The 115343-nt window shown below is 36.2% G+C and carries 103 protein-coding genes and 1 pseudogene (2 of these 104 cut by a window edge); 94 read left to right on the forward strand and 10 right to left on the reverse strand.

Annotated features, from left to right (window positions below):
• The 4 genes in view from AC4BD1_RS05025 to AC4BD1_RS05040 are tightly spaced (at most 57 nt apart) and all read left to right on the forward strand, a layout consistent with a single transcriptional unit that may run on beyond the window.
• Positions 1-422, forward strand: partial view of a hypothetical protein gene (locus tag AC4BD1_RS05025; protein ID WP_490485910.1) — the 3' portion only. Its footprint begins 346 nt before the window's first position; the window shows 422 of its 768 coding nt (coding positions 347-768); its start codon lies off the left edge, out of view; the stop codon is at positions 420-422.
• A gap of 5 nt (positions 423-427) precedes the next feature.
• Positions 428-1132: a tyrosine-protein phosphatase gene (locus AC4BD1_RS05030; protein ID WP_490485911.1), complete on the forward strand. Its 705-nt coding sequence runs from the start codon at positions 428-430 to the stop codon at positions 1130-1132.
• Between the two features lie 10 nt (positions 1133-1142).
• Positions 1143-2084, forward strand: coding sequence for a glycosyltransferase (locus tag AC4BD1_RS05035; protein WP_490485912.1), 942 nt, complete (start codon positions 1143-1145; stop codon positions 2082-2084).
• A gap of 57 nt (positions 2085-2141) precedes the next feature.
• Complete coding sequence (locus tag AC4BD1_RS05040; RefSeq protein ID WP_490485913.1) at positions 2142-2774, forward strand: CatB-related O-acetyltransferase; 633 nt, start codon at positions 2142-2144, stop codon at positions 2772-2774.
• Between the two features lie 333 nt (positions 2775-3107).
• Here AC4BD1_RS05040 and AC4BD1_RS05045 read toward each other — a convergent pair whose 3' ends face one another.
• The 3 genes from AC4BD1_RS05045 to AC4BD1_RS05055 all read right to left on the reverse strand — a co-directional run bounded on the left by AC4BD1_RS05045 (position 3108) and on the right by AC4BD1_RS05055 (position 5701).
• The gene (locus AC4BD1_RS05045; RefSeq protein ID WP_490485914.1) at positions 3108-3725 is read right to left on the reverse strand and encodes an ImmA/IrrE family metallo-endopeptidase; all 618 of its coding nucleotides are present in this window, start codon (positions 3723-3725) and stop codon (positions 3108-3110) included.
• A gap of 18 nt (positions 3726-3743) precedes the next feature.
• A complete protein-coding gene (locus AC4BD1_RS05050) occupies positions 3744-4118 on the reverse strand; it encodes a helix-turn-helix domain-containing protein (protein ID WP_349702475.1) in 375 nt (124 codons plus the stop codon).
• A 1031-nt stretch (positions 4119-5149) separates the two neighbouring features.
• The gene (locus AC4BD1_RS05055) at positions 5150-5701 is read right to left on the reverse strand and encodes a hypothetical protein (RefSeq protein ID WP_490485915.1); all 552 of its coding nucleotides are present in this window, start codon (positions 5699-5701) and stop codon (positions 5150-5152) included.
• 79 nt (positions 5702-5780) lie between these two features.
• On the opposite strand from AC4BD1_RS05055, the gene AC4BD1_RS05060 reads away from it, so the two are divergent.
• The 25 genes from AC4BD1_RS05060 to AC4BD1_RS05180 all read left to right on the forward strand — a co-directional run bounded on the left by AC4BD1_RS05060 (position 5781) and on the right by AC4BD1_RS05180 (position 27395).
• A complete protein-coding gene (locus AC4BD1_RS05060; protein WP_490485916.1) occupies positions 5781-6107 on the forward strand; it encodes a hypothetical protein in 327 nt (108 codons plus the stop codon).
• Positions 6107-6502: a DUF961 family protein gene (locus AC4BD1_RS05065; RefSeq protein WP_490485917.1), complete on the forward strand. Its 396-nt coding sequence runs from the start codon at positions 6107-6109 to the stop codon at positions 6500-6502. The genes AC4BD1_RS05060 and AC4BD1_RS05065 overlap by 1 nt, the downstream gene beginning before the upstream one ends.
• A gap of 276 nt (positions 6503-6778) precedes the next feature.
• The gene (locus tag AC4BD1_RS05070; protein WP_490485918.1) at positions 6779-7840 is read left to right on the forward strand and encodes a C39 family peptidase; all 1062 of its coding nucleotides are present in this window, start codon (positions 6779-6781) and stop codon (positions 7838-7840) included.
• Between the two features lie 306 nt (positions 7841-8146).
• The gene (locus tag AC4BD1_RS05075) at positions 8147-10729 is read left to right on the forward strand and encodes a VaFE repeat-containing surface-anchored protein (protein WP_490485919.1); all 2583 of its coding nucleotides are present in this window, start codon (positions 8147-8149) and stop codon (positions 10727-10729) included.
• 51 nt (positions 10730-10780) lie between these two features.
• Positions 10781-11074 carry a hypothetical protein gene (locus tag AC4BD1_RS05080; protein ID WP_490485920.1) on the forward strand — a complete coding sequence of 98 codons (294 nt, stop codon included), beginning with the start codon at positions 10781-10783 and terminating at the stop codon, positions 11072-11074.
• Positions 11071-11829, forward strand: a complete 759-nt coding sequence (locus tag AC4BD1_RS05085; protein WP_490485921.1) for a class A sortase — start codon at positions 11071-11073, stop codon at positions 11827-11829. The genes AC4BD1_RS05080 and AC4BD1_RS05085 overlap by 4 nt, the downstream gene beginning before the upstream one ends.
• A 64-nt stretch (positions 11830-11893) precedes the next feature.
• Positions 11894-12223, forward strand: a complete 330-nt coding sequence (locus AC4BD1_RS05090) for a nucleotidyltransferase family protein (protein ID WP_490485922.1) — start codon at positions 11894-11896, stop codon at positions 12221-12223.
• Complete coding sequence (locus AC4BD1_RS05095) at positions 12210-12578, forward strand: HepT-like ribonuclease domain-containing protein (protein WP_490485923.1); 369 nt, start codon at positions 12210-12212, stop codon at positions 12576-12578. Before AC4BD1_RS05090 ends, AC4BD1_RS05095 begins: the two co-directional genes overlap by 14 nt.
• 39 nt (positions 12579-12617) lie before the next feature.
• The gene (locus AC4BD1_RS05100; protein ID WP_490485924.1) at positions 12618-13166 is read left to right on the forward strand and encodes an antirestriction protein ArdA; all 549 of its coding nucleotides are present in this window, start codon (positions 12618-12620) and stop codon (positions 13164-13166) included.
• A gap of 145 nt (positions 13167-13311) precedes the next feature.
• Positions 13312-14829: a cell division protein FtsK gene (locus AC4BD1_RS05105; RefSeq protein ID WP_490485925.1), complete on the forward strand. Its 1518-nt coding sequence runs from the start codon at positions 13312-13314 to the stop codon at positions 14827-14829.
• 46 nt (positions 14830-14875) lie between these two features.
• A complete protein-coding gene (locus AC4BD1_RS05110; protein ID WP_490485926.1) occupies positions 14876-15292 on the forward strand; it encodes a hypothetical protein in 417 nt (138 codons plus the stop codon).
• A gap of 314 nt (positions 15293-15606) precedes the next feature.
• Positions 15607-16890, forward strand: a complete 1284-nt coding sequence (locus AC4BD1_RS05115; RefSeq protein ID WP_490485927.1) for a replication initiation factor domain-containing protein — start codon at positions 15607-15609, stop codon at positions 16888-16890.
• Positions 16891-16908: 18 nt separating this feature from the next.
• Complete coding sequence (locus AC4BD1_RS05120) at positions 16909-17523, forward strand: Phi-29-like late activator (protein ID WP_490485928.1); 615 nt, start codon at positions 16909-16911, stop codon at positions 17521-17523.
• Between the two features lie 66 nt (positions 17524-17589).
• Positions 17590-18144, forward strand: a complete 555-nt coding sequence (locus AC4BD1_RS05125; protein WP_490485929.1) for a hypothetical protein — start codon at positions 17590-17592, stop codon at positions 18142-18144.
• A 29-nt stretch (positions 18145-18173) separates the two neighbouring features.
• Entirely contained in the window at positions 18174-18428 is a 255-nt protein-coding gene (locus AC4BD1_RS05130) for a hypothetical protein (protein ID WP_490485930.1), read from the forward strand.
• A gap of 2 nt (positions 18429-18430) precedes the next feature.
• Positions 18431-18889 (forward strand): hypothetical protein, encoded by a 459-nt coding sequence (locus AC4BD1_RS05135; RefSeq protein WP_490485931.1) that lies wholly within the window; start codon positions 18431-18433, stop codon positions 18887-18889.
• Positions 18870-19853 carry a conjugal transfer protein gene (locus tag AC4BD1_RS05140; RefSeq protein WP_490485932.1) on the forward strand — a complete coding sequence of 328 codons (984 nt, stop codon included), beginning with the start codon at positions 18870-18872 and terminating at the stop codon, positions 19851-19853. The genes AC4BD1_RS05135 and AC4BD1_RS05140 overlap by 20 nt, the downstream gene beginning before the upstream one ends.
• A gap of 2 nt (positions 19854-19855) precedes the next feature.
• On the forward strand, positions 19856-20080 hold the full coding sequence (locus tag AC4BD1_RS05145) for a hypothetical protein (protein ID WP_490485933.1): 225 nt from the start codon (positions 19856-19858) through the stop codon (positions 20078-20080).
• A gap of 12 nt (positions 20081-20092) precedes the next feature.
• Entirely contained in the window at positions 20093-20485 is a 393-nt protein-coding gene (locus AC4BD1_RS05150) for a conjugal transfer protein (protein ID WP_490485934.1), read from the forward strand.
• 16 nt (positions 20486-20501) lie between these two features.
• Complete coding sequence (locus AC4BD1_RS05155; RefSeq protein WP_490485935.1) at positions 20502-23006, forward strand: ATP-binding protein; 2505 nt, start codon at positions 20502-20504, stop codon at positions 23004-23006.
• A 15-nt stretch (positions 23007-23021) separates the two neighbouring features.
• A complete protein-coding gene (locus tag AC4BD1_RS05160) occupies positions 23022-25118 on the forward strand; it encodes a TrbL/VirB6 family protein (protein WP_490485936.1) in 2097 nt (698 codons plus the stop codon).
• Positions 25119-25161: 43 nt separating this feature from the next.
• Positions 25162-26196: a phage tail tip lysozyme gene (locus AC4BD1_RS05165; protein WP_490485937.1), complete on the forward strand. Its 1035-nt coding sequence runs from the start codon at positions 25162-25164 to the stop codon at positions 26194-26196.
• A gap of 11 nt (positions 26197-26207) precedes the next feature.
• Positions 26208-26432 (forward strand): hypothetical protein, encoded by a 225-nt coding sequence (locus tag AC4BD1_RS05170; RefSeq protein ID WP_490485938.1) that lies wholly within the window; start codon positions 26208-26210, stop codon positions 26430-26432.
• Positions 26429-26965: an EF0163 family protein gene (locus tag AC4BD1_RS05175; protein ID WP_490485939.1), complete on the forward strand. Its 537-nt coding sequence runs from the start codon at positions 26429-26431 to the stop codon at positions 26963-26965. The genes AC4BD1_RS05170 and AC4BD1_RS05175 overlap by 4 nt, the downstream gene beginning before the upstream one ends.
• 73 nt (positions 26966-27038) lie before the next feature.
• A complete protein-coding gene (locus AC4BD1_RS05180; protein ID WP_490485940.1) occupies positions 27039-27395 on the forward strand; it encodes a hypothetical protein in 357 nt (118 codons plus the stop codon).
• A 312-nt stretch (positions 27396-27707) separates the two neighbouring features.
• Here AC4BD1_RS05180 and AC4BD1_RS05185 read toward each other — a convergent pair whose 3' ends face one another.
• A complete protein-coding gene (locus tag AC4BD1_RS05185) occupies positions 27708-29987 on the reverse strand; it encodes an ATP-dependent DNA helicase (RefSeq protein ID WP_490485941.1) in 2280 nt (759 codons plus the stop codon).
• A gap of 168 nt (positions 29988-30155) precedes the next feature.
• Here AC4BD1_RS05185 and AC4BD1_RS05190 point away from each other — a divergent pair.
• From AC4BD1_RS05190 to dnaJ, 6 genes and pseudogenes are all read left to right on the forward strand, one after another.
• Positions 30156-31543: pseudogene (locus AC4BD1_RS05190) on the forward strand (tyrosine-type recombinase/integrase).
• 101 nt (positions 31544-31644) lie between these two features.
• Complete coding sequence (hemW, locus tag AC4BD1_RS05195; RefSeq protein ID WP_490467164.1) at positions 31645-32826, forward strand: radical SAM family heme chaperone HemW; 1182 nt, start codon at positions 31645-31647, stop codon at positions 32824-32826.
• A gap of 230 nt (positions 32827-33056) precedes the next feature.
• Positions 33057-34100, forward strand: a complete 1044-nt coding sequence (gene hrcA / locus AC4BD1_RS05200; protein WP_490467165.1) for a heat-inducible transcriptional repressor HrcA — start codon at positions 33057-33059, stop codon at positions 34098-34100.
• Between the two features lie 96 nt (positions 34101-34196).
• Positions 34197-34760, forward strand: a complete 564-nt coding sequence (gene grpE, locus AC4BD1_RS05205) for a nucleotide exchange factor GrpE (RefSeq protein WP_490467166.1) — start codon at positions 34197-34199, stop codon at positions 34758-34760.
• Between the two features lie 46 nt (positions 34761-34806).
• Positions 34807-36636, forward strand: coding sequence for a molecular chaperone DnaK (dnaK, locus tag AC4BD1_RS05210; protein WP_206909906.1), 1830 nt, complete (start codon positions 34807-34809; stop codon positions 36634-36636).
• A 261-nt stretch (positions 36637-36897) separates the two neighbouring features.
• On the forward strand, positions 36898-38070 hold the full coding sequence (gene dnaJ, locus AC4BD1_RS05215) for a molecular chaperone DnaJ (protein WP_206897730.1): 1173 nt from the start codon (positions 36898-36900) through the stop codon (positions 38068-38070).
• A gap of 269 nt (positions 38071-38339) precedes the next feature.
• On the opposite strand, the gene AC4BD1_RS05220 is transcribed toward dnaJ, so the two are convergent.
• Positions 38340-39077, reverse strand: a complete 738-nt coding sequence (locus tag AC4BD1_RS05220) for an amino acid ABC transporter ATP-binding protein (RefSeq protein ID WP_206908847.1) — start codon at positions 39075-39077, stop codon at positions 38340-38342.
• Position 39078: 1 nt separating this feature from the next.
• Entirely contained in the window at positions 39079-40572 is a 1494-nt protein-coding gene (locus AC4BD1_RS05225; RefSeq protein ID WP_490467168.1) for an amino acid ABC transporter substrate-binding protein/permease, read from the reverse strand.
• Between the two features lie 258 nt (positions 40573-40830).
• Here AC4BD1_RS05225 and uvrB point away from each other — a divergent pair, with 258 nt between their 5' ends.
• The 7 genes from uvrB (at position 40831) to whiA (ending at position 50956) form a co-directional block, all read left to right on the forward strand.
• Entirely contained in the window at positions 40831-42825 is a 1995-nt protein-coding gene (uvrB, locus tag AC4BD1_RS05230) for an excinuclease ABC subunit UvrB (RefSeq protein ID WP_206908851.1), read from the forward strand.
• A gap of 16 nt (positions 42826-42841) precedes the next feature.
• Complete coding sequence (gene uvrA / locus AC4BD1_RS05235) at positions 42842-45667, forward strand: excinuclease ABC subunit UvrA (protein WP_490467170.1); 2826 nt, start codon at positions 42842-42844, stop codon at positions 45665-45667.
• A gap of 263 nt (positions 45668-45930) precedes the next feature.
• Positions 45931-47196, forward strand: a complete 1266-nt coding sequence (locus AC4BD1_RS05240; RefSeq protein ID WP_490467171.1) for a D-aspartate ligase — start codon at positions 45931-45933, stop codon at positions 47194-47196.
• Between the two features lie 2 nt (positions 47197-47198).
• On the forward strand, positions 47199-47918 hold the full coding sequence (locus AC4BD1_RS05245) for an amino acid racemase (RefSeq protein ID WP_206908857.1): 720 nt from the start codon (positions 47199-47201) through the stop codon (positions 47916-47918).
• Positions 47919-48108: 190 nt separating this feature from the next.
• Entirely contained in the window at positions 48109-48993 is an 885-nt protein-coding gene (rapZ, locus tag AC4BD1_RS05250) for an RNase adapter RapZ (protein WP_206908859.1), read from the forward strand.
• On the forward strand, positions 48990-49988 hold the full coding sequence (locus tag AC4BD1_RS05255; RefSeq protein WP_206908861.1) for a gluconeogenesis factor YvcK family protein: 999 nt from the start codon (positions 48990-48992) through the stop codon (positions 49986-49988). Before rapZ ends, AC4BD1_RS05255 begins: the two co-directional genes overlap by 4 nt.
• Before the next feature lie 32 nt (positions 49989-50020).
• Positions 50021-50956, forward strand: coding sequence for a DNA-binding protein WhiA (gene whiA, locus AC4BD1_RS05260; RefSeq protein WP_490467172.1), 936 nt, complete (start codon positions 50021-50023; stop codon positions 50954-50956).
• A gap of 82 nt (positions 50957-51038) precedes the next feature.
• Here the strand turns inward: whiA and AC4BD1_RS05265 are convergent, their stop codons facing one another.
• Entirely contained in the window at positions 51039-51554 is a 516-nt protein-coding gene (locus AC4BD1_RS05265) for a thioredoxin domain-containing protein (protein ID WP_490467173.1), read from the reverse strand.
• 204 nt (positions 51555-51758) lie between these two features.
• On the opposite strand from AC4BD1_RS05265, the gene nifJ reads away from it, so the two are divergent.
• From nifJ to glmM, 4 genes are all read left to right on the forward strand, one after another.
• On the forward strand, positions 51759-55442 hold the full coding sequence (nifJ, locus tag AC4BD1_RS05270) for a pyruvate:ferredoxin (flavodoxin) oxidoreductase (RefSeq protein WP_490467174.1): 3684 nt from the start codon (positions 51759-51761) through the stop codon (positions 55440-55442).
• 188 nt (positions 55443-55630) lie between these two features.
• Complete coding sequence (gene cdaA / locus AC4BD1_RS05275) at positions 55631-56518, forward strand: diadenylate cyclase CdaA (RefSeq protein WP_067484300.1); 888 nt, start codon at positions 55631-55633, stop codon at positions 56516-56518.
• Complete coding sequence (locus AC4BD1_RS05280) at positions 56515-57654, forward strand: CdaR family protein (RefSeq protein ID WP_490467175.1); 1140 nt, start codon at positions 56515-56517, stop codon at positions 57652-57654. The genes cdaA and AC4BD1_RS05280 overlap by 4 nt, the downstream gene beginning before the upstream one ends.
• A 69-nt stretch (positions 57655-57723) precedes the next feature.
• Positions 57724-59079, forward strand: a complete 1356-nt coding sequence (gene glmM / locus AC4BD1_RS05285; protein WP_206908869.1) for a phosphoglucosamine mutase — start codon at positions 57724-57726, stop codon at positions 59077-59079.
• 188 nt (positions 59080-59267) lie between these two features.
• On the opposite strand, the gene glmS is transcribed toward glmM, so the two are convergent.
• Positions 59268-61076 carry a glutamine--fructose-6-phosphate transaminase (isomerizing) gene (gene glmS, locus AC4BD1_RS05290; protein ID WP_490485942.1) on the reverse strand — a complete coding sequence of 603 codons (1809 nt, stop codon included), beginning with the start codon at positions 61074-61076 and terminating at the stop codon, positions 59268-59270.
• Between the two features lie 414 nt (positions 61077-61490).
• Here glmS and AC4BD1_RS05295 point away from each other — a divergent pair, with 414 nt between their 5' ends.
• From AC4BD1_RS05295 to yihA, 7 genes are all read left to right on the forward strand, one after another.
• Entirely contained in the window at positions 61491-61781 is a 291-nt protein-coding gene (locus tag AC4BD1_RS05295; RefSeq protein ID WP_490485943.1) for a hypothetical protein, read from the forward strand.
• Between the two features lie 23 nt (positions 61782-61804).
• Complete coding sequence (gene sppA / locus AC4BD1_RS05300) at positions 61805-62833, forward strand: signal peptide peptidase SppA (RefSeq protein ID WP_490467176.1); 1029 nt, start codon at positions 61805-61807, stop codon at positions 62831-62833.
• A 1-nt stretch (position 62834) separates the two neighbouring features.
• The gene (locus tag AC4BD1_RS05305) at positions 62835-63515 is read left to right on the forward strand and encodes an RDD family protein (RefSeq protein WP_490467177.1); all 681 of its coding nucleotides are present in this window, start codon (positions 62835-62837) and stop codon (positions 63513-63515) included.
• Between the two features lie 253 nt (positions 63516-63768).
• Positions 63769-64704 carry a hypothetical protein gene (locus AC4BD1_RS05310; RefSeq protein WP_206908881.1) on the forward strand — a complete coding sequence of 312 codons (936 nt, stop codon included), beginning with the start codon at positions 63769-63771 and terminating at the stop codon, positions 64702-64704.
• A 161-nt stretch (positions 64705-64865) separates the two neighbouring features.
• The gene (gene tig / locus AC4BD1_RS05315; protein WP_206908883.1) at positions 64866-66152 is read left to right on the forward strand and encodes a trigger factor; all 1287 of its coding nucleotides are present in this window, start codon (positions 64866-64868) and stop codon (positions 66150-66152) included.
• A gap of 236 nt (positions 66153-66388) precedes the next feature.
• The gene (gene clpX / locus AC4BD1_RS05320) at positions 66389-67639 is read left to right on the forward strand and encodes an ATP-dependent Clp protease ATP-binding subunit ClpX (protein ID WP_206908884.1); all 1251 of its coding nucleotides are present in this window, start codon (positions 66389-66391) and stop codon (positions 67637-67639) included.
• A 64-nt stretch (positions 67640-67703) separates the two neighbouring features.
• Positions 67704-68297, forward strand: a complete 594-nt coding sequence (gene yihA, locus AC4BD1_RS05325; RefSeq protein ID WP_206897760.1) for a ribosome biogenesis GTP-binding protein YihA/YsxC — start codon at positions 67704-67706, stop codon at positions 68295-68297.
• Positions 68298-68340: 43 nt separating this feature from the next.
• Here the strand turns inward: yihA and AC4BD1_RS05330 are convergent, their stop codons facing one another.
• On the reverse strand, positions 68341-68505 hold the full coding sequence (locus AC4BD1_RS05330; RefSeq protein WP_206908886.1) for an SPJ_0845 family protein: 165 nt from the start codon (positions 68503-68505) through the stop codon (positions 68341-68343).
• 133 nt (positions 68506-68638) lie between these two features.
• On the opposite strand from AC4BD1_RS05330, the gene AC4BD1_RS05335 reads away from it, so the two are divergent.
• The 5 genes from AC4BD1_RS05335 to AC4BD1_RS05355 all read left to right on the forward strand — a co-directional run bounded on the left by AC4BD1_RS05335 (position 68639) and on the right by AC4BD1_RS05355 (position 73946).
• Positions 68639-69967, forward strand: coding sequence for a hypothetical protein (locus tag AC4BD1_RS05335; protein WP_490485944.1), 1329 nt, complete (start codon positions 68639-68641; stop codon positions 69965-69967).
• Positions 69968-69977: 10 nt separating this feature from the next.
• Positions 69978-70166 carry a hypothetical protein gene (locus tag AC4BD1_RS05340; protein WP_206908890.1) on the forward strand — a complete coding sequence of 63 codons (189 nt, stop codon included), beginning with the start codon at positions 69978-69980 and terminating at the stop codon, positions 70164-70166.
• A 166-nt stretch (positions 70167-70332) separates the two neighbouring features.
• Entirely contained in the window at positions 70333-71085 is a 753-nt protein-coding gene (locus AC4BD1_RS05345; protein WP_490485945.1) for a DeoR/GlpR family DNA-binding transcription regulator, read from the forward strand.
• On the forward strand, positions 71082-71996 hold the full coding sequence (pfkB, locus tag AC4BD1_RS05350; RefSeq protein ID WP_490467179.1) for a 1-phosphofructokinase: 915 nt from the start codon (positions 71082-71084) through the stop codon (positions 71994-71996). The genes AC4BD1_RS05345 and pfkB overlap by 4 nt, the downstream gene beginning before the upstream one ends.
• Positions 71997-72014: 18 nt before the next feature.
• Entirely contained in the window at positions 72015-73946 is a 1932-nt protein-coding gene (locus AC4BD1_RS05355) for a PTS fructose transporter subunit IIABC (RefSeq protein ID WP_206908896.1), read from the forward strand.
• 377 nt (positions 73947-74323) lie between these two features.
• Here the strand turns inward: AC4BD1_RS05355 and AC4BD1_RS05360 are convergent, their stop codons facing one another.
• Entirely contained in the window at positions 74324-75859 is a 1536-nt protein-coding gene (locus tag AC4BD1_RS05360; protein WP_490467180.1) for a ClC family H(+)/Cl(-) exchange transporter, read from the reverse strand.
• A gap of 164 nt (positions 75860-76023) precedes the next feature.
• Here AC4BD1_RS05360 and pcrA point away from each other — a divergent pair, with 164 nt between their 5' ends.
• The 36 genes from pcrA to AC4BD1_RS05540 all read left to right on the forward strand — a co-directional run.
• Positions 76024-78261, forward strand: a complete 2238-nt coding sequence (pcrA, locus tag AC4BD1_RS05365) for a DNA helicase PcrA (RefSeq protein ID WP_490485946.1) — start codon at positions 76024-76026, stop codon at positions 78259-78261.
• A gap of 19 nt (positions 78262-78280) precedes the next feature.
• On the forward strand, positions 78281-80323 hold the full coding sequence (ligA, locus tag AC4BD1_RS05370) for an NAD-dependent DNA ligase LigA (RefSeq protein WP_490485947.1): 2043 nt from the start codon (positions 78281-78283) through the stop codon (positions 80321-80323).
• 99 nt (positions 80324-80422) lie between these two features.
• The gene (gene gatC / locus AC4BD1_RS05375) at positions 80423-80728 is read left to right on the forward strand and encodes an Asp-tRNA(Asn)/Glu-tRNA(Gln) amidotransferase subunit GatC (protein ID WP_067484390.1); all 306 of its coding nucleotides are present in this window, start codon (positions 80423-80425) and stop codon (positions 80726-80728) included.
• Positions 80728-82200 (forward strand): Asp-tRNA(Asn)/Glu-tRNA(Gln) amidotransferase subunit GatA, encoded by a 1473-nt coding sequence (gene gatA / locus AC4BD1_RS05380; protein ID WP_206908904.1) that lies wholly within the window; start codon positions 80728-80730, stop codon positions 82198-82200. The genes gatC and gatA overlap by 1 nt, the downstream gene beginning before the upstream one ends.
• On the forward strand, positions 82197-83627 hold the full coding sequence (gene gatB / locus AC4BD1_RS05385; protein ID WP_206897771.1) for an Asp-tRNA(Asn)/Glu-tRNA(Gln) amidotransferase subunit GatB: 1431 nt from the start codon (positions 82197-82199) through the stop codon (positions 83625-83627). The genes gatA and gatB overlap by 4 nt, the downstream gene beginning before the upstream one ends.
• Positions 83628-83637: 10 nt before the next feature.
• Positions 83638-84681 (forward strand): diacylglycerol kinase, encoded by a 1044-nt coding sequence (locus AC4BD1_RS05390; RefSeq protein WP_206908906.1) that lies wholly within the window; start codon positions 83638-83640, stop codon positions 84679-84681.
• A 119-nt stretch (positions 84682-84800) separates the two neighbouring features.
• The gene (rlmD, locus tag AC4BD1_RS05395) at positions 84801-86168 is read left to right on the forward strand and encodes a 23S rRNA (uracil(1939)-C(5))-methyltransferase RlmD (RefSeq protein WP_206908908.1); all 1368 of its coding nucleotides are present in this window, start codon (positions 84801-84803) and stop codon (positions 86166-86168) included.
• Positions 86169-87314: 1146 nt separating this feature from the next.
• Positions 87315-88097 (forward strand): ETX/MTX2 family pore-forming toxin, encoded by a 783-nt coding sequence (locus AC4BD1_RS05400; protein WP_490467291.1) that lies wholly within the window; start codon positions 87315-87317, stop codon positions 88095-88097.
• Positions 88098-88375: 278 nt separating this feature from the next.
• On the forward strand, positions 88376-88504 hold the full coding sequence (locus AC4BD1_RS05405) for a hypothetical protein (RefSeq protein ID WP_067481724.1): 129 nt from the start codon (positions 88376-88378) through the stop codon (positions 88502-88504).
• Between the two features lie 615 nt (positions 88505-89119).
• Complete coding sequence (locus AC4BD1_RS05410) at positions 89120-89791, forward strand: LCP family glycopolymer transferase (RefSeq protein WP_490467185.1); 672 nt, start codon at positions 89120-89122, stop codon at positions 89789-89791.
• Positions 89792-89866: 75 nt separating this feature from the next.
• Positions 89867-90292, forward strand: coding sequence for a hypothetical protein (locus tag AC4BD1_RS05415; protein WP_490485948.1), 426 nt, complete (start codon positions 89867-89869; stop codon positions 90290-90292).
• Between the two features lie 12 nt (positions 90293-90304).
• Positions 90305-90973 carry a 2,3-bisphosphoglycerate-dependent phosphoglycerate mutase gene (locus tag AC4BD1_RS05420; protein ID WP_206908916.1) on the forward strand — a complete coding sequence of 223 codons (669 nt, stop codon included), beginning with the start codon at positions 90305-90307 and terminating at the stop codon, positions 90971-90973.
• A gap of 45 nt (positions 90974-91018) precedes the next feature.
• Positions 91019-91636 carry an HAD-IA family hydrolase gene (locus AC4BD1_RS05425; protein ID WP_490486018.1) on the forward strand — a complete coding sequence of 206 codons (618 nt, stop codon included), beginning with the start codon at positions 91019-91021 and terminating at the stop codon, positions 91634-91636.
• 55 nt (positions 91637-91691) lie between these two features.
• Positions 91692-92078 carry a DUF1149 family protein gene (locus AC4BD1_RS05430; protein WP_490485949.1) on the forward strand — a complete coding sequence of 129 codons (387 nt, stop codon included), beginning with the start codon at positions 91692-91694 and terminating at the stop codon, positions 92076-92078.
• Between the two features lie 216 nt (positions 92079-92294).
• Positions 92295-93686: an L-cystine transporter gene (locus tag AC4BD1_RS05435; RefSeq protein ID WP_206908918.1), complete on the forward strand. Its 1392-nt coding sequence runs from the start codon at positions 92295-92297 to the stop codon at positions 93684-93686.
• A gap of 197 nt (positions 93687-93883) precedes the next feature.
• Positions 93884-94255 carry a VOC family protein gene (locus AC4BD1_RS05440; protein WP_490467187.1) on the forward strand — a complete coding sequence of 124 codons (372 nt, stop codon included), beginning with the start codon at positions 93884-93886 and terminating at the stop codon, positions 94253-94255.
• 191 nt (positions 94256-94446) lie between these two features.
• Entirely contained in the window at positions 94447-95388 is a 942-nt protein-coding gene (gene trhO, locus AC4BD1_RS05445; protein ID WP_206908923.1) for an oxygen-dependent tRNA uridine(34) hydroxylase TrhO, read from the forward strand.
• Positions 95389-95547: 159 nt separating this feature from the next.
• Positions 95548-96282: a metallophosphoesterase gene (locus tag AC4BD1_RS05450; RefSeq protein WP_206908925.1), complete on the forward strand. Its 735-nt coding sequence runs from the start codon at positions 95548-95550 to the stop codon at positions 96280-96282.
• 155 nt (positions 96283-96437) lie between these two features.
• Positions 96438-98618, forward strand: a complete 2181-nt coding sequence (locus AC4BD1_RS05455; RefSeq protein WP_206908927.1) for a Tex family protein — start codon at positions 96438-96440, stop codon at positions 98616-98618.
• Positions 98619-98621: 3 nt separating this feature from the next.
• Positions 98622-99092 carry a SprT family protein gene (locus tag AC4BD1_RS05460; protein WP_206908929.1) on the forward strand — a complete coding sequence of 157 codons (471 nt, stop codon included), beginning with the start codon at positions 98622-98624 and terminating at the stop codon, positions 99090-99092.
• A 27-nt stretch (positions 99093-99119) separates the two neighbouring features.
• Positions 99120-99881, forward strand: a complete 762-nt coding sequence (locus tag AC4BD1_RS05465; protein ID WP_206908931.1) for a YdcF family protein — start codon at positions 99120-99122, stop codon at positions 99879-99881.
• A 129-nt stretch (positions 99882-100010) separates the two neighbouring features.
• On the forward strand, positions 100011-101345 hold the full coding sequence (murC, locus tag AC4BD1_RS05470) for a UDP-N-acetylmuramate--L-alanine ligase (RefSeq protein ID WP_490467188.1): 1335 nt from the start codon (positions 100011-100013) through the stop codon (positions 101343-101345).
• 157 nt (positions 101346-101502) lie between these two features.
• Complete coding sequence (locus AC4BD1_RS05475) at positions 101503-101988, forward strand: MaoC family dehydratase (RefSeq protein WP_206908935.1); 486 nt, start codon at positions 101503-101505, stop codon at positions 101986-101988.
• On the forward strand, positions 101981-102664 hold the full coding sequence (locus tag AC4BD1_RS05480; RefSeq protein ID WP_206908937.1) for a Bax inhibitor-1/YccA family protein: 684 nt from the start codon (positions 101981-101983) through the stop codon (positions 102662-102664). The genes AC4BD1_RS05475 and AC4BD1_RS05480 overlap by 8 nt, the downstream gene beginning before the upstream one ends.
• Positions 102665-102783: 119 nt before the next feature.
• Positions 102784-105429: a DNA polymerase I gene (polA, locus tag AC4BD1_RS05485; protein WP_206908939.1), complete on the forward strand. Its 2646-nt coding sequence runs from the start codon at positions 102784-102786 to the stop codon at positions 105427-105429.
• 24 nt (positions 105430-105453) lie between these two features.
• Positions 105454-106290 (forward strand): DNA-formamidopyrimidine glycosylase, encoded by an 837-nt coding sequence (gene mutM, locus AC4BD1_RS05490; RefSeq protein WP_490485950.1) that lies wholly within the window; start codon positions 105454-105456, stop codon positions 106288-106290.
• The gene (gene coaE, locus AC4BD1_RS05495) at positions 106263-106880 is read left to right on the forward strand and encodes a dephospho-CoA kinase (RefSeq protein ID WP_490467293.1); all 618 of its coding nucleotides are present in this window, start codon (positions 106263-106265) and stop codon (positions 106878-106880) included. Before mutM ends, coaE begins: the two co-directional genes overlap by 28 nt.
• A gap of 201 nt (positions 106881-107081) precedes the next feature.
• Positions 107082-107414, forward strand: coding sequence for a CsbD family protein (locus AC4BD1_RS05500; protein WP_206908945.1), 333 nt, complete (start codon positions 107082-107084; stop codon positions 107412-107414).
• Between the two features lie 268 nt (positions 107415-107682).
• Positions 107683-108183: a transcriptional regulator NrdR gene (gene nrdR / locus AC4BD1_RS05505; protein ID WP_206897794.1), complete on the forward strand. Its 501-nt coding sequence runs from the start codon at positions 107683-107685 to the stop codon at positions 108181-108183.
• Positions 108184-108196: 13 nt separating this feature from the next.
• Complete coding sequence (locus AC4BD1_RS05510; RefSeq protein ID WP_206908947.1) at positions 108197-109579, forward strand: replication initiation and membrane attachment family protein; 1383 nt, start codon at positions 108197-108199, stop codon at positions 109577-109579.
• Complete coding sequence (dnaI, locus tag AC4BD1_RS05515) at positions 109579-110505, forward strand: primosomal protein DnaI (RefSeq protein ID WP_206908949.1); 927 nt, start codon at positions 109579-109581, stop codon at positions 110503-110505. Before AC4BD1_RS05510 ends, dnaI begins: the two co-directional genes overlap by 1 nt.
• A 30-nt stretch (positions 110506-110535) precedes the next feature.
• A complete protein-coding gene (locus tag AC4BD1_RS05520; protein WP_490467189.1) occupies positions 110536-110955 on the forward strand; it encodes a hypothetical protein in 420 nt (139 codons plus the stop codon).
• Positions 110956-111247: 292 nt separating this feature from the next.
• Complete coding sequence (locus tag AC4BD1_RS05525) at positions 111248-111949, forward strand: tRNA (adenine(22)-N(1))-methyltransferase (RefSeq protein WP_206908952.1); 702 nt, start codon at positions 111248-111250, stop codon at positions 111947-111949.
• On the forward strand, positions 111946-113067 hold the full coding sequence (locus tag AC4BD1_RS05530) for a Nif3-like dinuclear metal center hexameric protein (RefSeq protein WP_490467190.1): 1122 nt from the start codon (positions 111946-111948) through the stop codon (positions 113065-113067). Before AC4BD1_RS05525 ends, AC4BD1_RS05530 begins: the two co-directional genes overlap by 4 nt.
• Positions 113068-113082: 15 nt before the next feature.
• Entirely contained in the window at positions 113083-114315 is a 1233-nt protein-coding gene (pepT, locus tag AC4BD1_RS05535) for a peptidase T (RefSeq protein WP_490485951.1), read from the forward strand.
• 202 nt (positions 114316-114517) lie between these two features.
• Positions 114518-115343, forward strand: the 5' portion of a protein-coding gene (locus AC4BD1_RS05540; RefSeq protein WP_490485952.1) for a diacylglycerol/lipid kinase family protein. Its footprint extends 71 nt past the window's final position; the window shows 826 of its 897 coding nt (coding positions 1-826); its start codon is at positions 114518-114520; its stop codon lies beyond the right edge, outside the window.

Genomic DNA, 115343 nt, shown 5'->3' on the forward strand with positions numbered 1-115343 from the left:
GTTCCAGTAAAGGTGGGTATGCTGCAATGTATTTTGGTTTAAAACTACAAGCAACCGAGTTGATAATTGGTGGTAATCCATATTATTTAGGTAATTACTTAACGGATTCACCCGTAAAGCAACCAATTTTAACTGCTATGATAGGGAATGAATGCAATCAAGTCGAAAAGGTAGCACAATTAAATTATTTACTACCGAATATGCTGAGCAATCAGGAAACTCTTCCTAAAATTTATTTGCATTATTCTATAAATGATCATATGTATCAAGAACATATTAAAAGTTTGATTAGTGATTTTCGGGAAAAAAATGGTGTGATTGTTAAGATGGATATAGAGGATTATCAAAAGCATCAGGATATTCGCTTCTTTTTCCCAAAATTTTTACAAGAAACGTTAGCTGAAATATTGGAGGAGAAGTGATCTACATGTTTACAGATATTCATAACCATATACTTCCCAATGTGGATGATGGCCCACAAAGTATTGAAGAGAGCATTGAATTACTAAAACAAGCAAAAGAAAATAATATCAATAAAATTTATTGCACGCCTCATAAACATAAATTTCCTTTTGAATTGACAAATAATCAAGTTAAAACAATCTATGAGCAATTTATTCATTTTTCAGAAGTACAAGAGTTAGAAATGAATATTAGTTTGGCACATGAAGTAACGATTGTCCCTAATTTAATAAACGAGCTCAGAAAAGATAATCTTTTTCTGTTACGTGATAATGAAAGTAGAGATTACATTTTATTAGAATTACCAAAAACAGAGATACCTCAATACTTTGATAAGATGATTTGTGATTTAATTCAATTAAAGGTAATTCCTATATTGGTTCATCCCGAGAGAAATGACCACTTAAAAAGAGACTTGCAACTGATTGTAGAATTAAAAAAAATGGGTGTTCAAATGCAAGTAAATGCCGACTCTTTTATAGGAAGGAATGGGTATTTATCTAAGAGGTTTGTATATAAAATGTTAAGAGCTAAGTTGATTGATTATTTAGCGTCAGATGCGCACAATACCAAAGAACGTGGATTCTGTATAGATAAAGTAATAACAAAATTAAATAAAAAAGAATCATATGCCGTTGAAAAAATTCTCAATAATATGGATAAATTTTAGGAGGACTATGATGAAATATACCGTTATAATGACAACATTTAATGGTGAAGAATTTTTATTAGAGCAATTAGAATCAATTAAAAATCAAAGTTTAGAAGCGCATGAAGTGATTATTATAGATGATGGTTCACAAGATGGGACGGTTCAGTGCATTGAAGAATTTATTCATCGTTATAAGCTAGTACATTGGAGACTCTATGTGAATAAAGTGACACTTGGTTGGAAAAAAAATTTTATGTCAGCGATTAATAAAGCATCTAATGAAATGATTTTTTTAGCAGATCAAGATGATATATGGTTAAGGGAAAAGGCGAAATTACTATTATCGTACATGGAAAGGGATCTAAGTATAAATGTACTAGCAAGTAATTTTGATAAAATTGATGAATTTGGTTATAAAATAAATGCCTTTCCTCATTCTTATCAAGTAGTGAAGATAGCTTTTGATTACAATAATTTTAGAGTAAGAAGACCAGGGTGCACATATGTTTTTAGAAAATCTTTTTTTGAAAAAATTAAACATTTCTGGGTTGAATCCATGCCTCACGACGCACTTTTATGGTGGTGCAGTGCTCTAGATGAAACATTGGCGATTTGTGAATATCCCATGATAGAGTATCGCAGACATGCGAACAATGTCTCCGGTACAAAGCTAAATAGAGGACAAATAATTACAATGCTTGAAAATAAACAAGCACATTTAAAACTTCTACAGCAATACTTTGAACAAATGGATAATAAGACTGACGATAGAAAAACACAACAACAAAATAAACTAGAAAATCTGGAAGCTTATCTTTCTTTGAAAATTAATGGTTACAAAAAAAGAAACTTATGGAGTATTACAAAGTGCGTAATTAACTACTCTGAATGTTACTCTGAATACGCATCGCCTTCAAACCACCCAGTATTGTCAGAATATAAAAATGTTTTATTTGCAAAAAAAAATTAGATTTTTGGGAGAGATATAAAATTATAACTATCTACTTTTACTGTAAGGAGAGTGAGTATGTACTTCTTTACTCAAATGAAAAAATATGTAAATTTGAAAAATTTGCAAAAAAAATATCGTAAACTAAATGGACATAATTTTACCGTATTGCATTCCGATGTTCCTCTAAATAAGATTACTGTTGGGAAAGGGACCTATGGGAACTTGAATATCCGTAGTTACAAACTAACCAATGAAAAATTAGTTATTAAAAACTATGTATCAATAGCTGATAATGTAACTTTTCTACTTGGAGGATGTCACTATCTTAATCGATTTAGTACTTACAACTTTAATCAAAAATATGGGAATAAATTACCAGAAGCCTTTTCTAAAGGAACAATAACTATTGAAGATGATGTATACATTGGCCACGGTTCTATGATACTTTCAGGTGTAACAATTGGACGAGGTGCAGTGATAGGAGCGGGGAGTGTAGTTGCAAGGGATATTCCACCTTATGCTATTGCAGTGGGTAATCCTTGTAAGGTAAAGAAATATCGATTTGATGACACGATTATTACTGAACTCAATAAAATAAATTTTGCTGAATTAAGCCTAAAACATGTTATGGAAAATTATTCAACAGTATCTAAAACAATTGAAAATCAGAAACAAGTTAATGAAATTATAAATAAGTTACAAAAATAAAAAGATTCGTAGGTTCAATAAACTGTATTTTTTGAAAGTAGCATATGCATATAGAACTGAAAATAATTTAGGAGTAGCGAAATGGATAAATGCGCTACTCCTTTTTATAAATCTAATAAATTTTGCTTTCTTTTGTTAAGCTAATTTTTTCTGTTTCTCTTGTTCTGTTCCATTCTTTTAGTAAATAATCATAAAAAATAGAACCGTGTAGAATCCAAATTCAATAAAATCTCCAGTGATATATTCAATCAAAATGTCTAGTAAAACTTTGCATCAAGAGGTCTTTAATTTGTAGGAATATACATTGTAAAACAATAATCTTTTTGATTGATATTACAAAGGGGCTAATTTATCTCTACAGTAATATTTTTTAAATAACCTATACGTTTCTTTTGAAGTATATCCTTCAGTAAATTCCAAGTAGTGCATGATTCTTATTTTTAGTGCGGGCTTGTGTATACAGAAGTAATTTGCTATTTGGTCAAATGTTTTTAGTTTTTCTAACGCATGTTTTAGGGCTTGGTCGTTAGCCATTAGAATACTAGCTCCAATGTCTGCTGCGATTTCTTTATCGAAGTCTTCAGGTAGATAGTCTTTTTGTAAAATTAAATCAGAAAATGCATGAGATTTACTATCATAGGAAAAGTCCCTATAGTAGTGGATAATCTCATGCATTTTTGTAAAGTTTTTGTATTCAAATAATAAGTTTGTATTCGTGGTAATAATGAATTCACCTTGGACTTTGTTGATCGATCCAAGTAGTTTCTTGTTTAGACTGTTTTTAAAGTTATAATCTACAAATTCAACATTTTCAACTTCAATCATGTATTGTTCGATGTCATGACATTTAATTTCTTCAATCTTTTTTGAAAAGTGTATAGCTGTCTTTTTTGCAATACCATTCGCGAGGTCTGAGACCTCAAAGTAAAGACCATCAACAATGCCGTTCAAAAGAATAATACTCCGTACCTATTTTTTATTTTTCTTTGCTTTTGCACGTTGAATTAAGAAGTCTAAATATTCGTTTAATTCTTCTTCTAGTTCCTCAATATCTTCAACGTCCATATCTGCAGTATTTAATCTGAAATGTGAAAGTATGTTATTACCAACACTATCACCTTCAGAAATAATAGAACGATCATCAGTTAAGCCTAATAAATAATCGGTAGTTACTTTATATAAATTTGCTATTTTAGTAAGCATTTCATTATCGGGCTCTCTAGTGCCGTATTCCCAATTTGCATAGGTTCCTAAATTTTTTAAGCCTAATTGTTTAGCAACGTAAGTTTTAGTCCACTCATGTTCTTCACGTAATGTGGTTAATCTTTCAGACAATGTTTGCAACAGAGATGCCTCCTTTCTCTTATTATAAACTTTTTGTGTAGCAAATTTAAAAAGTTAAACAAAAAGTGTTGACTTTTATATTTTTACGCTCTATTATGTAGTTAAGTTAAACAAAACGTTTAACTATATACGAATAAACAAAAAAGCATTCGCGAGAAGAAAATGAATTTCTGTTTCGCAAACGCTCAGAATAAATCTAGACAATTTCATTCTAAGCGATTTGACGGAATAATTCAAGAATGAACTTTTCATTGGAGGTTATCAGTCTTTTTGAGGTGGCGTGTACCAGCCGATGAATGGCGCACAAGCTGGCAATGGAATCTGTAAATAGAGCCATGCTAATGATTAATTTGGGATAAAAGGTTTCTGGCGTATATCAAGGACTAGGTTTTCTGTTTTGACTACAAAATGTGGTAGGGCGTTGAAAACATTGGAGTAATTTCCGCTTGGTATATGAGAGGTGTTTATTTTAAGTAATCAAATTATTTCTTATAACCATGTCGTGATGACACGTTGGAAATAGTTGCTCGAATCAAGTTGAAAGGAAAGACTTGATTTTGGCTTAGCAAAAGGAGGAGTGTTGTTTAGCGTATGTGGTAGGTCTATCTAATGTGCCGAGATGTGAAGGAATTTCACTAGCCGTTGAAGAATTGATTCTATGAAATGAATGGATATGAGTCTATTTCATAGCTTAGGCGAACTTTTAGACTGTATCAACCAAACATTCTACTACCATGAAAAAGAATCATAAGATTAGTTTGCTATTTTTCATTTGTTGGAAAATATTTTTTCTAAAAGGAATAGTAAACTTGACTTAATAATAAATGTATAAACACAGCTAGTTTTTCTGGTTGTGTTTTTTTGTTTGAAACTATAGAAGTAAGATGGTGATGTGTATTGTGTGACTTTTATATTTCGATTGTCGTGATAAGTATAATGTTTATAGGGATGATCTATTTTATAAAAGAAAGAGATTGGATGAACGTATTATTTTCTGGAGTAATATTTTTTCTTGAATGCATCCAATTAATCTATTTTTTAAACAATAAATAAATACCTCGAATAGATTGAAAAAGTATAAAAGCAAATATAACAATATATTCGAGATTCGACCAAATATAGGTTTGAAGTTTAAATCGATATAATTTGTGGTGAATTCTGAAATCTGGAGTTCTTGGTCTTAATCCAATAATTTTTCTTGTTCTATTTAATTCATTGTAGTAATTTTTAGAGAATTTTTGATACATTTTATTAAGTTTTTTAGGCTTTATGGACTTGTTCTGTGTTTGAACAAGACTTTCTAATGGAATTAATAAGTTATCAGAAATATAGAATAGTAATTTTTCCTTGACTAAGGTGCGGTGTAATCTTGTTAAATGATCTATCACTTCATTTTTATTCTCTATTGTTATATTTACGAATAAATTACATTCGATATTTTCATAAAAAGGAATAAATATCTTTTCTATTAATCTAGAAGCATATTTTTGTGTAGAAGAAAGAGAATTTGTCTTTTTCGTATTATAAATTCCCCATAGTATATTGATAGCACCCATTACTGAATTTAAGTTATTTAGATTCAAAATATATGGCTCCTTTGGTTTGATTTTAATCTTAGCTAATTAATTATAACAAAAAAATATTTTGAAAGAAGGAATTATTTTGGCAAATCGTATTCAAGAAGTAGCTTTGAATGAAAAGCAATTAGGCAATAAAATTAAAGCAGTATTTCGTGCAGAGCGAGATATGTATGTAAATGGAAGTCCCATTCGAGGTCGGGTGTTTTCGGCTTCTAGTGCACAACAACCTGATTTTGAAATTTTTGTTCCCGGTTTAAGAAATTCACAGTTCTTTGATGGTCGAGAAGAAGTAAGTTTGGTTGATCCAGTTGTTCGTATCAGTGCAAAACGTAACAATATTGGAAATAGTCGCTCGTTAGATTTGGTTGTCTATGCAAAAAAATTGGCAGTTGCAGGAGGAAGTAAATAATGGGATTGAATTTCAAAGATAATACAATTGAAGATATTGACATTAAAAAGACTTTTGGGAAAATGAATTTTTTAGAAGTTGAACAAATTTTTGAACGTGATACAGATAATCGAGTGACTGAAATTGTACGTGAACAGCGTGTGACTATTTATTCTAAAAAGTTGAACGATCAAGTAGAAATTGCGATTGCTCCAGATTATGAAGTAAAAGACATTGATTATGACGATGAAATTGAATTGACAGGTCATGTCACTGCTCGTGCGTGGTTGAGCACATACGAAGGTTATAACAATTCTGTCCAATCTGAACAAGCGTTTAAAATTCGGGCAGCAGGTGTAAAAAAGATTTCTACAAAGGGAATACTCCCACCAGTAAAGGAAAAGAAGGAAAGTTAGATAGGAAATAAGCATGGTTAGTTTTTCTTTCTAACAAAAAGGAAAGTTACTTTTTACATTTTTGACACGATGAGTATATTGTGTTTTTTATTTTCTATAAATGTAAAAGATTGCATAAAAATAATTATTTTGTTTTTTTGTATCCATAACCTTGTTATTGATTTATAGTAGCATTGTCTATGTAGAAAGGTTGAATAAGTTAGTACTTGCTGGAATAGAAGCGAAACAAAAAAGATAAAAGTAGTTATTTTAATTTATGTAAACAGGAGGATAAAAATGAAGCGAAAAAGTAAATTGTTGTTAGGTGTAACTTTGTTGTGTGGAATTGGTTTTGCAGGTATTCAACAGACATTTGCTGATGAAACTATCGAAACGTATGCGAGTACTATTCCGATGTATCGCTTGTTCAACAAATACAGTGGGGAACATTTGTATACGCGTAGCACTGGCGAAAGGGATAATTTGAAACGCGTTGGGTGGAATTATGAAGGTGTTGCATGGCAAGCGCCAACAAGTGGCTCACCAGTTTATCGTTTATACAATCGTTATAATGGTGAACACTTCTACACAATTGATGCAGGCGAAAGAGATAAAATTTCTCATACTGGTTGGACATATGAAGGGATTGCTTTTTATTCTTATAAAGGCAATGGTGGTGTTCCCGTTACTCGTTTGTACAGTAAAAAAGTGAATTGGCACCATTACACCTTAGATCAAAATGAAACGAGCATTATTAGTAGACAAGGTTGGAAAATCGAGGGAACAGGTTGGTATGCGAGCCCCGGTAGTGCACCAGCTCCAAGCAATGAAAAAGTATTGAATGTGCCAGTTGTTTGGCAAGGAAACACCATGCTGTGTGAAGGGGCTTCATTGCTACAAGCGTTACGTTATAAAGGCGTAACGAATCAAGATTTGTTGACATTTGTTAACTCAATGCCACGTGCGAGTGACAATAACCCCTATCATGGTTATTCAGGTGAATGGCGCCACAATGTTTCTGGCACGTATCAAGGAATGATGGCTGATCCGGTTGTTCAATGGGCAAAAAAAGTTGGTGGAAATGCGGTGAATATTACTGGTCAAGGAACAAATGGAATTAAAAATGAAATCAGAAATGGCAATCCAGTTGTGACTTGGATCACTTATAATTATGCGTCACCACAGTTTAAACAAATGCCTTGGGGACGAGCTGTCTGGAATGGGCATGTGGTATTAGTCGATGGCTTTAAAGACGGTGCGTACCACGTAGTTGATCCAGTGTTTGGTGCAAAATGGATCAATGCAGGCACGTATCAAAATGCGTTTAATACAACTGGAATGGCAGTTGCTGTACGATAATTAGTTAAAATTTAATAGTGAATTAGGGAAGGACTTCTAAAAAATAGAAGTCCTTTTTTTGTTTGGAAGGGAATATTATGAAAACAATCTTTTTTTATGTAAGTGCTCCAATTGTTTTACCTGTAATTTTGTTAGGAAACGTTTTGTTTGAAGGTTTTATTTATTTGAGAGATTTATTTTTTTAGGAACTTATTTTGGTGAGTTTCTTTTTCTTTTGTCAAAAAGGAGGCAGATACACATGATTCGAGCACCATGTTCTAAATAAAGACCACAAGGAATGAATAAAATGATGAAAAGAGGAAGAAAATGAATCACAAAAAGGTATTTTTATATTCGGCATTATTATTGAGTTTAGGTGGCTTAGGTACAGGGATTGGTAGTAGTTTTGCCAATGCAGAAAGCAGTGGCAAAGAAAAAGCTTCTATTACTTATACTGCACCAAAAGATATGAACTATTCGTTAGTTGGTGGTGAAATTAAAGGCTATATTCGTGTTCAACGTTCAAATGGCAACGTTGATTATATGATTACGCACGATTTTGTAGATAAAAACGGAACAGAAGCGTATTGTATGGATTCTGAAAAGCCTGCGCCAAACGGTCACACGTTGGCATTGCAAGGAAAACTTGGTGATGAGTTTTATCGTATGTATGAAGCAGGCTATCGAACAAAAGGGAATTTAAATGGTTTGCCAGTAGCCAATACACAAGAAGCTCGTTATGCTACACAATTAGTTTCGTGGGTTCTATCTGGGAACTTTAAAGCTTCTGAAATTATTTGGTCAACGCCAGAGCGTACGCCAGAAGAAACCGCTCGTGTGCAACAAGCCTTCAATAAAATTTGGGATCATGTTTGGAATGGCAAAACGTCAACAGATACCACGTATGATTTGAAAAAAGTCAATGAGTCAGAAGATGATGTTTACTATAATTACAAATTTAAAACAGAGGCAAGTAAAACCGATGGGAAAGCAAGCGTAAGTTTTGATAAAGACATTGAAGGCTTGCGTATTATTGATAAAAACGGAAAAGTTCTTTCAAAAGATAATTTACCATTGAATCAAGAAATCACCATTCAAGTGAAAAAAGGAACGCCTTCAGGTGAACTAAAGATTATTTCACAAGGTGATGTGAAAACCGTCCATGTCTTTAAATATGGTGGTGTATCCGCTGTTCAGCCTGCGAACTCATTGATTAGTGTGAATGATGAGCATAAGACCAATGAACAGAAAATCAACTGGAAACTAAAGGATATTGTGATTAGAACAACTGCTAGTGATAAAGCAGACAATGATAAAACATTAGCGCCAGATACGACTGCAACCGTAGTTGATGAAGTTGCTTATCAAAATCTGATCGTGGGTAAAGAGTATACCGTTTCGGGTACTTTAATGGATAAAACGACAGGAAAGGCATTGCTAGTTGATGGAAAAGAAGTCACAGCTTCCGCTAAATTTGTTGCCGATAAACCGAATGGCAAAGTGTCCGTTGAGTTCAAATTTAATACGGCAGGCTTAGACGCAAAAGAATTAGTGGCATTTGAAAGCATGAAAGCAGACAACAAAGAAGTGGCTAGTCATGCAGACATTAACGATGAAGGTCAAACGGTTAAAGTAGCAACAAAAACACCAGAAATTGGCACAACTGCGACAGATAAAGCCGATAATGACAAAATTCTTGCGCCAGACAAAGAAGTCACAATTGTTGACGCTGTTTCGTATAAAGGTCTTGTCGTTGGTAAAGAGTACAAGGTTGAAGGTAGCTTGATGGATAAAACAACAGGGAAACCGTTGCTAGTGGACGGAAAAGAAGTCACAGGATCAGCGAAGTTCACTGCGAAAAGTGCGACAGGTAAACAAAATGTTGAGTTTACTTTTAACACGACTAGCTTAGATGACAAAGAGCTGGTTGTCTTTGAAAATCTTTATTTGGGAAGTAAAGTAATTGCAACTCATGCGGATCTCAAAGATGAAGGTCAAACGGTCAAAGTTGGCAAAAAAACACCGAAAATTGGTACGACTGCAACCGATAAAGCCGATAAGGACAAAGTGCTTTCTACGGATAAAGAAGTAGTTGTTACTGATGAAGTGGCTTATCAAGGTCTAATTGTTGGGAAAGAATACACTGTCATAGGAAAATTGATGGATAAAGCAACGAACAAACCATTGCTAATCAATAAAAAAGAAGTCACAGGATCAGCGAAGTTCATTGCGAAAACACCGAATGGCAAAATTAACGTTGACTTTAAATTTCACACGTCTGGTTTAGATTCACAGGAACTTGTCGTCTTTGAAAATCTAAAATTAGGTGATAAAGAAGTCGCAACTCATGCCGATATTAAAGACAAAGGGCAAACCGTCCAAGTTGACAAAAAGACACCAAAAATTGGTACGACAGCGACAGATAAAGCCGATAACGACAAAACATTAGCCACTGAAAAACAAGTAACGGTCGTTGATGAAGTTGCTTATGATGGATTGATTGTTGGCAAAGAATATACTGTCACAGGAAAATTGATGGATAAAATGACAGGAAAAGCATTGCTAGTTGATGGTAAAGAAGTGACAGGATCAGCTAAATTTGTAGCGGAAAAACCGAGTGGCAAAGTAAAAGTTGAATTTACCTTTAATACGTCTGGTTTAGATGACAAAGAACTTGTTGCTTTTGAGTCTATTCAATTAAATGGTAAAGAAGTAGTTAGTCATGCGGATATTAACGACAAAAATCAGACGGTGAAAATTGATAAAGTACCAAAAGAAATTATTCAGACTGGTTCACAAAATTATCAAAATAAAGGTTTGATTGGCTTGATTGTAGCAGGTATTTCAGTTGTGGCAGGTTCTGTTTATTTTGTCTTCAAACGTAAAAATAGTTCAATAAATAATTTTTGAGGGAGTATCATTTTTTGGTACTCCTATTTTTTGTAAAATCTGGAGGTTAAGGTGAGAGCTCAAAAGAAGCCAATAATTGTTGATGTTGTTTTGTTTGATGGTTCAAATATTCAAGAAGTTGAAGAATTTTTAGGTGCGAATTTTTTAGATATTAGTATTATTTCGGATAGTGCGTGGGAAGCAGGGAAAGGACGTCCTATTTCGGAAATTTCTATAAAAACAATTGATTCGATTGCTAAAGCAGTCAATGGAGATTATATAGTCAGAGGTATTCATGGAGAATTTTATCCATGCAAACCTGGTATTTTTGCAAAAACTTTTGATTTGATTGAGGAAGCAAAATGAAAATAGAAGAAAATAAAAAGAAACGCCGCTCCATTGTTTCTGTGCTAGTAGTGAGTATTTGCTTGTTGATTGGAATAGGTGGGTTAAGTTTTTATGCTTATTCAAATTATCAACAAGATCACTTTGATAAAATGACGAAAACGGTTCAATCAAAAGCGTTTGATGAAATGAAGAAAAAAGAAAAAATCATTACTAGTAATAACAAAGAAAATACAATTGAAATAGCAGGTTCTGCTACTGAAAATAGTTCAACTACTAATTTGTTTATTGATCGAAAAAAAGTTGATTATAACGGAAAAAATGTTAAAACACTTACGTTAGAAGATATGGAAAAAGTCAATCCAGAAAAAGTTATTTCTTCTTTTGGTGTAGGACGAATTGAAATTGTTAATATTGGCATGTTTTTACCTATTCTGGAAGGTGTTAGCCAAGAAAATTTATCTGTCGGTGCAGGAATCATGAAAGCAAATCAGCAACTTGGTAGAGGTAATTTTGCGTTAGCAGGGCATTACATGACTGATGCAGGTTTATTGTTTGGTGGAATCAAAAATGTAAAAGTTGGTAGTGGTATCTATGTTACTTATTATTCCGATATGGCGTATTACACAGTGACAGAAGTAAAGCATATTACAAAAAATGATGGTGAGGTCATTTTGGACTCACAAGGTGAAGGGATTTTAACTTTGATTACTTGTGATAGTTCGATTGATGGAACGGCAGGTCGTTATATGGTTCGTGCAAAAGTTGTAAATTAGAAAATTGATTGTTGTTCTTTTGTAGCTTATAATGGCTTAAAATACTGAGGAAAGGGTGCTTAAAATGATTTTGACGGTTAAAGAAATTGAAGATCGTGTGAAACCTGTTGCGGAAAAGTATGAGATTCCAATTATTTATATTTTTGGATCATATGCAAGAAATGAAGCAGATCAGCAAAGCGACATTGATTTTTTAGTGAGTACGAAGGGACTTTCGGAAGAAAATCGTTGGTTAGTCTATAGTGATTTTTTTGATGATCTTAAAGAAGCTGTGGAACATGAGATTGATTTAGTCGAAATTGAAGTATTTTTAGAATCAGGTCAGACAAGCTATCAAAAAGAATTTTTTGAAAGAATTTTGAAGGAGAGAGTTAAAATCTTTGAGAGAAAATGATAGCAAAGACTTGCGTACGTTGAAAGCTACGCTCATATATTGTGAAGATATAAAATCAGCACTCAATCGTTTTGGTAGAAACTACGAAGTTTTTGCGAACGATCGGGTGTTTTTTCATGCAGTCAGTATGTCGCTCATGCAGGTTGGCGAATTAGCCAATAAATTATCAGCAGAATTTAAAGAAAAAAATAATGGTGAAGTAAACTGGCGAAGGTTAAGGTATATTCGTAATTTGTTTGCGCATGCGTATAGTAATGTGAGTAAGAAAACTGTTTTTGAATTTGCAACGATATTTATTCCTGTGTACGCAGAATTTTGTCAGCAAGAAATTCTTAGCATGCAACTATCTAAGTAACATTATGGAAGTTTATGAATTTTGTTAGGAGGAAGTTAATTGAAGACAAGTGTGAGACTTTATTTAGCAAATGAAAAAGAATACAGAAAAGGAACCCGAATTTCAAAATGGTTTGAGTTACCAGTTTCTAAAGAAAAAATTTTTAGAGAACTTAATATTCATAAAGGAGATTTCCAAGAAGAATGTCTTATTTTAGTTTACGAAGCTCCTTTTAAAGTTACATTAAATTATTCACTGAATGAATTGAATTATTTTGCAGAGAGTTTAAAAAATTTGCCTAGCTGGATTTCTAATAATTTAGATGAATTAGTAGGAGGACGAGGAGATGAGTTTTTATTTGAGGTTTTACTATCTGGAGGTAGATGTTTTCAACAAGTAGAAGGAGTGGATAATTACACAAGTTTAGGAAAATATTTATTGAAAAAATATTTCAGTAGTGTAACTAGTTCTGATTTTATTCCATTTTTAGAAAGATATTTTGATTACGAAGGATTTGCTAAAGAATGTAACAGATGGGGATTTAATGGGAGTTATTACTATTTCATAGATGGATTATGTATAGAGTTGAGCGAAACTCATTTGATGTAGTGAAAATAAGAAAGATTGTAAAAATGAATTAAAAAAAAGTGATAAGTGGTTCTATGAACTTATCACTTTTTTATGAGGAGTGAGCGAATGATTTTATTAAAATCTATTATTCAATGCTTGAACTTTATGTGTGGGGGTTAAGCAAATGATAAAAAAATTGTTTAGGTATCGTGGTCGACGTATTCGTTATTCGAGTAGAAATTTGTTAAATCTATATAGATTGCTGTTGCTTGCTCCTGTAGTAGCCGTTTTGGGTTACTTTGTTGCATATGAACAAATCTATCCTTTAGTGACAGAGAATGTGAAGGAGTGGCAAGTTTATGTGATACCAGTGCTAGTCATTTTAGGTGGCTTGGTTGGATCGTTATTGTTAATAAACTTACTGATAAAATCCTCAATCATTCGATCTGGTTATTTTTCGAGGGTGGAACAGCGACAAGTGTTAGCTCGTATGTTGATTGACAACAATTACTATACGAAAAAACAGGTTAAAACAAATAATGGCAAGATGAAGGAAAAAATCAAATTCCCGAAAGTCTATTACAAATCGTCAAAAGAGAGTATCTTCGTTTCGTTTGAAACGTCTGGAAATAGGTTTCAAGAAAAATTTGAATCAATTGGTGGCTTTTTAGAAACAGCTTTTCATGCAGATAATATTGCTACAGTTGACGAAAAAGGTTTCATTATTTATGAACTAGTTGTTGATGTCTATGATAAACGTATCTCAATCACGGATATGCAAGCTGATAAAGGAAAAGTTCAGTTGATGAAAGGCTTGTATTGGCATTTCGATAAAGACCCGCATTTATTGTTAGGAGGCGGAACTGGCGGAGGAAAGACGTTTACTTTACTATCGCTAATTTATGCGCTGTGTGGGGTGGCAGATATTGAAATTTGTGATCCAAAGAATAGCGATTTGATGGCGTTAGGTAAACTTCCTTTATTTTCGGGAAAAGTTTATACTGGGAAAGAAAATATTGTGTCTTGTTTGAAAAATGGTGTTGAGTTAATGAACAGTCGTTTTGAAATGATGAATAATAGTCCTAAGTACACAATGGGAAAGAATTATGCTTTCTATGGTTTGAAACCAAAGTTTATTATCATTGATGAACTGGCTGCTTTTAAAGCAGAGCTAGCAAGTGACTATGGAACAGAGGGCGAATTTGATGAGTATTTGTCCCAATTAGTTCTAAAAGGTCGTCAATGCGGAATCTTTCTGATAGTCGCTATGCAACGTCCCGATGGGGAATTTATTAAAACGGCTCTACGTGATAATTTCATGTTTCGCATGAGCGTTGGACGCTTGTCAGAAACTGGTTTATTTATGATTTTTGGTGATGAAAACAAAAATAAAAAGTTCAAATTTGTTGAGAAAATCAATGGGTTAAATGTATATGGTCGTGGTTATCTTGCTCGTGGGGGAGAGATTGCTCGAGAATTTTTTAGTCCACTAGTTCCTGATAATTTTAATTTTATTGATGAGTTTATCAATATAGGTAAAAAATTAGGCTGTGGGTCTGTTTCAAATGAATTAAAAGTAGAGTTATCAAATAAAATTTCTGAACATTTAGAGAAAGAAAAAGAAGCTCTGGTAGAAATCGACAACGATTTGGATACAAAAACAGAGCTTCTTGATGAATTGAGTAACAAATTTAATAGTTAAATACTGTCTATTTTATACTGAAAATGTTGAAGAAAGAGGTGTTTAAATGTATGGGTTTGATGATGTTTTGTTAGCATTAGATCATGCGATTTCTTTGAAAACGTTGAAATCGTGGTGTATTAAAATTGAGAAAAATACAGATACAAAATTTCAACGTCAATATGCTAAAAATAAAATTGGGCGAAATTATAGCTATAAAGTTTTTGATGCGAATCAACTGGAACAATTTCAAAAATTAGTTCATTTGCGATCAGAAAATGTTGCTTTAGATAAAGCTATTGGGGATATTTTTATGTCTGTAGAAGGTAAGCAAAAAGCAGTAGAAATTTCTCTTTCTAAATTGGAATTTGAAGAAAATAGAGAAAATACGAAAAAGTTGATTGAGCTAACTAAAAAAGCATTACAAGATGTTGCTGATTTGAAAAAACAAGTACTACAGTTAAGAAAAACAATTGGTGAATAGTACGGAGACTAGTGACCGCTAGAAATTGTCACTAACTTCGTAGCAGGAAAAGAGGTGGCGCCACAAGGCGCACACCTCTTTTTATGCGTAAAACGTAAGTGGTGACGTTATATTTCAAGTGTTGCTAGTCGTGCGTGGGGTGGGCTCGTCCCGCCCCACGCAATCTACCCCCGTTTTATAACATGGGGGTAGAATTGACAAACCCATTTAAAAAAGTTAGTTACTTCCCTTGTCCCGCAAGGGATACAGCGATTCAATTTTTGTCACATTTTTTGAGTATTCTTGTCACATTTTTTGGAAGTAGGTTTTTAATTGTGAGAGGTGTTGATTTAAAGCGATATAGAAAAGAATTAGGTTTAAAACAGAAAGAATTAGCAGATAAGTTAGAAATTGAGCGGAGTTTCATTTCAAAGATTGAATCTGGCAAACGTACGATTTCAAAGGAGCTTGAGAAGAAAATTATTCAAGAACTTCACTTGGAGGGTGGAACTACTGCTGTAGAAGCAAAAATTGACTTTTTAAGAGTTCGTTTTAAAACCTTAGATGTTCAAACGATAATTGAAAAATTACTTCACATGGATATGCAGTGGTTTACACATGAGCCAAGAGGTTTTTATCACTATACAGAAACATTTTCGTATGGATCAATTCGTTTGTTTAGAAATCCAGAAGATAGCAATATGGGTACTATGTTGGATTTGTCTGGTGAAGGTTGTCGTCAATTAGAAGAAATTTTTGAGGAAGATAATAATCGCAGTTGGACTGAATTTTTTCGGTCACTTTATGATGATGATATTTTCGGTAAAAATATTGTTGTTGATACAAAAATTACTCGTATTGATATTGCATTAGATGAATTGATTGTTGACGGACAAAAGAATTTTGATTTGTACCTGTTAAAAGAAAAAATGGAACAAGGGTTAGTCAGTACGACATTTAAAAATTTTGATTTTAACGGCGGATTTGCTTATGAGGGTGGAAAGATGGTTAACAAAGGATTGTCACTTTATTTTGGTAGCCGTCAATCACCACTCTATTTCAACTTTTATCAAAAGGATTTTGAACTGGCTCGAAAAGAATCTATGTCAGTTGAAGAATCTCGGGAACGTTACAGAATTAAAAATCGTTATGAAATTAGGCTTTCTGATGAGAAGGCATTTTTGTTTGTCGAATATTTCCTTTCAAGTGGTGAAAGTCTTGACTGGTTAGTAAAAGAAATCGTCAATGCTTCTTTAACTGTTTACGAAATCGAAGATGACATGAAGGTTTACTGTCAAGAATGGTATAACGTTATCGACAAATTGGAAGGCTTAAAACTTTCTGTTCAAGGGGAAAAACCTTCCATTGAGAAAACACTACGGTGGTTATCGAATTACCTTGCGCCTTCGTTGAAAATGATTAAGTTGATTGATAATTACTTAGGGACAAATGAACTGATGGAAAGAATTGATTTTGCGGAATTGAAAGAAAAGCATGAGGAACTGATTGAACAAGTTTGCATTGGTGCAAAAGATTTGTTGCTTACTACAGAAATCAACAATGAAGTGCGTGATTATATGCAACAAGAATTTGAGTTAGAAGAAGAATATCCATTTTAAATTTGGGAGGTAAAAGAATTGGAAGTAAGCAGAGAGTTTATTTTACGGATTACGAGGGAATGTGGTTTTATTAGTGAAAAACTAGATAAAACAACAGCCACTCTGAATCGAATCATGAAACAGATTGAAGAACTAGAGAATGAGGGAGAACTAACCATTCCTTATCTAAAAAAACGAACAGCAATAGGGACTTCTGAAATTACTATTCGGCAATATGAAATGAAAAGAAGTGATTACTTGTATCCCTTAAACGAGAAGTATATGAAACTCAGTGATAAGACATATTGGAGTGATTATTTCCTAGCTGTCAGAAAATTTAAATTAACGGTTGCTGAATTTACAGATTTTTTGGATAGATATAAAAATTTTGTTCCTAATAATGCAAGTGAGTTGCAACAAAAAGTCCGAGATATTTTAACCAAAAAAGATTTTATTATTGATGGGGCTTTTGAAGGTGATTACGTTACGTGGATTGGGGTTTATGCACGTCCTAAAGGTAAGCCCACTTATCTTGATCCGTCAAATGAAGAAGAAGCACGTTTGCAAGAGAAATATAGTGTAGATGGTTTCAAACAAGATTTTTCTGAATGGTTTGAATGGGAAATTCAAAAAGGAAAATTGTTAGATAAATAAGTGTCTGAGTAAGAATGCTAATTCTTGCTCTTTTTTTTGTGTAGTTTTTTGAAGGAAGGTGAGAAATTGCTACGAAAATTAGATAAAGGTTTAACAAAAAATGAATATGTTATGCGGTATATGAAGGATTTTAAACGTTTAGTTCTAACTGGTGATCGAGTGAGAAATTTAACTGTACGTGAAGAAGAATTGTTAAATTGTGAGGAGCGTATGGCTGTTTTGTTCTATGAACAATTTGTGCGTAATCACAAACGGGCACCTGATTTAATTATTTTAGAGGGTGAAGTAAAAAGTAATTTTCTAGCACGATCTAAAGTATTTTCTCGTGTGACAAAAGTAACGACTGAATATGGATTTGTACAGCTTCATATCAATCAAATTCGCTTATTGAAACAAATGAGAAGTGATCTATATTCACCAGATAACTACAATCGAATGCTGGAGCATGAGAGAAGAATGGCTCAACAATATTTTCGCAAACATGACCATTATCCTGTTGGTTACGAGATTTTGCGGATCAGTCAATCTTATGATGTTGTCGAGCAAGGCCTGAACTATCTTTTAAAAGCTTTTTATGAAATTTATCGTTGTGAGTATCGTAAATATCAAAAAATGGCGTAACGAGATTAAGAATAGAGAGGAATTTTGAAATGAATGAATTTAGACAATTTTTTAGAGAAGTAATGAGAAAAGTTGGACGAAAAATTGCGATTGAACAACCACACTTAACAAACGATCAAATTGATCAAGCGATGGTTTCTTCTCCAATGAGTGAAGAACATTTTTATACAAAACGTTTTTCTGAAATGAATCAATCTGAAAGAGAGGAATATGGTGAAAGATGTTACGGAGAAATGTATAAAGAAACCAAAGATTTTTTAAAGAAAAATAAGTTGTGGCAATAATAATGAAACAAAATATTATGCCCGTTTTTCGAGAAAAAAGTGAGTTTTATAAAAAGTATGCTAGGTATTCTGTACCAGAAATGCTAAGACTTTATGGATTTAGTGTAACTATAAATCCGATTGATGATGAAGATATTGTTCATATTGAAAAAACAAAAGCATTCTTGATGAGTAAAGGGATTGTTGATGAACCACTTTACTTTAAACAAGAATTTTTTGCTGAGTATCCTTTAGAACATACTTGCTTGATTGTAGAGGGCTACTATCAACGAATGCCCACTGGTGAAAAAAGGTATAACAGTTATTCTTACAGCTTCTATAAAGCTAGTTATCGATCTTATTTGGGAACGGTAGCGAATCGAATGTATGCAGAAAGAGTGAACAAAATAGTGTTTTTAAATACATTTGAAAAAAATTTACATTTAATTGAAGGAGGAGAAAATGGATTTAAAGAAGATTAAGAAAAAAGAAAAGAAAGAGAAAACGCCGTCTGTAAAAAAAATCACGCAAAAAAAGGCAAATCGTTTTGTTTTGGCAGGTCTAGTTATTCTCTTTGTTTTTTCTGTGATTGGTGTTATTCGAGCGAATGCAGTAGCAAGTAATTTTACTCGCTTAAATACAGAAGTTAAAACAATCAGTCAACAGTCAACTAAAAAAGAAGTTGTGAAAAAAGAGTTCGATGAATCGGCTCTTTCTTTTTATGCTCAAAATTTTGTGAAAGAGTATATCAATTACAATACGAAGTGGGAAGATGATGTCAAAAAAGCTCGTTTAGATCGTTTGTCAAAGTATTTATCATTTGATGTAAAAAACGTTGATGAAACAGAGAATCATACAAAAGATTTTGCGCGTAAGTTTAAAGAAGCAAGTGTTGTTCAAGTGGAAGAAACAGATACAAGCAAACTTGTTCATTTAAATATTGTCTATGAACTAGAACAATCGAAAAAGACAAGAATCATTCAAGAAGAAATGGTTCTTCCAATTCAAGCTAAAGATGACCTGTTTTCAATTGTTAGCCGTCCTTATTTTTTAGCGACCACTTTACCACAAGGGAAAACAGAAGCATTAGAAGCAGTAAAAGAACAAGTTGATGTTCCAATAAAAGAAAAACAAGCCATTGAAAAATTTTTAAAGATGTTCTTTGAAAAATATGCGAATGGTAAAAAAGAAGAATTGATGTTGTTGATGAAAGAACCAGAAAAAGCAACTGGTGCGGATAAATTTGTATCTTTTGATACGAATGAAGTGAGTTATTTTGAAACAAAGGAAGAAGGCGTTCGTGGTGTTCAAGTATCCGTTACTTTTGAAAATATCGAAACGAATTTAAAACATACAGAAGATTTTTCGCTTTGGATTTCTAAAACTGAAAATTCTTACTTTGTGAACACATTTAAACATTACTTTACAGAAAAGGCAGGGAATTAGTTATGAATACAGCGAATTTAGATAGTTTCTTAAAATCAGGTTTTATCACCATTTTAGCGTTTGGTGTTATTGTTTTAATTTTGAAGCACTGGAAAGGTGCGGAGTGGTTAAAAATCGGCTCGGTTATTTTGATTGCGTTGATTTTGAATGACTTTGCAATGAACCAAGGAAAAAATATTTTTAACTTGGTTAAATGGGTACTGAATTTGTTTGGAATCAGTATGTAGAGAGGTATGGCTATGAAATATTATGATTATTCGAGGGGCTTAAAAGCCCCTTATTCTGTGCAAGTGATTAAGTCGCCAAAAGGAAAAGTTGTTTGGGTATTTGCTCAACCAGTCAGTTTGCCATACATACTCATGTTGATTTTTGGAGTGATTATGGTAGCTGTTTTCTGGAAAACAGTTCAATTGCCAACCATTTTTGGTGTGAACTTAAATTTTTTGCTCATGCTTTATTTACCTAATAAATTAGCACGTTTCTTTTCTGAAACTGAATTTGATGGAAAAAATGCCTTTGGTTTTATAAAAGATTTTCTTGTTTATGTGAAGCAGTTTGTTTTAGATAATCGTCCAATTGTGGCGTTTGAACGTGTGGACGAAATGGAAGAATTTTCATTTAAACGATCATGAAAAGAGGAGGAAAGAAATGCAACTAGAATATCCGTTGATTGAACTAAGTAAAAAAAATATAGTATTAACACAAGAAAAGACGGCGATTGCTTATTATCGTATTCGTTCTGAAACCGTAACTTTAACTGATGCAGAAAAGAAACAAAAGACAAAGAAAAAAGTAGCTCGTGCATTGAAAAGGTTAAAACAAAATGGTGGTTTTGAAATTGATTTATTACCTGTCAATGCAGATATTCGAGGGAAAATGGGTGCAATGCGTTCCTTAATTGACCAAGAAAATTATGCTGTTGGCGTGGATAAATTAAAAAAGACTTCTGTTGTTTTAGAAAATGAAATGGGTATGGTCTATGAATATACGTGGATCATTGGTGTTCCATTGCTTAAAAAAGATACTGCAGTAGAACTGAAAGAAAGTTTTACAAAAGCAATCGACCATGTTTCTGAAAAAGTAGTTAAGGGGATTGGCTTTGATATTACACTTGATGAAGATTGGGAAAAAAGTTACCACGATCAGGAACAAGAAGTGTATCAAAATTTGTCTGAATTATTAGTTGAGCGTTTAACAGAAGATGAATTATATTATTACCAATCTTACCAATTCTTGAAAAATATTTCCCACGAACGAAAAGACATTCTTTCAAGTCAAAATTTGGACAATTTGATGGCAACAAAAATCAAACCGCTTTTTTCTGGTGGCTTACGTTTTAATTGTGAATATGGCGAAAGCTATGTTTCTTATCTACCTGTAGGAGATATGGGTGTCTTTCTTGATGGCAACCATTTATTAGAAATTACTCAAAAAATGCCTTTCCCAGTAGAAGTGAAGGTACAGGCGACTTTTGCGGAAAATAAGGGGCAATTAGCGCTTTCTGGTCGGTCTTCTCGGGCACGTACTCGAACGAAAAATATTATGCAGGAAGCACATTTAGCTGGCTCGAAACAAAAACGAAAAATCGTTGAAGGACAATTATCTTTAGATGATTTAGACCAAAAAATTGATGATAACGTGGATATTATTGATTGGAAAACGGTGATTGTTGTTAGTGGGAATACGAAAAAACAAATGCGTGCTCGTAAGAAATACTTGATGAATCGCCTTGGAAGCTTAGGTATTCCATTATTGAGAGCGACATTTGATAACCCGTATCTTTTCCAATCAACGTTATACGGTAATTTTATGCGTATGAAAAACGCCAAATGGCAACATACTAGTACAGTTGAAGCACTGGGTGAGCTAAACTTTTTTACGTCACTGAAAGCTGGCACCAATTTAGGGTATTACTTTGGTCGTGTGGATACGACACTTGAAGAAAAAGAAGATCGAAATAGTATTATTTTGAATTCTAAAAATTTAATCTTTATGAATATGTTTTTAGGGAATAAACAAGATGTGAAAGGAAAGAAAACGAACAATCCGCACTGGGCATTGACAGGTGATACAGGAAACGGAAAGTCTGTGACAGCTAAGAAGTTATTTATGGAGTGCGCTACTTTAAAAGATAAAGTCTTGTACATTGATCCTAAAAAAGAAATGCGCCGTCAATTTATGCGGGCAATCAACAATAAGGCTTATCAAAAGAAATATCCGTTAGATGTTGATTTTGTACGTTCATTTAACTTTGTAACGCTAGATGTTCGGGATCAGAAAAATCGTGGTGTACTTGATCCAATCGTTTTATTTGATGAAACAGAAGCAATTGCGACAGCGAAAGCCATGTTGACGAATATTTATGAAGGGACATGGAATCTAAAACAAAAAACAGAAATTAACGAAACCATTGCGAGTGTCGTTTCTGAACGTAAATTAGGAAAACAAGTTGGCTTTTGGCATGTGATCGAGCGTTTGGCAGAAAGTGAAATCCCTGATGTCAAAGATATGGGACGTTTCTTACTTTCAACGATTAAAGGATCAATTTTAGAATTAGCTTTTTCACATGGTGAAGTAGAAGGACTATCTTTTGAGAAGAAAGTAACGATTTTAGAAATTGAAGATTTAGATTTACCAACGGATAAAGAGGAACAGTTAGATGAAAATAAACGATTATCTGTGACGTTGATGTTTGCGTTAGGGACATTTTGTTCAAAATTTGGTTCAAGAAATCCAAAAGAAGAAACAGTAACGTTTTTTGATGAAAGTTGGATCTTCCAATCTTCACCAGAAGGAAAAGCAATTTTGAAATCAATGAAACGGATTGGACGATCATTTAATAACTTTTTAGTGCTAATCACACAATCAGTGAATGATTTAGATGATAAAGATGATGGCATGGGCTTTGGTACAGTTGTTTGCTTTGATGAAGTACAAAATAGAGAAGGCATTTTACACCACTTGAACTTGCCAATCAATGAACAAAATATGAAATGGGTATCGAATATGGTACAAGGACAGTGTTTACTTAAAGACATGTTTGGACAAGTCAATCGAGTAGTTGTTCATGTCATTTTTGAGGAATGGTTAGAACTATTTAAAACAGTTGATGATACGGAAGCCTCGGTTATGGAAAATCGTTTTTCAGCGTAGGAAGGGGCTTATGATATGCAGTATTTAATTGATAGTTACAATGCTTATACGGTAGGCGGTGGCTTGTTAGATAAAGGGTGGCAAGTCGTCAATTGGTTTTTTGTAGATATTCCGTTTTTTGTTTTAAAATTGTTTGCTTCATTTTTTCTTTTTTGTGAAAATGCGTTGAACCGTTCCGATTTCTTCATTGACCAGCAAACTTCGTCTTACAGTATGTCGGTTAGTATTTTGAATAATTTCGGGGGAAAGAATATAGGTGGAGGTACCTTATTAGGATTAGCAGTGATTGTTAGTTCTTTTTATTTGCTCTATATGTTCTTTTTCAGTTCAAGAAATTTTTCAAAAGTACTCTTACAGTATTTATTAGTTGTAGCAGTATTTTTTGCTTGGTTTGGTCAAGTTTCAACAACAGGACAAAACGGTGTGCCAACTAGTTACAATACGTCAACATTTTTAATTAAGTCTGTGAATGAGTTGACGAAAGATGTACAGAAAAACTTTATTGCAGGGACAAGCTATGGAAAAGATGAAGGCTCAACAGATGCTGGTGGTGTATATCAAAGTCCGCTATTTGATGCCACTGTGAAACAAACATTTAATTATGTGAATAGTGGTTCGTTGGACGGAAAAATGAAGAATGGCGAAAAGCTAAATTATAGTAAGCTGTTAGAGAAACCCAAATTGAGTGATAAAGAAAGAGATAAATTTATAGATGATAGAGATACTTATATTGAAAGCTTGGAAAAAGAAAATCCATATTTTGAACAAAATGCAAATAAGACAATGGAAAAGGCTTTTGCAGTTTGGGTAGGGATTGTTAACTTAGGTATCCTTTCTTTTCCTGTGACGTATATAAACGTGATGTTAACGATTATTCAAATTATTGTTAATTTGTTAATTTTAGTTTTTCCAATTATTGTTTTGTTCTCGTTCTTTCCAAAATGTCAAATGGTGATGTTCAAGTTTTTCAAAGCATTGATTGGAATTTTATTCTTACCAATTGTTTTTGGTGTTTTTTTGTCCGTGCTTTTTTGGGTAAATAAATTGATTGACCAAGCATTTTTAGGAATGGTGGATAAGATTAGCGATAGTTTACTAATGGTTTTAAGTGGAGGGATTATTCTACTTGGAACGATGTTAGTGATGATTATTGTGAAATTTATTTTCTTACGAAAACTCTGGAAAAATCGTTATAGAATCTTGACTTATTTTTCTGATGGTCAAATCGCGGAACCTGTTTTTGAAAGCAAGGTAACAGAAAAAGTGCAAGAAACTGGTGAATTTGGCGTAAATGCAGGAAAAGCTGGCTTAGGTGCCTACACTGGAAACATTCCATTAGCGCTAGAAGGAGCGTCAAATCTATTACCACAAAATGATAAAGCGCTGAATTTGGGGCGAGAATATTTTTCTTATGGGAATGATACGTCTGAATTAGGTCAGAGTTTATCTTCTTTGTTTAAAAGACGAACAGAAGATGAAGGTGATTTGCCAATTGAAGTAGAAGATATTGCTGAAACAGAAGATATGGAAAATATATCAGAAGGTGGAGAAGAATCACCAGATGATAATTTCATGAGTGAAGAAAAACAAGAAGATAATATGCTTGAAGCAGATATTGAAACGCTCGGTAGTGAGTATGAAGATGAAGACGCAATGAATGAGTCTGAATTAGGAATGTATGATGAAGCTTCGTTACCTTCTGAATTAGAAATTGAAGCAGATGTGTTAGATGTTCCTGAGTTAGATCAATTAGAAGAACAAAACAATGAAGATTATTCGATTGAGTTAGAACCAAAGGAAGAAACTGAAATGGAACCAATTGAGCGTGAGAATATTGAATCTTCTGAACCGATTAGTAATGACGTGGCTGAAAATAGTATGAATGTAGTTGTAGATAATTTTGATGAGTGGCAATTTGAGAGAGACGAACGAGCTTATTTTGATGGTGAATCAGACCAAGAATTAATTGTAGGAAATACGGAAAATGCTTTAAATAATGTATTTTCTTTTTATCATTCGGAAGAAAATTTTAGGAATTTAGAAGCAACAGAAGAAGAATTTTTCGGTTCAACATTTGAAGAAGAACGTACTGATTTTGCGGAAGGCTGGTAATTTTAACCAGTCTTTTTTATTTGAAAAAAAAGTGAGGTGTGTCATGAAAAAAGTAATTTATTTTATCTTGGCGTGTAGTGTCTTCTTTTTATTACCATTTATTTTGTTTTTAGGTGTTTTTTCTTCAGGAGCTGATGGCGATTCTTCTCATTTTGATCCTGAAACGCCACAGGAACAAGTTGCGCTTGATGTTGCAAATTTTGTACAGGCTAACGGTGGCACACAACAATTTGCGGCTGCGTGGCTTGGAAACATGGAACATGAAAGTGGCTTGATTCCTTCACGTATTCAATCGGATTTACCGTTTAATGAAACCACTGCATTTAATCCTTCAATTGGCGGTTATGCAATGGGATTGGGTCAATGGGACTCAAGTCGGCGTGTTGACCTGTTGAATTTTGCTAAAAAGGGGAGTAAGGATTGGAAACTTACGGCAGTCCAAATGGACTTTGCTTGGAACCATGATGGCTCTGATAGTGAATTATTGAAAAAAATGTCAAAAGGTACAGATGTAAATACCTTAGCTGTTGATATTTTGAAACATTGGGAACGTGCAGGCACAAAAGATGATCCAATTGAACAGACTAAAAGGAAGACGAGTGCTAATAATTGGTATAAGAGACTTTCAACTGGTTCGATGGGAAATGGTTCAGCAAATATAGGTGGGGGAAAAATTGATGTTTTAGAAGCTGTGATGGGACAAACGATTAACGGCGGACAATGTTATGGCTTAACGGCATATTACGTTGAAAAGTTAGGTGGTCCACAAATGATGGGTTCAGGACATATGTTTGCGGGCGCTATTGGTAGTGACTATGATTGGGAAAAATTTGGTTGGAAAGTGATTTTCAATCCGAAAGCTTCTGATATAAAAGCAGGGGACGTAATCAATTGGCCGGGTGGTGAAGCATTGTCACCGGGAATATATGGTCATACTGGCATTATAACTAGCGTAGAGAAAGATGGAAAATTTACCACTTATGAACAAAATGCGGAACAAGGGCAAATTTGTGCGAAATACAATCGGCAGTGGGGAAGAGAATTTACAAAAGTTGCGAGTATCGTTAGAAAAAAATAGGAGGTTAGCGCATGTTTAGTAAAAATAGTTTGTTAACTAGAAGGCAGATAAAAGAAATTTGTATAAAGTTTGGCTGTAAGAAAAATGAATTTGTTGTTAGAAAATTTCAAGATGGTTTTCTAGTTTCTGTTAACAATAAAGAATATCGAGTGAAGTTTTCTGATGGAATGTTTTCTAAAATAGTTTATTTGAAAGAAATGAAACGTGTACCAAGATTGAAAGCAGGTACTGTATGAAGAAAAAATGGTTAGCTTTATTGTTGTTACATTTAGCGTTTTTTTTAGGTGCTTGCTCAAATAATAATGAGGAACAAACAACATTTTCCGCTACTGAAAGTGCTGTTAAGATGAAACCTGTCGATGGTATTGAAAAAACTAACGATACAGTCGATAGTAGTCAAGTTTCAGAAACGAAAAGTTCTGCTTCAAAAATGGTTACAGTTGAAAAAAGTAAAAAAACAGATAATGAGTTACTGCAAAAATATGGTGAAGCTTATGCCAATTTTTCTAGTATCAATGATCGAAACGAAAAAGTAAAAAAACTGATGACGAAAAAATGTATTCAAAAAAATGGCATTGATGTTAAAACCGCACTAAAACTTCAAAGCAGTGGGAAAGTAACTTCAATTTATCAAAATAACAAGGAAGAATATGCTGTACTGCTCGATTGTGTACAAAATGGTTCAAAAATTCGTATTATGTTATTAGTGAAAGTTAAAGATAATAAGATTTCAGAAATGACTTATAACACGCTAAAACAAGAATATTAAATAACGAAATTATTTAATATGATTATGAATCCTTATGATATAATATTACTATATTCCTAGGAGGATAAATGACATGAAAAAATGGTTGCTATTGTTAGTTGCAATATTTAGCATGATTACATTAAGTGCTTGTGGGTCAAAAATGGATAAAACGGGTGAAGAATTTAAGCAAGAAATTATGAAAGATTCTGCATATGGTGATGAATATAAAGAAGATGGATTTAGCTTTTTGATTTATAAAGATGAAGATAGTAATCGTTATCTTGCTAATGTATGGGTGCCAGTTAGTGATAAGGAAAGTGCGCTTGAGTATTATTATTTTTATGATGAAAATAAACGACTCGATTCTTCAAGAAGTGAAGTATCTTTTAATGATATGAAATCAAGTGGTAATTATGAAGTAATCTATAAAACAGGAAAGTTTAAGTAGAGTCAAAGACGAATAATAAAATTTACTGAAGCCGAAAATCGTTCGGTAATTAATGTGGGAAATATTTGAACATAGAGAGGGCATTGCTATATTAGCAGTGCCCTCATTGTTGTTAAAATTTAAAAAATGAGACGTTAACCATATTAGTAGTATCAAAAACTGGGAATGCATTATTATAGACTTTCTAGGAATAAGAAATCAGATATCAAGCAAAAAACATGGTTTCAAAAAGTTATGATTATAAGGAACTTAACTACTAGAATCAAATCTATTAAAGTTTTTGATTGATCTGTTTTTTTGATATTAAATTATTTAAAGATTGTCATCTTCTCGTACAGTTGGAGTTATAATAACAGGACCACAAACCGTAGGACTCATTCTAGAGAAACTCTCATTATAATAAGGGAATGTTTCAGCAACAATTTTGTAATCTATTCCTTTTTGATGACAAAAATTGATTGCTTTTTGATAGGCGTCTCTAGGGTTTTTACATTGTTTATATAGTATTCTGCTAGCTGGAAATTCAGTATCATTTTTGTGCTGAGCAACAAAAGATTTTAGCCACGTTTGTAAATCATTATCTTTGCTATCAGTTGTTTTTGGCTTATTGAGAGCTGTTTTGCTTTTCTCTTTAGATAAAGCGTGCAAGATAATTCTAGGGAGAGTTAAATTTTCTCTATTATAGATGGGTAAGGCAGTAGTTACGTTTCTTTCATGATTACTATTAGCAAATGTAATTATTTCTGTCATATCCGAAGTTATGTAATAGCCTAATTCTTCAATAAATTTTTTTACATTTTTTTTAGATTGAGCTCTAGGATCTAATATAGTAATTATTCCATAATCACTTTTACTCCGGATAAGCCTTCCCAGTCCTTGCTCAAGTTTAGTAAGCATCATAGGATGAATAAACTCATTATAGATTTCCTGTTTTTCATATCCTTGAGAAATTAGTTCGATATAAGGATCATCTGGAACTGGATAAGGTAATTTAGGGAGGATTAACTTATTCAAGGATGTCCCCTCTACTGAAAATCCTACAAAAAAACTTCCTGAGCCGACCAAAATGCTATTAACATCTTCTCTAAATTTATTACTGAGAAATTGGGTATCACTTTCCCCTTGAACATACACATTCTCTTTAATATCATCGATTTTTTTTAAATATTCCGATATAAGAGACACATACTCATTAGAAGTACAGAGAATAAGGGAGCCACCAACCATAGTATTTATTATTCTTGATAAATTTTTCTGAACTGAGAGAATATGTTGAGGACTGTTAGGAGAAGGGTAAGTTTTAGGTATATATACAATAGCTTGTTTTTTTAGAGAAAAGACACTAGGATAACCTGTATATCTATATTCTCTTGGAGATAATGACCAATTTGTATTTAAATCTGTTTCATAATCTTCTGTCGTCAAAGTACCAGACATAAAAATAATTTTTGAATTGGTGGATAGATAAGTAATATAATTCCTAAATTGTTTATTGAAATTAAGATCAACGAAATGTAAAGATAGATCACCTTTGTCGAATTGTACCCAGCATTTATAATTACTCTGATCCATAAAATTTGATAGATATTCGGATGCACTGCTAATAAGTTCTGCATCAGGAGTTTCATGCTTCTGTTTTGAAGTAAGATGAAGGTAATTTTCTTCTAAAATATCTTTTAATTGTTTAAGAGACTCTTTATCTTCGTCTTTAACATTATAGCGCATTGAAGAAGTTTCGGAATTTTCCTTTACATATTTTTTTTTAATGTTAGATAGCTTTGTTAGGATGCTAAGAAAATTATCTCTATTTTCAGAGATGTTTAGTTGTTTGAATTTTTTTAATATAAACACTTGTTCTAAACTTGAAAGGAAATTTTCTTTGAAAGAATGAGCTTCGTCAATTATTAATACGTTATCTCTAAAGTTTACAATTGGGGGGAATCCATTTCTTTGATTTATATAAGATTGATTTAATTGATTATGATTAGTTATTACAAGTTTGTAGTTTTTTTTGTATTCTTTCCTATGGCTATGACTATGACATGATGGATCATAACAGCCAGCGGAAAGGTTATCCATAGATAAAAATTTTCTTTTATTCTTATCGAACTCCGGATATAGTTCTTCTAATTCAGAAAATGTACCAGTTTTACAATTGCTAAAAAAAGAAGATAACAACAGTTGTTCTTGATAATTAAATCTATCCATATTTTCATAAAAGCAACTTTTACAGGTATAATTCGATTTCCCCTGCGCAAGTAGTTTTTGATTACTATTAATCAATGCCAATTGTTCTAATGTGACTGAATCAACGTCATATACTTGACTTTGGAGATTGATAGTGGAGGTTACATATAAAATATTATTTCCTTTTTCTCTGGTATAGACAGATGAAGGTACAAGTACTCCTAAAGATTTTCCTGTTCCAACCGGAGCTTCTAGGAACATAATATTTTTTCTTTCGTTAAATAGAAATTCCGCTACATCTAGTGCCATTTGTACTTGATGCTGTCGTGTACTATTTTTCTTTTGAAAAATGTGGGGAAGTCTTTCTTCAAAATATTTAAGTATCTCCATTGTAATATCTTTCAAAATGTATCCCTCCTCAGATATTAAAAGCTAATGTATAGTTTAACATATCTTTTTTTTTTAATAAAAATCATTAATTAAAAATAAAAGATACATAATCACTTAAAGATATAAAATATAGGGCATTGCTATATTAGCAGTGCTCTTTTTTTATGAAAGGAGGTAGGACTACTGCGGTCGTCAGATTTAAACCAGTATTTGCGAAGTTCTTATACAACAATTGATAAAAAAAGTTATTTACGCACGTTTCAAGTTTATTATGATCCAGTCAAGAAAAAAATGAGTAAGAAGAGTGTTAACTGGAAAGCCAAAAGATTTAAAAGTGAAAAACAAGCGTTACGCTATTTAAGAGAGCAGATAAAAGAAGAATTTCATACATATGCGATTTTTTCTGACGCGAAGAAATGTGAAACATTTGGTGAACTAACTGCTCTTTGGTTGAAGGCTTGGGCACCGACCGTTCGTCAAACAACCGTCCATTATCAAAAAGAAATTTACGCACGTTATTTACAACCGTATTTTACTAATGATTTGCGACTGCAACAGTTAACTCCTTTATTGGTGGAAGGAATATGGGCGGATATCTTAACTATCCGCTCGAAGCAAACAAAAAGGCTTTTAGAAAAAGCGACATTGGAAAAGATTCGCTCGTTACTAAACCAAATCCTTTCCTATGGTTACCGACATGACTTCGTCTTGTTTGATTTGAATAAGGTTGTGTTGAAAATCCCCAATGATCGTAAGATATTAGCGATTCAACGCAGGAAAAAGAAATTTCTAGAGAAAGCGGAAATCCGTACACTTTTACAGGCAATCGATGTGAAATATGAAAGAAATCATGAAATGAATAGGATGGGGAAATTATACTTGGATATGGCAGAATTTCTGATTCGAAATGGGTTGAGAATTGGTGAATTAAGTGCATTGACGGTTGAGAAAGTGGATTTTCATGCAAAGAAGTTAGTGATTGATGAAGCAGTGGTGGCTGCTGGGAGAACCATTGAACAGTACATACGAAATCCACCAAAGACGATTTCCTCCATTCGGGCATTCGGGAAATCGATCTGGATGATCGTTCGCTTGCGATTATTCGAAATCGAATTCAAATAAATGAAGCGAGGCAAAAAGAAATGAGGCAACGAGAAACAGGGACTTTTATAAAAACATATCAAAGAAAGAACCAGACTGCCTATCACAAAAAGGTAAAGGGTGCCGAACATTTTCTTTTTTCGACTACGATTTTTCAGACGCAAAATGGCACACCAGTTGTTTATCATTCGTTTAATGAATTTATGAATGGACGTGGAAGTAATAAAAAGCCAGTAAAATGTGTCAAAGATATCTTAAGGGAAAAATATCCCGAGTTTAATAAACATGTGACTACGCATACCTTTCGCTATACGCATATTTCTCTCTTGGCTGAAGCAGGTGTGCCAATCAAAGCTATCATGGATCGAGTGGGTCATTCCAATATGAAAACAACGCTAGAAATCTACAACCAGGTGTCTAGTACAACGAAAGAAAAAGTCATCCAAGAAGTCGATTCTTGGATTTTTTAGTGGATTTGTTTCTCAATTACAGTTAGTATGCTTTTATATGAGTGATCGAAAAGAAGGTCGAAAAATGGTACGACTTTTCGATGTAAGGAGAATTTAATTCAATGAATGAAACAACTAATTCCGCAGAACGTAAAACTTCTGCGTATATCCATATTCCATTTTGCGAGCATATCTGTTATTACTGTGACTTCAATAAAGTTTTTTTAGAGGGGCAACCAGTTGATGAGTATGTCGAAATGTTACTAAAAGAGATGGAATTGATGATGGAGAAACACCCTATAGCTGATTTAGAAACACTTTATATTGGTGGGGGGACACCAACTTCACTATCCGCACAACAATTGGATCGTTTGTTAGCAGGTGCCCGTGATATTTTACCTTTTCGATCTGGAAAGGAATTTACTGTTGAAGCGAACCCAGGTGATTTAACTCGTGAAAAGTTACAGGTTATGAAAAATTATGATGTGAACCGTTTATCTATGGGAGTCCAAACCTTTGATAATCGTTTGTTAAAGAAAATTGGTAGAAAACATACTGCAGAAGATGTATACCAAACAATGTCATTTTTGGAAGCAGAAAGCTTCTCTAATGTAAGTATCGATTTGATTTATGCTTTGCCTGGACAAACACTTGAAAATTATCGTGATACATTGGAGAAAGCATTAACACTAGATTTGCCGCATTATTCTTTATACTCATTGATTTTGGAAAACAAAACGATGTTCATGAATTGGGTGAGACAAGGGCGATTGGAGTTGCCTGATCAAGAAACAGAAACGCAGATGTTTGAGGAAACGATTGAAGCAATGGAACGACATGGCCGTCATCAATATGAAATTAGTAATTTTGGGCTGACCGGTCATGAATCACAACACAATCTAATGTATTGGAACAATGATCATTACTTTGGTTTTGGTGCAGGGGCAAGTGGGTATCTCGATCAAACGCGTTATCGAAATAAAGGACCAATCCAACATTATTTACATCCGTTGCGTGAAGGAAACTTACCAATTTTAGAAAAAGAGAAATTATCACGAAATAATCAGATTGAAGAGGAAATGTTTTTGGGTTTACGTAAAAAATCCGGTATCAGCAAACAACATTTTTATGATCGTTATCAACAAACGATAGAGTCACTCTACCAGTCAACATTAGATGCATTAGTGAAAGAAGACTTGTTAGTGAATGCGGACGAAAGAATTTATTTAACCTCCAAAGGTACATTTTTAGGGAACGAAGTTTTTGAAAAATTTTTGTTACCAAAAACGGAAATTAATAAATAAAAATTGTTTAAATTTAATTAAATAAAAAAATAATCACAAATAATTGCGTAGCGAGAAGTCAAAAAAATATTGATTTCTCGCTCTTTTTTGAATAAAATCTATCGTTAGCACTCGGAATGGAAGAGTGCTAAAAAATGATGTGTTTTTCTTGACAGAAAGCAGGCGGCTTGTTATATTAGTAAGTAGGTTAGCACTTAGAAGATAGGAGTGCTAATGAGAGGTGATGGAAGATGTTAACACAGAGACAAAGTGATATTTTGCGTCTGATCATCCAAAACTATACGAGTAGTGGCGTACCCGTTGGTTCCAAAACGCTAATGGCCGAGGGAATTGAAGCGAGTTCAGCGACGATTCGTAACGATATGAAGGCGCTAGAAGAAGACGGGCTACTATTAAAAACTCATTCTTCCTCTGGCCGAATTCCATCTGCAATGGGGTATCGTTATTATGTGGATCATTTATTAAAACCAACTCGTGTAACAAATGATGATTTGCAAGTGATTAGGCAGTCTTTAGGGAAAGAATTTCATGAGATCAACGAAATCATACGTCAATCTGCTGAAATCTTGTCTGAATTGACAAGCTATACGACATTCTCGTTGGGACCAGAAGTGAAAGATCGCCGATTAACGGGTTTCCGAATCGTTCCGTTAAACCATCGGCAAATCATTGCTATCGTGGTGACGGATAAAGGTAATGTTGAAAGTCAGGTATTTACTCTTCCAGCAAATTTGGGGAGTCAAGATTTAGAAAAAATGGTTCGGCTTGTTAACGACCGCTTGGTGGGAGATCCACTAATGACTGTTTATCAAAAATTACGAACAGAGATCCCAATGATCTTACATAAATATTTCCAATCAACGGAAGGTATCTCTTATTTATTTGATGCTGTTTTAGGTCAAGTATTTGAAGATAAAATTTATGTGAGTGGACAAATGAATCTACTTGATTATGAACCCCATCAAGATTTGAATCAGTTTAAGTCGATGTTTTCTTTAATGAGAGATTCCGACGAGCTTACTCAAATGATTGTTCCAATGGATAGTAATATTCATATTAAGATTGGCTCTGAATTAGGTAATGATTTGCTACAAAACATGAGTATGATTCAAGCAAGTTATGAAATTGATGGGCATGGTCGAGGAACCATTGCCTTACTCGGACCAACAAGCATGCCTTATTCACGAATGTTTGGTTTGGTTGATGTCTATCGAAAAGAACTAGCGAATAAGCTGGCTGATTACTATCGTTTGCTTGATTTATCTGGCTCATGATCGTAAGTCCGTATTTCTAAGATTGATAGCAGCTAATCTGATTTTTAGTATGAATAATCAAGACAGCTGACTGAATAATGAAAGGAAGACTGTATCGTGAAAGAAAACCAAGAGGAATTAGACAAAGAATTAAAAGACATCCAGCAAGATTTGGAAGTCGATACAGAAGCTGCGGAAGACTCAGGTGTTTCAGAAGTTGAAGTGGAAAATGTTGAAATCGTCAACTTGAAAGCTGACTTAGAAGAAATGGAAGATAAGTTCCTACGCGCCCGAGCTGAAATTGCCAATATGGCAAATCGCGGAAAAAATGAACGTGAACAATTGCAAAAATATCGTTCGCAAGATTTAGCAAAAAAATTATTGCCTTCAATTGACAACCTAGAACGAGCGCTAGCAACAGAAGTTTCAGACGAACAAGGTGCTAGCTTGAAAAAAGGTGTCGAAATGGTATTAGAAGGTGTCCGTTTTGCACTTAAAGAAGAAGGAATCGAAAAAATTCCTGCGAAAGGCGAAACGTTTGACCCAATGCTTCACCAAGCAGTCCAAACTGTTCCTGCATCTGATGAGTTGCCGGCAGATACGATTGTAGAAGTTTTGCAAGAAGGATACAAATTACACGATCGCGTATTAAGACCAACAATGGTCATTGTCGCGCAGTAATTCGTGCAACTATAAAATAAATTTTATTTAATAAGGAGACGTTAATATGACTAAAATTATTGGTATTGACTTAGGTACAACAAACTCTGCAGTTGCTGTATTAGAAGGAAACGAAGCAAAAATTATCGCAAACCCAGAAGGAAACCGTACAACACCTTCTGTAGTTTCATTTAAAAATGGTGAAATCCAAGTTGGTGAAGTGGCAAAACGTCAAGCTGTAACTAACCCAAATACAATTTCATCAATCAAACGTCACATTGGCGAACCTGGATATAAAGTAGAAGTGGAAGGAAAATCTTACACACCACAAGAAATTTCTGCAATGATTCTTCAATATATCAAAGGCTTTGCTGAAGATTACTTAGGTGAAAAAGTTGAGAAAGCAGTTATCACTGTTCCTGCATACTTTAACGATGCACAACGTCAAGCAACAAAAGATGCTGGTAAAATTGCTGGTTTGGAAGTTGAACGTATTGTCAATGAACCAACAGCAGCAGCTTTAGCTTATGGTTTAGACAAAACAGACCGCGACGAAAAAATCTTAGTATTTGACCTTGGTGGTGGTACATTTGACGTATCAATCCTTGAATTAGGTGATGGTGTCTTTGACGTACTATCAACAGCTGGTGACAACCATTTAGGTGGGGATGACTTTGATAACAAGATCATTGATTACATGGTTGCGGAATTCAAAAAAGAAAACGGCGTAGACCTTGGTCAAGATAAAATGGCTTTACAACGTTTGAAAGATGCTGCTGAAAAAGCGAAAAAAGATTTGTCAGGTGTTTCAAGCACTCAAATCAGCTTGCCATTTATTACAGCTGGCGAAGCAGGACCTTTGCATTTAGAAATGACATTGACTCGTGCGAAATTTGATGAATTGACAGCTGACTTAGTTGAACGTACAAAAATTCCAGTACGCCAAGCATTAAAAGATGCTGGTTTATCACAATCTGAAATCGATGAAGTAATCTTAGTTGGTGGTTCAACTCGTATTCCTGCAGTTGTTGAAGCTGTAAGAAAAGAAACTGGTAAAGAACCAAATAAATCAGTAAACCCTGATGAAGTTGTTGCAATGGGTGCAGCAATTCAAGGTGGCGTTATTACTGGTGATGTAAAAGATGTTGTTTTACTTGATGTAACACCATTATCATTAGGTATCGAAACAATGGGTGGAGTCTTTACTAAATTGATTGATCGTAATACAACGATCCCAACAAGTAAATCACAAGTATTCTCAACAGCTGCTGATAACCAACCGGCTGTAGATATTCATGTTTTACAAGGTGAACGTCCAATGGCTGCTGATAACAAAACATTAGGAAGATTCCAATTAACTGATATTCCTGCAGCACCACGTGGTATTCCTCAAATCGAAGTTACTTTTGATATTGATAAAAACGGAATCGTCAATGTATCAGCAAAAGATCTAGGTACTTCAAAAGAACAAAAGATCACTATCAAATCTTCATCAGGTTTATCAGACGAAGAAATCGAACGTATGGTAAAAGATGCAGAATCAAATGCAGAAGCTGACAAAGCTCGTAAAGAAGAAGTGGATCTTCGCAATGACGTAGATGCTTTATTATTCTCAGTTGATAAAACATTGAAAGAATTAGAAGGTAAAGTAGACGCAGAAGAAGTTCAAAAAGCAGAAGCGGCTCGCGATGAATTAAAAGCAGCAGTTGAAGCAAATAACATTGAAGAAATGAAAACAAAACGTGATGCTTTGAATGAAATCGTTCAAAACTTAACAGTTAAATTATATGAACAAGCTGCACAACAACAAGCACAAGAAAATCCTGAAGCAGCACAAGGCGGAGCAGACGATGTCGTTGATGCTGACTTTGAAGAAGTCGACGGTGACGACAAATAATTAGTTCCCTAGTGTGCTAGGAGTAGACCAAAACAGGAAACTTGGACTTAGCTGAAATCTGTAGATTCGGCTAAAGCCATCTTTTCTGGACTGTCTACCTATTCGTAAAAAAGAGAAGGCTATGGGGAAAGTCGATCCGACTTTTTGCCACAGTCTTTTTCTTTTGAAAGAATGCATGCAGCAGTTTTGGTTTCGTCTAAAATGTGATATGATTACAAGCGATGTGAATTTGATGTATTAGAACCAATAGGAGGAAAGCCTATGGCAACGAAACGTGATTATTATGAAGTCTTAGGAATTTCAAAAGGGGCTTCAGAAGATGAAATAAAGAAAGCTTATCGTAAACTTTCTAAGAAATATCATCCTGATATTAACAAAGAAGCAGATGCAGAAGAAAAATTTAAAGAAGTATCTGAGGCTTATGAAATTTTAAGTGACCCACAAAAACGGGCTGCGTATGATCAATATGGTCATGCTGGCACAGATCCAAATTATGGCGCTGGAGGCGGAGGCGGCTTCGGTGGCTTTGGCGGGTTCTCTGGAGGTGGAGGTGGCTTCGGTGGTTTTGAAGATATCTTTGACTCTTTCTTTGGAGGAGGCGGAGGTCGTTCAGTTGATCCGACGGCACCTCGCCAAGGAGCTGATTTGCAATACACAATTGATTTGAGTTTTGAGGAAGCAATCTTTGGTATTGAAAAAGAAATCAAATATAACCGCGAAGAAGTTTGTCACACTTGTCATGGGAATGGTGCAAAACCTGGTACGGAACCAATTACATGTCAAAAATGTCATGGTTCAGGGACAATCAATGTTGAACGTCAAACGCCACTAGGGCGCGTGATGAGTCGTCAAACGTGTGATGTTTGTCACGGTACTGGAAAAGAAATCAAAGAACCGTGTCCAACTTGTCATGGCTCAGGTCATGAAAAGAAAGCTCACTCTGTGAAAGTAAATGTACCAGCTGGTGTCGAAGAAGGACAACAAATGCGTTTAGCTGGTCAAGGTGAAGCAGGTGAAAACGGTGGGCCGTTCGGTGATTTATATGTAGTCTTCCGTGTAGAAGAAAGTAATATTTTTGATCGTGATGGTTCAGAAATCTATTACGAATTACCATTAAGTTTTGTACAAGCAGCTTTAGGAGATGAAGTTCAAGTTCCAACTGTTCATGGGGATGTTAAATTAAAAATTCCAGCAGGGACACAAACAGGAACAAACTTCCGTCTTCGCGGAAAAGGTGCACCTAAACTACGTGGTGGTGCAACAGGTGACCAACACGTGAAAGTGAAACTAATTACACCGAAGAACTTAAATGAGCAACAAAAAGAAGCGTTACGCTCATTTGCTGAAGCAGGTGGAATGAAAGTCGAAGAACAGCAAGAAGATGGTTTTTTCGATAAGATGAAGGATGCTTTTGGCGGAAAAAAGCGTAAATAATAAAACGGTGAAGTCGACAAATATGTCACTTCACCGTTTTATTGTTTATCTGCTTACTTAATAAAGTGAACTTTTTGAAAATAAACTGAATCAAAAAACGGGTTGTGATACACTCGTAAGTCCTTTGGTAATGAAGGACACGAGTGATAAAAAGAAGTGCTTAGCAATGATTAGTTCTTCTAGAATATGAATCAAAAAAGCATCGTCAAAATCTTGTTCAAGATTTTGACGATGCTTTTCATGTTTTGAAACTGTTTCAGGTTCTCTGGTTAAATATCTAAAACTTTATCTAGGAAATCTTTTGTGCGTTCGTTTTGTGGATTTTCAAAAATTTGTTCAGGTGTTCCGTCTTCAAGGAAGTTTCCGCCGTCAATGAACATGACACGATTAGCGACTTCTTTGGCAAAGCCCATTTCGTGAGTAACGATAACCATGGTCATTCCTTGTTTTGCAAGTTTTTTCATGACGTTCAGAACATCACCGACCATCTCTGGATCAAGTGCAGAGGTTGGTTCATCAAAAAGCATGATGTCTGGGTTCATTGCTAATGCACGCGCAATCGCAACACGTTGTTTTTGTCCGCCTGAGAGCATTTCTGGTGACATATCTTTTTTATCAGCTAAGCCAACTGTATCTAATAGCTTGATGGCTTTTTTTTCTGCTTCTTCGCGAGATTCCTTTTTCAAATCCATTGGCGCAAGAATAATATTTTCTAAAACAGAAAGGTGAGGGAATAAATTAAAGTGTTGGAACACCATTCCGATATGCTGACGAACAAGATTGATATTTGTGTTTTTATCCATTAAATGAGCGCCGTCGATGATGATGTCACCATCCGTTGGCTCTTCTAGACGATTTAAGCAGCGTAGGAAAGTACTTTTTCCTGAACCAGAAGGGCCGATGATACAAACGACATCGCCTTCGTTGATTGAGACGTTGATATCATTTAATACAGTATTTTCACCATATTTTTTTACAAGATGTTCAACTAAGATTTTTTCTGACATCTTACTTCACCTTCTTTTCTAAAACTTTCGCTAATTTTGTTAAAGCGGTAATCAAGATTAAATACATGACTGCGATAATTAAGTAAACATACGTACTTTGTGTGGTACGGGCAACGATAATTTTACCAGCTTGTAGTAATTCGACTACTCCGATTGCAGAGATGATTGTTGTATCCTTCAATGAGATAACGAATTGGTTAACGAATGAAGGAAGCATGATTCGAATAGCTTGTGGCAAGATGATTTTTTGCATTGTTCGGTTATAAGACAACCCTAAACTTCTCGAAGCTTCCATTTGTCCAACGGGAACGGCGTTGATACCGCCACGAACGATCTCTGCAATATACGCACTCGCGTTTAAGGTCAATGTAATAACGCCAGCAATGAAATCTGGAATTGTAAATCCAACAATTCCAGGTAAGCCAAAGAAAATGAAGAAGGCAAGTACCATCATTGGAATTCCACGAATGATATCAACGTAAATGCTTGCTATCATGCGTAGTGCACGAATAGGTGAGACACTGAATAATCCGAAAATAACACCCACTACTAGTGCCAAAGCGAAAGAGACTAGAGCAAGAACGATTGTCATCCAAAAACCACGTAATAATGGTTTGTAATTGTTTTTGATTAAACCGATGATTGTTGATTCGTCTTTGGTTGAGTCTGCTGACTCATTTGAAGTAGCTACATATTTATCAATGATTTTGTCATAGGCGCCTGTGCGCTTTAACTCTTTAAGTCCTTCATTGAACATCGTTAAAAGTTCTGGGTTTTCACCTTTTTTAACTGCGAAGGCATATTTACCACCAGATTCTTTTGGCATTGGGGTATCAATTTTTTGACCTTGTTTGATAGCATAACCAAGAACAGGGTAGTCATCCATGATTGCGTCAATCGCACCAACTTTCAAACCGTCATATAATTGGTCAGCAGCGTCGAAGTACTTGATTTTGTAGCCATATTCTTCTTCATGATTGCTCAGGAATTCAGCGCTTTCGGTTCCGACTTTGGCACCAACTGTTTTCCCTTTTAAATCTTTGTAGGATTTGATTGATGTATCACCTTGTTTTACGCCCAACTGAATTCCGCTATCAAAATAAGTATCAGAAAAATCGTAACTTTGCTTACGTTCATCTGTGACGGTCATTCCGGCAATCATGCCATCAGCTTGTCCAGACTCTAATGCTTGTAACGCAGCGGAAAATCCGCGATAGTCCATTTGGATATTGAAGCCTTGAAGCTCGGAAATCTGTTTCATTAACTCAACATCGATTCCTTCATACTTACCGTCCGTGTTTTGAAACTCGAAGGGTGCAAAGGCAGAGTCGCTAGCAACGACGTATTTGTCTTTTTTTGGCTGAGCCATCTGCATCGACTCGGCGGTACTTGATTCCGTATTGTTTGTTTCTGCATGGGCAGGATTACTAGTTGCAAGTGTGATAAATCCTGCCATTATGAAAATGAACGAGTAGAATAAATGCTTTCTTTTCATAATTACCTCCTAAATTCTCAATATCTATTTATTATAGGTGAAAAGTAATGAATCAGACAAGTTCTGAAACTTAAAAAAATGAAAAAAACAATAAAATCTAACATCCTATGTAAGAAGTTCTAACATGGAATGCCGAGGTAAAGGAGTGGCGAAAGTATGTTCGGTGTGTTATAATTTTTTAGTAAGGAATGCCTTTGCTTTCCTTTTCTTTTTGCAAGTCATAAAATGAAAAGGAATGAATGAAAAGGGGGACGAAAAATGATTGAAAGAGATACCTCTCAACAATTTGAGCTTGTCTCGAAGTACCAACCAGCAGGGGATCAACCTGAAGCGATACGCCAATTAGTGGATGGTGTGGTTGGTGGGGAGAAAGCGCAAATCTTATTAGGTGCAACCGGTACGGGGAAGACCTATACGATTTCAAATGTGATTAAGGAAGTAAATAAGCCAACATTGATTATTGCACATAATAAAACTTTAGCTGGACAATTATATGGAGAATTTAAAGAATTCTTTCCCAAAAACGCGGTTGAATATTTTGTTTCTTATTATGATTATTATCAACCAGAAGCGTATGTTCCATCTAGTGATACTTATATTGAAAAAGATTCAAGTGTCAATGACGAGATTGATAAGCTGCGCCATTCGGCTACAAGTTCCCTTCTAGAGCGGAACGATACAATTGTGATTGCCTCTGTTTCTTGTATTTTCGGATTAGGTTCACCATTTGAATATCAGAAACAAGTTGTTTCAATTCGACAAGGAGCAGAACTTGATCGTAATCAATTGATTCGGAATCTAGTGGGAATCAATTTTGAACGAAATGATATTGATTTTCAGCGTGGTCGGTTTCGAGTACGCGGTGACGTGGTGGAGATTTTTCCGGCTTCACGCGACGAACGTGCTTTGAGAGTCGAATTTTTTGGGGATGAAGTCGAACGAATTCGGGAAGTAGATGCGCTAACTGGAGAGGTGCTTGGTGAAACAGGACACGTTGCTATTTTCCCTGCTACTCACTTCGTGACAAATGATGAACATATGGAACAGGCTGTTGCGAACATCAAAGCCGAACTAGAGATGCGCTTAAAAGTGTTACGAGATAATAATCAGTTACTAGAAGCGCAACGTTTAGAACAAAGAACAAACTATGATATCGAAATGATGCTAGAGATGGGTTACACTTCAGGCATTGAAAACTATTCGCGACATATGGATGGTCGAAAAGAAGGAGAGCCACCTTATACATTGCTTGATTTCTTTCCAGAAGATTTTTTGATTGTCATTGACGAATCACATGTAACGATGCCACAAATTCGCGGAATGTATAATGGTGACCGGGCGCGTAAACAAATGTTAGTTGATTATGGGTTCCGCTTGCCTTCAGCGCTTGACAATCGGCCATTAAGATTAGAAGAGTTCGAGCAACATGTCCATCAAATTATCTACGTCTCGGCTACACCGGGGCCTTATGAAAATGAACAAACGGATAGAGTAATCCAACAAATTATTCGTCCAACTGGTTTATTAGATCCAGTGATTGAAGTTCGTCCGATCATGGGTCAAATTGACGATTTGGTTGGTGAAATCAATGACCGAGTGGAGAAAAATGAACGTGTCTTTGTAACGACGTTGACGAAAAAAATGTCTGAAGATCTGACTGATTACTTTAAAGAACTGGGAATCAAAGTAAAATACCTGCACAGTGATATCAAAACCCTTGAACGGACGGAAATTATTCGTGACTTACGTTTAGGTGAGTTTGATGTTTTAGTTGGGATCAATTTATTGCGTGAAGGATTAGATGTTCCAGAAGTTTCTTTGGTTGCTATCTTAGACGCTGATAAAGAAGGATTCTTGAGAAGTGAACGTTCGCTTGTCCAAACAATTGGGCGTGCAGCACGAAATTCAGAAGGAAAAGTAATCATGTATGCTGATAAAGTAACGGACTCGATGCGTTCAGCAATGGATGAAACGGCACGGAGACGTTCGATACAAGAAGCATATAATGAAGAACATGGAATCGTGCCAAAAACGATTATCAAAGAAATTCGTGATTTGATTTCTATTACAAAAGAGGCAAAAGATGACGCCAAAGGAACAGTCCAAGTTTCTTATAATGAAATGAGTCGAAAAGAAAAAGCTGATTTATTGATGAAATTAGAAAAAGAAATGAAAGATGCTGCGAAAGCTTTAGATTTTGAAACTGCCGCTAATTTACGCGATACAATTTTAGAATTGAAGGCAGCGGAGTAAAGAGCAGGAGGACGAGATGGCTAACGATAAAATTATTATTCATGGTGCCAGAGAGCACAATTTAAAAAATGTAGATGTAACAATTCCAAGAGATAAATTTGTAGTGATTACAGGGTTATCTGGTTCTGGGAAAAGCTCATTAGCTTTCGACACACTTTATGCAGAGGGACAACGACGATATGTCGAAAGTCTCTCTGCTTATGCTCGCCAATTTTTGGGGCAAATGGATAAACCAGATGTTGACAGTATCGACGGCTTAAGTCCGGCGATTTCGATTGACCAAAAAACGACAAGTAAAAATCCTCGTTCGACGGTAGGAACAGTAACAGAAATCAATGATTATCTACGTTTGCTTTTTGCACGTGTGGGCCATCCAATCTGTCCTAATGATCACATTGAGATCACCAGTCAATCGGTTGAACAAATGGTTGACCAAGTGTTAGAGTTACCAGAACGGACAAAGATCCAAATTTTAGCACCAATTGTTGCAAAGAAAAAAGGTCAGCACAAAAAAGTGTTTGAACGAATTCAAAAAGAAGGGTATGTTCGTGTAAGAGTGGATGGTGATACCTTCGACATTACTGAGGTTCCTGAACTGGAAAAAAACAAAAAGCATGATATTGCTATCGTTATTGACCGAATAGTGGTAAAAGAGGGCATTCGTTCACGTTTGTTCGATTCCTTTGAAGCAGCATTACGCTTGGCAGATGGCTATGCTTTGGTTGATGTGATTGGTGAAAAAGAAATGCTGTTCAGTGAACATTACTCTTGCCCTTATTGTGGCTTTACAGTTGGCGAACTGGAGCCACGATTGTTTTCATTCAATGCGCCATTTGGAGCTTGTCCCGATTGTGATGGACTAGGTTTGAAACTAGAAGTAGACCAAGATTTAGTTATTCCTGATCGTACCAAGACCTTGGCTGAAGGAGCAATTGTTCCATGGAATCCAATCAGTTCGCAATACTATCCTCAAATGTTGGCACAAGCGTGTGAAAGTTATGGAATTGATATGAACACACCGTTTGATGAATTACCAGCAGAACATCAAGAAATTGTTTTGAATGGGACAGATGAATTATTCCATTTCCATTACGAAAATGATTTTGGCGGTGTGCGTGACGTGGAAGCATCTTTTGAGGGCGTGCTAAAGAATATTGCTCGTCGTTATCAAGAAACAAGCAGTGATTTTACGAGAGAGCAAATGCGTCAATATATGACGGAATTAACTTGTCAAACATGTAAAGGATTACGTTTGAATCCGCAAGCCTTATCTGTCAAAATTAATGGAACAAATATTGGTGAAACAAATGAATTATCGATCAAAAAAGCAGTTGATTTTTTCTCAGGTTTAACATTATCTGAACAAGAAACGATGATTGCTAAACCGATTTTAAAAGAAGTAAACGATCGATTGTCATTTTTAGAAAATGTTGGGTTGGAATACTTAACCTTGAGTCGGGCTTCTGGAACACTATCTGGTGGGGAAGCACAACGAATTCGTTTAGCCACCCAAATTGGATCAAATCTTTCAGGTGTTCTGTATATTTTGGATGAACCATCAATTGGGTTACATCAACGGGATAATGATCGTTTGATTGGTTCACTGAAGAAAATGAGAGACTTAGGCAATACTTTGATTGTTGTGGAACATGATGAGGATACCATGCGAGCAGCGGATTATTTGATTGATGTAGGACCAGGTGCTGGTGAGCAAGGTGGACAAATCGTTGCAGCTGGAACGCCTGCAGAAGTTGCGAAAGACCCACGTTCATTAACAGGACAATACCTATCAGGAAAAAAGAAGATTGCTGTACCAACAACACGTCGCCAAGGAAATGGTGAAGCAATTAAAATTACTGGAGCAGCAGAAAATAACTTGAAAAACGTGACAGTGAAGTTTCCTCTAGGAGAATTCGTGGCAGTCACTGGTGTCTCTGGTTCTGGAAAAAGTACTTTGGTTAATGGTATTTTGAAAAAAGCTCTTGCACAAAAATTGAATCGAAATTCAGCTAAACCGGGTAAATTCAAAACAATTTCTGGTTATGATAGTATCGAAAAAATCATTGATATCGATCAAAGCCCCATTGGCCGTACACCAAGAAGTAACCCAGCAACTTATACAAGTGTCTTTGATGATGTTCGTGATCTTTTTGCACAAACAAATGAAGCTAAAATGCGTGGCTACAAAAAAGGACGCTTTAGCTTTAACGTAAAAGGTGGCCGATGTGAAGCTTGTCGTGGTGACGGAATCATCAAAATCGAAATGCATTTTTTACCTGATGTTTATGTTCCTTGTGAAGTGTGTCATGGCAAACGATACAATTCTGAAACGTTGGAAGTACGGTATAAAGGAAAAAATATTGCTGATATTTTAGAAATGACTGTTGAAGACGCTGTAGAATTCTTCCAACACATTCCTAAAATTCATCGTAAATTAAAGACAATCGTGGATGTCGGATTAGGTTACATTACGATGGGGCAACCAGCGACGACATTATCCGGTGGAGAAGCACAGCGGATGAAATTGGCCAGTGAATTGCATAAAATATCCAATGGTAAGAACTTTTATATTCTTGATGAACCGACAACGGGGCTACATGCAGATGATATTGCACGTTTACTAGATGTTTTACAACGTCTAGTGGATGCAGGAAATACGGTATTAGTAATCGAGCATAATCTAGATGTCATCAAAACTGCGGATTATATCATTGATTTAGGGCCTGAAGGAGGCGATGGTGGCGGAACGATTTTAGCCACTGGGACACCAGAAGATATTGTTAAGGTAAAAGAGAGTTACACTGGACGATATTTAGAAAAAGTAATGGAAGAAAAGGTCTAAAAATTAAAAAATGGTGATATGGTTAAAAAAACTTTAAAAGATGATAAAACACTTGTTTTTTTAGATAGCATCTTCTAAAATACATTACAAGGTAGTTCTTTCTACACTGAATTGGTATAGATAAAACTTCCTATAAGTTCAATCCGTTCAAAAAAGAATTGAGCAATCGGAGGAGTTTCCTTTGATTGCTTTTTTCTTTATGGTATGATATTCCTTGTGTAGTTAAATAAAGAATCAGTAGATTAATGAGTAAGTGAGAGATTGTGATGAATAGTAATGTAAATGAAGAATTTATTCCTATATTATTGGGAAGTGATATGAACGTCTATGGTATGGCTCGTTCATTTAATGAAGCCTATGGAAAAGTGTGCCAAGCCTATGCTTCAAACCAACTTGCACCAACCCGTTATAGTAACATCGTGAGTGTCGAAGTGATTCCCGGTTTTGATAAGGATCCAGTTTTTATCGAAACAATGTTACGTTTGGCAAAAGAAAAATATTCCGACCACAGCAAAAAATATTTATTGATTGCTTGTGGCGATGGATATGCAGAGTTGATATCTCAGCATAAAGAAGAACTCTCGGCATACTTTATTTGTCCGTATATTGATTATTCATTATTCAAACGGTTAATCAATAAGGTAAGTTTCTATGAAGTTTGCGAAAAATATCAACTTCCTTATCCAAAAACATTAATTGTTAGAGAACCAATGTTAGTGGATGGTCGTTTGGAACAAGAACTGCCATTTGAATTTCCAGTTGCATTAAAACCAGCGAATAGTGTCGAGTATCTTTCTGTCCAATTTGAAGGACGAAAAAAAGCATTTATTATCGATAATCGTGAAGAGTTTGATTTGATTTTAGGACGAATTTACGAAGCTGGATATACGAGTGAGATGATTGTTCAAGACTTCATTCCTGGAGATGATAGCAACATGCGTGTGTTAAACGCTTATGTTGATGAAAATCATCAGGTTCGTATGATGTGCTTGGGACATCCGCTCTTGGAAGATCCAACACCTGCGTCAATTGGTAATTATGTGGTAATTATGCCAGATTACAATGAAAAAATTTATCAGACAATCAAGAAATTTTTAGAAACAATCGAGTATACTGGCTTTGCGAATTTTGACATGAAGTATGATCCACGTGATGGTGAATATAAATTATTTGAAATTAATTTACGCCAAGGACGTAGTAGCTTCTTTGTTACATTGAATGGGCTTAATTTAGCACGTTTTGTTACCGAAGACAGAGTATTCCACAAACCATTTACAGAAACTATTTATGGTACAAAAGATTCTTCAGATGCAAAACTGTGGATGGGCGTACCAAAAAAAATCTTCTTAACGTATGCAAGAGAGAATGAAGATAAAAAAATTGCAGAAAAAATGATCCAGGAAAAACGTTTTGGCACAACTGTATTTTATGATGGCGATCGTTCATTGAAACGTTGGGTGTTAATGAAATATATGTTCCATAACTATATTCCTCGATTCAAAAAATACTTTCATGTGAAAGAAGGCTAGTCATGGAAAATTTTTTCAGTATTTTGGGCGGTATGGGAACAATGGCGACGGAAAGTTTTGTCCGCTTGATCAATCACCGCACAAATGCAACTAAGGACCAAGAATATCTAAACTATGTATTGTTCAATCATGCAACGGTGCCTGATCGAACTGCTTATATTTTGGATCGTGAAAAGGAAAATCCAATTCCTTATTTGCTCGATGATATTGAAAAGCAAAACCTACTACAGCCCAATTTTATCGTATTGACATGTAATACGGCGCATTATTTTTTTGATGAGCTACAAGCAGCAACGGCTATCCCCCTCTTGCATATGCCAAGAGAAGCGGCCAATGAATTAGTTCGTCAACAAACAACTGGTTCAGTAGCCTTGTTAGGTACAGAAGGCAGCATGAAGGCAGGGATTTACGAGCGTGAAGTAAAACAATTAGGATTTGATGTAGTGATTCCTGATGAAAAGTTACAAGCGAAAATCAGTCATTTGATTTATCATGATATCAAAGAATCAGACTACTTGAATGAAGCTTTATACTATGAAATTTTAGAAGAAGTGGTTGGCCGGTTAAACTGTGAAAAAATCATTTTGGGATGTACCGAATTATCATTGATGCAAGAATTTGCTTCGGATAATACGTACCCAGTCATAGACGCACAATCGATTTTGGCTGATCGAACAATCGAGTTAGCAGAGAAATTTCGGAAACAGTCTTCTAAACAGTAGTAACAATTAATTGAATCGCTAACGATAGCAAAACTTGGAGCAAGTATCATCATTTGTGGTATTTGGTCCAAGTTTTTTGTAAGAAAAACTTATTTTTCCATGAAAATTCCATAATTAGGGAAGATATGGCTAGCGATGATACGCCCGGAATGATATAATTTAAAAGACAATGAGAGAGGAGCTTGTGAAGATGGCTGAAAATTTACAACTCGTAATTATTACAGGAATGAGCGGCGCAGGAAAAACTGTGGCGATACAAAGTTTTGAGGACATGGGATATTTTTGTATCGATAACATGCCTCCACGATTGATTCCTAAATTTTGGGAACTAATCAAAGAATCTGGAAAAGTAACAAAAATGGCATTGGGCGTTGATTTACGTTCCCGTTCATTCTTTGAAGAAATTCAAAAAATGTTGATTGAAATTGTTAATACAGATTTCATTGACACGTCGATTCTGTTCTTAGATGCGTCTGATGAAGAATTAGTAGCTCGTTACAAAGAGACTCGTCGTACCCATCCGATGGCAATGGACGGTTTAGTGACTGAAGGAATCCGTAAAGAACGTGCAATTTTAAATGAACTAAAGGTGCAAGCATCTGTTGTGATTGATACAACAACGATGACACCACGTCAATTAAGGGAAAAAATCATTGATACGTTCAAGACACAAGAAGATCAAGGATTCCGAATTGAATTCGTTTCTTTTGGCTTCAAATATGGGTTACCAATTGATTCAGATATTGTGATGGATGTGCGCTTTTTACCAAATCCTCATTATATCTCAGAGTTGCGTCCGTTAACCGGATTGGATCAACCTGTTTATGATTATGTGATGTCATTTACTGAAACAGAGGATTTTTATAGTCAATTTCTTCATTTATTAGAGACTATTTTGCCCGGCTATGTCAAAGAAGGAAAAAGCAGTTTAACTGTTGCAATTGGTTGTACTGGTGGACAACACCGATCAGTTGCTTTAACAGAGCGTTTATCAAAAGCGTTAAGTGAGAATTATAAAGTGAACGTTACACACCGTGACAAAGATAAACGGAAAGAGACGGTGAATCGTTCTTGAATATGAAGACCTATCGAATTAGAAAACCAAAAATTGTAGTCGTTGGCGGAGGAACTGGTCTTCCAGTGATTTTGAAAAGCCTACGTAATCAAGGAGCTGACTTAACCGCAATTGTGACAGTGGCAGATGATGGAGGAAGTAGTGGCGCCATTCGTGAATCTATTTCAATGGCACCGCCGGGTGATTTGCGAAATGTATTAGTTGCACTTTCTGATATGCCCCAATTTTATGAAGATATTTTTCAATATCGTTTTAAGAAAGAGGATCAGTTCTTAGCCAACCATAGTATTGGGAATCTGATCATTGCAGCTGTTTCAGAAATGAGAGGCAGCACTTATGATGCGATTCAGTTGTTGTCAAGAATGATGCATGTAGATGGACATATTTACCCATCCTCTGAAACACCTTTGACACTTCATGCGGTATTTAAAGATGGAACAACCGCGGTTGGTGAATCAAAAATTGCGTTAGATCGTAAAACGATTGACCATGTCTTTGTGCGAAATACGACGGATGATCAAGTAGCGAAAGCAGCACGTAAAGTTGTGAATGCTATTGCTGAAGCAGATATGGTTGTACTTGGCCCGGGAAGCCTATTTACGAGTATTTTACCAAACTTAGTTATTCCCGAGATTGGTGAAGCAATCGTTAAAACAAAGGCAGAAGTTGTTTACATTTGTAATATCATGACACAAAAAGGTGAGACAGAGCATTTCACTGATGCGGATCACATACGTGTGTTGCACGAACACTTACATGAAAAATTTATTGATACGGTGTTGGTGAATACAGAAAAAGTACCAGAAGATTACATGGATCCGGAAGTCTATGATGAGTATCTTGTTCAGGTTCAGCATGATTTCAATGGACTTAGAAATGAAGGCTGTCGTGTCATTTCAACTGATTTTTTGGAGTTGAAGAATGGCGGTGTGTTCCATGACGGTGAAAAAGTAGTTGAAGAACTTTTTCGATTAGTTTTTGGGTCGAAATATTAGATTAGGATTGTGAAAGAAAGGAGGAGAATAGAATGTCATTTGCATCGGATGTAAAAAAAGAGTTGACTGGTTTAGAAGTTCATCGTGAACATGCAAAAGCAGAACTTGCTGCTTTGTTGCGAATGAACGGCTCTTTAGGCATCGTCAATCAGCAGTTCATTTTAAATGTTCAAACAGAAAATGCTGCGATTGCCCGACGTATCTATTCTCTTTTAAAAGATCATTATAATGTTCGAAGCGAGTTACTTGTTCGAAAAAAAATGAAATTAAAAAAGAATAATGTCTACATCGTTCGCTTGAAGCAGGGAACGAAAAATGTATTAATGGACTTGGATATCATGGATGGCTTGATGTTTAATGGCCATGTGTCCGATGAAATCATGGGAAATGCACAAAAAATGCGTTCTTACTTACGTGGTGCATTTATGGCTTCGGGTTCAGTAAATAATCCAGAGACGAGCCGTTATCATTTAGAAATTTTTTCCATTTATGAACAACACAATCAAGATATTTGTGACATGTTGAATTACTATGGCTTACATGCACGAACGCTTGAAAGACGTAATGGCTATATTTCCTACTTAAAAGGAGCAGAAAAAATTGCCGACTTTTTAACGTTGATTGGTGCGACTAATTCAATGTTGCGTTTTGAAGATGTTCGTATCGTTCGTGACATGAGAAATTCGGTGAATCGTTTGGTAAATTGTGAAACGGCGAATTTAAACAAGACGATCGATGCGGCTTCTAAACAAATTGAGAATATTGAATTCATTGAAGCGAGAGTTGGTTTGCATGCTTTACCAGAGAAGTTGCAAGAAATTGCTGAATTAAGGTTGCAGCATCCAGAAGTTAGTTTGAAAGAATTAGGTGAGATGATACCTTCAGGAGCAATTTCAAAATCAGGAATCAATCACCGAATACGAAAGATTAATGATTTTGCTGACAAGTTGAGGAAAGAAGCTGTGTGAGTGTTCCAGAAAAAATTGGATGGATCGCACGGCCAAAAAAAGGTGAACCAAGACGAAATTTCGTCTTGGTTCACCTTTTTTGTTAGTTGAGCAAAGATGTTAATTCATCTAATGCGATTCCTTCATCAAAAATAGTTTGATCGAGTAAAATCGTTGGGACAAATTGAATGTGCGCAGTATTTGCTTCATCAATAATTGCTTTTGCCATTTCCATATCAGGTTGATAAGTCAATCCTAATTCTTCTGTTGCGTATTGCGCAACTTCTTCTAAAGAAAGATTCTTCCATTGCTCTTGTGTTTCAAAAATGTGTTTGATTTCTACTAAAGCTTTTTTGCCATCATTAGTAGTAATGTGATGGTGCATGACATTTCCACGTTGTAAACTTTCTTTTTCTTTATCAAAGAGCTTAATTAGGCGATTCACTTTTCCTTCTTGGACCGATGATTCGAGAGTTGAAAAAGATTCTTCAAACCATTTTTTACAATAAGGACAAGCAAGGTTGAGGAACTCAATCGTTGTTTTTGGCGCTGTTGCATCTCCATAGTAAATTCCTGTTGTTTTGTTTGTTTTCGTTGCATCGATTACTGAAATATCCATAGAAACACCTCCAAATACATTTTACCGATTCGAAATAAAAAAAGATAGCGTTTTGCTTTAGAAAAATTTCACAAAATATTTCTTATTAAAATAACGTTTTGTTGAAGTATGTGAATAAATGCTCGAAATTTATTTTTATTCCCATCGAATTTACGGTATAATGAAGCAGATTACTCGAGAGAAACTGAACAAGGATGATGATAAATGCGAAAAATGAAAACCATGGATGGGAACACAGCCGCAGCATATATTTCCTATGCGTTTACCGAGTTAGCTGCTATCTATCCAATTACACCAAGTTCAACAATGGCAGAATTAGTCGATCAATGGTCGGCAGCAGGAAAGAAAAATCTATTTGGGCAACCAGTTAAAGTTGTTGAAATGCAATCAGAAGCCGGCGCTGCTGGCGTGGTTCATGGCTCCTTGAAAACGGGGGCTTTGACGACTACTTATACAGCATCACAAGGCTTATTATTGATGATTCCAAACATGTACAAAATAGCTGGGGAATTATTGCCAAGCGTTTTCCATGTGGCAAGTCGAGCAGTAACGACTAATGCGTTAAATATTTTTGGGGACCATGGCGATGTGATGGCTGCTAGACAAACGGGATTTGCCATGCTATCAGAAAGTAGCGTCCAAGAAGTAATGGACTTAGCACCTGTAGCTCACTTAGCCTCAATCGAAGCAGAAATTCCTTTCATGAATTTTTTTGATGGCTTTCGAACGAGTCATGAAATTCAAAAAATCGAAGTATTGGAATATGGTGAGTTAGCTCCGTTGATTAATCAAGAAAAGTTAGCGAAATTCCGTCAACGGGCAATGAATCCGAATCATCCGACAGTTAGTGGAACTAATCAAAATCCAGATATCCATTTTCAACAACGAGAAACGATTAACCAATATTATGAAAAACTTCCGGAAATCGTTCAAAAATATATGCAAGAAATCAATCAATTGAGAAATACCAATTATGATTTGGTTACGTATCATGGTGCGGAAGATGCAGAAGAAATCATCATTTCCATGGGATCTGTTGCGCAGACTATTGAACAGACAGTTGAATATCTAAACAAAAACGGACGTAAAGTTGGTTTTTTGAATATTCATTTGTATCGTCCTTTCCCCGTTAAAAACTTGCTGGAAAAATTACCAAATACGGTCAAATCAATTGCGGTTCTTGATCGAAGCAAAGAACCAGGGGCTGGCGGAGAACCATTACTACTAGATGTTCAAAGTGTGATGTATGACGCAGAAATTCGCCCAACAATTATTGGTGGACGTTATGGTCTGGGTTCAAAAGATGTTACTCCTGATCAAATCGTTGCTGTCTTTGACGAATTACAAAAAGAAAAATCGCAAATGAAGACACGCTTTACGATAGGGATTGTTGATGATGTTACTTATACCTCACTTGAAAAACGAGACACACTTGATTTAACAAACCCAACAACTTATCAAGCGAAATTCTGGGGATTTGGCTCAGATGGAACAGTCGGTGCAAATAAATCTGCGATAAAAATCATTGGCAATCATACGAATAAGTATGTACAAGGTTATTTTCATTATGATTCTAAAAAATCGGGGGGCTTGACGGTTTCACATCTTCGTTTTGGTGACACACCAATCCGTTCGACCTATTTAGTTGAGCATGCTGATTTTATCGCCTGTCACACACCAGCATATTTGCATAGTTATGATTTGGTTAAGGGATTGAAACCTGGCGGAACGTTCCTATTGAATACGATTTGGAACGATGCACAACTTGAAACCCATTTACCAACAAAACTAAAAAAATATTTAGCACAAAATGACATTCAGTTTTATACAATCAATGCAATGAAACTTGCACAAGAAGTAGGCCTTGGTCGCCGAATCAATACAGCAATGGAAACAGCCTTTTTTAAATTAGCCAATATTATTGATTTTGAAGAGGTCTTGCCAATTTTAAAAGAAGAAGCGCTAAAAAGTTATGGTCATAAATCAATGACGATCGTGGAAAAAAATACGCAAGCGATTGATCGAACAGTGGAACTTCTTCATAAAGTGACTGTTCCAGAAAGCTGGAAAACCCTTGAATTACCTAAAAAAGTCGCTCGTAAACAGTCAAGCTATGTAGAAGAAATTCTCGTACCTGTGAATGCGCAAGAAGGTAATGAATTATCAGTAGGAACGTTAGTGAGAAATGGAATGACAGCAGGTGAAATGCCAGTAGGAACAGGTGCTGTTGAGAAACGTGGTGTAGCGCTTGAAGTTCCTGAATGGATCAGTGACCGTTGTACTATGTGTAATGAATGTGCATTTGTTTGTCCACACGCAGCAATTCGTCCGTTTTTAGCAGATGAAGAAGAGATGGAAGAAGCACCAGAAGGGTTCATCGTTCGCGAAATGCGAGGGGCAGATGGACAGAAATATCGGATCCAAGTTTCTGTGGAAGATTGTACAGGTTGTGGACTATGTGTCGAAGCTTGCCCTGCTAAAGGAAAAGCATTAGTGATGAAACCTTACGAAGAACAAAAAGAACAAGCGGTCAATTGGGCGTTTGCCATGACATTACGTCAAAAAGAAAATCCGGTTAAAGGAAAAAATACTGTATTATCAACTCAATTCAATCAACCGCTATTGGAATTTTCAGGTGCTTGTTCTGGTTGTGGTGAAACACCTTATGTGAAATTATTGACTCAGATGTTTGGAGATCGAATGATGATTGCTAATGCAACAGGTTGTTCTTCAATTTGGGGTGGAGCATCGCCTGCGTCGCCTTATACGACGAATGAATGCGGTCAAGGACCAGCTTGGTCAAATTCCTTATTAGAAGATAATGCTGAGTTTGGTTATGGTATGTTATTGGCTGCGCAAACGCGACGTGAAGCCTTAGCTAAGTCGATGAGTGAAGTTTTACCAAAAGTTTCGTCAGAATTACGTCTATTGATGGAAGACTGGTTGAATCATTTGTTTGATAGCGAAGGCACACAACAACGGGCGGTAAAACTTCAAGCTGCAATAGAAGCGGAACTTCAAACTGTACCAGAGCTAGCAATGATTTATCGCGAAAAAGATTTGTTTGTAAAAAATAGCCAATGGATGATTGGTGGCGATGGTTGGGCATATGATATTGGTTTTGGCGGCATCGACCATGTGATTGCTAGCGGGGCAGATGTCAATATTTTGGTTTTGGACAATGAAGTTTACTCCAATACTGGTGGACAAACATCGAAAGCAACACCAGCTTCAGCAATTGCTAAATTTGCTGCTAGTGGGAAATATGCAGCGAAAAAAGATTTAGGCAAAATGGCGATGACTTATAATAATGTTTATGTTGCGCAAATCGCATCGGGCGCAAACCAAATGCAAACAATCAAGGCGTTCGAAGAAGCTGAAAAATTCCCTGGACCATCTCTGATCATTGCCTATACACCATGCATCACGCATGGCTTGTTTGGTGGAATGAAAGAATCTATCAAGGAAGCAAAAGAAGCTGTTTCTTCAGGTTACTGGTCACTGTATCGTTATAATCCAACTTTGCTTGAAAAAGGAAAAAATCCAATGACATTGGACTATAAAAAACCAGATTTTTCAACGATGGCAGAGTTTATGCGTAAACAAGTTCGTTTTTCTTCGTTAGAAAATACAAATCCGCTAATGGCTAAAGAACTATTTGAAAAAACTGTTCACGATGCAAAAAATCGCTTTTATAGTTATGCATTGATGTCTGGTGAGTTAGAAAAAATCAAAGCGAAGTTAGAACCTGAATCGGTTTCGGATAGATCCGAGAAAGAACAAAAAGAAAGACGTGTACGAAAAGAACGCCCTGTTGATCTTGAAGCGCAAGAAAGACGAGCGAAACGACGCGAAGAACGTGCAAAACGTCGGAAAGAACAAGAATAATAAAATAAAAGATTTGCTAATGACACCTTAACGGTAAAAATTAGCAAGTCTTTTTTTGACAAGAAAATAAATTGTAACTTTCTTGAAAAAAATGTGTTTTTATCTGGAAAAACGAGGCAGAAAACTCTTTAAAGAACAAACATATGATATAATAGGAAAGAAATCTCAAAAGAGAAGAGAGGCTTTTTATGTCATTTCAAATCGGGGAACTTTTTAATTTGAATTATTGGCAGCAAATGCTTTCTGGTGATTTTTTATCACTAAACTTTTTTGTGAACATACTTGATATTCTGGTTGTCTGGTACTTAGTGTACAAGCTGATCCAGCTGTTAAGAGGAACGAAGGCCATTCAGTTGCTAAAGGGAGTTGCGATTTTTATCGTGATTCGGATTTTAGCAGAAATAATTGGACTTCATACACTATCCTGGTTGATGAATCAAGTCATTACCTATGGTGTTATCGCAGCAGTTGTCATTTTCCAACCTGAAATTCGTCGCGGATTGGAGCATCTTGGAAGAAGTTCGCTATTTAAGCAAACGAAGAGTGAACAACAAGAAGATGAAAAAATGATTTTGTCATTCGATAAAGCGATCCAATATATGTCCAAGCGGAAAATTGGTGCATTGGTCACAATCGAACGTCATACAGGATTAGATGAGTATATTGAAACTGGAATTGCGTTAGATGCAGATATTACGGGGGAATTACTGATTAATATCTTCATTCCAAACACGCCACTTCATGATGGGGCCGTTATTGTAAAAGACGGTAAAATTGCAGTGGCTAGCGCATATTTACCTTTATCTGAGAGTATGTTGATCCCAAAAGAGTTTGGGACTCGTCACCGCGCAGCTGTCGGTATCAGTGAAGTCAGTGATGCGATTACGATCGTTGTCTCTGAAGAAACAGGAGATGTCAGTATCACTTTAGATAACGAATTGATTACTGGTTTATCTCAAGAAGAATATTTAGCAATCTTGCGTCGTGAATTGATTGCAGATGAAAAAACAAAGAACAGAAAAAATGTTCTTCAATCCTTCCTAGATGGCATGACTAAGGGAGGGGGTCGTAAATGATCTCAAAAGAAAAAAGAACCAGTATTTTTTATGGATTTATTGCTTTAATGTTTAGTATTGTTTTGTATTTCAATGCAAACAATCAATCAACTCAAAGTGTCCTTTCTGGTTCTGAATCCTACACGCAAACTGTGAGTGATGTGCCTATTCAGTTATCTTACGATTCTGAAAAATATTATATTCACGGTTTTGTCACTACGGCAAAAGTGAAACTTACTAGCGCCAATCGCGTTCAGTTAAATGCGGAATCAAATATTGATACGCGAACATTCCGTTTGAGCGCGGATTTAACTAAGCTAAACGAAGGAACCCATGAAGTTTCACTAAGAGTCAGAAATCTTAGTAGCGCAGTGAATGCAAAAGTTGAGCCAACTACAATCACGGTGACGATCGAAAAAAGGGTGAAAAAAGATTTTGAAGTAACAACAATCTTACCATCTGAAACAACACCTGCAGGTTATCGATTGGACACAGTTTCAGAAACACCAGAAAAAGTGACGATTACCACAGGTGATAAAACGTTGGCAGAAATCAATCAAGTAGTTGCTAAAGTCAATGCATCTGACGTGACAGATGATGGTATCAATAGTAATGTAGCTGTGCAAGCTTTAAACAGTGCGGGAGAAGCGTTAAGTATCATTGCTGATCCAGTGAATGTGAAAGTCCAAGCAGATGCAATCAAACCGACAAAAACGGTTCGACTTTACGGGACGCAACAAGGAGTTCGAGCGGATGGTGTGAAAAGCTATGACTTTAATTTTGCGAAACTAGAAGCAGAAGTAACAGGAACGAGTGAGTTATTGGAACAACTGGGAGATAGCATTGCCGTTCCAATCGACGTGTCAGGAATTACACATCGCTTGACGAGAGAATACAAGATCCCGGTCAGTGATGGGTTAAGTGTTTCGCCAAAAAAAGTGAGTGTTGAAATCACACCAGTGTTAGAAGAAACGACAAGTAGAAGTTCGTCTTCACGTTCAGAAGGTACTACAGATCGTTCATCAACCACACAATCTGGAACAAACACAACGAAAACGACCACATCGTCGACGTCAGATACATCGACAAGTTCAGATACACAGACTTCGAGTACTGAAGAATCGACGAATGAAACGGTTGATTCAACCCAAAACTGATGGATGGAAGCGAACAATTGAATGGGAAAATTTCTTAGAAAATGAAGTTAAAGGAGTAAGTTAATCGTTATGGGTAAATATTTTGGAACGGACGGTGTCCGTGGAGAAGCAAATAAGGAGTTAACGCCGGAATTAGCGTTCAAATTAGGACGTTATGGAGGATATGTTTTAAGCCAACACGAAGTTGAAGGAAAACGTCCTCGAGTTTTAGTTGGTCGTGATACTCGTATTTCTGGACAAATGCTTGAATCGGCTTTAGTTGCAGGTTTGTTATCAGTAGGGATTGAAGTCTTCCAATTAGGTGTAATCTCAACACCGGGTGTAGCTTACTTGACTCGTTTACAAAAAGCAAGTGCGGGGGTGATGATTTCTGCATCACATAATCCTGCACAGGATAATGGAATCAAGTTCTTTGGAGCAGACGGATTCAAATTGGTCGATGACCAAGAATTAGAAATCGAAGCTTTGCTTGATGCGCCAACGGATGAGCTACCAAGACCTTCTGCTGAAGGATTAGGGACTGTCGAAGAATTTCCAGAAGGATTATTGAAGTATTCGCAATTTTTAGTCCAAACAATCAATGGTGATTTATCAGGACTAACGGTTTGTGTTGACGCAGCAAATGGAGCAACAGCAACTTCTGTCAATCGTTTATTTGCAGACTTGGAAACGGATTTCTACACGATGGGAACAAAACCAGACGGCTTGAATATCAACGACGGCGTCGGCTCAACACATCCAGAAAAATTAGCTGAGATGGTTGTTGAAAAAGGTGCAGATGTTGGTTTAGCGTTTGATGGTGATGGCGACCGAATCATTGCGGTTGATGAATTAGGAAATATTGTTGATGGCGATAAAATCATGTTTATCTGTGCGAAATATTTAGCAGAAAAAAATCGATTGAAAAAAGATACTATTGTAACAACTGTTATGAGTAACCTAGGTTTCCATAAAGCAGTTGAAGGAATCGGTTTGAAAGATGTAATCACTCAAGTTGGTGATCGCTACGTAGTGGAAGAAATGCGTAAAAATGACTATAACTTTGGTGGCGAACAATCTGGTCACATGATTTTCCTAGATTTTAATACAACTGGTGATGGCATGTTATCTGGTATTCAACTGTTGAATATTATGAAACAAACAGGCAAAAAATTATCAGAGCTTGCTAGTGAAGTAACGATTTATCCGCAAAAATTAGTGAATATTCGTGTCAGCGATAAAAATGGTGCAATGGAAGTTCCTGCAATCAAGGCAGTGATTGATGAAGCAGAGGCTGAAATGAATGGGGAAGGCCGTATCTTAGTTCGCCCTTCAGGAACAGAACCGTTGTTGCGTGTCATGGCAGAAGCGCCAACGGATGAAAAAGTGAATTACTATGTTGATAAAATTGCTGCAGTCGTTAAAGCAGAAATTGGGATCGATTAATTGAAAAAAAGAGTCAAAGCGGATTTTCGTTTTGACCTTTTTTTGCTCTTTCCTAAAAGAAAGTTCCATCCACAAAATGCAAAGTATTTTTTCACTTTTGTGGATGACTATCAAAAAAAGAAGTAGCCGTGAGAAATTCACGGCTACTTCTTTTTTGCGTTGATTGGGGAGACTAAAAGTAGAATATCTTATTCAACGGTTACAGATTTTGCTAAGTTACGTGGCTTGTCAATATCGAATCCGCGTAACAAGGTCGCATAGTAAGCAAGTAATTGAGTAGGGACAACTGTTGTTAACGGCGTGAAGAATGGATGAACGGTTGGTAAAATTAACTGATCGTTTTCTTTTGCTAACGCTTCGGTTGAAATGACTAGCGTGTTTGCACCACGGCTTTCAACTTCCTTTAAATTTCCACGAGTATGAGCACCAGTGATAGGGTCACTAATGATTCCAATTACTGGAGTTCCTTCTTCAATTAGGGCAATCGTTCCGTGTTTTAATTCTCCGGCAGCAAAACCTTCTGCTTGAATATAGCTGATTTCTTTTAATTTCAATGCTGCCTCAAGAGAAACGTAATAATCAGAGCCACGTCCAATATAAAAAGCATTTCGTGCATCATTCAAGTATATAGTAGCCAGTTGCTCCAAGTATTCTTTTTGAGTGATGATTGTTTCCATCGCACTTGCTACTAAACTTAGTTCATGAGCTACATCGAAATCCAAAGAAAGCATGTTTTTATTTTGATCACCAACAGCTTTTGCTAACAATGTTAAAACAGCGATTTGAGCAGTATAAGCTTTCGTTGAAGCAACAGCAATTTCTGGTCCAGCATGTAATAAAACAGTGAAGGAAGCTTCTCTTGATAACGTAGATCCAGCTACATTTGTAATTGCTAACGAAGGAAGCTCAAGCTGATTGATTTTCACTAATACTTGTCGACTGTCAGCAGTTTCGCCACTTTGACTTAGAAAAATGAAAAAGGGTTTTCTTGAAAGCAAAGGCATGTGATAACCAAATTCACTTGCTAAATGGACTTCAACTGGTGTTTCTGTCAATGTCTCTAAAGCTTGCTTTCCAGCAAGACCGGCATGGTAGCTAGTACCACAAGCAACGATATAAATACGGTCGCTGTCAGCAAGTGTTGTTACTAGTTCTTGGTCAAGTGCAATCTGATTTTCAGTCGTTACATACGTTTGCGCGATTTTACGCATGATAATTGGTTGTTCATCAATTTCTTTGAGCATGTAATAAGGATAAGTTCCTTTTTCGATATCAGAAGCATCAACTTGTGCTTCAAAAGAATCACGAGTGATTACATCTCCTTGATAATTTTGAATGATTACGTCATCTGCTGTGATAAGAACCATTTCTTGATCTTCGATTTCAACAAATGTTTTTGTTTGAGCTAACATGGCCATTGCATCACTGGCGATGACGTTGAATCCGTCGCCTAAACCAATCAATAGAGGGCTTTTATTTTTGGCAACATAGATGACATCAGGCGTTGTGCGATCTACTAAACCAAACGCATAAGAACCTTTTGTTAGTTGAAGTGTTTTTAAGAAGGCGTCTTTTGTTGATAATCCATTATTAGCAAATACTTCAATTAAGTGCGCAATGATTTCTGTATCAGTTTCGCCGATAAATTTATGGTCAGCTAAATACGTTTCTTTTAGTTCTTCAAAATTTTCAATCACACCGTTGTGAACCAAAACAAAACGACCGCTTTGAGAAGTATGGGGATGGGCATTTTTTTCTGAAGGAATGCCATGAGTTGCCCAACGTGTATGACCAATCCCAATGCTTCCAGTAACATCTGGTGTTAATCGACTTTTTAAATTTTGGATTCGTCCTTGTGACTTAATCAAATAATCAGCAGAGTCATTTGCAACAAAAATACCGGCAGAGTCATACCCGCGATACTCTAATTTTTCCAATCCATTCACTAATCCAGGAGTAACATTTTCTAATCCAATCATTCCAACAATTCCACACATAAAAAAACATCCTACTTTCTTCAATAAATTTGTCTGATGTTTCCAACTGCATGAGTATGTTTTTGTTCGATTCTCACAAATCGTTTTTTTCATACTCTGTAGAGTGCAGCTCCCTAGGGTCACCCGCCGAAACTTTCGATAAACCCTTTCCTCGTCATCTGGTTATTCAGATCTGGCGCTATCCTTAATGGTCTACTATCCTCTTTTCTCGAAAAAGTTTTGGAAACATTTAAAATAATAACTTTTATCTGGTGTGTTTGTCAATGAAAATCTTTTTTTGTATAATTGGTATATATCTAATTGCCGAGTTTTGAGAAAGAGTTGTCAGAATTTTATTTGAAATTGACTATCATCTTTTCTAGTAGTTCGGTACAATGGAAACAATCATAGATGTCTAATTTATAGGAGGAAAAGATGGAAGCTAAAATAGAAATTCTTACGTTGGGTGAGTTAAAAAAACAATTGAAGGTACTAGAAGAGATGCCAGAAGTAACGGATGAAACAAAAATTTTCTTAGATACTGGTTGGGACAGTATCCAAGAGTTAGCGCCGGATGCGGTAGCTGTGGCAACAGCACAAAAATTTGTTGTTCATGATGAATTGACCAATGAAGCATTTGCGGGCTACGCACTAGAAGAAAAAGCGGAAAAAATGAATGCAGAAGAAGCAACAGAAACAGTAATCGTAATTAAAAATCTATATTAAACTTGTGAAGTAAGGAGAAAAAAATGAATAAAAAACGGTGGATCGCTGTAGCAATTGCTGCGGGCTTGTTAGTGGTTTCGATGGTAGCTTCAAGTATGACACGACCTGTAAGTGACGAAATCCAGTTGGATAGTTTTAATCGTTTGTTGTATGGGGAGGATGATTTAACAGCAAATGTTCTTGAACCTGGTGATGAATCCAAACAAATCGTTAAGTTAACTGTTGATGGAACGATTCAAGGTGGCGGGTCTTCTGGTATTTTTGCATCCGAAGGGTATGACCATGACAATTTTATGAAACAATTAAAAGAAATCGAAGAAGATGATACGATCAAAGGCGTTTTCTTAGAAGTGAATTCTCCTGGAGGAGGCGTTTATGAAAGTGCTGAAATCGCGAAAGAACTAAAGAAGATCCAAAGCGAACGCAAGATTCCTTTGTACGTGAGTATGAGAAGCATGGCTGCAAGTGGTGGATATTACATTTCAGCTAGCGCAGATAAAATTTATGCGACTGAAGAAACGATCACTGGGTCAATTGGTGTGATCATGTCTGGGTTAAACTATTCTGGGTTATTAGAAAAACTTGGTGTAGAAGACACAACAGTCAAAAGTGGTGCACTGAAAGATATGGGATCAAGCACTCGTCCGGAAACAGCAGAGGACCAAGCGGTATTACAAGCTTATATTGATAGTGCGTATGGTCGCTTTGTTTCGATAGTCAGCGAAGGACGCGACATGCCAGAGGCAGAAGTGAAAAAAATCGCTGATGGCCGCATTTATGATGGTGTTCAAGCGAAGGAAAATGGATTGGTTGACGAATTAGCATTTCCAGATGAAGCACTAGCAGCAATGAGAAAAGACCAGAAACTGGAAGATGCACAGCTAATCGAATATAGTGCTTCTGGCACTGGATTTGCTAGTACTTGGTTTGGGTCAAAATTAGCAGAGTTCCAAGGAATCAAGGCTTCTGAAACGAACCAAATTTTGTCCGTTTTGGAAAATCTTGGTACGGCAGAATCTCCTAAAGCGATGTATTACTACGGAGGTGAATAAAATGACAGAAACTCCGGAAAAACAAACGATAAACGAACAGTCTGAAACAGCAAATGATCCAAAAGTGAATCCACAACCAGCTGTTGGACCAGATAAAGGATTTTCTCAAAAGGTACTGAATTCTTTTCGTAAAGAAGAACTGACAGAAGAACAAATCAAAGAAAAGCAAGCGGAATGGCAACAATATACAGAAGGCCCTACAGAAAAGAAAAAAATGAATGATTTTCCAACATATTTTTACGCTGGATTTTGGATTCGTTTCTTTGCTTTTTTGATTGATTTGCTATCTATTGGTGCAATTACACGCTTAACGCTTGGCGTGATGAGCCATTTAGGCTGGCTAACAATCAATGATTCTTATCTAAGTGTGTATGGTTTTTTAGGATTAGTGATTTATCTAAGTTATTTTGTTTTATTGACAAAATTAAATCATGGGCAGACATTAGGAAAAATGATTTTCGGCATTCGAGTCATCAGTTTCGATGAAATGCAATTGAGCTGGTCAACTGTTTTGGTGCGTGAGGCGGCTTGTCGTTTTATTTTGAAATTTCCATTACTCTTTATTGGATACATTCCGACGATTTTTAGTCAGAAAAAACAACATTTAGGTGACTACTTCTCAAATACGAGTGTTGTAACAGTTAATTTAATCAAAGCATTTAATCAAGAAATAAATGCTTGATTTCTAAAATTTGTTATTTTTGTTTGAGAATAGTTAAAAGGAAGAAAGACTAGGGCAAAAAATGTCCTAGTCTTTCTTTGAGTAGTAGCTGCGATGAAATGGCGAAATAAAAGTATTGTTTTTGGAGACAAAATTAAAAGATACAGGAAAATCAAAAAATTAATTTGAAAAATTCTTTCTTTCGTGATGATTATAATTTTGATTGTCACGCTTTTTTTGTTTTGTTAAAATGGAAAAGGTTAGGAGGAGTGACATGGTTGGACCAGTTGATTTTCCAGAAAAATATGAGAATTTAATGCGTGTTGCTCAACAAGCACTCGCACAACAAAATTTGGAAAAAGCAAAAGAATTGTTCACCCGCGCGTATGAATTGGAGCCAACGTTTGAAGCAAACAGTTTGCTTGTTTATTGCTTATATGAATTAGATGAGAAGCAAGAGGCTTTGAGCCAAGCAGTAATCCATGAAGCGGAATATTTGAAGCAAGAAGAATTTGCCACTTTTTATTTTGATTTACTGATTGGTGCAAAAGATTGGTTATATGCACGCAAATTAATTGCAGCGACTAATTTTTCGGATCAATTTGAACATGCAATGATTGAAAAAATCCAGCAAGCAGAAAACTTTTCTGGACAATTAGCGAGGCAAAAAATACGCCAAACGCATCAGAAATTGGCGAACATCGCAGAAATGTCGCCAACGGAACAATTAACATTGATTAGTGAGCTTGAGCAATTACCTTATCACGAATTTATCCAAGCAACGAAAAAAATATTGATCCGTACGGATATCCATTTATTTGTTCGCGCAAAACTTTTAGAGCTTCTAGTACAAGTTGGAGAAAGCAAGCCAGTAGCGTTTTTAACAATTGATGAGCAATTGATTGAAGTCGTACCACAAAGCTTACCAAAACCAGCCGAACAAAAAAGCTATCGCTGCTTAAAGAAGTTAGCCCAAGCTTATGAAAATCAAGATGCATTGTTGAGTGCAGGGTTAAAAGAAGAATTCATGATGCAAGCGGCAATCACGTATCCAGTTTTTGATACTTATGTTGGAGAAGCTACAAAGTGGTTTGAGGAAACGATCAATGTGTATCAAGAAACAACAGAAAACTGTTTCACTGAAGCAGAAAAAGAAAAATTTTTAGCAAAACGAGAAAAAATCTTAAATTTGATGCAACAATTTCTTTAGACAGGAATGAACAAACATCAAAAGAAAGAAAAAACTAGTGAAAATCAGGGATTCTGGCTATTCAATATGTTTACAATTTTAAAGCGTTAGTGTACTATTTAATGGTATGCATGAAACGCTTTTGATGTATAAAATGAATTTCAAAACTCGGAGGGAAATAAATGACTGCAACATTTGAAAAAAAAGGCACAAATGATGGTGTTTTAACATTTACGATTGCGCAACCAGAAATCCAAAAAGGACTAACTGTTGCGTTTAATAAAGTTAAAGGAAACTTAAACGTTCCAGGTTTCCGTAAAGGAAAAGTTTCTCGTCAAGTCTTCAACCGTATGTACGGAGAAGAAGCTTTGTATGAAGATGCATTGAACGCTGTATTACCAGAAGCTTATGAAGCTGCTGTAAAAGAAGCTGGAATCGATCCAGTATCTCAACCAAAAATCGACGTTGAAAGCATGGAAAAAGGCCAAGACTGGACAATCACTGCTGAAGTAACAGTGAAACCAGAAGTTAAATTAGGTCAATACAAAGATTTAGTTGTTGAAAAACAAGACCGTGAAGTAACGGATGCTGATGTTGATGCACGTCTTAAACAAGAACAAGATGCACAAGCAGAATTAGTTATCAAAGAAGATGAAGCTGCAAAAGACGGTGACACTGTCGTAATCGATTTCGAAGGATTCGTTGGTGACGAAGCATTTGAAGGCGGAAAAGGCGAAAACTACTCACTTGAATTAGGTTCTGGTTCATTCATTCCAGGATTTGAAGAACAATTAGTAGGTCACAAATCAGGAGACAGCTTAGATGTAAACGTAACTTTCCCTGCTGAATACCAAGCAGAAGACTTAGCTGGTAAAGATGCAACATTCAAAGTAACTGTTCACGAAGTAAAATCAAAAGAAGTTCCTGAACTAGACGATGAATTTGCAAAAGATGTTGATGATGAAGTTTCAACATTAGCAGAATTAAAAGAAAAAATCCGTAAAGAATTAACAGAAGCTAAAGAAAAAGCTGCTGAAGATGCAAAAGATGAAGCTGCTATTCGTTTAGCTGTTGAAAATGCTGAAATCGTTGAATTACCACACGTAATGGTTCATGACGAAGTTCACCGTTCAATGGATGAATTCTTAAACAACATGCAACGTCAAGGAATCTCTCCTGAAATGTACTACCAATTAACTGGTTCTACAGAAGACGATTTGCATAAACAATTCGAAGGTGAAGCTGACTTGCGTACAAGAACAAATCTTGTAATCGAAGCAATCGCAGCTGCTGAGAACTTAGAAGCAACTGAAGAAGAAATCACTGCAGAAATCAACGAATTGGCTGAATCTTACAATATGCCAATCGAACAAATCAAACGCGTGTTGACTGAAGACATGTTAAGACATGACGTAACAATGAAAAAAGCAATTGATTTGATTACTGGAACTGCAACAGAAGCTAAGTAATAATTAAAGATGTAACAGATTTGATCCATCGGTCAAAAATGTAAAAATTTGCTGAAAAGGCTGGGACTTGATTTAGTTTTTTTAAATTATGTCCCAGCTTTCCTTTTTAATAAAAGACGCAAAAAAAGGCTGATTTTCGGTGCTTTTGCTTTTTTTTATTTTATGTTATGATAATTGAAGACTGCAAAGTCGCTGATAGTTTCTTGCATTTTTTTGCAAGCTAAGGGGTGAAGACCATGTATGATAATCCAAGTGGTAATGAGACCGTACGTTGTTCTTTTTGTGGCAAGACCCAAGAAGAAGTAAAAAAAATCGTAGCAGGTCCTGGGGTCTACATCTGTAATGAATGTATCGACCTATGTAAAGAAATAATTGACGAAGAATTTTATGAAGAAGCAGTACGTGAGTTCACAGAAGTACCTAAACCTCAAGAAATTCTTGATGTCTTGAATGATTATGTGATTGGACAAGATCGTGCAAAACGATCATTAGCGGTTGCAGTTTATAATCACTATAAACGTGTCAATCAACAAGCAAGCGAGACTTCAGAAGATGTAGAATTACAAAAAAGTAATATTTGTTTAATTGGTCCAACAGGTTCTGGTAAGACATTTCTTGCACAGACATTAGCCAAAACATTGAATGTGCCATTTGCTATCGCAGATGCCACAAGTTTAACAGAAGCAGGTTATGTTGGAGAAGATGTTGAAAACATCTTACTCAAACTATTACAATCAGCTGATTACAATGTTGAGCGCGCTGAAAAAGGAATTATTTACATCGATGAAATTGATAAGATTGCACGCAAAAGCGAGAACGTGTCAATTACTCGAGATGTATCTGGTGAAGGTGTTCAACAAGCATTATTGAAAATTCTAGAAGGAACAGTTGCGAGCGTACCACCTCAAGGAGGGCGTAAACATCCGCATCAAGAATTTATCCAAATCGACACAACAAATGTATTGTTTATCGTTGGTGGTGCGTTCGATGGAATTGAAACGATTGTAAAAAACCGAATGGGTGAAAAAACAATTGGTTTTGGTACCAATAATCAAAAAATCTCTGATGAGGAAAGTGTCATGCAACATATTATCCCAGAAGATTTATTGAAATTTGGATTGATTCCAGAATTTATTGGACGTTTACCTGTGATGGCAGCGTTAGAAAAATTAACAACAGCTGATTTAGTCCGTATTTTGACAGAACCTAAAAATGCGTTAGTTAAACAATACCAAAAACTTCTTTCTTTAGATGATACTGAATTAGAATTTGAACCAGATGCATTACAAGCAATTGCTAACAAAGCAATCGAACGTAATACCGGTGCACGTGGTTTGCGTTCAATCATTGAAGAAATCATGATGGACGTGATGTTCGATATTCCTTCAGACGAAACTATTGAGAAAGTGATTATCACCAAAGAAGCAGCTGAATTGACGGGTAAGCCGACAATCATTTATAAAGATACAGAGAAAAAAGCTGGATAATGTGAAAGAGGTTGGGACATAACTTTCGAGCTATGTCTTAGCCTTTTTTTAAAGGAGAGAAATTATGAAAGTTCATCAAGCCGATATCGTCATCAGTGCGGTTGCTCCGAAACAATATCCTGAAACGCAATTACCAGAAATTGCGCTAGCAGGACGATCAAATGTTGGGAAATCTTCCTTTATCAATACGCTGATTGATCGAAAAAACTTAGCTAGGACTTCAGGTAAACCAGGAAAGACACAAACGCTGAATTTTTATTTGATTGAAGATGCGTTACACTTCGTGGATGTACCTGGATATGGTTATGCGAAAGTTTCGAAAACGGAACGAGCAAAGTGGGGAAAAATGATTGAGACTTATTTAACGACGCGAGAACAATTGCGAGCTGTTGTTTCCTTAGTCGACGTGCGCCACAAGCCCTCACAAGAAGATATCCAAATGTATCAATTTTTAAAGTATTATGATATTCCTGTCATTGTAGTGGCAACTAAAGCTGACAAAATTCCAAGAGGAAAATGGAATAAACATGAGAGTGAAATCAAGAAGGCGCTTGATTTTGACCATAATGACCAATTTATTTTATTTTCTTCCGTAACCAAAAAAGGAAAAGATGAAGCTTGGAAAGCAATTGAAGATGCAATTGGCTACCAAGCATAAAAAGAACCCCCGCAACTGTTAAGTTGCGGGGGTTCTTTTTGTTCTATTTCTTCGTTTTAGTAGCTTTCTTCGCTTTGTTTGTGTCAAGAGTTTCTGGTTTTAAAAAACGGTTGATATCTTCATTAGAAGCTACTTTTTTCTCTGGATCAACTGCAAATGACTCGAAAAGTTTATCGAGATTATCCGTACGTTCGAATTTTAGTCCCATTTCTATCACCTCATTGATAGTGTACCATGTAATTCTTAAAAATCTACTATAATTTATGAAGTCGAAAAATTTGGGATTTTGACATTTATTGGTTATAATTAGATTATAAAAAGATTTGAAAGAGGTGAGAAAAATGTTTGGCGAAGAAAAACTATTAATGACTATGCAGATGAATAACTTAAAGGAACACGATAAATTACAGGAAATAACAGACTGGAGTATATTGGTTCGTTTATTGATCCAGCCGACATTTTTTCGACCTTTTCACGGAGCAACCGAACCCTTTCATTTAAAAAAATTTCAATCCGCGTTAGAGTTAGCAGTAGAGAATGAAAAAATATTTTTTGTCGTGGGGGATGAAGAAAATGAATGCAGCTTTCATTATGAAAATCAACAATTATTGATTAAAAATGTGATCGATCGGCAGGTTTTTAATGGTAAAGAAACGTTGATTCGTGACTATCTTCGGATGAAAATGGCAAAGCATGGTGTGTTTGCCTATCTGCGTGCTTACAGTGAATTCTTGGCACATAATACAAAAGAACTTGATCGACGAACAATATTTGAAACAAAAGAAGAAATTGCTGACCTTCCTAAGATGAAAGGACAACACGGAGAAGTAATCGTGGATTGTAATCATTTTGTTGGTTATGATTTATTTTATCGTGGTTTGTGCTTCACTTCTTGTTGGGAGATGTATTACAGTGCGGCTTACTTCAAAGTTATTCCGAAACCAATTTTTCTTGACATCCAGCAAGTGGAAAGCATTGCTGAGTTAGAAAATCAGGTGCTGAGGATCCAGCTTTATAAAAATCCATTTAACTGGCGGAAAAAAGAAAATCTTCGTTTTCAATCTTACTATCGTGATCAACTGGGGTTTGATCACTTGGCTTGGGATAATGGTGTAGGCTTACTGAAAGAACCCTTTATTGAATACGCGTACACTGATCGAGTAATCCAGTCTGTTCAATATCAAAATCAAAATATGCAACCTGTACCTAAAAAAGCAGCAACATTTTTTGTAACAAGAAGTTATGATATCGAACAAAATCAGTATCGTGAACGTCGCGTAAAAGGAGCTTTAAACGCTCAAGCTTATTTTCCTTGGGTAGATGAAAATCGCGCACAAATGATGTGCTATAAAGTAATTGATCCAACTGTCGCAGTGGATGAAGGAATTCAAGCCTACTGTTATTACATTCGTGAATATTTAGAAGTAGAAGTCCAAGATGAAAAGTATCAAGATTTTCAAGTTGTTTTGAGATTGTACATTCCCCCAGAAGCTTTAGCAAAGTTACCAATTGCTGAGATGAAGATGCAATTAGCCGATGTCAAAATAAGTCGACAAAAAAAGAAAAAAGGAACAATCTTCTTTGACTTGAAAAAAGGAGACAATCATTTAAGAGTCGTTTTCTTGGACTATCGTAAATTAGAAGCATTAACAACTATACAGAGAGTATGAGGTGGAGAAAATGGATAAAAAATTATATTATCGTGTGATGGGACCGACAGTTGTTTTAGCCGCATTCGTTTTATTTATCCCAAATTTTTCGATTCGTTCGTTGGTTGGCTTTTTGATTATATTTTCTGGTTTAGGGACTTACTATCGATTGTCACGAAAAGTAAAAGTTCAACCGATTTATATCAAGAAAGAGAAATAAAAAATAGCAATTCTAAGAGAGACATCATTGAGATGCCTCTTTTTTTAGTTTTTTCAAGAATATTTCTCCCGTTGAACGTTTTAGAATTTTGTTGAATGTTTTTGAATGTTTTATATTGCAAGCTAATAATTAATATGTTACTATTTGTCGTGAGGAGGTTGTGGAAATGCTTACAGAAGAACGCAGACAGAAAATTTTAGACTTATTAGATCAGCATAAAATTGTTAAGTCGCAAGATCTTGTAATCTTGCTAGATGCTTCCGAATCAACTATTCGTCGGGATTTACAAGAGTTGGAGAATGAAGGCTTTTTGGAAAGAATCCATGGTGGTGCAAAAAAAGACCAACTTTTGGGTTTTGAACAAGCAATGAGTGAAAAAACGCTCAAAAACGTTCAAGAAAAACAACAAATTGCTCGTTTAGCTGCTGATTTGATTGAACCGGATGATGTTATCTATCTTGATGCAGGCTCAACAACGCTAGAGATGATTCCGTTTTTACAAGGGAAAAACGTAACGGTTGTTACCAATTCAGTCAAGCATGCTGCTAATCTAGTTGACTTACAAATACCAACAATCATTTTAGGTGGTCAAGTCAAGCTATCAACGAATGCAGTTTTGGGTTCAAGTAGTGTGGAACAGTTGAGTGCATTTCATTTTAACAAAGCATTTATGGGAATGAACGGCGCACATTTGGTCCAAGGCTTTACGACACCAGATCCCGAAGAAGCAGCACTTAAACGAATTGCGATGAGACAATCCGAAGAAGCATTTGTTTTGATTGATCAAACGAAATTTAATAAGTTATCTTTCACTTCTGTTGCTCCTTTAGCGGCAGCCACAATCGTAACCGAGCGTTGTCCATTAGAATTTGTCGCAGATTATCGTGACCTGACAACAATTAAGGAGGCTATTCAATGATTTATACAGTAACACTTAATCCATCAATTGACTTTATTGTTCGTGTGGATGGATTAAAATTAGGCGATTTGAATCGCATGACAGAAGATTTTAAATTACCAGGTGGTAAAGGAATAAATGTTTCTCGCATATTAAAACGTATTGATTCAAATTCAACTGCTCTTGGTTTTTTAGGGGGATTTACCGGAGAATTTATTTCTGATTGGTTGAAAAAAGAACACATTCATACTTTGTTTACTAAAGTACATGAAGATACACGTATCAATATCAAATTGAAATCAGATGCTGAAACAGAAATCAATGGCTTAGGTCCAGTTATCTCTAATGAAGAAATCAATGAATTGAAACAAGCGTTAAGTACGGTTGAAGCAGGTGACATTGTCGTGTTATCTGGAAGTACACCTGCAAGTCTTAGAAAAGGTTTTTATCAAGAGTTGATTGAAATCATTCGTGACAAAGGTGCTGATTTCGTGATCGATACTACGGGAGAAGATTTAAAAAATGCTCTGTCAAAAGAACCGTTATTAATCAAACCCAATAACCATGAATTAGCGGAGCTTTACCAAACAACTTTTGAATCAGTTGAAGACATTATCCCTTATGGTCGCAAATTATTGGCAGAAGGTGCACAAAATGTATTGATCTCAATGGCTGGGGATGGCGCATTGTTGTTTACGAAAGAGGGAGCTTATCAGTCGAATGTTTTAGTGCGACCTTTGAAAAACTCAGTAGGCGCCGGAGACTCGATGATTGCTGGATTTATTGGTTCATTTAGTAAACATCATGATGCAGTTGAAGCCTTCAAATGGGGTGTTGCTTGCGGAAGTGCAACAGCATTCTCTGATGACTTAGCATCTCGTGAAATGATTGATTCACTATTACCTGAAGTTGAAATTACAAAAATCGACTAAATATTAAGGAGGATAACCATGAATATTAAAGATTTGATGGTCAAAGAAGCAATGATCATGGATTTGCAAGCAACTGATAAAGCAGGGGCTATAGATGAAATGGTCCAAAAAATGTACGATGCTGGACGCATATCAGATATCGACACATATAAACAAGGAATTTTAGCACGTGAAGCGCAAACATCTACAGGTTTAGGTGATGGAATCGCCATGCCACATGCAAAAAATGCTGCTGTGAAAGAAGCAACTGTTTTATTTGCAAAAAGTAAATCAGGTGTTGACTATGAAGCACTCGATGGTCAACCAACTTATCTCTTTTTCATGATTGCTGCTCCAGAAGGCGCAAATGATACTCACTTGCAAGCTTTAGCAGCATTATCACGTTTGTTGATCAATCCGGATTTTGTGGCAAAATTAAAAGAAGTTCAAACACCTGATGAAGTGCAAGAACTTTTCCAAACAGCTGAAGACGAAAAAGAAGCAGAAGAAAAGGCAGAACAAGCTGCTCAACAAATTGAAACGTTAACTGATTCAGACCGAAAATTTGTCGTAGCGGTAACAGCTTGCCCAACTGGAATTGCGCATACGTACATGGCAGAGGATGCTTTGAAGAAAAAAGCAAAAGAGATGGGCGTAGATATCAAAGTTGAAACAAATGGTTCTGAAGGAATTAAAAATCGTTTGACTGCAGAAGATATCGCACGCGCAGACGGCGTAATCGTTGCAGCAGATAAAAAGGTTGAAATGAATCGCTTTGATGGGAAAAAACTAGTGAATCGTCCAGTAAGTGATGGTATCCGTAAATCAGAAGAATTGATTAATCTTGCGGTTGAGGGAAATGCACCAGTTTTCCATGGTGATAGCAAAAATGATTCATCAGATGAAGGGAATGCTGATGGAACGATCGGTCAACGAGTCTATAAAGATTTGATGAATGGCGTTTCACATATGTTACCATTTGTAATCGGTGGTGGGATTGCGATTGCACTTTCCTTCATGATTGACCAATTTATGGGTGTACCGCAAGATCAATTGGCAAACTTAGGGAATTATAATCAAATAGCAAGCTGGTTCAATCAAATTGGACAAGCAGCGTTTGGGTTTATGTTACCTGTTTTAGCTGGATTTATTGCATCAAGTATCGGTGACCGTCCTGGATTGGTTGTTGGGTTTGCTGCAGGAGCATTAGCTAATGCTGGTGGAGCTGGTTTCTTAGGTGCATTGATTGGTGGTTTCTTGGCTGGTTATGTCATTGTTTTCTTACGCAAAATCTTCAAGAACTTGCCAAAATCATTAGATGGAATCAAAACGATTTTATTTTACCCAGTCTTTGGACTATTGATCACTGGGTTCTTGATGTTAATGGTCAATGTACCAATGAAAGCAATCAATGATGGATTGAACGGTTTCTTGACAAGTATGAGTGGTTCAAATGCCGCATTACTTGGTGCATTGTTAGCTGGAATGATGGCTGCCGATCTTGGTGGACCAATCAATAAAGCAGCTTACGTATTTGGTACCGCAACACTTGCAACAACTGTTGCAACTGGTGGTAGTGTTGTTATGGCATCTGTTATGGCTGGTGGGATGGTTCCACCTTTAGCCATTTTCGTTGCTACTGTATTATTCAGAAATAAATTTAGTAAAGCAGATCAAGATGCTGGTTTAACAAATATTGTCATGGGGCTATCCTTTGTAACAGAAGGTTCAATTCCATTTGCTGCTGCTGACCCAGTTCGTGCAATTCCAAGTTTCATCGTGGGTTCTGCTTTAACTGGTGGTTTAGTTGGTGCTTTTGGTATCAAATTATTAGCACCACATGGTGGGATTTTCGTAGTCTTCCTACTTAGTCATCCTGTATTGTACTTAGTCTTTATTGCGATTGGTGCAGTTGTCTCAGGTGTGATTTATGGATTATTAAGAAAAACGCCAGAAGCTATTGAAGCTTAATTTTTAAAATAGACGAATAATGAAAACTTCTTATCACTCTTTCTTAGAGAGAGCGATAAGAAGTTTTTTTGTCTGGATTATTAACGGTTGTTTCTTCGATTGTATCTTTGAAAACTATGGATACGACAAAAACAACAATTCAATTGAATTGAAACTGAAAGCTTGTCTATTAAACAAAAAAATGAAAAAGAAACGATTGCTTTTTGATCAGAGACGAGAATGATGGAAGCTATCCAAAAAATAAAGAATAGATTAGGCGTTTTTTTCAGTGTACTTGGCATGATTTTGGTTTTTATAGTAATCGATATCAACTATGCACATAAAAAACGAATGATTATGAATAGAAAATTCATAGTCACTCGTTTCATGATGAAAAGCTAAGTTGATTTCATTTTGATTTCTTTTTTGATTGATACCATATTTGCTTCATCTGTCAAAATGACTAGAATATCTCCAACTTTCATTACAGTATCACCGTGTGTAATCAATTCTTTCTTTCCTCGATAAATTGAAATAAGCAACATATTTTTAGGCCAATTAAAATCACGAACCATCATCCCATCCAGTTGGCTTTCAGCTGTAACAGGAAAATCAAAAGTTGTTTTCTTCCCAGATGAATGCTTGGGTTGATTACCAACTAGTCGTTCAAGTAAAGATTCATAAATCGGATGCCCACCCAATAAATCATTTGTGATATAGGCAACCAAAGAAGCAATGCCAAGTGGCATCAAATGATTGAGGGAACCAACCATTTCAGTCACAAGGATAATTGCAGTCAAAGGTGCTTTACCGATTGCTGTAAAGTAACCTGCCATAGCAATCACAACGAAATCTTTCACAAAAACAGGATTCATTCCGAAATAAAGCACAAGCAATTTTCCATACAGACTACCAATCAGAGCGCCTAGTGTCAAAATAGGCAAGAAAATCCCTCCTGGTAAACTACTACCATATGAAATCATGGAGAAAACAAAGCGAATGATTAATAATAAAATAATTCCTTGAAGTGGGGGTGTAATTTGTCCTAAATGGACGACAATTTGATTACCTCCACCTAAAATCGTTGGCCAAAAGTAACCAATCGGTAAGACCAAAATGAAGGGCACGAATCCATGATAATATTCAGGTAAGAGGACTCTTTGATAAAATCGTGGCAAAGCGAGTAATGTTTTTTGATAAATAAAACCAAAGAGTCCTAGAATAATGCCTAAAACAATCAAAGCACCATAATAATGAAAAGGTAAAGAAGGCAACGCCCCTAAATAAAGTACAGGTTTCAGCCCAAAAAAATAAAGTGAAACAGAGTTTGCGACGATTGCTGAAGTAAAAGACGTCAGCCAAACTAAAGGTGAAAATGAATGATGGACTTCTTCAATGACAAATAGTAATCCAGCAATAGGTGCATTGAACGCTGCGGCTAAACCAGCACTAGCACCACTTGAAATCAAAATTTTCTCTTCGGAACTAGATGAACGGAAAAGTCGGCTCATACCTTGCCCAACTGTCGCTCCTAATTGGATTGAAGGACCCTCGCGACCTAAGAAAAGACCTGAGCCCACAGAAAGGATTCCGCCAACCATTTTTTTCCACAAAACAGAAAACCAATGATAGGTCAATTCACCTTGCAATTGGCCCTCGACTTGTGGAATCCCACTTCCTTTGATCGCTGGCTCATGTTTGATCAATTGTCCAACTAAAAAAGCAGCAACCACTGAAAAAAGTAATAATCCTAAGAGAATGGCGGGTGTTTGCTGACTTTGTTGATAAAACAATTGGATTTTTTTGCTTAATGTTTCAATTCCTAATCGGAACAAACTAACCACGAGGCCAGCAAATAAACCGATAAGTATCCCTTTTAAAATGAAAAGAATACGTGTATCATCGAATGTTATTCGTTTAAAGCTTTTTTCCATAGTAAAATTATCCCTCACTTTCCTTTACTTTAGCATGAATTTGACGTGCTGACGAGCTACAAAAAAATTGTTTCAGAAATTCTGATGATTTTCAGCTAGCTAGTTTAATGAAGAGTGGTAAAATGCTATAATTGATGAGATTGATAAAAGAAAGGATGTTGTGAATGTCATCCAAGCAAGAATTATTACAGGGGATGAATCCTCGCCAAAAAGAGGCTGTTCTTCATACGGAAGGACCACTGTTATTGATGGCTGGTGCAGGAAGTGGGAAGACCCGCGTACTTACGCATCGAATTGCCTATTTGATTGAAGAAAAAGAAGTGAATCCTTGGAATATCCTAGCGATTACTTTTACCAATAAAGCCGCAAAAGAAATGAAAGAACGTGTGAACGCAATTTTGGAATTTGGTGGCGAAGATGTCTGGGTTTCAACATTTCACTCAATGTGTGTTCGTATTTTGAGAAGAGATGTTGATTTTATTGGTTACAATCGAAATTTTACGATTATTGATTCTTCCGAACAACTTACTTTGATGAAACGTATTCTAAAAGAGCTTAATATTGATCCAAAAAAATACGATCCTCGTGGGATTTTAGGAACAGTTTCTCAAGCCAAAAACAAGTTGCAAATGCCTGAAGACTTTAAAAAAATGCAAGGTAGCTATTATGAAGAGATTGCCGCTAAGTGCTATAAAGCTTATCAGAAAGAATTGCAATACAATCAATGTATGGATTTTGATGATTTGATTATGAATACGATTCGCTTGTTCAAGGAACATCCAGACTCACTAACTTATTATCAAAATAAATTCCAATATATCCATGTAGATGAATATCAAGATACCAATCATGCTCAATATACATTAGTCAATTTATTAGCAGGGCGCTTCCGTAATTTGTGTGTTGTCGGAGATGCCGATCAAAGTATCTATGGCTGGCGTGGTGCAGATATGCAAAATATTTTGGACTTCGAAAAAGATTATCCGGATGCGAGTGTTATTTTACTTGAACAAAATTATCGGTCAACCAAAACAATTTTGGATGCGGCCAATCAAGTGATTGAAAACAATACCAACCGCAAACCAAAAAATCTATGGACTGAAAATCAAGAAGGCGCTAAAATCACTTATTATCGTGGCGATAATGAACGTGATGAAACACGTTTTGTTATTGAAAAAATGCAACAGGAAATGCGTGAAAATGGTCGAGATTACGGTGACTTCGCGGTATTATACCGAACAAATGCGCAATCACGTGTAATGGAAGAAACGCTGTTAAAAGCTAATATACCTTATAAAATGGTTGGCGGACACAAATTCTATGATCGAAAAGAAATCAAAGACATTTTGGCGTATCTTAATGTGATTGCCAATCCACAAGACTCAATTAGTTTTGAACGAGTGGTCAATTCACCTAAGCGAGGAATAGGCCCTGGTTCCATTGACAAGTTGCGTCAATTTGCCTCAATTCATGAATGGGCTTTGTTAGAAGCAGCTCAAAACGTGGATTTAGCGAACATTGGTGGGAAAGCTGGTCGTCAATTAGCAGAATTTGGAGCAATGATTGATGAAGTCACACAAATGGTTCCTTACTTATCTGTTACGGACTTAACAAAAGAAGTCTTGGAACGCAGTGGCTATCAAGAAGAATTGAAGATCCAAAATACACTTGAGGCACAGGCTAGACTAGAAAACTTGGAAGAATTCTTAAGTGTTACGCAAGAATTCGATAAACAATTTGAAAAACAAAATGAAGAAATGGCAGATGCACCTGAAGAAAAATTAACGGTTTTCTTAAATGACTTAGCTTTGGTTTCAGATATCGATAGCTTAGAAGAAGAGACAACGCAAGTGACTTTAATGACGTTACATGCAGCCAAAGGATTGGAATTTCCAGTGGTCTTTTTGATTGGACTAGAAGAAGGTGTCTTTCCACTTTCTCGTGCTTTGATGGAAGAAAGTGAACTTGAAGAAGAACGTCGTTTAGCTTATGTAGGAATTACTAGAGCTGAAGAAGTGTTGTACTTGACCAATGCCTTTTCAAGAACATTATATGGCCGAACCCAATACAATCGTCCTTCACGATTTATCGACGAAATTGATCAAGAGTTATTAGAAACTCAAGGAATGCGACCAACATCAAAACAAACTTCACCATTTATGACAAGAACTACTACACCTAGCTATCAACAACCAAAAGTGACGACTGTTTCATCAAAAACAGCGACTGGCGGCGAAAATAATAGCTGGAAAGCTGGCGACAAAGTCAAACATAAGAAATGGGGGACAGGGACGGTTGTTCGAGTAAAAGGAACAGCTGCAGATCTTGAATTGGATGTTGCTTTTCAAGGACAAGGAGTCAAACGTTTATTAGCGGCATTTGCACCAATCGAAAAAGTTTAATAATAGTGGGGGGAAAACGATGACACAAGAGATGACGATTGATTACGCAACAAAAAGAGCAGAAGAGCTGCGTGCACAATTAAATCGTTGGTCCCGAGAATATTATGTAGAAGATCAGCCAACGGTAGAAGATTCTGTTTACGATAAAAATTATGCAGAATTAGTAGCAATCGAAGCAAATTATCCGGAACTAATCACTGTAGACTCACCAACTCAAAGAGTAGGTGGCGGTGTTCTTGCAGGGTTTGAGAAAGTCACACATGATATTCCACTCTATAGTTTAAATGATGTCTTTGATAAAGAAGAACTGTTTGCTTTTGATCAACGTGTGCAAAAAGCGATTGGTCATCCAGTGGATTATTGTTGTGAGCTGAAGATTGATGGACTCTCAGTTTCTTTACGCTATGAAAATGGACTGTTTGTTCGGGGCGCCACTCGTGGTGATGGAACTGTAGGCGAAAATATTACTGAAAATGTGAAAACAGTTCGTTCTGTGCCATTACGTTTGAATGAGCCGGTTTCAATCGAAGTTCGTGGCGAATGTTTCATGCCGAAAAAGTCATTTGTCGAATTGAATGAAAAGCGAGAAGCCGCAGGGCATGATGTTTTTGCTAATCCGCGAAATGCTGCCGCTGGTTCATTAAGACAACTTGATTCAAAGATTGCAGCTAAACGTAATCTGGATACTTTTTTATACACAGTAGCAGATTTTGGACCAATGAAAGCAAAGACACAGTACGAAGCTTTGCAAGAACTAGCAAAACTTGGTTTTCATACAAATCATGAAGCACAGTTGTGTCACTCAATCGAAGAAGTTTGGGCGTATATTGAAAAATTTCATGACCAACGAATTAGGCTACCTTATGAAATTGATGGAATCGTAGTGAAAGTCAATGAATTTTCACTTCAAGATCAGCTTGGCTTTACCGTTAAAGCACCACGTTGGGCAACTGCATATAAATTTCCACCTGAGGAAGTTGAAACAATCATTGAAACAATTGAATGGACGGTAGGAAGAACAGGTGTCGTTACACCAACAGCAGTCATGACCCCCGTTCGTGTGGCTGGAACAACAGTGAGTCGGGCTAGCCTGCATAACGGAGACTACATCAAAATGAAAGATATTCGGCTGCATGATACAGTATTGATTTACAAAGCAGGAGATATCATTCCAGAAGTGGCTCGAGTGATTGAGGACAAACGACCACAAGACAGTGAACCTTATCCATTACCAACGTATTGTCCTGAATGTGAAAGTGAATTAGTCCATCTAGATGGAGAAGTGGCTCTTCGCTGTATCAATCCAAAATGCCCAGCACAAATGAAAGAAGGGCTCAACCACTTTGTCTCCAGAAATGCGATGAATATCGAAGGCTTAGGCCCAAGAGTGCTTGAACAAATGTATGATAAAAAGTTAGTCGCAGATGTTGCAGATCTATATAAATTAACAGAAGAAGAATTGTTGACATTAGATAAGATCAAAGAAAAAGCGGCGAATAATATTTTAACGGCGATTGCCAATAGTAAAGAAAATTCAGTCGAACGTTTGATTTTTGGTCTGGGAATTCGACACGTCGGAGCAAAAGCGGCGAAAATTTTGGCCGAACACTTTGGTAATCTAGAGGCAATCAGTCAAAGCGATTTTGAATCAATTGTGGCGCTTGATAGCATGGGGTCTATTATTGCAGATAGCATCGTGACCTACTTTAGTAATGAAGAAGTACACGAATTGATGGATGAATTAAAAGCTGCTGGGGTCAATTTTGAATACAAAGGTATTCGATTGGAACAGCTAGCTGAAGTCGACTCACCTTTTAAAGATAAAACAGTTGTTCTAACTGGAAAGTTAACTCAATTTACGCGAGAAGAAGCGAAAGCGACAATCGAAAATCTTGGTGGAAAAGTAACTGGAAGTGTCTCTAAAAAAACAGATATCGTTGTAGCAGGTGAAGAAGCTGGAAGTAAGCTGACAAAAGCAGAATCACTAGGGATTGACATTTGGACGGAAGAGAAGATGGCAGAAGCGTTAGCTCAAAGTCATTCTGTAGAAGTCGAAAACTAAGCTTTTTCAGATAAATTTCAATAAATAATTTCAGAGGTTGCACACTTGTGGTAGAATAGAGAGCAAAGTTTTTAACTCGTTTAAGAAAGAAGGGGTAGTATGGCGATTAGTGAAGAACAAGTCAAACACGTTGCCAAATTAGCAAAACTTGCATTTGATGAAAAAGAGCTTGCAAGTTTTACAGACCAATTAGGTAAGATCATTGATATGGTGGAAATGCTTGAAGAAGTAGATACAGAAGGTGTTCCATTCACATCAAACGTAGTAGAAACAGTGAATGTAATGCGTCAAGACCGTGCACAAGCAGGTTGGAGTCGCGATGAATTATTAAAAAATGTGCCAGAATCTGAAGATGGTTTCATTAAGGTACCCGCAATTATTGATAATGGGGAGGCTGGCGCGTAATGACAGAATTATACAACCGTTCATTAGAAGAATTGCATGATATGCTTGTTTCTAAAGAAATTACTGCTCAAGATTTAGTGAGAGCAACATTTGAACGTATCAAAGAAACAGAACCAGAAATCGAAGCATTTATTACATTGAATGAAGCAAAAGCACTTGAATTAGCAAAAGCATTAGATGAAAAAGGAATCGATGAAAACAATGTGTTAGCAGGTATTCCAATTGGGATCAAAGACAACATTGTAACAAAAGATTTGTTAACAACAGCTGCATCAAAAATCCTTTATAATTTTGATCCAATCTATGATGCAACGGTCATGGATAAAGTATATCAAGCAGATATGATCCCTGTGGGTAAACTAAACATGGACGAATTTGCCATGGGCGGAAGTACAGAAACTTCTTACTTTAAGAAAACGAAAAATGCTTGGGATCATTCTAAAGTGCCCGGTGGTTCATCAGGTGGCTCTGCTGCAGCAGTTGCTTCTGGTCAAATTCCTGTTTCTCTGGGAAGCGACACAGGTGGAAGTATTCGCCAACCGGCTGCATTTAACGGGATCGTCGGGATGAAACCGACTTATGGACGTGTTTCACGTTTCGGGTTGATTGCATTTGCTTCTTCATTAGACCAAATTGGACCAATGACAAGAACTGTTAAAGACAATGCATTAGCATTAACAGCCATCAGCGGTTATGACGAAAAAGATGGAACTTCATCAGGTGTTTCTGTACCTAACTTTGCTGAAGGTTTGACTGGTGATATCAAAGGAATGAAAATTGCTTTGCCAACGGAATACCTTGGTGAAGGTGTAGCGCCTGGCGTCAAAGAAGCTGTGTTGAAAGCAGCAGAAACATTCCGTTCATTAGGTGCAACGGTGGAAGAAGTAAGCTTGCCACATTCAAAATATGGTGTAGCAGTATACTATATCATCGCTTCATCTGAAGCAAGTTCAAACTTGCAACGCTTCGACGGTATTCGATTCGGCTATCGTTCTGAAAATGTGAAAAACTTGGAAGATGTGTATGTTAACTCACGTTCAGAAGGTTTTGGTGACGAAGTAAAACGTCGAATCATGCTAGGAACATTCTCATTGAGTGCAGGATATTATGATGCTTATTTCAAGAAAGCTGGCCAAGTAAGGACATTAATCAAGCAAGACTTTGAAAAAGTTTTTGCTGATTATGATCTAATCATTGGACCATCTTCACCAACTGTGGCATTTGGTATCGGTGAAAATATCAATGACCCAATTACGATGTATATGAGCGATATTTTAACGATTCCTGTGAACTTAGCAGGACTTCCTGGTATGTCCATTCCGGCTGGGCTTTCAGAAGGTCTTCCTGTTGGCTTACAATTAATCGGTAATTATTTTGAAGAAAAAACAATGTATCAAGCAGCGTATGCTTTTGAACAAGCAACTGAATTTCATAAGCAACAACCTGCTATTCTAGGGGGGCAAGGCGAATGAACTTCGAAACAGTCATTGGACTTGAGGTCCACGTTGAATTAAAAACAAATTCTAAAATTTTCTCACCAGCGCCTGCGCATTTTGGAGCAGAACCTAACAGCAATACGAACGTGATTGACTGGGGTTATCCTGGTGTGCTACCAGTAATGAACAAGGCAGCTTTAGAGTTTGGAATGAAAGCTGCTTTAGCATTGAATTGTGAAATCTCAAAAGATACACATTTTGACCGCAAAAACTATTTCTATCCTGATAATCCAAAAGCTTACCAAATTTCACAATTTGACCAACCAATCGGTCACGATGGTTGGATCGAGATTGAAGTTGAGGGACAAAAGAAAAAAATTAGAATCGAACGTGTTCATTTAGAAGAAGATGCTGGGAAAAACATGCACGGTATCGGTGGTTATTCATACGTTGACTTAAACCGTCAAGGAACACCACTAATCGAAATCGTTTCAGAAGCAGATATGCGTTCACCAGAAGAAGCATATGCTTATCTTGAAGCATTGCGTTCAATCATCCAGTTCACTGAAGTTAGTGATGTGAAAATGGAAGAAGGATCTATGCGTTGTGATGCCAATATTTCTTTGCGTCCTTATGGTCAAGAAGAATTTGGAACAAAAGCAGAATTAAAAAACTTGAACTCACTTTCATTTGTGAAAAAAGGACTGGCTTTTGAGGAAAAACGTCAAGCAAAAGTTTTACTTTCTGGTGGCGAAATCCAACAAGAAACTCGTCGTTTTGATGAAACAACGAATAAAACTATTTTGATGCGGGTCAAAGAAGGCTCAAGTGACTACCGTTACTTCCCAGAACCAGATATTCCAAAATTTGTGATTGATGATGAATGGATTCAACGTGTTAAAGCGACATTGCCAGAATTACCAGCGTCACGTCGCCAACGTTATATCAGTGACTTTGGGTTACCTGAGTATGATGCAATGGTCTTGACGTTAACGAAAGAAATGTCTGACTTCTTTGAAGCAACTTTAGAGAATGGCGCAGATGCAAAACAAGCTTCTAACTGGTTGATGGGTGAAGTCTCTGCCTACTTAAATAGTGAAAAACTAGAATTAGCAGAAACACAATTGACACCAGAGAACTTAGCAGGCATGATCCGTTTGATTGCTGATGGAACAATCAGTTCAAAAATCGCAAAAAAAGTTTTCCGTGAATTGATTGCAAAAGGTGGCGACGCGCAAGGAGTCGTTGAAGCCAATGGTTGGATCCAACTATCTGATCCAAGTCAATTACTGCCAATTATCAATGAAATTTTAGATAATAACGAACAATCTGTTGAAGACTTTAAAAACGGAAAGGATCGTGCAGTCGGCTTCTTAGTAGGACAAATCATGAAAGCAACAAAAGGACAAGCAAATCCAGGCGTTGTGAACAAACTACTAAAAGATGAATTGACGAAACGTTAAGAGGAAAATCATGAAAAAAGCACGTGTCATTTATAATCCAACTTCAGGTAAAGAATTGCTGAAAAAAAACCTCGCTGATATTCTTCAAGCACTGGAAGAGGCAGGTTATGAAGCAAGTGCTTATGCAACAACTCCCGAAGAAAACTCTGCAAAAAATGAAGCAACCAGAGTCGGAAAATTAGGTTTTGACTTGGTTGTAGCAGCAGGTGGAGATGGAACAATCAATGAGGTTGTGAATGGAATCGCACCATTGAAGAAACGACCTAAAATGGCGATTATCCCCGCTGGAACAACGAATGATTATGCACGAGCACTAAAAATTCCTCGTGACAATATTAAGGCAGCTGCCGAAGTCATCAAAAAAAACCAGACTGTGAAAATGGATATTGGTCATGCCGAAAACAGTTACTTCATCAATATTGCAGCAGGTGGCTACTTAACGGAGTTAACTTATGAAGTACCATCTGAACTAAAAAGTATTTTTGGTTACTTGGCTTATCTCGCAAAAGGAGCAGAGATGTTACCTCGAGTGAAGCCAATCAAAATGCGTTTGAAGTACGATGAAGGAGAATATATTGGAAATGCATCCATGTTTTTCTTAGGGTTAACGAATTCAGTCGGTGGCTTTGAGCAAATTGCTCCGGATGCAAAGCTTGACGATGGGAAATTTTCATTGATTATCGTCAAAACAGCCAATATTTTTGAAATTTTACACATTGCAGCACTGATGTTGAATGGTGGCCGTCATGTCGAAGATCATCGAGTGATTTATACAAAGACAAGCGAGTTATATGTTGAAACGGAAGATGATACAAATCGTCCGGTAATGATCAACTTAGATGGTGAATACGGTGGCGATGCACCAATGCATTTCTCAAATTTACATCAACATATTGAATTTTTTGCGAATACGGATAAGATTCCCGATGCCGCTATCACGGGTGTAGAAGAAGAAGAATTCGAAGAGGTTGGCAAAGAATTCGTGAAAGAAGTCGAACGATTAACAGACGAAGATATTGACGGCGATGGTAAGATTGCTGACGAGGAAAAATAGCCAGACAACCGGTACTGATACTAGGAACCTAGAGGTCAGTACCGGTTTTAGTTATTGTGAAAAACAATAATTTATAGTAGAGTCAGAATTAGAAAAGTAAGAAGTTAAAGGAGTAAACAATGAGCGAACAAACAGTGAAAAAAAATGAACGTTATACCGTAAAAATTATTGATTTGAGTTATGAAGGAATGGGTGTTGCGAAAATTGACGGCTACCCATTATTTATCGAAAATGCGCTACCTGGAGAAGAAGTAGAAGTTCTTGTATTAAAGGCAGGAAATAAATTTGGCTATGCAAAAGTAGAAAACTGGTTAACGACTTCACCGGATCGTCAACCTGTTGAAGATAAAACGTTGATTCGTACAGGTATTGCTCCGCTTGCACACTTGAGTTATGAAAAACAATTAGTGTTCAAACAACACCAAGTTGAAAATGTGATGGAAAAAATTGCGAAGTTACCAGAAGTACCTGTTCTGCCAGTAGTAGGTATGGCTTCACCAGTTGCTTACCGAAACAAAGCACAAATCCCTGTTCGGAAAATTGATGGTCATTTGGCTACCGGTTTTTATAAGAAAAACAGCCATGATTTAGTTTCGATTACAGATTTTTATATTCAAGATCCAGAAATCGATAAAGCAATCGTTGTTGTGCGTGACATCTTAGAACGTTTCCAAGTTCGTGCGTATAATGAAGCTAAAAATGAAGGACAAATTCGTCATATCGTTATTCGTCGTGGACATTACTCACATGAAATGATGGTTGTTTTAGTGACACGTAAAGAAAAATTCTTCAAAGCAAAAGAGATTGCTAAAGTGATTCATGAAGAATTACCAGAAGTTGTTTCAGTCATTCAAAATATCAATGAAGAGAAAACAAATGTCATCTTTGGTAAAAAAGAAGTTGTTTTATTTGGAAAAGATTACATTGAAGATCAACTATTAGGAAAGACATTCAGAATTTCTGCGAAATCATTCTATCAAGTGAATACACAACAAGCAGAATATCTTTACCAAACAGCAATTGATTTTGCGAACTTAACCAAAGAAGATGTTGTAATCGATGCTTATTCAGGAATCGGGACCATTGGCTTATCCTTAGCTGATCGTGTTGCGGAAGTTTATGGAATGGAAATCATCCCTGAAGCGATTGAAGATGCACAGTTTAACGCATTAACTAATAAAATCGAAAATGCTCATTACGAAGTGGGTAAAGCTGAAAAAGCAATGAAAAAGTGGCAAGATAAAGGAATTAAGCCTTCTGTTATTATGGTTGATCCACCACGTAAAGGATTAGATGGAAGTTTCATTGAATCAGCAATTGAAATGAACCCTTCTCGAATTGTTTATATTTCATGTAATCCAGCAACTTTTGCGCGTGATGCAAAATTATTTGCAGAAGCAGGTTATGAAACAACAAAAGTACAACCTGTTGACTTATTCCCACAAACGCATCATGTGGAGCTGGTGGCGTTACTTACTCACAAGTAAAATTTAAAAATATTCACTAATTAAAGTGCAGAAGGATAATTAAGGGAAACTTTCTTAGGTTATCAATTCTGTGCTTTTTTGTGTTGGCTAGAAAAAAGTATGGAACAATTAGAGGATTTAGAAAATAAAATTTGTATGAATGAAAAAGAAAACTATTTCTATGTGATACTTTTGATTTTAATCAAGAATATGCATATCTTTAAAAAATAATCTTCGGTTTACTAAAGAGTATCGTAATTTACAATCAAAGCTTTTTTCTTACACTACAAACAAAAAACAGTTTATTTCTTCAAAATCATCTACTCAAACTTTAGTTGACGCAATACGTCAAATAGATTTTGGAGAGATGAGAATAATTGGATTGGAATTCCGTGTTAAGTTCATCACCGATCTAAAAATCCTATGTTTTCAATATCAAATAAAATTTCTTATGATGAACTAATGGTCCAGGGAAAAAACCATTGAATGAATCGGTTGATAAAGCGAAATGTAAGAGAGGTTTGGTAAAGCAGTTGATAAATATTTTTATGAGTAATCTGAATTTCTTTAAGATAAAATTAAAAAAATTACTAAAACTAATCCAGAGCTTAAGAAAAATATTTATATCATAACATCATTCAAAAATTTTGCAGTGAAGTTAGCAAAACATTTAGATAATATCTATTTACATAGCTACATTTTTTATTTTGTGAGAAGAGTGAAGAAATAAAATAAGAATGATCAAGTAAGAAATATCCACCTAATTAAATAACAATTGTTGGAAGATGTATTGTTTTAATAAAAAGAGAAACGTGTGTTAAAATAATGTTTAAGAGATGTTGATTATGGACGAAAGAAACGTTCATTCACATGATTATGAACAGCGTTCAATTATTTTTTATACATAGTTATTCTTAAAAAATTGAGAGAATTTAGTAGAGGAGTGGTGTAAGAAATATCAAATAACACTTGAATGACTCGTTTAAAGTAATCAAAAAATGGAGGAAATAAAACATGTGGAGTAAAATAACTAAAATTGGGATTATATCTGTTGGCCTGTTATCTACTATTACTATAAACAATGATGTAAGCGCTACCTCGTTTAGCAGAGAGAGCACTAAACTGAATGAGAGACTCAGTGAAGCAGATCACGATAAATTGTCGGTCATGTCATACGCGCTTTCTTTTCAAATGTACCAGTGGGGAGATATTTCCTATAGTGAGAAGTTATCAGGTGACGAGACAAATCCTTGGAATGTTTCGAGTGATACTTATCTTGTCGGAAATAATAATGACCTTGTCGTGAAACATACGCCTAGGACAGTGAATAGTAGTACTTTTAATAATGATACTTCGGAAGATCAGACATTCTATACACCGTCATATACGGAGTCTCATACAAATTCGGTTACTACAACAACAACACATTCATCGAAGGTAGGAACTAAGGCTTCAACCAAAATTGAGTTACCGATGATTGGCGAAACATCCGTAGAGGTATCGGCTGAGTATACATTTACGAATAGTAATTCAGAAACTCAGACCACTCTTAAATCTTGGACAGTGCCTGGTCAACCAATCAAAGTCAAAGCTGGGCATAAGGTGGTTGTAAATTGGATTTTTTATACTGGCAAAGCGACAGGAACGGTAAAATTACAGGAAAAGGTTAGTGCGATGATTCCTTATAAGAAAACTTCTACTGGCAATCGTCTAGGATATGGCTTAGGAGATGTCGTAGGTAATACCAATATTTTTTACAATAGTTATTGGAAAAAATACATAACTGAGGATCGTTCAAATTGGGAAAGAGCCAGTAGCAATTCTGCCCATCATAAGATCGGAGCAGGTAACTATGAGATTAGTTATGGCTCAGGTTTCTTTTTAGAAGCTCATGACTTAACTAGTGGGACTGTCACAAGGGTTCCTGCTGACGTCACGAACGTGAAATAATTTTTGTGAAAAATTATTTCACCGAGTTGCTTGGGTACATGTGAGAAAATGTATAATAGTTTTCATCAAACAAAGCTTTTTTTGTAAGTATGTGATCAGAACTACTTATGTTACGTTAAAAAGCAAGAGTTATGGTTCGTCAATAGCAAAGGTAGTTGATTGATTTGCACTTCTTTTTTAGCCACACCGAAAAAAAGAATGATTTTACTTGTTTTTTGTTGTATATTAAACAAGGAGAAAGTTGCTACTATTGCAAGATAAATAAAGGTGGAATAAAAATGAATTCAAAAGAAAAAATGTTAGAACTAATTAAAAAGAAACAAGGCGGAGGCAGATCAGAACAAAAAGATACACCTAAAAATGATCGCCGAAACATGCGTAAAGGACCTAAAATCTTTAATAAATAATCGATAAATTAAAAGGAGTGATGACAATTGAATTGTCATCACTCCTTTTTGTATAAACAGGTTGAAGCTACTCCTTTAAAATTAAGTAGAATATACTCAAAATTGGCGGAGCACTCGGCCAAAAGTTTTCTTACTTCTTGAACGTACTCATTCCCTTCTTGCTTCTTTTATTCATTATGCTTGTAGCCGTTCAGTTAAATAGTTATTATTTTCAGGTCAAGAATCCCAAAGCATCTGTTAGGTCGATTCTCAAGGTAGCTATATATGTGGCATTGAAAAAATGGTACATCAGTCTATTGAATGTTGTGCTGGTTGGAATCGTGCCGATAATGATGATCTTGAAACCACAATTTGGATTTATCCTTTTTCCAGTCTTATTTTTTGGACTTATCTAGTTGAACTGTGGGCGGCATTATCGTGAGATTGTGTAGGTGAATCTAATAATATCATCAGTGTTGGAAAGAATAAATGAGTGAATTTTTCATAAGTAAAAGAGAATTTTATTGATCTTTAGCAACTCATTACGAAAAAATAAAATTTTGGAAAAATCCTAGAATCTGTCTGACATTTTAGCAGAAGTATGCTATTTTAAAAAGGAAGTAAAGGAGGAGAAAAATGAATTTTTTAGTTGTTTTAAAAGATGAATCAGTTGAACGTTCCACTTTTATTTATGTTCAATTAAATGAAGAAAAAACGTTACTGCATTTTTCACCAGAATTCCATTTAGAGGGATTAACCTTAGGGGAAGTTTATCAAACAAAAGGTATGTCAGCTATCCTAGATTTTTTTGAAAAGGAGCTTGACTTACCAGTCAAAGAATTTATCGAAATCTCATTGACAGAGTGGGATCGAGTAACCACAGATTTATTTCCAACAGGTCTTGATGTGGAAACTGAGGAGGGCACTGTGCATTTAAGTACAGCTGAGTTGCAACATCAGATGCGTTATCGAGTCGATGAGGAGAATTCTTTTTCGATTTTCAAACGACAACAAAAGATTTTGAAAAGTTTTTTGAGACGACTGAGCAAAAAAAGAAATCTTTTGAAAACTACACAACTTTTGAAAAAGTATCCTAATCTGATGCATACATCTATTCAATTTCCCCAGATTTTGTCACTGGTTCATCGTTATTTACAAGTTCAACAATTACCATCGCGAAAACTTTCATTGCCTTTAGCAGACACGTTTCGGGTAGTTAAACGAGCTGAAGAGAAAAAAGTAATCGTAATCGACTTTACAAAAAATCGAAATATGTTGCATCAAGTAACTATGGGAAAAGCCAATTAGGGCTTTTCCTTTTGCACTTTTTATTCTATTAAATAGTCAATGGAGGAGAAAATGGCTCAAGTTTGGTTACAATGAATGATTAAAATGTATCAAAAATATCAACAACTCATGAAAGGAAGATATGCAAAATTTGACGAATTGAATCGCTTTTTACTGATCTTGTCGCTTCTGTTTAGTCTATTAAGTCGCTGGCTGCCTTATGGGTCTGGCAGAGTATTCTCTTTACTGTTTTTAGGAATTTTGTTTTATCGTTTCTTATCAACTAAAATTTATCCAAGATTGAATGAAAATCAACGTTTTTTAAAAAACTGGCGAACAGTACGGAACTTTTTTCAAACGGTCACCAAAAGAAAACTAAAGACAAACAAGGAAACGGCTTACCAAACGTACACGTATTTTTCTTGCCCAAATTGCCAACAAAAGCAACGTGCTCCACAAGGTCGTGGAAAAATTCGAGTAACTTGTAAAAAATGCGGTACACGATTTGAAACAAATGTATAGGGAGTGAAAAAAATGAAAATGGTTTTGTTGCGTCATGGTGAGAGTGAAGCGAATTTCGAGAATTATTGGACGGGGTGGTTGGATGTAGCATTGACTGCGAAAGGTGCGCAGCAAGCGAGTGAAGCAGGGAACAAAATGAAGGAAGCTGGTTTAGCGTTTGATGCTGTCTACACTTCAGTTTTAAAGCGAGCAATCAAAACAGCTCAATTCGCTTTAGAAGAAATGGGGCAATTGTGGATTCCAATTACTAAAACATGGCGTTTAAATGAACGACATTATGGTGAACTAGTTGGTAAAAACAAGGACGAAATGAAAGCTATCTATGGAGAAGAACAAGTCAAAATTTGGCGTCGTGACTATCGTGAAGTACCACCACTTGCTAAAGAAAACCACTTGGATAGAAGATACGATTTCTTGGATCCTCGTTTGATTTCTCATGGAGAAAGCTTAGAAATGACGGTTAAACGTCTGATACCGTTGTGGGAAGATTCACTTGCACCAAAACTTCGTGAGCAACAAAACCTCTTAGTGGTCGGGCACGGAAACAGTGTACGTGCGTTAACAAAATACTTGGAGAATGTACCAGAAAATCTAATGGATACGATTGATATTCCCAATGCGCAACCAATCCAATACACGTTTGACGAACAGTTAACGATCATTGATAAAAAGATTTTATAAAGACTTGATATACTTTGTGCGAAAAAAAGAGGAGTAGGAGCAATGATAAAGAATTTTATTTGGGACTTTGATGGTACATTATTTGATACATATCCTGCAATGGTTGATGGTGCTTGGCGTGCCTTACAAGATTTTGGGATTACAGCGGATAAAAAAGAAATCTATTTTGTGATGAAAAAGTATTCAACGAGTCAATTACGGCAAAGCTATCAGTTATCTGAGGAAAAATTTACTCCACTATTTCATCGCTATGAAACAGAGAGTCAAGAAGTATCAGCACCTTTTCAAGATACGAAATTGGTCTTAGAAAAGTTGAAAGCACACGGCGGACGACACTTTATCCTGACACATCGTTTAACTCATTCAACTTGGAAACTTTTAAAAGACTTTGGGCTAGACGAATTGGTTGAAGAAGTTGTTGGAATAGATCAAGAATTTCCTAGAAAACCGGATCCTTCTTCATTGCATGCGATTATTAAAAAATTTCATTTACAAAAAACAGAAGCAATGATGATTGGTGATCGTCGCTTAGACATTGAAGCAGGGAATAACGCGGGAATTGCCACTTGCTTATATGATATCGATCATTTTTTAGGTGATATTCCTGCAACCTATGTGGTGAATGAATTGAAGCAAATCATTGAATTACCAGAGATTATTTAAAATATTGTCCGCTTTCAAATTTCATATGCTATAATTTTTATAGAGGAGTGATGATATGGAAATTAGAAGACAAAAAGAAGTGGTTGAGGCTTTTCACTACGATCAAAAACCTAAAGATCAAGAAATCCAAACTGACTTAAAAGTTGGTTTTTCGCCGTTGAATGAAACGATTGAAAATTACCCAGAAGAACATAGTATTGTAGGTGCTCGTTTAGAGTTCCGCTTAGTATTTGACCAATATGTACTATCTGGAAGTGTTAGTCAAATCAATCACATCTTGAATCGTAAAGTTCAAGGACAGGCAGATGTTACACAAGAAGAAGTGGATGAGTTAGTCGCACCTTTATTTGACATTGTTAGTCGTATGGCATACGAAATTACAGAGATTGCTTTAGATGAACCAGGTATCAAATTGAATTTTCAATCAGAAAAAGAAGCATAAGAAAGAGCAATAGTGATAGCTTAAAACTATCGCTACTGCTCTTTTTCTATTACTAAATGTAAGCAAAAGGCATGCCATTTGGCAAAAAATGAGCTAAAATGAACGAGTCACTGAAAAAATACAAGTTTTTTTCAGGGGAATGGTTGAAGAATCATTCCCGGGAACCTTTACTTCCTTTGATGGACTTGTCATTAAAAAATTTTAAGGAGGAAAAAAATGACAACACTCATCACAGTTTTAGTGGTTCTAGTTTTTGCGGCATTATTATATGTGTTTTATCGTATGCAAAAGCGCCATACTAAATTTTCAACGCGCGTCTTCACAGCGCTAGGTATCGGGATCGTATTTGGCGGTCTACTGCAACTTATCTTTGGGGTCGATAATCAAATTGTTACTCAATCAATGGATTGGATTGGAATTGTTGGGAATGGCTACGTTGCTTTCTTGCAAATGTTAATTATGCCATTGGTTTTCATTTCGATTGTCGGTGCATTTACCAAAATGAAAGTTTCGGAAAAATTAGGTAAAATCAGCGCCACAGTTTTAACAACGTTGTTAGCGACGACAGCAATCTCTGCACTAATTGGGATTGGGACAACGATGCTCTTTAATTTACAAGGGGCAAAATTTACTGAAGGAGCAGCTGAAACAGCACGTATTGCTGAATTAGCTACTAGACAAGAAACGGTTGAGAACTTATCTATTCCTCAACAAATTTTATCATTTATTCCTAAAAATGTTTTTGCTGATTTAGCGGGGAGTCGACCAACAAGTACAATTGGTGTCGTGATTTTCGCTGCATTTGTTGGTGTTGCCTATCTTGGGATTAAACGTAAAGCACCAAAAGAAGCAGCGTTTTTCTCAGATTTGATTGATAGTTTATATAAAATAGTTATGCGAATCGTGACACTAGTTCTACGCTTAACACCATATGGCGTACTTGCGTTGATGACAAACGTCATGGCTACAAGTGACTTTGTAGCAATCGTGAACTTAGGCAAATTTGTACTAGCTTCATATATTGCTTTGCTTGCTGTATTAATTGTTCATTCGCTCATTTTGATGTCAGTCAAAGTGAATCCAATTAATTACTTCAAAAAGGCTTTTCCAGTATTGAGTTTTGCTTTTACTTCACGTTCTAGTGCAGGTGCATTGCCGTTAAATATTGAAACACAAACGAAAGCTCTTGGGGTTGACGATGCAACAGCGAACTTCTCTGCAAGCTTTGGTTTGTCAATTGGGCAAAATGGCTGTGCGGGAGTTTATCCAGCAATGTTAGCAACAATTGTTGCACCAGCTGCAGGTATTAATGTATTTAGCTTAGAATTTATTTTAATGCTAGTAGCGATTGTAACGATCAGTTCATTTGGTGTCGCTGGCGTTGGTGGGGGCGCAACATTTGCTTCATTAATCGTGCTAGGCGCAATGAATTTACCGGTAGCAATCGTCGGTTTAGTTATCTCTGTAGAACCATTGATCGACATGGCTCGTACTGCAACAAACGTTAGTGGTAGTATGGTAGCTGGGATTGTTACAAGTGCTCGTATCCATGATTTGGATCGTGATGTCATCAATGATGAAACTAAAGTCATTGATGTAAATGCATAAAGCTTAAGAAAAAATTAGAGCTAGCTATCGTTTCGATAGTTAGCTTTTTATTTATAAAAGTAAATATTCCGAAAAGTGAAAACGAGAAAATACAAACGAAAAACATTCATTTAAATAGACAAGTCTAGAGATTATGAGGAGGATATGGTAAACTAGCAACGATTATTCACCATTAAAATGGCTTTAGGAGGAACAAAATGTTTACAAATGAAATAAAAATCATGCTTTATGTCGATGATGTTGAAAAAAATGCAGCATTTTGGACAAATAACGGTTTTGCAGAATTAGATCGACAAGAAATGGATGGCACATTGATTGTTGAGATTGGTCCAGCAGTTGACGCACAAGCGAAATTAGTTTTGTATGATCGTAAATTTATCGAGGCACATTCACCAGAGGTTGCGTCAAATTCACCTTCTTTAATGTTTGCAAGTGAAGATGTTTTTGGTTTATATAAAAAAATGCAAACAAATAATGTCACACTGGGTGATTTAGTCCAAATCGGTGAAGAATACGTTTTTAATTTTGCTGATCCAGATGGTAATTATTTTGCAGTGACTGGCAAATAAATTGAAACTTTTGTAGAGGGCTATCATAGAATCTGCAAAAGTTTTCTTTCTTTTGATTATAAAATTATTATGTAAACTTATGTGCGTTTACTATTCAATCTTGCGTAAAAATACACAAGCAAATAAGTCGTCAAATAACTGATCCTTTCTTATACTATTTGGGAATCATTAGAATGAAGGGATGTCACAGTATGAATTACCAAGTTTTACTTTATTATAATTACACAACGATTGAAGATCCAGAAATGTTTGCGAAGGAACATTTAGCCTTTTGTAAGTCATTGAACTTGAAGGGGAGGATTCTTGTCGCAACGGAAGGAATTAATGGCACGTTGTCAGGAACAATTGCAGATACGACTGCTTATATGGATGCAATGAAAGCAGATGTACGTTTTGCTGATACTTTCTTCAAAATCGACCCAAGTCCTGAACACGCATTTAAAAAAATGTTTGTTCGTCCACGTTCGGAACTGGTTTCTCTCAAACTTGAGGAGGACATCGATCCGAAAGATACTACAGGAGCTTATTTATCACCGCAAGAATTTAAAGAAGCGATTCTTGATGAAGAAACTGTTGTGATTGATGCAAGAAATGATTATGAATATGATTTAGGTCATTTTCGTGGGGCTGTTCGACCAGAGATCCGTAGTTTTAGAGAACTACCTCAATGGATTCGCGACCACAAAGAAGAATTTATGGACAAACGTGTCGTTACTTATTGTACAGGTGGGATTCGTTGTGAAAAATTTTCTGGCTGGTTAGTTCGAGAAGGCTTCAAAGACGTTGGGCAGCTTCATGGTGGGATTGCGACATATGGAAAAGATCCCGAAGTTCAAGGTGAATTATGGGATGGACAAATGTATGTCTTTGATGAACGAATTGCGGTTGAAATCAATCATGTCGATAAACGAGTAGTTGGTAGAGACTGGTTTGACGGAACACCTTGTGAGCGCTATGTGAATTGTGCAAATCCTGAATGCAATCGTCAATTTTTGACTTCGGTAGAAAATGAAGCGCGACATCTTGGAGCATGTTCAAAAGAATGTGCGCAACATCCACATAATCGTTACCTTAAAGAACATTCGTTAACAGATACAGAAATTGCAGAAATCTTGGTGGCAAATTTCAAATAAATCAAAGGTTCAAATCGTTAAGAAAACAATGGTTACCATTAACCGTTGCCACTAAATAGTCGCTAAAAGAAAAGCAAAAACCTGTTTTTCTTTTAGCTTTTTTTTGTTGGAATCACTTGTAAATTTACGCTATACTTTTTAAGAAGGGGTGTGGTAGTTATGAAATCTTTGCTCTATGCAATTAGTGATGTCCATGGAGAATATGAATTGTTTCAAGAATTAGTACGTGACTATGATCCAACAATTCATCAATTAGTTTTGATTGGTGATCTAAATGATCGCGGACCGAAAACAAAAGAATGTTTTTTACTTGGAATGAAATTAGCGAAAGAAACTGGCGCCATTTATCTACGTGGCAATCACGAGGAGTATTTCTTACAATTTTTACAATCGCCTGAAGATTGGTATAATGCGTATTTGCGTAACGGTGGTAAAGAGACTTTTGAAAGTTTATTACATCCAGGTGCGACAGAAGAGTATTCTCCAACAGAAATCGCAATGATGATTCGTTCAAGATATGATGAACTGATTCAATTTTTAGTGGAGAGACCTTTATATTTCGAATGGAAACACTATTTATTTGTTCACGCAGGAGTAGATTTAACGAAAAAAGATTGGCGAGAAACCAGCCCAAGAGATTTTATTTGGATTCGTGAACCTTTTCATAACGGAAAAAATCAAACGGGGAAGACCATTGTTTTTGGCCACACAATTACGCCAATGTTGCATGGCGATATGCAAACAACAGATTTATGGCTAAACGACAATAAGATTGGGATCGATGGCGGTGCAGTGTTTGGCGGATCCATCCATGGCGTGATTTTTGACGAGCAAGGGATCGTTCAAGACATTGAGTATCAAAATAATCAGGGACCATGGCAACCAGATTTTTGATTTGAGATTTGTAAACGAAGAGCGAAACTAAATTTTCTAAAAAGTGTAGACATCTTGTTCTATGCTTTTTATTTTGTCATTCCGCCTTTTTTTATTCCATAAAAAAAGTATGCTAAAATAGACAAGCGACTAACAAACTAAAGGAGAACATCTCGATGACAGAAAAACTCAACCAAACAATTATCCAGCTTGTACAAAAAGAATTAGCAAGCTATAACACAAAACAATTAACAACGGTTCTTCATTTATTGAGTGAAGGAAATACAGTTCCTTTCATTGCACGCTACCGAAAAGAAATGACAGGGAGCTTGGATGAAGTCCAAATTCGGGAAATCGAAGAACGTTACGCATACTTAGAAAATTTAGAAAAAAGAAAAGTCGAAGTTTTACGCTTAATTGACGAACAAGGAAAATTGACGCCTGAATTAGAAGCAGGGATCCTTCAAGCAGTTAAAATGCAACAAGTAGAAGACTTGTATCGTCCATATAAACAAAAACGCCGTACAAAAGCAACGATTGCCAAAGAAAAAGGATTAGAGCCACTTGCTGAATGGTTATTGCAATTGAATGACCAAAAAGTGGAAACCTATGCGCAAACATTTATTAATGAAGAAAAAGAAGTTTTGTCCGTAGAAGATGCACTGCAAGGAGCGCATGAAATCATTGCGGAACAAGTCAGCGATACCGCTAAATTCAGAACTTGGATTCGTTCTTATACTTATAATAAGGGGAGTTATGTAAGTTTAGTAAAAGATGCGGACTTAGACGAAAAAGGTGTCTATGAGATGTATTACGACTTCTCAGAGCCTGTTCATAAAATGGTTTCTCATCGTATTTTAGCAACAAATCGTGGTGAAAAAGAAGATATTCTGAAAGTCAACCTGCAAGTAGACGAAACAGCAGTAATGGATTATTTGGAACGTCAATTAGTTGGCAATCCAGCTTCACCTGCAGCAAGTTATGTGCGTGAAGCTTATCAAGATAGTTATAAGCGATTTATTTCTCCAGCGATTGAACGTGAAGTTCGCAATGAGTTAACTGAAAAAGCGGATGAACAAGCCATTGCGATTTTTGGTGAAAATTTGCGAAACTTACTATTGCAACCACCTTTAAAAGGAAAAGTTGTGTTAGGCTTCGATCCAGCTTATCGTACGGGCTGTAAATTAGCGGTAGTTGATGCTACAGGGAAAGTCCTAGCAATTGAAGTCATCTATCCACACAAACCAGCTTCTCAAACAAAACGTGAAGCAGCAAAAGGACAATTTATAAAATTAATCAATCAATATCAAGTGGATATGGTCGCAATCGGAAACGGAACTGCTAGCCGAGAATCAGAATTATTTGTAGCGGAACAATTAAAAACTGTGGATCACACAGCATATTATGCCATTGTCAATGAAGCTGGTGCCTCTGTTTACTCTGCAAGTGAAGTCGCTCGAACGGAATTTCCTGATTTGCAGGTTGAAGAAAGAAGTGCTGTATCAATTGCACGCCGTTTGCAAGATCCATTGGCAGAATTAGTCAAAATTGATCCGAAAGCAGTTGGGGTTGGGCAGTACCAACATGATGTTTCCCAAAAAAGATTGGCAGAGCAATTAGACTTTGTTGTTGAAACAGTCGTTAACCAAGTGGGTGTGGATGTAAATACGGCTAGCCCCCAACTGTTACAGCATATCTCTGGGTTGAATAAAACAATTGCACAAAATATTGTTACTTACCGTGATGAAAATGGTGCGTTCAACGCACGTACGCAATTGAAAAAGGTTCCAAGATTAGGGCCAAAGGCATACGAACAAGCCATTGGATTTTTGCGGATACCAGATGGAAAAAATGTATTAGACAATACGGGTATCCATCCAGAAAGTTATGCGGTAGCAAAAGAAATTTTAGCTATGAACCAATTAACTGAAAAAAATCTGGGCACTTCTGAAGCAACAGAAGTCTTAAAACAATTAAATCCAGAAACTCTAGCGAAAACTATGGAGATTGGTGAAGAAACATTGACCGATATTTTAGAAGGTTTGACACAGCCAGGACGTGATATGCGGGAAGAAATGCCAGCACCGTTATTGCGCCAAGATGTTTTAAGTATGGAAGACTTGAAGGCAGGTATGGAATTAAAAGGAACTGTCCGAAATGTTATCGACTTTGGTGCTTTTGTGGATATTGGTGTAAAGCAAGATGGCCTCGTTCACATCTCAAAATTAAGTAAAAAATTTGTTAAGCATCCAACAGATGTAGTTTCTGTTGGGGATGTCGTAACCGTATGGGTAGAACAAGTCGATGTGAAGAAAGGTCGTATTAGTTTAACCATGCTTTCACCTTATAAGGAGTAAAAAGTGACACAAGAGGAATTACAGATGCTAGTTGAAGCCATTTCGATTGAGTGGTTTCAACAGCCGTTTACACATGAAGCTATATTTAACGCACGCCTGAAAACAACAGGCGGACGTTATCATTTGAATGATCATCATTTAGACTTCAATCCGTCGATGTTTGCTCAATCTGATGAACAAACAGTTGTCGGAATCATTAAACATGAACTATGTCATTACCATTTGCATTTAGCTGGTAAAGGCTATCATCACCGAGATAATGACTTCAAACAGTTGTTACAACAAACTGGTGGATTGCGTTATGCGCCAACTGTAGCAAAAAAAAGCAGTAAAATTGAATGTTATCAATGCGTAGGTTGTCAGACAATGATTTATCGAAAACGGAAAATTGATACAAAACGGTTTCGCTGTGGGCGCTGTCGTGGGAATTTAGTTTGGCAGGAAACAAAACGGCTAAATAACGATAACGACTAAATAGATAAGGAAAGGAGTATTGTTCGGATGATTGATAATTGGAATCAGCTACTAACATTTTTAGCGGATCAACCAGCTATGGATGTAGCTACACATAGACAAACGGCTCCGCTCCTAATCCTTGCAGGGAACGGATTGCCAGTTTTGGTTGATCATGCAGCTGATCTTTTGCAAAAAAAACAGATTGAACAAATTTTTTTAGTAGGTGGAATAGGTCATGCGACACCAATACTTCGAAGAAACTTTGAAGAGCAAGGATTTTTATTTTCAGAAACACTTAGTGAAAGTGAGATGTATCGTTGTTATCTACAAGAAAAATATCATTTTTCAGATGCGCAGTTAGTCATTGAATCGTACTCCACAAATTCTGGTGAAAATGCTCGATTTGCGTTAGATAAATTGCAAGAGATACAGTTATTCCCACAAAAGATTTTATTGATGAATGATCCTATATTACAGCGACGAACAAGAGCAACTTTTGAAAAAGTATGGGAGAACACAACTGTTGAATTTGAAAACTATGTACCGATCGTTCCACAATTAGCACGTTGGTCTGATGAAGAAACAAATACTAGCATGGCGTTTACACAATCAGAATTAAACCATCAATGGCCATCGGATTACTTTAAATCATTAGTCTTAGGAGAAATCGCTCGCTTACATGATGATGAATACGGTTATGGTCCCAAGGGAAAAGGCTATCTCAACCATGTCGAAATTCCGACAGAGATTTGGACAACTTATCAAGCCATTCTGGGCCAGACAAAATGGCAATTTTCTCGTTCTTAACTCATTATTTTGCAAGAAAAAGCATTTGCGAACAAATTTGGTTGAAATTTTTATTTGTTTATAAGATAATGAAAATCGTGTTGAATATGTGAATGAATGATGGATGATAGATAAGAGAAGAGGATTCAAATGACAAAACAAGAAAAATTATATCATTTTGTTGGTATCAAAGGTTCAGGTATGAGCTCATTAGCGCTTGTATTACATGAGCAAGGACTAAATGTCCAAGGATCAGATATTGAAAAATATTTCTTTACACAAAGAGATTTAGAAAAAGCAAATATAACAATTTTGCCATTTAGTGCAGATAACGTTAAATCAGGTATGACAGTCATCGCAGGGAATGCGTTTCCTGACACACATGAAGAAATCCAACGTGCCAAAGAACTTGGACTTGAAGTAATTCGTTACCATGATTTCATTGGTGATTTTATTCAAAACTATACAAGTATTGCAGTAACTGGTTCACATGGTAAAACAAGTACAACTGGGTTACTTTCGCATGTATTGACAGGTGTTCGCCCAACTAGTTATCTGATTGGTGATGGTACTGGACATGGCGATCCACGCGCAGAATTTTTTGCATTTGAAGCTTGCGAATATCGTCGTCACTTTTTAGCTTACTCACCTGATTATGTGATTATGACAAATATTGATTTTGATCATCCTGATTACTATACAAGCATTGAAGATGTATACAGTGCATTCCAAACAATGGCGCACCAAGTGAAAAAAGCCATTTTTGCGTATGGCGATGATGAATATCTAAGAAAATTAGAGGCAGATGTGCCGATTTATTACTATGGTATTAGTGATAACGATGATATCCAAGCACGAAATATTGAGCGTACAACAACTGGTTCAGCTTTTGATGTGTACCATGAAGATGAATTTATTGGCCATTTTGTGGTTCCAGCTTTTGGAAAACATAATATTTTAAATGCTTTAAGTGTCATTGCAGTTGCTTACTTTGAAGACTTAGATCTTAAAGAAGTATCAGAAGAAATGTTGACTTTCCCTGGTGTAAAACGCCGCTTTAGCGAAAAAATCGTTTCAGATATGACAATTGTTGATGACTATGCACACCATCCAGCAGAAATTCGTGCAACGATTGATGGTGCACGTCAAAAATATCCAGATAAAGAAATTATTGCTGTCTTCCAACCACATACATTTACGCGAACTATTGCGTTGATGGATGAGTTTGCTGAAGCATTAGACTTAGCTGACCACGTATACTTGTGTGATATTTTTGGCTCAGCTCGTGAGAAACAAGGGGATGTTAAGATCGAAGACCTTGGTGAAAAAGTTCAAAAGGGTGGTCAAGTTCTGAAAGAAAATAACGTTTCACCATTGTTAGATTACCATGATGCAGTTGTTATCTTTATGGGAGCTGGTGATGTTCAAAAATTTGAACAAGCCTATGAAAAACTATTGAGCAACACGACAAGAAACGTCTTGTAATCATTAACAAATGGCGAAATCAATCAAAAGCGGCCAAAAAAGTTTTGTCTTTTTGGCTGCTTTCTTGTATACAAAAAGCGTAGTTTTCATAACTTGCCTTTTTGCTTGGTTTTGGTACAATTGTTCTTGAGTAAAATAAAACTGGAGGGTTTCTATTTTGAATATAGGTAAACCGAGAAAATTAGGAAAAACAATAAATGAGTTAGAGGAAGGCGACTCGTTGTCTTTAACAGAATCAATTGAAGACAATCAGCTGTTGCTTTATTTAGGATTAACAAATGATGCGAATCCATTATATATTCAACATGATTTTGCGCAAAAAACAGAGTATCAACAACCAATTGTGCCATCTGTGATGTTAATGGGTATCATTACAAGTGCTGTTTCTAAGCATTTACCTGGTCCAGGCTCGCACGTTGTGAATTTTTCTGTTAATTTTATTGAACCAGTTTTCCACTACGAAACATTGACTTTCCAATTTGAGGTCATAAAAGTAGACAAAATGAAAGACGTCGTTACGATTTCTGTTGAAGCAGAAAATAGCGAAGGCAATCGCGTACTCGACGCTGTGGTGATGGTTCAGCCACCTGCTGATCCAGAACTAGAAATTGAATTTGAAAGTGAAGGTGAATTAAATGAATAATCAAAGCGTAGCAAATGAAGGAATCAATCGTTTCTATTCTAAAGTGTATGGCTACTTAGGAGTAGGATTGGCGTTAAGTGCATTGACTTCATATTTAGCACTATCCGTTTTTCCACAACAAGTGGCAGCATTTATTAATGGTTTTCCATTAGGTTTTATAGGACTTTGGATCGTTCAAATCATTTTAGTGTTGGTGCTAAGTGCGAAGGCACAAAAAAATCCAAGTTTAGCGATTGGAGGTTTCATCGCCTACTCATTACTAAATGGATTGGTATTAGCTGTGACACTTGCTTTTTATGATATAGGAACAATTACGCAAGCATTTTTGACGGCAACAGGTATGTTTATCGGTATGTCAGTTGTAGGCATGGTTACTAAAAAAGATTTGAGTGGGGTTGGTCGTGCAGGATTAGCTGCATTGATCGGTGTGATTATTGCTATGTTTGTCAATATTTTCTTGCTTCATAGTAGTGCAGTAGATTTCTTCATCTCAATCTTGTTAGTTTTGATCTTTGCTGGAATCACTGCTTATGATAATCAAAATATTCGTAAAGTCTATATTCAAAGTAATGGAACTGCAAACAGTGGCGTGGCAGTGTTTATGGCTCTTCAATTGTATTTAGATTTTATCAACTTGTTCCTTGCATTTTTACGAATTTTCGGAAGAAACAATTAATTTTTAACATTGAGGCGGGTAGGAGATAAACATTTTCTCCTATCCGTTTTTTCTTTTCGCTTTCCAAGACATTCTTTGTTAGAATAAATAAGAACTTTACGGATGAGGAGCTAATTGACATGACAAAAAATAAATTATTATTGGTCGACGGGAACAGTGTCGCCTTTCGCGCATTTTTTGCGTTGCATAATTCACTAGAACGTTTTAAAAATCGAAATGGATTGCATACCAATGCAATTTACGCTTTTAATACAATGTTTGAGAATGTGATGCAAAAAGAACAACCGACACACGTATTAGTTGCCTTCGATGCAGGAAAAACAACTTTCCGTACAGAAATGTACGCTGAATATAAAGGTGGACGTTCAAAAACACCTGGTGAATTCAAAGAACAGATGCCTTACATTCGTGAATTGTTAACAGGGCTCGGTGTAAAATATTATGAACTACCAAATTATGAAGCCGATGATATTATTGGTACGTTGGCAGAAAAAGTAGATAAAGAAGTATTTGATGTTGTTATTCTTTCAGGGGATCGAGACTTGACACAATTAGCTACGGATGATGTCAAGGTGGATATTACTGTGAAGGGTGTTAGCGACATTGAAAGTTATACACCCGAACATATTGCTGAAAAGTATGACGGATTGACACCTAAACAAATCATTGACATGAAGGGGTTAGCTGGTGATGCTTCTGATAATATCCCCGGTGTAACCAAAATTGGTGAAAAAACAGCGATCAAATTACTCAAAGAATATGGCTCGGTTGAAGGAATCTATGAACATATTACTGAAATGAAAAAAAGCAAGATGAAAGAAAATCTGATCAATGATCAAGAACAAGCTTTTCTGTCCAAAAAATTAGCGACAATCAATACGGATGCACCTGTTGATGTTGCGATTGACTCATTGAAATATGAAGGAAAAAACTTAGAAAAATTAGTACCATTCTATCAAGAGATGGAATTTAAGCAATTTTTGGCTAAGCTTGATATTCATGAGGAAGAACCAGAGCTATCAGATGTTCTATTTGAAGTAGTGACAGATTATCAACCAGAAATGTTTACCACAGATATGGCACTGTATGTCGAAATGTTAGGGGAAAATTATCATACAGAAGACATTGTTGGTGTTTCTTGGGGAACAAAAGAAAAAATTTATGTGACCAATGACCTTGGTATTTTCGAAAGTGAAGCATTTGAAGATTGGTTGAGTGACGGAACACGTCTGAAAAAAGTTTACGATGCAAAGAGGACGTATGTGGCTTTAAATCGTTACACGGGTAAGACACAAGGGATTGATTTCGATGTTCTTTTGGGCTCTTATTTGTTAGATACTAATGATAAAAGTAGCGATATCGAAGGTGTAGCTGCACATTATGGTTATCAAGAGATCCAATCAGATGATGCAGTTTATGGAAAAGGTGCGAAAAAGGGGTTGCCTGAAGAGGAAGAAGTTTTCTTTGCGCATCTTGCACGTAAAGTGGCGGCAATCAACGCACTGACACCAATCTTGAACAAAGAATTAGAAGAAAAAAATCAAGCAGATTTGTTTTATAAAATGGAGCTGCCATTGTCACAGATTTTAGCAGAAATGGAAATCAGTGGAATCAAAGTCGATGCTTCTCGTCTACAGGAAATGAAGATCGAGTTCTCAGAACGTCTAAAAGAAATTGAAGAAAAAATTTATGCGGAAGCTGGCGAAGAATTCAACCTAAATTCACCTAAACAATTAGGTGTTATCTTGTTTGAAAAAATGGGTCTTCCCGTTATTAAGAAAACTAAAACGGGTTACTCAACAGCGGTTGATGTGTTAGAACAATTAAGAGAACAAGCACCAATCGTTGATGACATCTTGGTCTATCGTCAAATTGCAAAAATTCAATCTACTTATGTAGAAGGACTATTAAAAGTGATTCAATCAGATGGGAAAGTGCATACTCGTTATGTTCAAACACTAACCCAAACTGGCCGCTTGAGTTCGGTTGATCCAAACTTGCAAAACATTCCGATTCGTTTAGAAGAAGGTCGGAAAATTCGTGAAGCATTTGTTCCAAGAAAAAAAGATTGGTTGATTTATTCTTCTGACTATTCTCAAATCGAGCTACGTGTATTAGCACATATTTCTGATGATGAACATCTGAAAGAAGCCTTTTTGGAAGGGCAAGATATCCATGCAAGTACAGCAATGCGTGTCTTTGGGATTGAAAAAGCAGAAGATGTAACACCAAATATGCGTCGCCAAGCAAAAGCCGTTAACTTTGGAATTGTGTATGGCATCTCAGATTATGGTTTGTCACAAAATCTTGGTATTTCTCGAAAAGCGGCACAACAATATATCGACACGTATTTTGAAAAATATCCTGGTGTGAAGTCATACATGGAGCGTATTGTTCGTGAAGCAAAAGATCAAGGCTTCGTGGAAACACTGTATCATCGTCGGCGCTATTTACCAGAAATCAATTCAAGAAACTTTAACTTGCGTTCATTTGCAGAACGGACGGCTATCAATACACCAATCCAAGGTAGTGCAGCTGATATTTTAAAAATCGCGATGATTGATTTGGCGCAACGATTGAAAGATGAAAAACTAGAAGCAACAATGTTATTACAAGTACACGATGAATTAGTTTTTGAAGTTCCAGAACACGAATTAGAAACATTAGATCGATTAGTCAAAGAAGTGATGGAAAATGCTGTTTCGCTTCATGTGCCATTGATTACTGATAGTAGTTGGGGAAAAACATGGTACGAAGCAAAATAAAAAAGAAAAAGGTGAAGAAGAAACATGCCTGAATTACCAGAAGTTGAAACGGTCCGTAAAGGGCTAGAACGTTTGGTCACAGGAAAAAAGATCCAAAAAGTGCAAGTCTTGTGGCCCAAAATTATTGAACAACCAGAAGCACCGATTTTTGAGGCAACATTGATTGGCGAAACCATTGAATCAATTGGACGCCGAGGGAAGTTTCTGATTTTTCATTTAACCAATTATGAGTTGATCTCTCACCTGCGAATGGAAGGAAAATATTCTTTTGTAGAAGAAAATCAACCATTAGATAAACATACTCATGTCATTTTCTTTTTTGATGATGGCAGTCAGCTTCGCTATAATGATGTTCGAAAATTTGGGCGGATGACGCTAGTGTCAAAAGGACAAAGTGATACTTATCGTGGAATCATGAAATTAGGTCCAGAACCACTACCAGATTTATTTACTTTATCAGCATTTGAATCAGGTCTTAAAAAATCACACAAAGCAATCAAACCGTTACTGTTAGATCAGCGTTTAGTAACGGGCTTAGGAAATATTTATGTGGATGAAGCATTATGGGAAGCGAAAATCCACCCAGAACAGCCTGCCAATACATTAAAAAGAAAAGAGATCGAGACACTTCGATTAGCAATTATTGATGTATTGGGGCGAGCAGTGGAAGCTGGTGGAACAACGATTCGTAGCTATCTCAATGCGCTTGGAGAAGCGGGTAGTTTTCAAATGGCCCTTCATGTTTATGGTCAAACAGGCCATCCATGTGTCCGTTGTCAAACACCAATTGTCAAAATAAAAGTTGCACAAAGGGGGACTCATTATTGTCCAAAATGTCAGCAACTAAAATTGCCAAAGTAGGTTTCGTTTTAGGTTTAACTGGAAGTATTGCAACAGGTAAAAGTACAGCAGCTGAAGTTTTTAAAAAACATGGGATTCCAGTAATTGATGGTGACGTAGTGGCAAGAGAAGTTGTCGAACCTGGAACTGATGGTTTGATGGCAATCGTTGAAGTATTTGGCAAAGAAATCTTGAATGAAGATGGTACACTAAATCGTAAAAAATTAGGTACTGTCGTATTTGCAAACGATGAATCGCGGCAAACCTTAAATCGTGTATTGAATCCGTTTATCCGTGGACGTATCAAACAACAAATTGCTGAGAAAAAAAGACAGAATCCCTTAGTTGTTGTTGATGTTCCTTTACTGTTTGAAGGGCACTATGAACGTTACATGGATGCTGTAGCAGTTGTTTATACTACAGAAGCGATTCAGCTTGAACGATTGATGAAACGAAATCAATTAACAGAAACTGAAGCATTAAAACGAATAAAGACGCAGTGGTCAATCGAAGTGAAAAAAGAACGAGCGGATATTTTGTTTGATAATACTCGAACAAAAGAAGAATTAGTCCAACAAGTCGAGTCATGGCTAAAGCAACAATCTTTATAACAGATTAAAAATACAAAAGCAAAGTGCTTCGTTAGCTAAACGGAGTGCTTTGCTTTTTAGTTTAATGCTTTTTTTGCTTACAAGTCATCAAAGACGTGAAATAAGTATTTTTACATCTATGAGAATGATCAATTAGTCGTATATTTTGAGTATCTTGTTCATTTTTGTTATGCTAAAGATAAGAAAAGGGGAGGGATTTGTATGGGAAATATCAAGAATCAAAAAGATAAAGTTGTCGGATCTGCCAAAGAAAAGATTGGTGAGTTACTTGATAAAGAAGAATTAAAAAATGAAGGCCGTGTACAAGCCGAGATTGGGAAAAAGAAAGCAGACCAATATAAAGAACGAATTGCTGAACTAGATGATCAACAAGCAGAAAAAGAAGCACGTCAACAAGATCTGACACAAGAACGAAAAAAAGAAATGACTGATCGAACAAAAAAGCCACTCCCAGACGCTGAACACATCCCTGATGAACAAAAAATTGAAGAACAACGGTTAAAACATTACACTGGTATTGAAGAAAAATTGTAGTTTTTGAAAACATGAGTCATGTTTTCAAAAGGAAACAGTTGAAAATCTTTCACAGTTTCGTTTTGATCGTCAAATGAGTTGTGATAAACTTTTGTCACAACTCATTTTTTTGCGATGAATGGATAAAAACGCTTTATGGCCGATGAAAACTGCATCTTTTTAGTTGAGAAAGTCGCTTAACATAAAAGTTTCATGTTATAATGCAACTAACTATGAAAGAGCAGAATGTTCTTTTTATAAAACTTAAATGATACATGAGGTGAACTAAATGAGATGTCCAAGATGTCAACATAATAATTCCCGTGTTATTGATAGTCGTCAAGCAGATGATGGTCGGGCGATTCGTCGTCGACGTGAGTGTGAAAATTGCTCATTTCGTTTTACAACATTTGAAAGAATCGAAGCTGCACCACTGCTAGTTATCAAGAAAAACGGTGAGCGTGAAGAGTTTAATCGAGATAAGATTTTAAGAGGATTGATTCGTTCAGCCGAAAAACGTCCAGTTGCTATGGAGCAAATGGAGCAAATTGTGAACCATGTAGAAAATCGTGTCCGAAGTTTGGGCGAAAACGAAGTATCAACCAATTTAATTGGGGAATATGTCATGGAAGATCTTGTAAATTTGGATGAAATTGCCTATATTCGTTTTGCAAGTGTGTATCGCCAATTTAAAGATATGTCTGTATTCTTAAAAGAGTTGCAAGATATCGTAGAGAAGGCAAAAGAAAATAACAATTCTAAAGATACCGAAGACGAAAGTACAGAATAAAGGGGGCATTTCCTTGGAAAATGCTTGGAAAGAGCTTCAACCAAAAAATATCTACCAAGGAAGAAAGCGGAGTCCTTTAAAAGAAGAAAATCGAAATGCGTTGCTCTATCTTTACCAACCTTTGATTGGTGGAGAAGCGCTTAGTATTTATCTTACTCTTTTGACAGAAATTTCTTTAGAGACTGGCCAAGGACCAGAAGGACTTCACGCAGATTTATTGAGTAGTCTTGGTTGTGGTATTCCTCAATTTTACGAAGCACGAAAAAAACTTGAGGGAATTGGCTTATTAGATGTTTATTATAAAGAAGACCCTAGCCTAGGTGCATGTTTCCTGTATGAATTACTGGAACCAATGTCGGTGAAACAATTCTTTATGGATTCTGTTTTAAGTTTTTTACTATTAGAAAAGGTTGGTCAACGTCGCTTTGATCAGTTAGTTAAACATTTCGAACCAAAAAAACTTTCAACAGAAGGCTATCAGAAAAAAACTAAAAAATTTTTAGAAGTGTACCAATTTAACGAGGCATCCTTTGCCGCTGACAAACAGCAAATCGAGAAGCTGGAAGAAACATTTACTGAGCAAGCAATAACGAAACGGTTACCTGAAAAAAGCACGATTGACTGGTCTTTTTTGACAAACTGGTTGCAAAAAAAACATATTGACAAACCAGATGAACCAACCATCAAACAACTCGAAATGTACCAACAATTGTATGGATTGGATGATTTAGCTTTAGGTGAGAAAATCGTTGAAGCGTACGACTTCACAGAGCAAAAAATTTCTTTGAAAGAACTTCAAAAAATCTTTTTGGCAAACCCTGTGAGTCAATCATCTACGCTAAAGGTACCTGCAGAAAATCTAGACAGCACCGAAATCAAAAAGGTGGAATCAGCGCCTAATCATGGACAACTGTCTGCAGCCTCTGTGCAGTTAATCAAAGAGGCCCAAAGTGTTCCGCCAATGAAATATTTAGAGTCAATCAAAAAAGAAAAAAATGGGTATGTATCTAAATCAGAAACGTGGTTGATGCAAGAGCTTGTTTCTCGCTCAGGGCTTCCAAGTAGTGTCATCAATGTGCTATTGAATTACGTATTGGTCATCAAAAATCAAGCAAGTTTAGGGACAAACTATGTCAACACAATTGCTAACGAATGGGCACAACAGAAAATCATGACAGCGGAAGATGCTATTGCTCATATTAAAAAGAAAAGCCAAGAAAGCGCAGAGAAAAAGCAAACGAGAAACTACTCAAATACTCGTCGAAATGTGCGCCGAGAAAAATTACCTGATTGGGTAAATCAACCAAAAGATGAGAAGAAAATCAGTCAAGAAAAACAAGCAGAAATTGATCGTCGCTTTAAAGAATATCTTGCTAAAAAGGAGGGTGACAACTAATGGAAGATGTTGGAAGAGAGCTAAAAAAGATCATTAGCAAACGTAATTATCAAGAAAAGTATGCCGAAATGATTCAAGAAGTATTGAATGATTCAGATGTTCAAGCTTTTTTGGCAGAACACCAAGAGCGTTTAACACAAGCAGATATTGAAAAAAGTTATGCAAAACTTTATGAGTTTGTTCAAGAAAAGCGAAAATATCAGAAAAATGATCCAACAATGATTGCACCAGGCTACGAGCCAAAACTGGTGTTGAACTTTCATTATGTGGATGTCACCTACGTACCGACTGAAGCATTAATTGCTCGACAAAAACAAGAAGAAATCCGTAGTCGTGTGAAAGCAATGGATATGCCGAAAGATATACAAACGGCTACATTTGAAGGATTTGAGCAAACAAGTGGCCGTAGTGATGCCTTTTTTGAAGCATTCAATTTTGTGGAGCAATACACAAATGATCCTAAAGGTTACCACAAAGGGCTATATTTAGTTGGAAGCTTTGGAATTGGTAAAACGTATTTATTAGGTGCAATTGCACATGACCTAGCAGTTGCAGGGTATACAACTACGCTTGTTCATTTTCCGACATTTGCAGTTGAAATGAAGCAAGCAATTGGAAAAGACCAAGTTTCGGACAAACTAGATGCGGTGAAGCGCTCGCCCGTCTTAATGATGGATGACATTGGAGCCGATGCAATGAGTAGTTGGATTCGTGATGAAGTATTTGGTGTTATTTTGCAATATCGAATGCAAGAACAATTACCGACATTTTTCTCATCAAATTTTACAATGGATGAGTTAGAAAAACATTTGTCTGTTACACAACGTGGTGATGAAGAACCATTAAAAGCTAAACGTATTATGGAACGAATTCGTTATTTAACAAAAGAAATCGAGATGACTGGAAAGAACCGTAGAAACAGCTAAAAGTGAATAAAAGAACGGGAGATGTGGTTTATGAAGCGAATAGTATCTTGCTTGACCTTAGCGACAACATTTTTATTATTGACTGCTTGTGGCAATCAGTCTACGAATGATGGACAAACAACTGAAACGACTTCTAATTCATCGACACATGATCAAAGTGTTTTTACTGGGACGGTCGAAGAAGTAACTGAAAGCGACGAAGAGGATCAAATCATTCGCGTAAAATTAGTTGACGTCAAGGCAAAGATTGATCCTGAGAATATTGGAACATCATTTGAGCATGACGGTGTCATTCTGAATGCACCAGCAGAGAAAATCAAACCCAGCGTGGATGCTTTGTCAGAAGGTACAGAGATCGAGTTGACCTTGGCTAAGACACCTGTAATGACAATGTCGTTGCCACCACAAATTCCAGGGAATTCAATTATTCAAGTTTTGGCTATCCAATAACTGAATGAGCTAAGCAACCGATTTTTTAATTTCGCAGGAGTGGCGAAGTTGGGAAATCGGTTTTTATGTTAGCGTAGTAAGATAACTTGAATTCTTCACTTGTACTTTGTCAGCTACAATAGGGTGAAGGAACGAAATAGTGCACTTACTTATGAACGATATCATAGTACGATGTTCAAGTGAAAAGAATAAAAATTTTGAAAGAGGGATATCGAGAAAAAGGATTTTCTGTCCTATCCCTCTCCTTATTTTATGGAGGAAATGCTATAATGATTGGAAAAGGAGTGAGGTTATGAACCATTTAGATTTATCGCGACGCTTAGCTGCTGTTGGAGAATTTGTTCCTGCAAAAGCGCGTTTAGCAGATATTGGCTCAGATCACGCCTATTTGCCGGTTGCATTGATGCTAAAAGGAAAAATTGAGTTTGCAGTTGCTGGTGAAGTGGTGAAAGGTCCATTTGAGTCCGCGCAAAAACAAGTTAGAAAAGATGGCTTAGAAGGGCGTATTATTGTTCGTTTGGCGAATGGTCTGGCAGCAATTGAACCATCAGATGGAATTACCGCCATCACGATTGCTGGTATGGGTGGCGCATTGATTCGTGATATTTTAGAAGCAGGAAAAACACGTCTAACTCAAAAGGAGCGCTTGATCCTTCAACCCAATATTGGTGAGCGTACGCTTCGAGTTTGGTTGCAAGAAAACCAATATCAGATTATTGAAGAAGTTATTTTGGAAGAAAATAAAAAAATCTACGAGATTATCGTGGCGGAAAAAGCGACTAGTCCAGTAACTTACTCTCCAGAAGATCTGATGTTTGGACCTATTTTACGAAAAACAAAGAATGCTATTTTCAAAGCAAAATGGCAAAGAGAACTTACGCAACGTGAAGCTATCGTTCGGCAAATGATTCAAGCAAATAAAGGTGCCGAAATCAGCGAACGCCAACAAACATTTGAAGCTGAAATCAAACAGATCCAGGAGGTGCTGAAATGATTAATGCACAAACATTCATTAATCGTTTTGAACAGTATTGTCCTCAATGGCTTGCAGAAGAAGGCGATCCAGTCGGTCTACAAATTGGCACATTGAATAAACCAATTCAAAGAGTCATGATGACGTTAGATGTTCGTCCAGAAGTAGTCGAAGAAGCAATTGTTAAAAAAATCGACTTACTAATTGCCAAGCATCCACCGATTTTTCGTCCAATCAAGCAGTTGACTACTGATGGTCCGCAAGAAAAAATGTATGCAGATTTACTGAAACATGAGATTACCGTTTACGCCGCGCACACAAATATGGATATTATTTGGGACGGATTAAATGACTGGTTTTGTGAGCAACTAGGTATTCAGGTTGAAAACTATTTAGTAAAAACACATGAAGTAGGATATAAAAAATTAGCAGTTTATTTACCTGTTGAGAATGCAACAACTATGCGTGAAGCTCTTGGACTTGCTGGTGCAGGTCAATTAGGCAACTATTCAAACGCAAGCTTTACCTCAGTCGGGCAAGGTCGTTTTACGCCTTCACAACAAGCACATCCAACGATTGGAACACCTGGTAAAGCAGAAAAAGTTCAAGAAGCAAAAGTGGAAGTGATTTTTCCAGAAACAATTGAGCAAACAGTTCTTCAAGCCATGAGAGCGCATCATCCATACGAAGAAATCGCTTATGACTTGTTTTCAATTGATGCACCAAAAGAAAGTTTTGGATTAGGACGTATCGGAACATTGCCACAACCATTAGACCTAACAACGTTCATTGAAAAAGTCAAAACGGGACTTCAAGTTGATGACTTACGTGTCGTTTTACCACCTCAACTAACTGAGCCAAAAGTTCAGCGGATTGCGATTTGTGGTGGAAGCGGTGAAAAATTTTATCCGTCTGCATTGAAGCAAGGCGCAGATGTTTACATTACGGGGGATCTCTACTATCATACAGCACAAGACATGCAAAGTGCTGGTCTGATCGCGATTGATCCTGGACATTATATTGAGTCATTATGTAAAGAAAAATTTGTTGAAAAATTTGAATCTTGGAAACAAGAAGAACAATGGGATCTTGATTTTTTTGTTTCTGAAACGAATACAAATCCATTCCAATTTCATTAAAAAGGGGCAGATAATATGTACGAAAATCTTTTACCACGTTTTTTAAAATATGTGAAAACTGAAACACGCTCAGATGCAACAAGTACAGCAACACCTTCAACAGCTACGCAAATTGCTTTTGCACAAGAACTCAAAAAAGAATTAGAAGAACTAGGCCTATCTGATGTTTTTTACAATGAGGAAAATGGATTTGTAATGGGAACTTTACCCAGTAATGTAGATTATCCTGTTCGTTCAATAGGCTTTATTTCCCACATGGATACGGCAGATTTCAATGCAGTTGGTGTTAATCCACAAATCATTGAAAATTATGATGGTGAGTCAACGATCGTTTTGGACGAAGCAGGACAATACACGTTGAATACCAAAGATTTTCCCAACTTGAAAAATTATGAAGGACAGACATTGATTACAACAGACGGCAGTACATTGCTTGGTGCGGATGATAAAGCAGGGATTGCTGAAATCATGACAGCTATGGAAATCTTGCTTAAAAATCCGACGATTCCACATGGCGAAATCAAAGTAGCATTTGGTCCTGACGAAGAAATTGGTGTCGGCGCAGATAAGTTTGATGTTGATCAGTTTAATGTAGATTTTGCTTATACGATTGACGGAGGTCCATTGGGGGAATTGCAATATGAAACATTTAGTGCAGCTCAAGCGAACCTAACGATTTTTGGAAAAAATGTTCACCCTGGAACAGCGAAAGATACAATGATCAATGCTTTACAATTAGCTATTGATTTTCACAACCAGCTTCCTGCAGATGAAGTTCCTGAAAAAACAGATGGTTATGAAGGTTTCTTCCACTTAATGGCACTAACTGGTAACCCAGAAGAAGCTACAATGAGTTATATTATCCGCGACCACAATCGTGAAAAATTTGAAGCACGTAAAGCTTTGATTTCAAGCATTCAAGAAAAAATGAATCAAGCATTTGATCAAGAACGAATCAAGGTGGACATGTTTGATCAATACTACAATATGAAAGAAATCATCGAAAAAGATATGAGTATTGTTGAACTAGCTAAACAAGCAATGTTGGATTTAGACATCAAGCCTGTGATTGAACCCGTTCGTGGTGGAACAGATGGCTCAAAAATTTCTTATATGGGTATCCCAACACCAAATATTTTTGCCGGTGGCGAAAATATGCACGGACGTTTCGAATTTGTTTCGTTACAAGTGATGGAAAAAGCAACTGATGTAATTGTAAAAATTGCTGAGTTAAATACAAAAAAGTAACAAACAATTTTTGATATCAATTGAAGACATCAAAAATTTTTTTAAAAGGTTGAGACAAGTGAGTGAATCATTTGTCCCAACCTTTTTTGTGTGCTGTTGAAGCTACCTTATTCAAGTTTGTTAATAAAAGTCACATCAACAATCGCAATTTTTTTCATTTTTGGCAAAAAAAAGTAAAATAGAGTAGAAGGTGGGGATAACTATGAAAAATTTACTAGTTTTTTATAACAAAAGTTCAGGAAAAGATGAAGGAGAGGAGTTGGCTAAATGGTTTCAACAATATGCGAAGAACAAACAGCCCGATTTAGACGTTCGGTTAACTCAAACTGGACCTGAAATTCGTGATGAAACATTGATTGAAAAAGCTGAATCTTTTGATGCAGATACATTGGTTATCATTGGTGGTGACGGAACGATTCATCATATTGTTAAAGCTTTTAAAAAAACAATCGGAAATTATCATATTGGTTTGTTACCAGGAGGAACGGTGAACAATCTCGCTCGCGTATTAGAAATTCCTTTAGAAAAAGAAGTAGCTGCTGATGTCATTTTAGCAGCACAGACGAGAGCTATAGATTACGGAACGGTCAACGATTCAGTCATTATCTCAACGTTAACAGTTGGCTTATTAGCTGATACAGCAATGCGTGTGAGCCAAGAAGAAAAGCAAAAATTTGGGCCGTGGGCATTTGCTAAACGATTCATTAAACTGGTCGTGCAAAAACGTCGCTACCGTTTAAAAATCCAAACAGATGACAAAAAATGGGAACAAAAAGCGCAACTACTAACGGTTACCATGACGAACTCAGTAGGTGGATATACAAATTTTGATGATTTAGCAAGCCCTGATGATGGGAAATTTCACGTGACGATCATTCCTAAATTGAATTTCTTTTCTTACATCTTTTATTTACCACGGATTATTCGAGGAAAATTCTACACTGTTCCGGGAATTGATTATTACACAACGAGTGAATTACAGCTTGACAGTGAAAAGAAAGTAGGCACGCGAACAGATGGAGACACGA

It is taken from the genome of Enterococcus sp. DJ147D b (assembly GCF_058216655.1).

Excerpts from the sequence above, each read along its gene's own strand:
- AC4BD1_RS05030 (WP_490485911.1), top strand. The coding sequence starts at position 428 with ATGTTTACAGATATTCATAACCATATACTTCCCAATGTGGATGATGGC.
- AC4BD1_RS05035 (WP_490485912.1), top strand. The coding sequence starts at position 1,143 with ATGAAATATACCGTTATAATGACAACATTTAATGGTGAAGAATTTTTA.
- AC4BD1_RS05040 (WP_490485913.1), top strand. The coding sequence starts at position 2,142 with ATGTACTTCTTTACTCAAATGAAAAAATATGTAAATTTGAAAAATTTG.
- AC4BD1_RS05065 (WP_490485917.1), top strand. The coding sequence starts at position 6,107 with ATGGGATTGAATTTCAAAGATAATACAATTGAAGATATTGACATTAAA.
- AC4BD1_RS05070 (WP_490485918.1), top strand. The coding sequence starts at position 6,779 with ATGAAGCGAAAAAGTAAATTGTTGTTAGGTGTAACTTTGTTGTGTGGA.
- AC4BD1_RS05075 (WP_490485919.1), top strand. The coding sequence starts at position 8,147 with ATGAATCACAAAAAGGTATTTTTATATTCGGCATTATTATTGAGTTTA.
- AC4BD1_RS05085 (WP_490485921.1), top strand. The coding sequence starts at position 11,071 with ATGAAAATAGAAGAAAATAAAAAGAAACGCCGCTCCATTGTTTCTGTG.
- AC4BD1_RS05090 (WP_490485922.1), top strand. The coding sequence starts at position 11,894 with ATGATTTTGACGGTTAAAGAAATTGAAGATCGTGTGAAACCTGTTGCG.
- AC4BD1_RS05105 (WP_490485925.1), top strand. The coding sequence starts at position 13,312 with ATGATAAAAAAATTGTTTAGGTATCGTGGTCGACGTATTCGTTATTCG.
- AC4BD1_RS05110 (WP_490485926.1), top strand. The coding sequence starts at position 14,876 with ATGTATGGGTTTGATGATGTTTTGTTAGCATTAGATCATGCGATTTCT.
- AC4BD1_RS05130 (WP_490485930.1), top strand. The coding sequence starts at position 18,174 with ATGAATGAATTTAGACAATTTTTTAGAGAAGTAATGAGAAAAGTTGGA.
- AC4BD1_RS05135 (WP_490485931.1), top strand. The coding sequence starts at position 18,431 with ATGAAACAAAATATTATGCCCGTTTTTCGAGAAAAAAGTGAGTTTTAT.
- AC4BD1_RS05140 (WP_490485932.1), top strand. The coding sequence starts at position 18,870 with ATGGATTTAAAGAAGATTAAGAAAAAAGAAAAGAAAGAGAAAACGCCG.
- AC4BD1_RS05145 (WP_490485933.1), top strand. The coding sequence starts at position 19,856 with ATGAATACAGCGAATTTAGATAGTTTCTTAAAATCAGGTTTTATCACC.
- AC4BD1_RS05150 (WP_490485934.1), top strand. The coding sequence starts at position 20,093 with ATGAAATATTATGATTATTCGAGGGGCTTAAAAGCCCCTTATTCTGTG.
- AC4BD1_RS05155 (WP_490485935.1), top strand. The coding sequence starts at position 20,502 with ATGCAACTAGAATATCCGTTGATTGAACTAAGTAAAAAAAATATAGTA.
- AC4BD1_RS05160 (WP_490485936.1), top strand. The coding sequence starts at position 23,022 with ATGCAGTATTTAATTGATAGTTACAATGCTTATACGGTAGGCGGTGGC.
- AC4BD1_RS05165 (WP_490485937.1), top strand. The coding sequence starts at position 25,162 with ATGAAAAAAGTAATTTATTTTATCTTGGCGTGTAGTGTCTTCTTTTTA.
- AC4BD1_RS05170 (WP_490485938.1), top strand. The coding sequence starts at position 26,208 with ATGTTTAGTAAAAATAGTTTGTTAACTAGAAGGCAGATAAAAGAAATT.
- AC4BD1_RS05175 (WP_490485939.1), top strand. The coding sequence starts at position 26,429 with ATGAAGAAAAAATGGTTAGCTTTATTGTTGTTACATTTAGCGTTTTTT.
- AC4BD1_RS05180 (WP_490485940.1), top strand. The coding sequence starts at position 27,039 with ATGAAAAAATGGTTGCTATTGTTAGTTGCAATATTTAGCATGATTACA.
- hemW (WP_490467164.1), top strand. The coding sequence starts at position 31,645 with ATGAATGAAACAACTAATTCCGCAGAACGTAAAACTTCTGCGTATATC.
- hrcA (WP_490467165.1), top strand. The coding sequence starts at position 33,057 with ATGTTAACACAGAGACAAAGTGATATTTTGCGTCTGATCATCCAAAAC.
- dnaK (WP_206909906.1), top strand. The coding sequence starts at position 34,807 with ATGACTAAAATTATTGGTATTGACTTAGGTACAACAAACTCTGCAGTT.
- dnaJ (WP_206897730.1), top strand. The coding sequence starts at position 36,898 with ATGGCAACGAAACGTGATTATTATGAAGTCTTAGGAATTTCAAAAGGG.
- AC4BD1_RS05220 (WP_206908847.1), bottom strand. The coding sequence starts at position 39,077 with ATGTCAGAAAAAATCTTAGTTGAACATCTTGTAAAAAAATATGGTGAA.
- AC4BD1_RS05225 (WP_490467168.1), bottom strand. The coding sequence starts at position 40,572 with ATGAAAAGAAAGCATTTATTCTACTCGTTCATTTTCATAATGGCAGGA.
- uvrB (WP_206908851.1), top strand. The coding sequence starts at position 40,831 with ATGATTGAAAGAGATACCTCTCAACAATTTGAGCTTGTCTCGAAGTAC.
- uvrA (WP_490467170.1), top strand. The coding sequence starts at position 42,842 with ATGGCTAACGATAAAATTATTATTCATGGTGCCAGAGAGCACAATTTA.
- AC4BD1_RS05245 (WP_206908857.1), top strand. The coding sequence starts at position 47,199 with ATGGAAAATTTTTTCAGTATTTTGGGCGGTATGGGAACAATGGCGACG.
- rapZ (WP_206908859.1), top strand. The coding sequence starts at position 48,109 with ATGGCTGAAAATTTACAACTCGTAATTATTACAGGAATGAGCGGCGCA.
- whiA (WP_490467172.1), top strand. The coding sequence starts at position 50,021 with ATGTCATTTGCATCGGATGTAAAAAAAGAGTTGACTGGTTTAGAAGTT.
- AC4BD1_RS05265 (WP_490467173.1), bottom strand. The coding sequence starts at position 51,554 with ATGGATATTTCAGTAATCGATGCAACGAAAACAAACAAAACAACAGGA.
- nifJ (WP_490467174.1), top strand. The coding sequence starts at position 51,759 with ATGCGAAAAATGAAAACCATGGATGGGAACACAGCCGCAGCATATATT.
- cdaA (WP_067484300.1), top strand. The coding sequence starts at position 55,631 with ATGTCATTTCAAATCGGGGAACTTTTTAATTTGAATTATTGGCAGCAA.
- AC4BD1_RS05280 (WP_490467175.1), top strand. The coding sequence starts at position 56,515 with ATGATCTCAAAAGAAAAAAGAACCAGTATTTTTTATGGATTTATTGCT.
- glmM (WP_206908869.1), top strand. The coding sequence starts at position 57,724 with ATGGGTAAATATTTTGGAACGGACGGTGTCCGTGGAGAAGCAAATAAG.
- glmS (WP_490485942.1), bottom strand. The coding sequence starts at position 61,076 with ATGTGTGGAATTGTTGGAATGATTGGATTAGAAAATGTTACTCCTGGA.
- AC4BD1_RS05295 (WP_490485943.1), top strand. The coding sequence starts at position 61,491 with ATGGAAGCTAAAATAGAAATTCTTACGTTGGGTGAGTTAAAAAAACAA.
- sppA (WP_490467176.1), top strand. The coding sequence starts at position 61,805 with ATGAATAAAAAACGGTGGATCGCTGTAGCAATTGCTGCGGGCTTGTTA.
- AC4BD1_RS05305 (WP_490467177.1), top strand. The coding sequence starts at position 62,835 with ATGACAGAAACTCCGGAAAAACAAACGATAAACGAACAGTCTGAAACA.
- AC4BD1_RS05310 (WP_206908881.1), top strand. The coding sequence starts at position 63,769 with ATGGTTGGACCAGTTGATTTTCCAGAAAAATATGAGAATTTAATGCGT.
- tig (WP_206908883.1), top strand. The coding sequence starts at position 64,866 with ATGACTGCAACATTTGAAAAAAAAGGCACAAATGATGGTGTTTTAACA.
- clpX (WP_206908884.1), top strand. The coding sequence starts at position 66,389 with ATGTATGATAATCCAAGTGGTAATGAGACCGTACGTTGTTCTTTTTGT.
- yihA (WP_206897760.1), top strand. The coding sequence starts at position 67,704 with ATGAAAGTTCATCAAGCCGATATCGTCATCAGTGCGGTTGCTCCGAAA.
- AC4BD1_RS05330 (WP_206908886.1), bottom strand. The coding sequence starts at position 68,505 with ATGGGACTAAAATTCGAACGTACGGATAATCTCGATAAACTTTTCGAG.
- AC4BD1_RS05335 (WP_490485944.1), top strand. The coding sequence starts at position 68,639 with ATGTTTGGCGAAGAAAAACTATTAATGACTATGCAGATGAATAACTTA.
- AC4BD1_RS05340 (WP_206908890.1), top strand. The coding sequence starts at position 69,978 with ATGGATAAAAAATTATATTATCGTGTGATGGGACCGACAGTTGTTTTA.
- AC4BD1_RS05345 (WP_490485945.1), top strand. The coding sequence starts at position 70,333 with ATGCTTACAGAAGAACGCAGACAGAAAATTTTAGACTTATTAGATCAG.
- pfkB (WP_490467179.1), top strand. The coding sequence starts at position 71,082 with ATGATTTATACAGTAACACTTAATCCATCAATTGACTTTATTGTTCGT.
- AC4BD1_RS05355 (WP_206908896.1), top strand. The coding sequence starts at position 72,015 with ATGAATATTAAAGATTTGATGGTCAAAGAAGCAATGATCATGGATTTG.
- AC4BD1_RS05360 (WP_490467180.1), bottom strand. The coding sequence starts at position 75,859 with ATGGAAAAAAGCTTTAAACGAATAACATTCGATGATACACGTATTCTT.
- pcrA (WP_490485946.1), top strand. The coding sequence starts at position 76,024 with ATGTCATCCAAGCAAGAATTATTACAGGGGATGAATCCTCGCCAAAAA.
- ligA (WP_490485947.1), top strand. The coding sequence starts at position 78,281 with ATGACACAAGAGATGACGATTGATTACGCAACAAAAAGAGCAGAAGAG.
- gatC (WP_067484390.1), top strand. The coding sequence starts at position 80,423 with ATGGCGATTAGTGAAGAACAAGTCAAACACGTTGCCAAATTAGCAAAA.
- gatA (WP_206908904.1), top strand. The coding sequence starts at position 80,728 with ATGACAGAATTATACAACCGTTCATTAGAAGAATTGCATGATATGCTT.
- gatB (WP_206897771.1), top strand. The coding sequence starts at position 82,197 with ATGAACTTCGAAACAGTCATTGGACTTGAGGTCCACGTTGAATTAAAA.
- AC4BD1_RS05390 (WP_206908906.1), top strand. The coding sequence starts at position 83,638 with ATGAAAAAAGCACGTGTCATTTATAATCCAACTTCAGGTAAAGAATTG.
- rlmD (WP_206908908.1), top strand. The coding sequence starts at position 84,801 with ATGAGCGAACAAACAGTGAAAAAAAATGAACGTTATACCGTAAAAATT.
- AC4BD1_RS05400 (WP_490467291.1), top strand. The coding sequence starts at position 87,315 with ATGTCATACGCGCTTTCTTTTCAAATGTACCAGTGGGGAGATATTTCC.
- AC4BD1_RS05405 (WP_067481724.1), top strand. The coding sequence starts at position 88,376 with ATGAATTCAAAAGAAAAAATGTTAGAACTAATTAAAAAGAAACAAGGC.
- AC4BD1_RS05410 (WP_490467185.1), top strand. The coding sequence starts at position 89,120 with ATGAATTTTTTAGTTGTTTTAAAAGATGAATCAGTTGAACGTTCCACT.
- AC4BD1_RS05415 (WP_490485948.1), top strand. The coding sequence starts at position 89,867 with ATGATTAAAATGTATCAAAAATATCAACAACTCATGAAAGGAAGATAT.
- AC4BD1_RS05420 (WP_206908916.1), top strand. The coding sequence starts at position 90,305 with ATGAAAATGGTTTTGTTGCGTCATGGTGAGAGTGAAGCGAATTTCGAG.
- AC4BD1_RS05430 (WP_490485949.1), top strand. The coding sequence starts at position 91,692 with ATGGAAATTAGAAGACAAAAAGAAGTGGTTGAGGCTTTTCACTACGAT.
- AC4BD1_RS05435 (WP_206908918.1), top strand. The coding sequence starts at position 92,295 with ATGACAACACTCATCACAGTTTTAGTGGTTCTAGTTTTTGCGGCATTA.
- AC4BD1_RS05440 (WP_490467187.1), top strand. The coding sequence starts at position 93,884 with ATGTTTACAAATGAAATAAAAATCATGCTTTATGTCGATGATGTTGAA.
- trhO (WP_206908923.1), top strand. The coding sequence starts at position 94,447 with ATGAATTACCAAGTTTTACTTTATTATAATTACACAACGATTGAAGAT.
- AC4BD1_RS05450 (WP_206908925.1), top strand. The coding sequence starts at position 95,548 with ATGAAATCTTTGCTCTATGCAATTAGTGATGTCCATGGAGAATATGAA.
- AC4BD1_RS05455 (WP_206908927.1), top strand. The coding sequence starts at position 96,438 with ATGACAGAAAAACTCAACCAAACAATTATCCAGCTTGTACAAAAAGAA.
- AC4BD1_RS05465 (WP_206908931.1), top strand. The coding sequence starts at position 99,120 with ATGATTGATAATTGGAATCAGCTACTAACATTTTTAGCGGATCAACCA.
- murC (WP_490467188.1), top strand. The coding sequence starts at position 100,011 with ATGACAAAACAAGAAAAATTATATCATTTTGTTGGTATCAAAGGTTCA.
- AC4BD1_RS05480 (WP_206908937.1), top strand. The coding sequence starts at position 101,981 with ATGAATAATCAAAGCGTAGCAAATGAAGGAATCAATCGTTTCTATTCT.
- polA (WP_206908939.1), top strand. The coding sequence starts at position 102,784 with ATGACAAAAAATAAATTATTATTGGTCGACGGGAACAGTGTCGCCTTT.
- mutM (WP_490485950.1), top strand. The coding sequence starts at position 105,454 with ATGCCTGAATTACCAGAAGTTGAAACGGTCCGTAAAGGGCTAGAACGT.
- coaE (WP_490467293.1), top strand. The coding sequence starts at position 106,263 with ATGTCAGCAACTAAAATTGCCAAAGTAGGTTTCGTTTTAGGTTTAACT.
- AC4BD1_RS05500 (WP_206908945.1), top strand. The coding sequence starts at position 107,082 with ATGGGAAATATCAAGAATCAAAAAGATAAAGTTGTCGGATCTGCCAAA.
- nrdR (WP_206897794.1), top strand. The coding sequence starts at position 107,683 with ATGAGATGTCCAAGATGTCAACATAATAATTCCCGTGTTATTGATAGT.
- dnaI (WP_206908949.1), top strand. The coding sequence starts at position 109,579 with ATGGAAGATGTTGGAAGAGAGCTAAAAAAGATCATTAGCAAACGTAAT.
- AC4BD1_RS05520 (WP_490467189.1), top strand. The coding sequence starts at position 110,536 with ATGAAGCGAATAGTATCTTGCTTGACCTTAGCGACAACATTTTTATTA.
- AC4BD1_RS05525 (WP_206908952.1), top strand. The coding sequence starts at position 111,248 with ATGAACCATTTAGATTTATCGCGACGCTTAGCTGCTGTTGGAGAATTT.
- AC4BD1_RS05530 (WP_490467190.1), top strand. The coding sequence starts at position 111,946 with ATGATTAATGCACAAACATTCATTAATCGTTTTGAACAGTATTGTCCT.
- pepT (WP_490485951.1), top strand. The coding sequence starts at position 113,083 with ATGTACGAAAATCTTTTACCACGTTTTTTAAAATATGTGAAAACTGAA.